The following is a 115,343-nucleotide window of genomic DNA, read 5'->3' as shown; positions in this document are numbered from 1 at the left end:
GCATTAGAACACTTTTGGGGTGGTAAAAAGTTTGTGTTTTTTTATATTTCCTGCGGTTTAGGAGCGGCTTTATTACACACTGCTGTGAATTATTATTTTTTTGAAAATGGGATTAATCTCCTGATAGAGAATGGGTATCAAAAGGTTGAAATATTAAAAATATTAAGCGAGGGAAAATTCGATACTAAATGGCAGGAGTTATTAACTCCTTCCGATTTTCAAGCATTTATGGGAGCTTATTTAGGAAATGTTGTAGGAGCTTCCGGAGCTATTTACGGCTTATTAGTGGCTTTTGCTTTTATGTTTCCTAATGCTGAATTGGCCTTAATGTTTATTCCAATTCCAATCAAAGCAAAGTATTTTGTTCCAGGATTGTTATTAATTGATTTATATTTGGGTGTTTCTGGAGGCTCCTTGTTTGGTGGATCGAGTGGAATTGCCCATTTTGCACACCTTGGAGGTGCATTGGTTGGTTATTTGATGATGTGGTATTGGAAGAAAAATCAGTTCGATAGCCATCGTTGGAATTAATGCCTTAAATTCTTAAAAGACAAATTGATAACCCATAACTGATTCTATCAAATATGAACATCTTAGACGATTTGAAAATGCAATATAAATTAGGTGGTATCGCCTTAAAGATGATCTATTGGAATATAGGTTGCTTTTTGGTATCCCTAGTTTTTTTCTATCAATTTAAGATTGGGGCTTTTGACTTTCCCAATTGGATCGCTTTGTCATCAGAACCTACTGTTTTTGTATTGAAACCATGGACTTTTCTATCGTATGCTTTTTTTCATGATGGATTTTTTCATTTGCTTTTTAATATGATGGTACTGAATTTTGCGAGTTACTTATTTTTGACTTTTTTTTCCTCAAAACAGTATTTGGGACTGTATGTTTTAAGCGCCATTTTTTCTGGATTGATTTTTGTTCTAGGGTTTAATCTATTGCATTACAGTGGATCTATAATTGGTGCATCGGCGGCTATCATGGCTATTTTAGTTGCGGTAACGACTTATAGCCCTTTGATGAATGTAAGATTGTTACTTGTTGGGAATGTGAAATTATGGCATATTACAGCAGTAATTATTATTTTGGATTTAATGCAATTCCGATTGGAGAATTCGGGTGGACATATTTCTCATTTGGCAGGCGCTTTTTTTGGTTTTTCATATATTAAATTGCTTCAAAGCGGAATTGATTTGAGTAAAATAGTTAGTGCCATTTTAGATTTCTTTACTAATTTATTTAAAAAACAGCAGACACCTTTCAAAAAAGTGCATAAAAATTATAGAAAACCAATCGAAAAACCGATTTCAAAAATAGTCGTAAAAGATAAAAAACAACAGCAGATAGACGAGATTTTGGACAAAATTAGTAAGTCTGGTTATGAAAGTTTGAGCCAAGAAGAAAAAGAATTCTTGTTTCAAGCCGGAAAATAGCCTATTTTTATCTAAATATTGAAGTGTAAATCGTGAACTTTTGATCTTAAAGTTTAAAACGCAGTAAAAATGAAGAACCTTTCATGGTTTAATAAAGGAATGTTTTTTTTGAATTTAGTACTTATTGTGCTAACATTCATCGCCTATTTACTACCATTTTTGGCGCCAAAATTTTTTCCTCTTTTATCGGTTTTTACTCTATTCATGCCTTTGTTTTTTTTAGCGAATGGATTGTTCTTCTTGTATTGGGGAATTCAATTTAAAAAACGCATGATTTTATCAGGCCTTGTCCTTTTGGTTGGGATTACTTTTTTTAATAAGTTTTATAAATTTTCTGCCAAAGAATTTGAGGAAAGCGATAAAGATTTTACGGTTATGAGTTATAACGTAAGATTGTTTAATGTTTTTAAATGGTTGGATCGTGACGATATTCCAGATGTGATTTTAGAATTTATCAATAATGAAAATCCAGACATATTATGCATCCAAGAGTTTTCAAATTCTGCGAATATTGATCTAAAAGTATATCCCTATAAATTTGTTTTGATGGAGGGAAAACAAATTAAAACGGGCCAGGCAATATTTTCTAAATTCCCTATCATTGAGCATGGAAATATTGTATTTCCAAAGTCAAATAACAATGTGGTTTATGCAGATATTAAAAAGGGAAAAGACATTATACGAGTTTATAATATGCATTTGCAGTCCATAAAAATTTCGCCGGATGTCAACGAAATTTCCGAAAATATAGATGCAATTGACCAACAAAAATCCAAGTTTCTTTTTATACGAATCAGTAAAGCGTTTACGCAACAACAAGAGCAGGCGGCTATCTTTAAAGAGCACGAAAAGAACTGCAAATACCCAATTATTATCTGTGGCGATATGAATAACAGCGCTTTTTCATACGTGTATAGAAATATAAAAGGAAAATTGAAAGATAGTTTTGAAGAAGCTGGAGTAGGTTTTGGTGCTACTTATAAGTTTAAGTATTATCCAGCCCGAATAGATTATATTTTTGCCGACGAAACTATGGAAGTCAAACAATTTGAAAGCTTTCCCGAATTTCAAAACTCAGATCACTATCCCATTATGGCAAAGTTATCTATGAAATAGTTTTAATTTTCTTTTAGAAAAATTATAAACCCTTCCTAAATATATTTTAATTTAGGAAGGGTTTGTAGTTTTAAACTAATTGTAGAGTATTGAGTTTTATTTGATAAGAACTTGATTTTTTAAATAATCCATGGCAAATTTCCCCTCATTAAATAATAAATCAAGAACGCTTAGATTGTTCAAAAACCCGAATTTGTCATCGAATACTTGAGTGTAGGACTCAAAAACAGAATGATCTTTTTTTCCGTTTACCAAATATCGAAAATCGCTCGTTTGATTGTTGTTTATTTCGTGGAAATATTCAATAGTGGTGTCAAATTCTAATTTCATTCGCAAACACTTGCATGTTATTTCTAATGCTTCAAAATTGAGATCCATCAAAAATGTATACTTCTTTTGAAATATAGGAAGCAAATCATCTTCAAAATACTCAAAAAAAGGAGAACTTCTGTAAGCAGCTTCCAGCGATTTGAAATGCTGTTTTTGCCAATCAAACTCGGGTTCTATTTTAATATCTTTTGTCTTTTGATGTGCTAAATTAGAATGCTTTATTGGGATGTTTAATAACTGAATACCATTTGGACTATAAATGTAAGTTCTGTTGCGATTGGTTTGTTTTTGAAAATTATCCTCCATTTCAAATGTAATACTGTCCGATTGAGCCATAGCAACAAAATGGCTTACCGACGGAAAATAGGAGGGGTGTATTAAAATATTCATTGCTTTTAAGGTTTTGAAATTAGGAGTTTAGAAGGCTTAGTGATGTAATCTAAAGCTCCTAAATAATATATACTTCTAAACTACTTTCTTTTCTTTTCTTTTTTTCCAAAAATACTCACCAACGAAGAAGGCTGCTAGAGCGATTAAGAAGTAAATCAAATAAGATTTGGGTTCCCCATTATTTACAAAAGAGAAAACTCGATTCCATCTTACTTTCTGAATTCCTTTTCCATCTTTATCCCAACTGAACCAAATGAACACTGGTTTGCCAACTACGTGATCAAAAGGAACATATCCCCAAAATCTTGCGTCTAAAGAGTTTTGACGATTATCTCCCATCATCCAATAATAATCTTGTTTAAAAGTATAACTGTTAGCTGATTTTCCGTTTATTATAATTTTATCACCGTCAATCTGCAATGTGTTTTTTTCGTATTCCTGAATGATGCGTTTGTAAAATGGAAGTGTTGTTTTGTCTAATTTAATTATCACTCCTTTTTTAGGAATATAAATAGGTCCAAAATTGTCTATGTTCCATCCTAAAGAATGAATGTGAGGAAATACATCGCCATCTTCTCCTTTTGGGAGTAAATACTTTTTGACACTTTTAACTACCGGATTGTTAGCTATTCTGACTGCTTCGTTATCGGTTAAAGTTAATACATATTCGCCATTATTGGTCAATCCAAAATTTCCATTCGCATCCTTCAAACCATCTCTAGCGCCATACATGTTTACTAGCGAGTTTTGATCCATACTTGTCCCTTGAGTATTTACAAAAAAGTTATATTGGAGTTTTGCACTTTCTGGTAATTTGCTTAGTTTCCCATTGATGTAAACGTCTCCTTCACGAATCTCCAAAGAATCTCCAGGTATAGCAACACAGCGTTTTACTAAATTTGTTTTTTTATCAATCGGTTTGTAATAATTTCTTGCAGGTTTAAAATTATCCATATCCAATAAAGTATCCGCGGGCTGATTAAACACTACAATTTCATTGCGTGCAATCGTTTCAATAGCTGGGAACCTAAAATAGGGTAATTGGAACTTGTTCAAAAGCGAAGTTTCTTTTTTTGTAATATCATCATTGAACAGGTATGATTTAATGCCTAAAAACGGGATTGAATCATGCACCATAGGCAACGCAATTGCCGTCATAGGAGCTCTTGCCCCGAAATTTAATTTACTTACAAATAAAAAATCACCAATGTATAATGTCTTTTCTAATGAAGAAGACGGAATCGTAAATGGCTGTATAATGTAGGTGTGAACCAAAGTAGCAACAATAACAGCAAAAAGTAGAGAACTAACTGTATCGGATGTTTTATTCTCGGGCTTTAATTTTCGCTCTGCTTTGTAATTTAATTTTTGTGTGTAACTCAGGTAATAAATGTAAAAACCTAAAGTGACAATGACCAAAAAGGTATCTAACCTCGAATTCTTTCCGAAGCTTCTTATTGTTTCGACCCAAATTACGGGAAACATGATAAGATTGATGATTGGAATAAATAGTAGAACAGTCCACCAAGTAGGTCTGCCAATGATTTTCATCAAAATGATTGCATTGTAAACTGGAATTAAAGCCTCCCAGCGTTTTCTGCCTGCAATTTCATATAGTTTCCATGTTCCTAAAAAATGGACTATTTGTATGAACAGAAAAAAAAGAAACCATTGGTATATTGACATACTAGCCTTATTTTATAATTCTTTTTTCGCTTTTCTTTTTTTCCAGAAATACTCACCAACAAAAAAAGCAGCTAGGGCAATCAGGAAGTATTTAAAATAAGATTGAGGTTGTCCTTCACCGCTAACAGTTGTGAATACCCTGTCCCAACGAACTTTCCAATTACTTTTAGGGCCATTAATTCCATCGATACTCATCCAGATAAAAATTGGCTTTCCTACTATATGATTTTCGGGAACGTAACCCCAGTAACGACTGTCTTCAGAGTTATGTCGGTTGTCTCCCATCATCCAATAATAATTTTGGTCAAAAGTGTATGTTGTGGCTACTTTACCGTTAATTCTAATCTCATTACCGTTTACTTTCAAATCCTTTTTTTCGTAATCGGTTATGATGGTTTTGTAGAAAGGCAAAGTTTCTAGGTTTAAGGCAATAGTTTTTCCTTTTTGTGGGATATAAATTGGACCAAAATTATCTCGGTTCCATTTGTTGATGTGTGGGAAAATACCATCTTCAACATTTTTGGAAATAATTCGGTTTACAGCAGTGATTCCTGGAACATGCTTTAGTCTTTCGGCTCCAGCAGCAGTCAAGGCGCTGATGAATAAAGTGTCTCTTGTTTGTTGGTTTAAGAAACCGGCTCCATCAGTGATGTCCATGTCTTTGAAAAGATATTCAAAGTCAATAGGTGTTTTACCATCCAAAACTACATTGTAGGAGAACTGTGGTTTAGCTCGTTCCGGTAAAATTAATTCTTTTCCGTTGATGTAAACTAATCCGTCTTTTATGGATAAGCTATCACCAGGGACACCAACACAACGTTTTACATAATTCGATTTTTTGTCAATTGGCTTGTCTACTCTTAATCCAGATCGGTCCCTGAATTTGTATACGGTATCTGCTGGCCAGTTGAAAACAACAATATCGGTACGGTTGATGGTTTGAAAACCTGGAAGCCTAAAATATGGCAATTGAGGCCAAGTCAAATAAGATTTTCTTTTGGTTAATGGAATAGTATCATGTACCATTGGCATGGCTACAGTTGTCATTGGAACTCTCGCTCCATAATTCATTTTACTCACAAACAAAAAGTCACCAACCAACAAGGATTTCTCTAATGAAGAAGTAGGAATAGTATAAGGCTGGATAAAATAGGTGTGAACAATAGTAGCCACAATCACTGCAAAAAGTAATGAGCTAATCGTATCAGCTGCTTTATGGTCAGGGCTTAAATTTCTATCCGCTTCGTAATTTAAAGTTTGGGTATAATTGAGATAATAAATGTAAAATCCTAAGGTTCCAATAACAAGTACTGTATCTAAAAAGGATTTTTTACCAAAACTGCGAATAGTTTCTACCCAAATAACAGGAAACATAATCAGGTTAATGATTGGAATAAAAAGTAAAAGTGTCCACCAAGTTGGTCGACCGATTATTTTCATTAAAACAATTGCATTGTAAACTGGAATTGCTGCTTCCCAACGTTTTCTTCCTGCGCTTTCATATATTTTCCAAGTTCCTAAGAAATGAATAACCTGAACGGCCAAAAAGAATACAAACCAGAGATATAGTGTCATAATTTTAGATTTTAAGCTTTAGATTTTTAGATCAAATTTCTATTAGAAGTTTGGGGTTTTATTATTTGGAACTTGATTCTTTTCTATTTAGTATTTAAATTCAATACATCTTTCATTGTATAAACACCTTGTTTTCCAGCAAGCCATTCGGCAGCTATTACGGCGCCCAATGCAAAACCTTCACGATTGTGTGCTGTGTGTTTTATTTCGATGGAATCCACCTCAGAATTGTAGGTTACAGTATGAGTCCCTGGAACTGTTCCCACTCTTACTGCCTCTATATGAATCTCGTTTTCTTTTGGGGCATCATCTAATGTCCAATTTGTATAATTACTGTTTTCAATAATGCCTTTGGCTAATGAAATAGCAGTTCCGCTTGGTGCATCTAGTTTTTGATCATGATGAATTTCTTCCATTTCTACTTTGTAATGATCAAATTGGGACATGATTTTGGCTAAATATTCATTGAATTCAAAAAATAAATTCACCCCAAGACTAAAGTTGGAGCTAGAGATAAATCCTCCATTTTTTTCTTTGCAAAGAGCAATCATTTCATCATAATGTTCTAACCATCCTGTTGTTCCTGAAACTACTGGGACATTGGCATGAAAGCAACTAGAAATATTGCTTACTGCAGCTGAAGGTACGCTGAAATCGATAGCAACATCTGCAGAGGAAAGCCCCTCATAGGTGTTAAATTCGTCTTTTTTCAAAACAATTTCATGTCCTCTTTCTAAAGCAAATCTTTCAATTACATGACCCATTTTTCCGTATCCTAAAAGCGCAATTTTCATTTGTGTATATTTTTGATTTTTAAAAAGAAACGAAGATTGTTCGAATCTAAAAACGATAATTAAGTGTTAGTCCTAAATTTGATTTTAATGTTACAGGATCTGGAGTTATTTCTGGTTGAAAAGATAAACTCTGATTCACATTAAATTGTATTAAGGCTGCGTCAACGTTGGCATCTATAATGTTTAATACATAAAAGCCAATTACAAAAAGTCCTGATAACGAAGCGTTTCTTTGGTAAAACTCTTGAGCCGATATTAACTGCTTGTCAGAGAGATAGTCGTAATTAGGGTCTGGATTACCTGCTAAACGACTTTTGTAGGCATCTCTATATTCGTTGTATTTTTTTTTATTGTCAACATATAGATACAAACTGGTCCCCATAGCTCCATAAACTAAAGGAATTTTCCAGTATTTTTTATTATATGCTTGGCCTAAACCAGGTAAAATAGCCGAATAGAAAGCGGCTTTTGCAGGTGTCAAAGGGTCTATCTCTATTGATTTTAAAGTGTCTTTTGGCTTTAAAACAGCTTCGGTTTTTGCTTGTGCAAAAACCGAAGCGTTTCCTAAAAGAAAAAGCAATAGCCCTATGGATATGATTTTATTCACTACCCTTCTATTAATTTTATAATTCTGTTGAAGTCTTCTTCAGAATGAAAAGGAATCGTGATTTTTCCTTTTCCATTGCCAGCAACTTTTACATCTATTTTTGTTCCGAAATACTTGTTGAAAGTACTCACATCTTCATCATTAATTTCAAAAGAAGAAGTTTTTGTTGGAATAGCTGGTTTTGGTTTTAAACTTTCGTGATAATTTTTCACCAAAGTTTCGGTCTCCCTTACTGACAGATTTTGACTTACTATTTTTTGATAAATATTGGTCTGAACATCATGATCTTCAATGTTGATGATAGCACGACCGTGACCCATACTTATAAAACCATCACGGATTCCGGTTTGAATAATTGGGTCTAATTTTAAAAGTCTCAAGTAGTTGGCAATAGTAGAACGTTTTTTACCAACCCTTTCACTCATTTGCTCTTGCGTTAATTGGATTTCATCAATCAAACGTTGGTACGAAAGCGCAATCTCTATTGGATCCAAATCATGACGTTGGATGTTCTCAACCAATGCCATTACTAAAGACTCATTGTCATTTGCAATACGGATGTAGGCAGGTATTGTTGTAAGCCCAATTAATGTGGAAGCGCGTAAACGACGTTCCCCAGAAATTAACTGGTATTTATTGAAGTCTAATTTACGGACAGTAATTGGCTGAATAACGCCTAATTCCTTGATGGAAGTGGCTAATTCGCGCAATGATTCCTCATTAAAATTGCTTCGGGGCTGAAAAGGATTTATTTCTATAGCATCAATTTCAAGCTCTATAATATTCCCTACTACTTTATCTGCATTTTTATCTTCTACCGATTGAATATCGTTCTCAGGATCTTTTAATAATGCAGATAAACCTCTACCTAAGGCTTGTTTTTTTATTGCTTTTGACATACAACTATTTACTATTTTTCTTTATAATTTCTTGAGCTAAGTGAATATAATTAACAGCTCCTTTGCTGGTAGCATCATAGTTAATAATGCTTTCTCCAAAACTAGGTGCTTCGCTCAATTTTACATTTCTTTGTATTACAGTTTCAAAGACCATATCGTTAAAATGTTTTTGAACTTCTTCAACTACTTGGTTAGATAAACGCAATCTGGAATCAAACATGGTCAATAATAAACCTTCAATGTCCAAATCTGGATTGTGGATTTTTTGAATGCTTTTTATGGTATTTAATAATTTACCCAAACCTTCTAGTGCAAAATACTCGCACTGAATTGGAATTACCACAGAATCTGCTGCAGTCAAAGCATTCAAGGTCAAAAGTCCAAGAGATGGAGCGCAATCAATTAAGATATAGTCATATTTATCTTTTACGCTTTCCAATGCTTTTTTAAGCATGTATTCTCTATTTTCTTTGTCAACCAGTTCAATTTCAATCGCAACAAGATCTATATGTGCAGGAATTACATCTACATTTGGGGAGGAACATTTTATGATGGCCTCTGAAGGGGTGTGACTATGTTCGAGAATTTGGTAGGTTCCAATTTCAACGGTTTCTACATCAATACCTAAACCTGAAGTAGCATTCGCCTGAGGATCAGCGTCTATTAGTAATACTTTTTTTTCTAAAACACCCAACGAAGCAGCTAGGTTAATAGAAGTAGTTGTCTTTCCAACTCCACCTTTCTGATTCGCAATCGCTATGATTTTGCCCATTTATTTTCTAAATTTTGAACGGTAAAAATACAATTATTTATGGGTTTTGAAAATCTATTTTGTTAACAAAAACAAATAGTTTTCACAGTTCCCAATTTATCTTATCAATACTGTCTATTCTTTGCTTTTTTGGTTACTATTATATCTGAAAAAAGAGAACTGTATAAATAGTTCTCTTTCTTTTGATTTATTATTTAGTTTTTATTCGTAATTATTTTCAAGTGCGATTGATGATAGTCCTTGAATATTGCAAGTTGTTAACTTCTTTTCTTCGCTTTAATCATCATTTCTAATTGATCCCAAAGTTCTTCAGGAATTGCTTCCAATAAATTGAATTGTCCCGCGCCTTTCAGCCATTCACCTCCATCAATGACAACTACTTCGCCATTGACATAGGCAGAAAAGTCAGAAACTAAATAAGCGGCTAAATTGGCCAATTCTTGGTGGTCACCAACCCTTTTTAACGGCACTTTTTTGGCCATATCAAATTTCTCTGCGAGGTCACCAGGCAATAGTCTATCCCAGGCTCCCTTGGTAGGAAACGGTCCGGGAGCAATTGCGTTGGTACGAATACCATATTTTGCCCATTCTACGGCAAGGCTTCTTGTCATAGCCAGAACTCCTGCTTTTGCAGTAGCACTTGGAACTACATAGGCCGAACCAGTCCAAGCATAAGTAGTGACAATGTTCAAGACAGTTGATGAAGTTTGTTTGGTGTCTATCCAATGTTTTCCAAAGGCTAGAGTACAGTTTTTTGTTCCTTTTAAAACAATATCAATAACAGTGTCAAAGGCGTTGGCTGATAAACGTTCAGTTGGTGAAATGAAATTTCCCGCGGCATTATTTAATAGCACATCAACTTTTCCAAAAGCTTTCAATACTGCCTGAAGCATGTTTTCGACTTCTTCATAATGGCGAACGTCGCATTGTAACGGCAAACAAGTGCCTCCTGTTTCGGTTTCCAATTCTTGAGCAGTGCTTTTTAGTTTTTCCAAATCTCTCGAAGTAATGGCTACTTGTGCCCCTAATTCCAAGAAATATTTGGTCATTGCTTTCCCTAAGCCACTTCCGCCTCCTGTAACTACTATTACTTTGCCTTTTAAAGCATCGTCTCTCAACATTTTATCGGTATAACTCATAATTTATTTTTTTTTGTATCGTAAATGTAGTAAAATAAAATAGTATGCATGCATAATTTTTTTTAAGTATTTAAGTTTCTAAGTTCCTAAGAAAAGAAAATATATACGCTAAAAAAAACGTAGACCCTTAGAAACTATATTACTGTCAATCTTCTTGCGGCTTCTTCTAAAGTTTGATTGTCTTTGGCAAAACAAAACCGGATTAATTTTAAATCTTTTCCATTTTCATAAAAAGTAGATATGGGAATTGCTGCGACGCCATATTCAGTAATTAATCGTTTGCAAAAATCGACATCATTTTCTTTTGAAATATTGGCATAAGATGCAACTTGAAAATAGGTTCCTTCACAGGGCATTAATTTAAATCTGCTGTTTTTTAATAAGGTTCTAAAATAATCTCTTTTCTTTTGATAAAGCGAGTTTATTTCGTTTATGTTCACTAAATCCAGATATTCCGAAACGGCTATTTGACAAATACTGTTGACGCTGAAGACCAGAAATTGGTGCACTTTTTTGATTTCTTTAATCAAATAATCGGGTGCTACAAGATAGCCTATTTTCCAGCCTGTTACATGAAAAGATTTGCCAAAAGAGGAAATCGTAATGCAGCGATCAATTAATTTGGGTCGAGTGTGGGTTGAAATGTGTTTTTGTTCAAAAGTAATGTATTCGTAAACTTCATCAGAAAGCAATAATGCATTAGGGTATTTTTCTAAAAGTAATTCTAATTTTTCAAAATCTGATTCATTTAAAATTTTACCTGTAGGGTTGTGGGGATTATTGATGATAATCATTTTGGTTTTCTCTGAAAATGTGCTGGCAATAGCATTCCAGTTGGGAGTATAATCATCATTGAGTGATACCCGCATTGGTTTTGCCTGACTTAACAAAATTGGGGCTTCGTAACAATCGTAACTTGGGTCGAGAATAATTACTTCATCGTTTGGTTTTAGCAAAGCCAATAAAGAGGTGAATATGGCTTGGGTTGCACCAGCTGTAATGAGTATTTGGGTTTCGGGAAGGATGTTGCGATTGTAAGATGATTTTACCAATGTTGCAATTTTTGTCAACAATGGAGGGTAACCAGACATAGGCGTGTATTGGTGAACGTCTTCATGTGCCAATCGAGAAACAATTTCAGTTAATCTTTCGTCAACTGGAAAGTTGGGAAAACCTTGTGAAAGATTGATTGCGTTATGTTCTGCCGCCATTTTGGACATTACCGTAAAAATACTGGTCGTTACATTTGGAAGTTTGCTCATGTAATAAATTAATTTATTTAGGAGTATAAAAGTAGTTTTTTTAAGCTGATTTTTTCTTTTTTGAAGGAATGATGTTCGGAATAAAATCAATGGTTTAATGTGTAACAAATGTTCCTGCGAGCTGCGTGAGGGGTAGGAGCAGTCCGCCGGAGCGGAGCGGATGACCCGACAGCATAAAAAATTGGGACTACTCATCAGTATGATAAGTAGTCCCAATTTTTTTATGGTGGCACGCCCAAAAGAGCTTTGTTAATTACATCTTATGGATGATGAAAATGGTGGGGCGTTTGTGTAAATCGACAGTTTTATTTACCATACTGAAATTTTCTTTGTTTTTAATTATTGAAATTTTGAAAACTAATTTAGCTTTTCCAAATCCTTTTTAAATTTCTCGACGTAAGGGCCAAAGCGATCGTCTTTGTCAATTTGAGTTAGGTTAATCCACTCATTGAATTTTTTTAAGTTATTCTGACTGTAGAATGCACATAAAATATTAAATGCGTTTTCAGATTTATAAGTTTTGTCGGTTATATCCTTTTCTATTTTATAATAGGTTTTTAGTGCATCGGGGAGCTGGTTGTTATGTACTTGTGAATAAAGTAATTCTTTGTAAGCATAAGCATCGTCCGGCGTTTGTTTAATTGCTTCTTTCAGGATATTAATTGCATTTTGAGGTTGTTTTAAACAATTATATGAAAAAGCAATCTCAGTTTTAAGTCCTTTGTAATTTGGGTCGATCTTTTTTACTTTTTCTAAATATGTCAATCCTTTAGCGCATTCGTTCCAGATGTTATAAGTAGAGCCCCATATGAATAACCTATTGGTTGAGTTTTCGTCTTCTTGATATGCTTTGAGCCAATCGGGAGTTTTTGAAATATCGAATTCGGCAAAATAAGATTCAGGAATGATTGCTACTAATGATTTGTTTGGTTGTAATCTGATTTTCATGGAGCGTCCTGCTTCATTTTTACTGATAAGAAATTTTTCATTGCTGTTTATTTTGAGTGAACCAGCAAAATCGAGAGTTAAACCTGCTTGACTGTCCATGTATACAAAACCATAGCTGTAGGAACCGAATGAGTCAGATGAAAAGACAACCCATTTATTTTCGCAATCAATAGGTTTTGAATTGAAATTTAATTTGTCTTGAGCTACACAACAAATGCTTATAAAAAAGCTTATAATTAAAATGAAGGTTTTCATAATTACTGCTGGTCTTAAAAAGAAGGCTTAGTTGTAAATTTATTTTTAAAATTAAGAAAATTGTATCATACCGTTTCCGGTTGACTAATTGTTTTTTCAAAAAAAAATAAACCTATTGCTTTATAAATTTATATGTAGTGGAAAACCCTCCTATTTTAAGTTTGTATAAATAGATGGTGCAATAAATCTAATTGCTTACATTTTATGAATGATGAAAATAGTGGGTCGTTTGTGTAAATCGACAGTTTCTTTTTTCCAAGCAGAAATTTTCTTTGTTTTGATGTATTCTGTTGGTAAAGTAATATCGGCAGCGATACATAAATATGTGTCGGGATGTAATGTCTGGATTAAATCTTCGAGCAGTTTATTGTTGCGATACGGTGTTTCGATGAAAATCTGAGACTGATTTTTTTCAAAAGATATGCGTTCTAAACTCTTGAAACTGGCTCTTTTTTCGTCTTTTTCAATGGGTAGATAACCATGGAAAGTAAAACTTTGACCGTTCATTCCGGATGCCATCATCGCTAATAATATGGAGGATGGGCCAACAAGTGGAACAACCTGAATTCCTTTGTCATGGGCTAGTTTTACAATTACAGCGCCAGGATCGGCTACACCTGGACATCCTGCTTCGCTCATAAGTCCCATGTCTTTACCTTCCAAAAGAGGTTTGATAAACTCTTGGTGGTCTTTGGCTTCGGTGTATTTGTTGAGGACAAAAAGCTTTAGCTCTGATTGCTTTTTGTCAGGATTGGTCAGTTTTATTGATTTTCGAGCTGTTTTGTCGTTCTCAACCACATAGTGATCAATTAAATCAACGCATCTTTTTATGGTTTGTGGTAATACGTCCATCGGGTCGCAATCGCCCATAGTAGTTGGAATTAAGTATAGTTTACCAAAAAGAGGTGCTGATTTCATAGATGTGACTTTCTGTTATTAGAAATACAATTTTGTAGTCTTCTAATAATGGTTTTGGGCTAATGTATTTGCCATTGTGGGCAAAGTTATAAAAACTTATTTAGTTTTTAGGAGTGTTTGGTAATCAGTCTTTGGGCAATTACTTCGCAAGCTTCATCGAGCATTTCATAGACCATGTCAAAACCATTTGCCACACCATAGTATGGATCTGGGACGTCTACATTTTCATTTGGGAAGATAGCGTCTAAAATAAGTTGGACTTTTTGTTTTTGGGTTTCGTTTTGAGCAAGGTGAATCACATCATTGTAATTGTGATTGTCCATTACAAAAATATAGTCAAAAGCATCGAAATCGGATTGTTGAAATTGTCTTCCTTGTTGATTGGCAATGTTTAAACCGTTTTTTTTGGCGGTGGCTATAGAACGATCGTCTGGAGCACGGCCAATATGCCAAGAACCTGTCCCTGCAGAATCTACAAGGAATTTATCACTGGGAAGTTTGGAGGCTAAAATACCTTCTGCCAATGGAGAACGGCAGATATTACCCAAACAAACCATTAAAATCTTGATTGGCATATTGCTTTTTATAGCGTTAATTTTGAATTAATGTCATCGACATACTTCTTGAATTGTTTATCGGTTGCCACTAAATTATCAACTGTTTTACAGGCATGCAATACAGTAGCGTGGTCACGATCACCAATTTGAGAACCAATATTTGCTAAAGAAGCTTTGGTGAATTTTTTGGCAAAAAACATTGCCAGCTGTCTCGCTTGTACAACGTGCCTTTTTCTGGTTTTGGATTGTAGTGTTTCTAAATCCAATTGGAAATAATCGGAAACAATTTTTTGAATGTAATCGATTGAAATTTCTCTCTTTACATTTTTTACAAATTTTTCTACGACACTTTTGGCAAGTTCGATGGTTACTTCTTTTTTGTTGAAAGAAGATTGTGCAATCAATGAAATGATGGCGCCTTCTAGCTCACGAACATTCGATTTGATGTTACGGGCCACATATTCAATAATATCATCTGGCATTTCAACACCGTCACGATATAGGATGTTTTTTAGGATAGAAATTCTCGTTTCGTAATCCGGTTGGTGTAACTCGGCGGATAATCCCCATTTAAAACGGGATAATAAACGTTGCTCAATGTCTTGCATATCAACAGGAGCCTTGTCTGAAGTCAAGATAACCTGTTTTCCGTTTTGGTGTAAGTAATTGAAAATATGGAAAAATACATCTTGTGTTCCTGATTTACCGGAAAGGAATTGAACATCGTCAATGATTAAAACATCGATTAACTGATAGAAATGAATGAAATCGTTTCTGTTGTTTTTCTTTACAGAATCAATATATTGTTGGGTGAAAATTTCAGCAGAAATGTATAAAACTGTTTTTTCTGGATATTTGTCTTTGATTTCAACACCGATAGCGTGGGCTAAGTGTGTTTTTCCCAATCCAACACCACCAAAAATTAATAAAGGGTTGAAAGATGTTCCACCTGGTTTATTGGCAACTGCCATACCTGCAGAACGGGCTAATCTATTAGAATCTCCTTCCAGAAAGTTGTCAAAACTATAATTTGGATTCAGTTGGGACTCGATTTTTAAATTACGAATACCAGGAATAACAAATGGGTTTTTTAATTCTGGATTTAAGTTTTTAAAAGGAGCATCGACTTCTTGGGCTTTCATTGGAGCTCTGTTGGCACTTGGCAACTGTTCCGTAAACGGTTGTTTGTTACCATAAGTGTTTTCCATTTTGATTTTATAGAGTAACTTTGCATTTTTTCCAAGTTCTTTGGTTAGGGCCACCTTTAATAATTTTACATAGTGTTCTTCTAACCATTCGTAGAAAAATTTACTTGGTACTTGAATATATAATGCATTATCGGTAAGTTCAACTGATTTAATTGGTTCGAACCAAGTTTTATAGGCTTGATCTTGAATGTTGTCCTTTATGAAGGACAAACAGTTTTCCCATACTGATTGTGCAGTCTTGTTCATATATCTAGTTAAATTTTTTTATTTGGGTACTTATTATCTTGCAAAAAGAATGTGAAATTGATTCTTTTTTCGGGATAACAAATATGTGAACAATTATCTGTAAAAAAAAATATTTTAGGTTATAATTTTTGAAAATATTGTTGTAAGGAGCTTTTTAAAATTTAAAATTTTAATTCATAATTAATGAAAGATCATCAAATTCAAGTTCGTGTTCGTTATTCAGAAACAGACCAAATGGGGGTTGTTTATCACGGAAATTACATACCCTATTTTGAGATAGGAAGAGTCGAATGGCTTAGAAACAAAGGGATTTCATATAAAAGCATGGAGGAAAGTGGTATTGGGCTTCCTATTGTGAATATGAACATCAATTATAAAAAATCGGCAGTTTATGATGAGTTATTGACTGTGCATACCGTTTTTAAAAGTCAGACGTCCGTGAAGATAGAATTTGATTGTGCAATTTACAACGAAGCCAAAGAGTTATTAACAACAGCCCAATTTATGTTGGTTTTTGTGTCCTTAAAAACGGGTAGACCAACAGCTCCGCCAGATTACATTTTGGAACTACTAAAAACTTTTGAATAATCATCGAAATGAGTTCTTTTAAATGAGAATTTATAGTTTTTTTATGTCAATTTCAAACAAAGAGTTAAAAGTGTCGAATACCATTTCGGCATTTTTTTTTCTGGTTTTTACTACAATCTTTCCAATTGGTAAATTTGTTTCTTCATTTACTTCCATTTCTTGAGAAGCAATATCCAGTTTTTTTTCTTTGATCACTCGCATCACTTTGTTCATGTTTTTATAATCAAATGAAATTTGAAAAGGAATGTCAATCGTTTTTTCGATAATTTCACAGGATTCCAATGTGATTTGTGCCGAAGTTTTATAGGCCGAAATTAATCCGCCCACTCCTAATTTTATTCCGCCATAAATTCGAACTACGACTATAAGTACATTTGTAAGTCCGAAAGATTGTATTTGACCATAAATAGGAGCTCCCGCCGTATTGCTTGGTTCTCCATCATCATTGGCTCTGTATTGAATGGTTTCAGTTCCTATTTGATAAGCGTAGCAGTAATGAACTGCGTGTGGATGTCGCTTTTTTAAGATTTCTATAATGGGTTTTACTTCTTCCTCTGACTCTATCGGAAAAGCATAGCCGAAGAATTTGCTGCTTTTTTCCTTGAACAGGGATTCTTCAGAGGGAAATGCAATAGTATTGTAGGTGTCTTTCATTTTCAATATCAAATATCAATGGCAAAATTCAATTTCAATGTCAATGTCAAAACTCAATATTAATTTCAATTTTAAAATATAAGTATTGGCTTTTTTAATTTTTTTTATTGTTATTGCAATTGCCATTGATTTTTGCCATTATCATTGCTATTGCCATTGTATTATTTTTTTATCAAACAAATCAACTACATCTTCTTCACCTACCTGTAAATTCCAAACAGGAAGCCCAAGTGCTAATGCAGCATCGGTATTTTCTTTTTTGTCATCAATGAATAAAGTATGTTTGGCCTGTAATCCGTTTTGATCAAGTACGAAGTTGTAAACTTCAGGACTGGGTTTTCTCATGCCAATCTCAAACGAAAAATATATTTTTTCAAAACATTGGTAGAAGGAGCTGTAAAATGATGTCCCTGCCTTTTGTTCGAAAGTGTCAATATGAATGGCATCGGTATTGCTCAATAAGAATAATCGGTACTTTTGCGAAAGCATTTGAAGGAATTCCAATCGATACAACGGGAAGTCCAGTAAGATCGCATTCCAAGCTTTTGAAATGTCTTCGATTGAAGAATTGTGTGTGTGTTTTTGAATTCCGTTCAAGAAATCTTCTCCCGAAATAGCGCCTAATTCAAACTGTATGTTCAATTGGTCTAAATCTTCATTCCATTGCGAAATGCCAAGATTTTTTAAACCATCTACAGTGGCTTGTTTATCTAAATTGATAAACACATCTCCAAAATCAAAAATAATAGCATCAATCATGGTTTCTGATTATTAAAAATTCATCGGTGTCAATTGTGTGTTTTTCGGAATTTGTTTTTGGTATAAAAGGCGCTTTGATTCCTTTTTCCAAAAATGTTTTTCCTATAAAAACTCTAGCTTCATCCCAAAGATTCTCATCGATAAAGGTCTGTAAGGTTTGGAGCCCACCTTCAATTATAACCGATTGAATGTTGTGTTTGTAAAGCGAATCAACGATTTGTTGGGCTATATTTTGTTTAAAATCAATTACTTCAAAGGTAGTGTTTTCTTTGGAAATAGTGTTTTTGGAATTGCTAAAGACAATTGTCTTGGTTTGATTGTCAAAAACAGCATTCTCTTCCGGAATACGATTATTTTGGTCCAATATTATTCGGACGGGATTGTTTCCGTACCAATCTCTAGCATTCAGTTTGGGGTTGTCGTCAATAACGGTTTGTGTTCCTACCAAAATGGCCTGTTCCTCGGTTCTCCATTTGTGAACTAATTGTCTGGAATAGGCATTGGTAATCCAAACTGGTTTTTTCTCCAATTTTTCAAGAGGGGCAATAAATCCATCTTGACTTTGGGCCCACTTCAATATAATATAAGGTCTTTTATTTTGATGAAAAGTAAAAAAGCGTTTATTGAGTTCGTTACATTCGTCTTCGAGTATTCCAACGGTGACATGAACACCCGCTTCTATTAGTTTTTTGATGCCATTACCGGCGACTTTGATATTTGGATCTACAGTGCCAATAACGACATTTGGGATTTTATTTTTAATAATCAGGTCACAGCACGGAGGTGTTTTGCCAAAATGACTGCACGGCTCCAAACTCACGTAGATAGTTGCTTTTTTTAGCAACGATTTATCCTGTACCGAATTTACTGCATTGACTTCGGCATGGGGCCCGCCTGCTTTTTTGTGCCAACCTTCGCCTATGATTTTATCTTCATAAACAATGACGCTTCCTACCATAGGATTGGGATAAGTTGTTCCCAGTCCGTTTTTGGCTAGGGCTATGCAACGGCTTATATATTTTTCATGTATTTTCACTTTGCAAAAATACTAATTTTGGAATTAGGATTTAGTTTTGAATCTTAGGATGTTTTCCCATTTACAATCTCTATTTTTGTGTACTGAATTAATAATAGAACATTTTTATGGACAATTGGATTATTAGAAAAATACAAAAAGAAGACAATCAAGCGGTTGCTCAATTGATAAGAGATGTTTTTGACGAATTGAATATCCCGAAAGTAGGAACGGCTTATGAAGATCCATATCTTGATTTGATGTTTGAAGAATACAATAAGCCAAGATCTGTTTATTATGTTGTGGAAACCGAAGGTCGTATCGTTGGCGGAGCAGGAGTGGCACCATTGGCAAATGAAGCAGAGGTTTATTGTGAATTACAAAAAATGTATTTTCTTCCAGAAACCCGCGGAAAAGGAATTGGTAGCCAAATGATGGAAAAATGTTTGCAAAGTGCCCGTGAATTTGGTTTCGAAAAATGTTATTTGGAAACAATGCCTTTTATGCTGGATGCCCAAAAGTTGTATAAAAAAGTAGGTTTCGAAAATATTTGTTCTCCAATGGGAAGTACAGGTCATACAAGCTGTCCGGTTTGGATGCTTAAAGATTTGACAGTCTAATATCGAAAGGGAACTGAAAAAAATAAAGATGAAAATAAAAGAATACAGAAATCAATTTATTCAAGCGCTTACTTCGATGTATGGAGAAGGCGAAGCAGAAAGTTTTTTCTATTTGATATTGGAAGAAAAGCAGCAACTGAAAAGAATTGATTTGGCTTTACATCCCGATTTGGAAATTTCGGAGGAAGAAATTTCAGTTTGGAATTCGATTTTGGAACAATTGAAGTTGGAAATTCCGATTCAGTATTTGTTAGGGAAAACGAGTTTTTATGGATTGGATTTTGAAGTCAATTCAGCTGTTTTGATTCCGAGGCCGGAGACGGAGGAATTGGTGGATTGGATTGTTTCTAATGTTCTAAAAAACGGTCGGTCTAAGAGTATAAAAATTCTCGACATTGGGACGGGGAGTGGATGTATTGCTGTTTCATTGGCAAAGAATCTCCCAAATGCAGAAGTTTTTGCAATTGATGTTTCTGAAAAAGCGTTGGCAACTGCCCAAAAGAATGCCGAGCGTAATGAAGTGGAAGTTACTTTTATATCTCAAAACATTCTTGAAACACTAGATTTAGGCCAAGAGTTTGATATCATCGTTTCGAATCCGCCTTATGTACGAAATCTCGAAAAAGAGGAAATCAAGAAAAATGTTTTGGCCAATGAACCTCATTTGGCTCTTTTTGTGGAAGATAATGATGCCTTAATTTTTTACAGAAAAATAGCCGAATTAGCTCAAAAAAATCTATCTGATTCAGGGCAATTATATTTTGAAATCAATCAATATTTGGGTCAGGAAATGGTTGATTTACTTGAAAAAATGAATTTCAAAAATATAGAACTTCGCAAGGATATTTACGAGAACGACAGGATGACGAGGGCAGAATTCAGGTAGCAGAAGGCAGAAAGCAGAAGGCAGAAAGCAGAATTCAGAAGACAGATTGCAGGTTTCAGATAGCTGAAAAGGTAGATACCAGTTTTTTTTTAATCAATTAAACTTATCAGGATTAGCCATCATATAATTCAATAGTTTTCCAACTTCAAGACTCTTTGAAGTTAAGCCATCAAAAGTTTCTTGATTAATATATTCACAGGCAAGAGAATATTCCAGCCAAGATTGGGTTTCTGAATTTTCGGCATCGCTATCTGTGAGTTTGGATATAAAATGATTCACATATCTTCTTTTTCTAGTGGCTTCAGCAATATTTACCGAAACGCTTCTCGAAGAACGCCTAATTTGATCTGTTAATGAGTATTTCTCTTCGGTTGGAAAACCTTTTGAAATATTGAAAATTGACATTCCTAATTCAAATGATTTTTTATAAGCCAATAAATCTTGAAATCTCATATTGTTATTTGAGGTTAGTTATTTAGCAATTCTGTAATCTCAATTCTGTCTTTTGGAACCTGCTATCTATTTTCTGCGTTCTTTAATCTGCCACCTGCCATCTTAATTCTGCCATCTTAATTCTGCAATCTCAAATCTGCAATCTGCAATCTGAATTCTGCCACCTGCCATCTTAATTCTGCCATCTTAATTCTGCTATCTGCCATCTGCAACCTATTCATAACGTAACGCCTCAATAGGATCCAAATTAGCCGATTTTATGGCAGGATACAAACCAGAAACGAGTGCCACGATAAAGCTTACAACAAATGCCGCCATCATTGCTCCCCACGGAATTACAAAAACAAAGTTCATCGCTGTCGAAAGCCCAAACCCGATTAATATTCCAAAAATAATTCCGACAAAACCTCCTATTTGTCCAATCAGAAGTGTTTCTATAAAAAACTGAAAGGCAATGGTTGTTTTTTTTGCACCCAAAGCTTTTCTAACACCGATTTCACGGGTACGCTCGGTTACCGAAACAATCATAATATTCATCAAGGCAATAGAGGATCCCAGGATGGTGATAATCCCGATGAGCCACGATGCTAGTCCAAGATATTTGGTGATGCTTAGGATTCTGTTAATCAAATCATCGCTTCGAACTATGGCAAAATTATTGTCTTTTATTGGGCTTAGTTTTCGGACTCTGCGCATAGTGCTGTTGGCGTTGTCAATCGCTTGGTCCAATAATTCTTTTTTGCCAACCATAACGCTCAAAGTATAGTTGATATTGGGAGCCGTGAATAAGGAACGAGCGACTTGGATAGGAATCAAAATCCTTAAATCCTGACTATTCCCAAAGGTGGAGCCTTTTTCTTTTAGCATTCCAATCACTTTAAATTTGGCTCCTCTTATCGAAAGTGTTTTACCAATAGGGTTTACGTCTTTCAGAATTCCTTTTTTAAAATCAGAGCCCACCACGCAAGTATAGGTATTGTTGGAAATGTCAAAATTGGTGAAATTTCGTCCAAAATCAGTTTCGAGTCCCGAGTTGGTCAAAAAATGCTCATCAACACCCAAAACATTTATTTCGGGATCCGTTTTCAGGGCTTCGTATCTTACTTCGGCAGTCGATGTCGCGGTAAAAGACAGAGACGTTTCGGTCAATGGGTAATTGTACTTATTCTTGAAAGCAACAGCCTCAGGATACGAAATGATAGGATTTATGATTTCACGTTCCCCGCCACCGCGTCTTCGAGAGGTATTTTCGTATTGATTAATGTTGAAAGTATTGGCTCCCATCGAAGCAAAATCGGAGGATAAAGTATTCTCCAATGCCGCCACAACGGTCAGAATTCCAACTAAGGCAGTTATACCAATGGCAATAATCATTACCGTCAAAATGGTTCGCAACAATTGAGTTCGGATGGAACCAAAAGCGATTCGGATATTTTCTTTGAATAATTTTAGCATCATAGTCGTTTGACACTAAAATACAATTTTTGTTACAAATACAATTTGAGAAATTAGCATAAATAGTTGTAAGGAGCTATTTCCAGCTGTACACTATATCTGTTGTCCCGAAACCCGGGACAACAGGATGCCGTTTCCATCTGGGCTAGGGCATTTCGTTATTGATGAACATTAAGTTAAACCACAAAAGTTCGATAAAATAAAAATCACCATATAAGTAATATAAGAGCATATAAGGTATTGTTTTTTAGATTCTGGTTATATTATATGAACTTATATGTCTTATATGGTTAAAATTGAAGATGGTTCAGTTTAGAGTTCAACCAAATTAAATCACAAATTTTTCAAACGGAATTATTTTAAAAGTAAGATATTTGCAGTGAGAATTAGGAATTTTAAATTACGAATTACGAGTTACGAATTATGGTTTTGAGTAAATCGCTTTTTTTGAAGTTTAAAATCCGTAATTCGTAATTTAAAATTCATAATTGATGAAACCTAGTATTCCAAAAGGAACCAGAGATTTTTCACCTGCTGAGGTGGCAAAAAGACAATACATTATCCAAATCATAAAAAGCAATTTCGAGAAATTTGGATTCCAACCTATAGAAACTCCTTCATTCGAAAACTCCGAAACCTTAATGGGGAAATACGGAGAAGAAGGCGACCGATTAATTTTTAAGATATTAAACTCGGGGGATTTTTTGGCAAAAGCCAATGAAACGCACCTAGAAGCCAAAGACAGTACGAGATTAACATCCAGTATTTCGGAGAAGGCATTGCGTTATGACTTGACTGTTCCATTTGCGCGTTACGTGGTGCAACACCAAAACGAAATTGAATTCCCGTTCAAAAGATACCAAATCCAACCTGTTTGGCGTGCCGACCGTCCTCAAAAAGGGCGTTTCAGAGAATTTTTTCAATGTGATGCCGATGTGGTGGGATCTAAATCTTTATGGCAAGAAGTAGAGTTGGTGCAATTGTACGATTCTGTTTTTACTGCTCTAGGATTGGAAGGCGTTACCATCAAAATCAATAACCGAAAAATACTTTCTGGAATTGCCGAAGTGATTGGTGCATCGGATAAATTGATTGACTTTACAGTAGCCTTAGATAAACTTGATAAAATAGGTGAGGATGGCGTAAAGAAAGAAATGATTGAAAAAGGAATTGCCGAAGAAGCGATTGCCAAAGTACAGCCGTTATTCAATTTCACGGGAAGCATCTCTGAGAAAATAGAGAAACTGTCTGTTTTACTTTCTGCATCAGCCGAAGGAATGAAAGGGGTAGAAGAGTTGCGTTTCATTTGCGATAATGTTATCAATTTAGGATTGTCAACGGCTAGTTTGGATCTTGATGTAACATTGGCAAGAGGATTGAATTATTATACAGGAGCTATTTTTGAAGTGGCTGCTCCAAAAACGGTTGCTATGGGTTCCATCGGTGGTGGTGGTCGTTATGATGATTTGACCGGTATTTTTGGATTGAAAAATATGAGTGGAGTAGGAATCTCTTTTGGCCTTGACCGAATCTATTTGGTGGTCGAAGAGTTAGGATTGTTCCCGGAAGCGGTAACATCTACTTCCAAAGCTTTGTTTATCAACTATGGTGAGAAAGAAGCTTTTTATTCAATGAAAGCCATCAAAGAATTGCGTGCTTCAGGAATCAAAGTAGAATTATATCCTGATAATGCCAAAGTAGCCAAACAATTCCAACACGCCGATAAACGATTTATTCCTTATGCGGTAATCGTGGGCGAAGAAGAAATGAATGATAATCAGTATAGTTTAAAAGACTTGGTTTCTGGAGAACAGAAAAAAGTAAGCTTAGAAGAGCTGAAAGTAATTTTAAAATAAAGAAAATTAAATACTGAAACAAGCGATTGTTGAATAGGTAATGCTATTCGCAATCGCTTTTTTGTTGCTTATGTTTCCAATGCTTAAGAAGGAAACAGTTAAACGTAGAATCTGTATTAAACTTTATTTCACAGAGAAACGCGAAGATTTGCAAAGTTTCACGAAGTTTTTTACTTAATCAGAAGAATCTTATTTCCTCTCTGCCTTCTGTCTTCTGCCTTCTGCTTTCTGCCTTCTGCCTTCTGCCTTCTGCCTTCTGCGAACTTTATTTCAACAGGTCTTTGTATATTTTATTCTCCAGCTTCAATGCATTTAGTTCTTCCTGCACTGCTTTCAATTCTGTTTCCAAAGCAATTTCTCTGGGAGTTGCAAAAGGAATTGGCAATCGCGAAGCCAGATCGGCAAGGAGATTACGGTTTATAGCCACCGATATTTTCCACAGAATACCAAATTGAAGCGACTCCTGCGCCATATATCGAGTAGTTGTACTATCGGCAACATTCAATTCTCGGGCTACTGCAGCTCTGTTCACGCCATATTTAGCAAAATACTGAGTTAAAAACCGACCAATGTGCGGATAAGAAACGGAACCCTGAGTTTTATATTTTTTTGCTATTGTTTTCATAAATATATGTTTGTATTCATTTCAAAAATAGCAATTAAATTATTATTTGTTAGGATTTTCCTTATTTTTTAATTACACAGCCTTTCTAAATCTTTGCTTTTGATGAGCTAAAGGCAGGATAACGTAGCTTAATGCTACGTCAACGTGTCTTTATGCTACGCTAACGTAGCTTTATGCTAAGTAAGCATGTCTTTATGCTACGTTAACGTAGCTTAAAGCTAAGTCAATGTGTCTTTATGCTACGACAACGTAGTTTTATGCTAAGTGAGCGTGTCTTTATGCTACGCTAACGTAGCTTAAGGCTAAGTCAACGTGTCTTTATGCTACGATAAGGTGTCTTTATGACAAGTAAACCTAGCTTTATGACAAGTTATCGTAGTTTAATGCTAAGGCTACCTATCTTTATGACAAGTCAGCGTAGCTTTATGCTAAGGAGGCTTAATAAAAATGAAAGTATAGCTAGTGGATGGAGAGGCATTGATGCCACATTTTTGGCAGCCCATTTTATTTTTTGTGCTAATTACGGGAAACCGTATAGCATAGTAAAAATGGTTTTGTAGGTTTGATACTTACACTAACTGACGAAATGAACTTTGGCCAATCATTTCAAAAAGGGTGTATGTACGAAGGTTTGTTTCGTATTTACACAAGTTAGCAACAATTATCTAAAAAATATGGTAACACAAGAAGAATTATTACAGAACGGAATTAAACCTTGGAATTTAATCCAACCAAGATATAAAAATCCTGATTTGCTATTAGGGAATGGATTTAGCTTACAATTTTCAACAAATTTTTCTTACGGTTCTTTATTTGATATTTTTTTAAATAATTGTGATGAAACTCATAAAACTTTATTTTCTCAATTTGGCACAACAAATTTTGAATTGATACAAAAGTATTTAACTTATGCTAGAATAGTAAACTCTATTTTAGGCTTACCTACACATAGTATAGATTCCGCAATTGATCAATTAAAAAACGGATTAATTCAAACAATAGAATTAGTACATCCAAGAGTTCAGGATATTGATTTTAATCAATTAAATAATATTGCTTTACAATTAGCAGATTTTGGAGATATTTTTACTACGAATTATGATTTGTACCTATATCATATAATTATGAAATCTAAGGACATATCTGTAACAAAAAAAGGGTTTGTTCCATACCAAGATTATTTTTGGGGTACAGAAGCCCCAAAGGGTTTTAAACAATTTATGTCTTATCAAGGTTATAACTATAAAAATATCTATTATTTACATGGTTCGTTATTTATTTTTAGAGAAGCATTAATGGATATTAAATTGCTAAAGGAAAATGAAACAACTGAATTAATCACTAAAATATCTGAACAAATTAGAGAAAATAAATTCCCTACATTTGTTTCAGAAGGTTCAGGAGCCGATAAAATTAATAGCATTAACGAAAGTAATTATTTGTTTTTCTGTTTGAGCAAATTAAAACAATCGAAAAACACAATAATTATTTTTGGCAATATGTTAGGAGATTTTGATAGTCATATTTTAAAATCTTTAAAAATAATCCCGAAAGATATTGTTTATTGCATATATACAGGCCATAGAACTATAGCTGAATTGAATGCGGAAAGATATAATTTTCTTTCAAAATTTAATGATTATCCAAAGCAGATAGAATTTGTAGATTCAAAAACTGTCTTCCAATTATAACTGTTGCTAACAGGTACTACAACGGATTTGGGTAATAAGCTTAATGGAAAGTTGCTTTTGTATTTGGGATGATTTGCTTCGCCTGTTCACTGTCGCTCGAGTGGCAAATCGGAAAATAGGGCTTAATTTAATCCCAAACCCGCTGTCGTACCAGAAGAAGGTTAGTGGCTAGCTCCCCGCAGAATAAAACGACAATATTTTAATATAACTTTTAAAAAATATTTTTATTATGGAAGAAACTTTGCTAGACAGAGAAGGAAATGCAATTGCCTATTTAGATTTCGCAGACGAAAAGACAATTTACTTATGGGACGGAACTCCTGTAGCATATTTAGAAAATGAAAATCGTCTGTACAGTTTTAACGGCAAGCACATTGGATGGTATGAAGATGGTGTAATTTGGGATTTATCCGGAAAAAAAGCAGGATTTAATAAAAAAACAGTTCCCGTATTTGCTAAATTTGAACCTTTTAAATCGTTTAAGAAATTCAAACCTTTTAAATCTTTTACTGAATTTGCAAAAATGAAACCTTTAAAATCTTCTAATTTAAGTAATGAGAACCTAATGGCATATCTAAAAAAAGGGGAGAAATAAAAAGATTTAAAATATAATTATGAATTCATCATATTATCAAAATCAAGTTATTAAAATCGAAAAAGATATTGCTGACTTACAGAAAAAAATTGCTGACGAAAACAAAAAGGAAAATGATCGAGTTAAACAAATTGACACTGTTAACAGATCAATAAATAAAAATACAACTCCTTCAACTTTGCAAAGTAAACAAAGGCAAATTCAAGGTTATCAAAATGATATTTATAACTTTAAAAAGAAAATTGCAGACTACCAAAAGCAAATTGCTAGTAAATCAGTTGAATTAGGCCGAAAAAAACAAGACTTAAGAAAAGCCGAAGAAAACGAGCAAAAAAAAAACCAAAAAGAACAACTAGATTTTCAGAAAAAACTCCAACAGGATATTCAAATTCAAAAAAGACAGTTAGAATTTTTAGTTAACCAAAATTATTCTTCCAAAATTGAGATTACAGAAAGTGTAGATAATAATAAGGAGTTCGACTTTTTTATTTCTCACGCCTCTGAAGATAAGGATGAAATAGTCCGAGATTTAGCTGATGGCTTAAAAGAAAATGGTTTTGAAGTTTGGTATGATGAATTTGAATTGAAAATTGGAGATAGTTTAAGAAAGAAAATTGATAATGGTCTTTCAAAATCTAGATTTGGGATAGTTATAATTTCTCCTTCATTTGTAAAGAAAAATTGGACAGAATACGAATTAAACGGAATGGTTGCAAGAGAAATGAACGGGCATAAAGTTATTCTACCTATTTGGCATAAAATTTCAAAAGACGAGGTTTTGAAATTTAGTCCAACATTAGCGGATAAAATGGCTCTAAATACTTCAATTCATACAATCCAAGATATTATAAACTCATTAAAAGAACTATAAAGTCAGCCACTAACACAAGCTACAAGCAATTTGGGGATTAGGCTTAATTTGAAATTGGTTTTGTATTTGGAAGATTTTGCAAATCCGAATAATGGATTTAATTTAGTCTTAAACCGTTAGCTATTATGCTTAAAAAAATAATAAAGTATTATGAACTTACGCTTATTTTTTCTGTTAATTATTCTTGAATCACTTTTTGTGGTTGTTGGAGGTTTTGGGCTTATTTTATTTTTCTTTCTTTATTTTGGTTCGGGTGCTGGAGCAAGTTCTGATAAAGCTATATTGACTGAGAATGTGGTGTTCATAATTCTACCTTTATTGCCATTGCTTTTTGGAATTTTTAAATACAAAACTTTAACAGAAAAATTAAAAGCCAAAAGTTATTTATACTCTGGTTTGCTAGTGACAATTGTTAGCGGAATATATTTTGGACTGGATATGTAAAAAAAGAAACTTAAATGAAAAACACGCAGCTAAGTAATTTAAAACTTGTATTATCAGGACTTTTGATTGTCAACGTACCTGTGTTAATTGTTATTTTTTCTTCAATTTATTTTCTATCAGAATTTACAAAGTTTAATTTCACAGAACTTGTAATAATTAGTTGCTCTATTGGATGGATTTTTTGGGAGTTTGCTTCTAGATATTGGATAAAATGGTCTCTCTCAAGGGCTGTAGAAAAAGAACGTTTACTAAAGATTGGAATATCTAGTCTTGTTCTTTGGAAAAGTGACATAAAGAAAATTGAAAAAATACATTCAAAACTTAAAGAGGAAACAAAATACGGCAGTTAACAGCTGTTTCGAGTTGTTTATCTTTAAGGTATATTTAATAAGGCAACCAAATACGGTTGCCTTTTTTTATGGAATAAACTTAGCTTGGCTTAACATCCAGTTGTAAATTTGATCTTCTCTGAAATAGCTTTCAACGCTGCCGTGATTTCCTCCTTTAACAACGGTAAAAGTAAGATTAGCATCGGGTTTGCAAGTCTGTATGGCTTTGACCATTTTTCTGGATTCCGATAATGGAACTATATAATCTTTGTTTCCGTGAATAACCCACAAAGGAACTGTTGCCAGGTTGCAGGCATCTTTTGTGTTTCCGCCTCCGCAAATAGCAACTGCTGCGGTGATTTTGTCGGGATATTTGCCCGCAAAATCAAAAGTTCCGTATCCGCCTAAACTCATTCCGCACACATAAACCCTCGATAAATCGGTGTTGTAATTGTTTTGGACATATTCCAAAAGCTTTAAGAGCTTGTCTGGATTCCAAGCACCGTGAGCTACTTGTGGCGCAATAACTATTGCTGGAATTTCTTTTCCTCTTTCGATCGCTCGAATTACGCCGTAACGTTTTACCCGGTCCAAATTGGTCCCGGAGAGGCTTTTTCCATGAAGAAATAAAATGATTGGCGCTTTTTTGTCCAACACTTCCTGACTGGGCAGATTGATCCAGAAAGGGTAGTCGGTTTGGTCTGTGATGGCTTTTAGCTGTGCTTGTGCAGTAGGAATGGCACAAAGCGTAAGTAGGTAAAGTAAAATGTAAAATCGCATGAATTGGGGTAATGTTTTGAAATGGGTCCGCAAAATACCTTTTATAATTAAAGGAGGCAACTTTTTTTAGCCTAATGTCATTAAGTTAAGGATTAAATGATAAAATGATAAAATGATTTCTGATTTTTGATTAACGATTTTTGATTTCAGATGTAACAAAACCTCGTGAAATCTAAAATCTTATTATTTAGTTTCATCAAATCCGGAATCAAAAATCGTTACCCGAGTCTGAAAGCCGAACAGGCGAAGCAAATCTTCCTGCTCCAGCATTTTATAATCGAATGCAGATTGCATGAACGCTAGAAAGTCTCTTGCCTTAAATCATTAATGATAAATCATTTATTTGGTTTTAAAAAGTGAAATAGTGTGAATAATACAAGTCTTAGTGTGAATTGTATAATATTTATGCAGTATTGTAGAACCACCTTTGTTGTATGAAATTATTTAATTCCTAAAACAAAATACAATGAAAGCTAAAATTTTACTATTCACTTTTGCAATACTGTGTGTTGCATTAATTACCGGCTGCGAAAATGATGATTTTAAAGAAGTCGTTGGCGTATGTCCGATAGTGGAATCAACAACCCCCCTGAGTAATGCACTAGATGTTCCATTAGGACAAATCATTACTGCAACATTCAACGAGGAAATGGATCCAAGTTCGATCACTTCAACATCATTTACGGTAGTTGGAGCTGCACCCATAGCGGGAACGGTTACTTATACAGGTAATACTGCCTCATTTACGCCAACACTTCCGCTAGCGGAGAACACCACTTATACAGCAAGGATTGCCACAAAAGCAAAAGACTTAATGGGTAATTTTTTGCAGGTTGAGCATGTATGGGCATTTTCAACAGGGACACTTTTGAGACCTATAGTGATTACAACAGATCCTATTAATAATGCGATTGCTGTGCCATTTAATAAAACAATTTCGGCAACATTCAATATGGCTATGGATCCATCGACATTAAACGCGACAACGTTTAAAGTAAATCAAGGAGTTAACGTTGTGGCGGGAGCAATAACCTATACAGGGACAACAGTATCTTTTGTTCCAACAAATCCTTTATTAGCCAATAAAATCTATACCGTAACGATAACCACTGGTGCTAAAAATTCACTGAATACTGCAATGGTCGCAGATTATGTATGGAATTTTACAACGGATATTATACCAACTGTAACCGCAACGGATCCTATTAATAATGCTATTGATGTTGCCTTGAATCAAACGGTAACCGCTAATTTTAGTACGATAATGGATGCCTCTACAATCAATGGGACGACATTTACTTTGAAACAGGGGACAACAACAATTCCAGGAACGGTTTCTTATTCAGGTACTACAGCTTCTTTTAACCCAACAAATTCTTTGGTAATAGGGAAAGTTTATACAGCAACAATTACGAATGGAGCCAAAAATGTAGTAGGAACTCCACTGGCTAGTGACTATGTTTGGAATTTTACGACTATACTGGCACCTCCTGCGGCAATAGTTGTGGATCTTGGTACTGCTGCTATGTTTGGAGCTTTTGGTGGAAATGCCGGAATGACAAACGAAGGATTAAACACAGTAATTAATAATGGAAGTATAGGGACAACTGCCGCTTCATCAATGGTTACAGGATTTCATGATGGGGTTGCCATTTATACCGAAACGGGTCTCAATGTTGGAAATGTTACAGGTGATATATTTACTGCACCTCCAGCTCCGGGAACAGCCACTTCATTTGCAATTGCACAAAAAGCATTGCTTGATGCAAATGCGGCGTATTTAAGTATTTCCCCAGCTTCAAAACCAGGTGGTTCAGACCCAAATGCGGGTGAGTTAGGTGGATTAACATTAGCTCCTGGTGTTTACAAATCGGCAAGCGGTACTTTTAAAATCAGCAACGGAAATCTGACGCTTGATGCACAAGGTGACCCAAATGCTACTTGGATTTTTCAAACGGCAGCAGGTCTGACAGTTGGAATCGCAGGTCCTACGGGAGCTAAAAGTGTAATAATGAAAAACGGCGGATTAGCTAATAATGTGTTTTGGTATGTAGGTAGTGCTGCAACTATTAACGGTGCAGGTGGCGGAACTATGGTTGGAACTATTATTGCTAACTCGGGTGTTACTTTTTCTACTTCCGGAAATGCAGCCCAAACAGTACTCAACGGAAGAGCAATATCCTTAGTTTCTTCTGTGACCATGGTAAATACAACCATTAATGTCCCATAAATAGCATAGCTAAATAGTGTATCCCGTTTTCGGACGGGATTTTTCTCAATAAAATAATAATATCTAAATAGACAAAAAATGAAAACTAAAATTAGTTTTAAAACGGAATCATATACAACGTGGATTTCAGAGAACTTTCTCTTAAACACCCTTTTCTTATTGACTTTGTTGTGCTTAAGTGCTCAAACAAAGCTACAGGCGCAAGAGGTTAATTACACAAAACCTACTTGGTACTTTGGTGTAGCAGCTGCAACCAATTATAGTTTTTACCGTGGTTCGACACATCAGCTTAATTCGAGTTTGACTCCTCCGGTTACTTTTCATAATGGAGAAGGAGCAGGGCTTTATTTGGCACCAGTTATTGAATATTATAAACCGAATACAATATTGGGATTTATGTTTCAGGCAGGATATGACAGCAGAAAAGGTTCCTTTGATCAGAAAACGACTTCTTGTAATTGCCCCGCAGATTTATCTACGGAATTAAGTTATATTACGGTAGAGCCAAGCATTCGTATTGCGCCTTTTAAATCTAATTTTTATATATATGGAGGTCCACGTTTGGCTTTCAATGTGGATAAATCATTTAAATATCAGTTAGGTATTAATCCGGCATATCCTAATCAAGAAGCATCACCTGAGGTAAGAGGTGATTTTGACAATGTTGACGAAACGCTTATTTCTATGCAAGTTGGAGCGGGGTTTGATATTCCGTTATCTTCACAAAAACATAAAACACAATTTCTTTTGTCTCCTTTTGTGAATTTTCAACCTTATTTTGGACAACATCCCCGCTCAACAGAGACTTGGAGTTTAAGCACACTTAGAGTTGGTATGGCCCTTAAATTTGGACAGGGAAGTAAAGCAGAAACTGCAGAAGTGGAAGCATCTCAAGTTCAGTTTTCGGTATATGCGCCTAAGAATATTCCGGGAGAACGTAACGTAAGAGAGGTATTCCCTTTACGTAACTATGTATTTTATGATCTTGAATCAAATAAAATACCAAGTCGTTACAAGTTATTACAAAAAGAGAATGTAAAAGACTTCAATGAAGATCAGATAGGAGGAGTTACGGCTTCTGTGAATCCATCGGGACGTTCTGTACGACAAATGACGGTTTATTATAATGTAATCAATATTCTTGGGAACCGAATGGTGAAAAATCCATCAACAACTATTACACTTGTTGGTTCTTCAGAAAAAGGATCGGAAGATGGTGTCGTGATGGCTGAATCTATAAAAACATATTTAGTTAATGTATTTGAAATAAAAGGGTCAAGAATAACTACTAGAGGACAGTTAAAACCCAATATTCCATCTGAACAACCTGGAGGAACAAAAGAATTGGAATTACTTCGCGAGGGCGATCGCAGAGTTTCCATCGAAAGTAATTCACCTGAATTATTGATGGAATTTCAAAGCGGTCCAGACGCTCCATTAAAACCATTAGAGTTTGTCACGGTTCAAGAAGCGCCTATAGACAGTTATGTTACCATTGATGCAACTGGCGCAGGACAAGCGTATTCGTCATGGTCTTTGGAAACTATTGATCCAGACGGACAGATGAAAACTTTTGGTCCTTATACTCAAGAAAAAGTAAGTATTCCTGGCAAAAGCATCATGGGAACTCGTGCTGAGGGGGATTATAAAGTAAAAATGATCGGGAAAACCAAAAGTGGCAAAATTGAAGAAAAAGTAACGACTACTCACATGGTGCTTTGGACACCGTCTAAAACAGAAGAAGGTCTTAGATATAGCATAATTTTTGAATTTAATAAATCAAAAGCAATTGCGATGTATGAGAAATATTTGAGAGAGGTTGTTACGCCTAAAATACCTAAAAACGGTGTTGTCATTATTCATGGTCACACGGACATCATTGGTGAAGAGTCTTATAATTTGAATTTATCTTTGGACAGAGCCAATGAAGTAAAAGGTATTATGGAAAACGCATTATCGAATTCAGGTAGAAGAGATGTTAAATTCGAAGTACATGGTTTTGGAGAAGACGAGAGTACGTCTCCTTTTGAAAATAAACTTCCGGAAGAACGTTTTTATAACCGTACGGTGATAATTGATATTATTCCTGCTGCAAAATAAAAAAATAAATTTGGTTGGTGATACTCTTTAAGAGTTTAAAAAGACAGGGATTTAAGTTCCTGTCTTTTTTTGTTTAAAATGCTCGGTTCGGCCCGAAAAACAGCCGTGACAGCAAAATTTTTATTCCTCCTTCTCTAAATTCCCAACTTCATTAATCTGGTCAAGGATATTTGTTTGATTTGGGGAAATGTAATTTTTTACTTCGCCGGCATTTTCTTTCTTGAAAAGAAGGTCCAGCGCATTATACAGTCTTAATAAAACCTCTCGATCGGATGCCTCAATTTCTAAAGCGGTATTAAAATTAAAAACATAATTATTCGAATTGCGAACTTCTACTTTTATCGTTTTTGACGTGATTTTAAATTTGACTATATCCATATTGTTCCATTGCTCTTTTTAGGTATTTGATGTTTTCTTATCAAGTTCCGTTTTCTATTATTTTGTTTGCCGAAAATACTATTTTTGATTTGATGAAAGCACAAATCATCGGAGAATTGTATTAAGGATGTTGAAATTCTTTTCCTGCATTCAATGAATGGTGCCCAAAAAGTAGTATTGTTTAGATCGAAGAGCTCTGCCAGATTAGAAAATTAATGACATTAGTGAAAAACTCGATTTTATTTATATCTTTTTAGTTTAATTTTCACATCTCAATTTATGAAATTCCTCACTCTAGATCCTTCATATGAGCGATTTAGAGTCTATATTTATGAAATACAATTGCAATAAAAAACCCTTAAACAATTGATGTTTAAGGGTTTGTTTTCTGTAGCGAAGACGGGAGTTGAACCCGTGACCTCAGGGTTATGAATCCTGCGCTCTAACCAACTGAGCTACCTCGCCATATTTGGGATATATCCTATCCCTGAATGCGGGTGCAAATATAAAACAATAATTAGAGTTTGCAAGCGAAAAACAACAAAAAAAAATTTTTTTTGAAAACGCTTTTTTTTTGAAGTAATAATCTATATATTTCCAAATTATTAGACAAAACTAGATAAAATTCATGGACTTAAAAGTGCGTTACGAAATCGAATTCCCCATAAATTCTTCTCCTCAATTGTTGTACCAATACATTTCGACCCCTTCGGGCTTGTCCGAATGGTTTGCTGATAATGTAAATTCTCGCGGTGAGTTTTTTACTTTTATCTGGAATGATTCCCAAGAGAAAGCAAGGTTGGCTTCCAAAAAATCAGGAGAGAAAGTGAAATTTAAATGGGTTGACGACAACAATAAGGATACAGAATATTTTTTTGAGTTGAATATCTTGGTTGATGAATTAACTAAAGATGTGTCTTTAATGGTGGTTGACTTTGCTCGAAAAGATGAGATTGAAGAGGCAACTCAGTTGTGGGAAAATCAAATTTCAGACCTAAAACATGTTATAGGTTCAGTGTAGTAGAATTGTATATTATAACTTATATTTGTCACGCTTTATAGCGTGACTTTTTTTTGAAAAATAGTATGATAAATTTTAATGGTGCAATAGTGTCTGAGGATACAAATATATTAGTACAGAATAGAGGGTTTTTATATGGTGATGCAGTTTTTGAGACTGTGAAAATTGTAAATGGAAAAATTCTGTTTTTAGAAGATCATTACTTCAGGTTGATGTCTTCGATGCGTGTGGTCCGAATGGAAATTCCAATGAATTTCACGATGGAATACCTAGAAGAGCAAATCCTTGCTTTGGTTAAAAATAACAATATAGCATCTTCTTCCAGAGCGAGAATTACTGTTTATAGAAATAATGGAGGGTATTATTTACCGCAAAACAATACTGTTTCTTTTTTGATACAAGCTAGTACGCTTGAAAACAAGACATATTTTCTAAGTGAAGGTGAATATGAAGTAGATCTATACAAGGATTTTTACGTCACTAAGCAATTATTATCCTCAATTAAAACGACAAACCGTTTAATAAACGTGACTGGAAGTATTTACGCTAATGAAAATGGGCTGGATAATTGTATTCTATTAAATGACACAAAAAATGTTGTTGAGGTGCTACAGGGCAATATTTTTATGCTAAAAGGGAATAAGTTAATCACTCCCCCAGTTTCCGAAGGTTGTTTGAATGGAGTTATGAGAAAACAAATTTTGGAATTGGCTAAAAAAATAAATGGGATTGAAGTTGTTGAGGAAATTATTTCGCCGTTTGATCTTCAAAAAGCGGATGAGTTGTTTGTGACAAATGTTATTAAAGGTGTGCAGCCAATTACAAAATATAGAAAAAAAGAATTTTCTATCGAAGTTTCTAAAACTTTAGTTGCAAAACTGAATGAATATTTAAGCTTAGTTTAGGTAAGGATTTTCGGGAGCGTTGGACCAAATTAGATATTCACCTCCCAATTCTATGATTTGTTCTTTCCAGAAATGAGCAGTTGATTTTCCGATTATTTTATTCTCGTAATTATTTCTGGTAATAATCCAAGAATTGGCTTCCATTTCTTTTTCAAGTTGGTGTTCTTCCCATCCGGTGTATCCCAAAAAGAAGCGTATGTTTTCTTTTTTTATTTTCCCTTTATTGATGAGGTCTTTAGTCGATTCAAAATCACCACCCCAATAGATTCCACTTGATATCTCTATACTGTTGGGTATTAAGTCAGGGATGTTGTGAATGAAATAAAGATTATCCTGTTCAACTGGTCCACCGTTGTAAATCTTGAAATTGGCATTTATTTCGGGAATCAAATCATTGATGGTATATTTCAAAGGTTTGTTCATAATAAATCCTACTGAGCCATCTTCATTATGATCTGCCAAGAGGATTACTGATCGATTAAATGATAAGTCTCCAATTATTGATGGTTCGGCAATAAGTAAATATCCTTTATTTAATTTTTCTGAAATCATAAGGCTATATTTTTAATTAAATTTAAGAAAAATTAAATTCATTAACCAAATTTTTTCGATTTTAATCGTTTAAAAGCAAAAAAAAACCTTCCAATCGGAAGGTTTAATTATATAAGATAAACTATGATTAGTTTACTGCTCCCTCTAAATCAGCTCCAGCTTTGAATTTCACAACATTTTTTGCTGCGATTTGAATAGTTTTACCAGTTTGAGGATTTCTTCCGTCTCTTGCAGCTCTTGAAGATACTGACCATGATCCGAATCCAACTAAAGATACTTTACCACCTTTTTTCAAAGTTCCGCCCACATTTCCTAAAAATGATTCCAATGCCAATTTTGCAGCTGCTTTTGTAATTCCTGCGTCAGCAGCGATAGCGTCGATTAATTCTGATTTGTTCATAATAATTTGATGTTAATTGTTGGTTAAAATAATTGTTAATTAGAACAAAATTAACAGGAAATACGGTCTTTGCAAGTGTTTTATACATTTTTAGTGTATTTTGTTAATAACTTACAATCTTTGTTCATAAAGTAAGCTAAAATTCTGAAAAAAATAGCACTTAACTCCTGTTTTTATTAGCATTAATAGGCTCTTGCACTTTCTGAAAAAGTGATACCATTTAATAATTCTGTAGCGGTCATTTTCTTTTTTCCCGGAAATTGAAGGGATATTATTTGAATATAGCCTTCTTTTACAGCAACTTTCATCTCTTTTTTGGTGCAAATTAAACTGCCAATAGTATGGTTGTGTTCTTCTATAATGGTTTTGGCTTCATAGATTTTTACATTCCATTCTTCGCCTTTGTCGCCAAAAAAACACCAAGCGGCTGGGTATGGACTTAAGCCTCGAATCAAATTGTAAATTTCTGTAATCGATTTTGACCAATCAATTTTGCAATTTTCTTTATTTAGTTTGTATGCCGTTTTGATATCTGAAGAATCACTCTGAGTTGTAGTTGTTGCATTTCCACTTTCAATTACTTTCAAAGTGTCTATTACAGTATCACATCCTAAATGCATTAACCTATCGTGTAATTGTCCGGCATTTTCGGTGTCGTGGATTGCTGTTTCTGCGCTTAAAATCATCTCTCCGGTGTCGATTTTGTCATCGATGAAAAAAGTAGTAACCCCGGTTTTGGTTTCCCCATTGATAATTGCCCAGTTAATTGGTGCTGCTCCTCTATAATTAGGAAGCAAGGAAGCGTGTAGGTTGAATGTTCCTAGTGATGGCATTTCCCATACTGCTTTTGGCAACATTCTAAAAGCAACTACGATTTGTAGATTAGCGTTTAGCGATCTTAATTCTTCAAGAAAGTTCTCATCTTTTAAGTTTGTAGGCTGCAATAAGTTTAAATTATTTTCCAGTGCATATTCCTTTACCGCCGAGTATTTTAGTTTTTGCCCTCTTCCTGCAGGTTTGTCAGCGGCCGTGATTACACCAACCACTTCATAATTGTTTTTAAGTATGGTATCAAGAATGCCAACGGCAAATTCAGGAGTTCCCATAAATATAATTCTTAATTTTTCCATTAGGCTTTTAAAGTGTATTTATTATTTTTTTGAATTATTAAAAAATCGTCTTCCAGTAATTGTTGTAATACAAAGATAACATCGTCTGAAGTATTTTTTGTCTTCTCTTGAATTTCTCTTGAATTTAAATCTTCACTTTGTAATAAAGTCATAATTTTTTTTGAAAGAGCATTGTAATCTTTTTTAGGTTTGGTCAGTGTTATACAGTAGGAACAAATACCACAATTGGAAGTAGCTTTTTCTCCAAAATAGTCCAAAATCAGTTTGCTCTTGCAAACATTCCTTTTCTTTACATAATTCAGTACCGATTGCAGTTGTTCTTTTTTTAGTTCGTTTTGTCTTGCTAAATATTTAGAAACTTTATTGATTGTTCTTTCGTCTTCCCGAATTTCATTGAAAATTAAAGTTGCATCATTGTTTTTCGAATGATACGCTATAATTTCTTTATCTTTTAGTTTGTGCAATACTGCTAGTACTTCGGCTTCGGAATGATGGGATTTCTTGGCAATCATTGGTAAATTGAAAGAGGTCTGCATTTCATAGACTCCAGGATAAGTTCGTAGAATAGTCAAAATGATTTCTTCGTCATTGGGATTTAAACTGGTATAACGAATGACTTCTTTGGATGGAATTAAAAATTGCAATGTGATTTTTTCCGAAAATTCCTGAGACAAAGTCAGAACGCCCTGTCCGTCCAAAAAGCGCATTGCATTGAATGTTTTTTGTGTTGGGAATCCGTATTTTAAACAAAAATGATGCAAATTAAAAGAGAATTCCTCGTTTATCCCTTCTCCATAGGCTATGCGGAAATAATTGCAGAGTTTCACATACATGGTGTTCAAAAAAGCTTTGTCGGGCAAAACGTTTATGAATTGATTTTCGGTTTGGATAATATCCGTTGGACTGGTCAATAAAACGGCATATGCTTTTTCGCCGTTTCTTCCGGCACGTCCTGCTTCCTGATAGTAATTCTCAATATTTTCCGGTAACTGAATATGAATAACGGTTTTAACGTTAGGCTTATCAATTCCCATTCCAAAAGCATTTGTGGCAACAATAACCTGCGCTTTTTCTTCCATCCAAAGTTGCATGTTTTTGTCTTTTTCTCTAGAGGTAAGGCCTCCATGGTAATAGGTGGCTTTAAATCCTAATGTTTGTAATTGAGCCGAAATGTCCAAACACGCTTTTCGGTTTCGAACATATATTATGGAAGGCTGAGGATTTTTTTTAAGAATTTGTTGTATTCGAAAAAGTTTGTCTTCCACTTCAAAAACCATGTAGGCAATATTCTTTCTGGCAAAAGATTTCTCGAACTGTTGAGGATTGTGCATTCCCAGTTCAGTAATGATATCCTCTTTTACTCTGGGAGTCGCAGTAGCGGTCAAAGCCAAAAATGGAACTTTTGGAAAATAGGTTTTCAATGCCGAAATCTTCAAATAGGCAGGGCGAAAATCGTGTCCCCATTGCGAAACACAATGTGCTTCGTCAATTGTTATCAAGTTTATGGGAAGATTTTTTATACGTTCCAAAATCCAATCCGATTGCAAACGCTCCGGAGATACGTACAGAAATTTATAATTTCCAAACTGGCAATTGTCCAGCAAGTCAATCATTTCTTCAGACCGTATGCCTCCTGTCAAAGCAATGGCCTTTATACCACGGTTTTGTAAATTGGCAACTTGATCTTTCATCAAAGCAACCAGCGGAGAAATAACCAAGCAGATTCCTTCATTCATCATACCTGGTACCTGAAAGCAAATCGATTTTCCGCCACCCGTTGGCATTAAAGCAAAAGTATCTTCACCACTCAAAACAGAATCAATAATTTCTTTTTGTAGCGATCTAAAGGTAGTATGTTGCCAATATTTTTGAAGAATTGCTAATGCTTCTGGCATTATTTTTAGTTTAGATTTTTAATAATTTACAATCTTGATTTTCAATAAATTGCTAAATTTTATCTAATATAAAAAGAATTCTGTTATCTACACTATCTTTTGGCACTTCAATTAGATTATATCCATAATCTGTGTAAGTTTTAGTAAGGTGTTTGTAGATGGTTTTTGCTTGCTCGAAGTTTTCATAGCGCTCACTGTCGCTTTCGTAAATTTCTTCCCAAGGCGGAAGCATGAAAATTTTGGTATACATATTTTCACGGCAAGCATTATCAAAATGCTCAGGATAATCATCACCAATGTAGTCTAGGTAAGCTACAACATCAGGAATTCCACGGTCAATAAATACCCATTTGTGAGGTTCATTTTGAGCATTGTTAAATTGCTTTATTCGGCCATCAAGCAACATTTGGCTAAACAATAAAGGATCCTCAAGAAACAGTTGTTCAATACCTCTTTTTTGGGCTTCAAGTGTAACTTCACGAGAAATTTCAGGATAACAGCAATAACCTTTCGTTTCCAGACTTTTAATAATAGAACTTTTCCCAGTACCAGGACCACCAATGATAACAATAATTTCTTTCTGCACTTTCTGTAATTAAGCGGCAAAAATACTCAAACTTATTGGAAATTAAAAAGTTTATTGATTGCTAATTATAGAAGAAAGTAAAGAAGCGAAAGATGTGGCTTTTTTAGGAAAAATGGTTCCTGCTGTCCGCTATATTTCATCCCCTTGAAAAACCGTGATGAGATGCCGTTTCCATCAGGGCTAAAGGAGCTGCATAGTGTGTTTTTGTAAACATAATTTTGATTGAAATTTATCTCAAAATAAAGGAAAAATATTAGAATGGCACTTCTTATTTTGAAAATCTTAAAACGATACTTATAATTCCTAAATCTAAAATCTAAAATCTAAAATCTAAAACGTATATTTGCCTTTATTTTTAATTTAAGAATGGACAACGATAAAGAAAAAGAGACTGCAGAGTTTTATGAAAGACTGAAGGCTGAGTTAGATCTAAGTAATTCTTGGCCTGCAGAATATTTGTTTAAATTTATAGTTCCCACAACCGAGGAAAATATCCTGAAAGTAGAAGATGCATTCAATTGCATGGGGGCAGTAATCAAAACAACAAAATCCAGAACAGGGAAATTTACCAGTATTTCGGTGGATTTGATGGTTAAGGATTCGCAAGAAATAATTGACAAGTACCAAGAATTATCCACAATAGAAGGTATAGTTTCCTTATAATTATGATCGAAAAATATAAAAAAGAAAACGCGAACGATGTTGTTTTCAATTTGGAATACAATTCCGAAAGAGAGCATTTAATCATTCCGGAATATGGTCGTCATTTGCAAAAATTGATCGAACAGGCTACTATTATTAAAGATGATGCAGAGCGAAACAAAGCAGCAAAATATATCATTCAGGTAATGGGAAGTTTGAATCCTCACTTGAGAGACGTACCCGATTTTCAGCACAAACTTTGGGATCAGCTTTTTATAATGTCTGATTTTAAGTTAGTAGCCGATTCACCTTATCCAATTCCGTCAAGGGAAGTGTTGCAACTCAAACCCGATGTTTTAAAATACCCTCAAAACTACCCAAAATACAGGTATTATGGTAATAACATCAAATACATGATTGATGTTGCCAACAAATGGGAAGAAGGAGAAATGAAAAGCGCATTGGTCAAAGTAATTGCCAATCATATGAAAAAGTCCTATTTAAGTTGGAATAAAGATACCGTAAAAGATGACGTGATTTTTGAGCATCTTTATGAATTATCAGACGGGAAACTTAATTTGCTGCAAAGTTCAGAGGAATTATTAAACACTACCGATTTACTAAGAACCAATAAAAGGGTTTCTAATAAAATTGGTCCAGCTGGACAACCAAAAATTCAAAGCAACAAGAATAATAAAACGGGGAAACCAAAACCGTTTCAGAAAAATAAATAAAAAAAAGTTACTAAGAGACTAAGAAACTAAGCTGAAAAGTTTAAAAGACTTAGAATCTCAGTTTCTCAGAATCTTAGAATCTAAAAATAAATACATGGAAGTTTTCAAAATAGAAGGAGGAGTTCATCTAAAAGGGGAAGTAATACCGCAAGGAGCGAAAAACGAAGCATTGCAAATTTTGTGTGCTGTACTTTTAACGCCGGAAAAAATAACAATCAACAATATTCCAGATATTATCGATATTAACAAATTGATAAAACTTTTAGGGAATTTGGGAGTTAAAGTTGAGAAACTAGGACATGGTTCTTATACTTTTCAATCCGATGAGGTAAATGTTGAATATCTAGAAACTGAGGCTTTCAAGAAAGAAGGAGGATCTCTTCGTGGTTCTATTATGATTGTTGGACCACTTTTGGCACGTTTTGGAAAAGGTTATATCCCGAAACCAGGTGGTGACAAAATTGGACGCCGTAGATTGGATACTCACTTTGAAGGATTCATCAATTTAGGTGCCAAGTTCAGATACAACAGAGAAGATCATTTTTATGGAGTGGAAGCTCCAGACGGACTTGTCGGTGCCGATATGTTATTGGATGAAGCATCTGTAACAGGAACTGCCAATATTGTTATGGCTGCTGTTTTGGCCAAAGGAAAAACAACTGTCTATAATGCTGCCTGTGAGCCTTATTTGCAACAACTTTGCAAAATGTTGAACTCTATGGGAGCTAAGATTACCGGAGTAGGATCGAATTTGTTGACTATCGAAGGAGTTGAAAAACTGGGCGGCTGTACTCACAGAATTTTACCGGATATGATTGAAATAGGTTCTTGGATTGGTCTTGCGGCTATGACAAGAAGCGAAATTACAATCAAAGATGTAAGCTGGGAGAATCTAGGAGTGATTCCAAATGTATTCAGAAAATTAGGAATTACATTGGAAAAACGCGGAGATGATATTTATATCCCGGAACACAAAGATGGTTACGAAGTAAAAACTGATATTGACGGTTCCATCCTTACCATTGCCGATGCACCTTGGCCAGGATTTACACCCGATTTGTTGAGTATTGTATTGGTAGTGGCTACACAAGCCAAAGGTGATGTTTTGATTCACCAAAAAATGTTTGAAAGCCGTTTGTTTTTTGTCGACAAATTGATTGATATGGGAGCCAAAATCATGCTGTGTGACCCACATAGAGCGGTAGTAATAGGTCATGATTTTAAATCTGTTCTAAAAGCAACAACAATGTCCTCTCCTGATATTCGTGCGGGAATCTCATTATTGATTGCGGCATTATCTGCCAAAGGGACCAGCACAATCCAAAATATTGAGCAAATTGATAGAGGATATGAGCGCATAGATGAGCGTTTAAGAGCCATAGGAGCAAAAATAGTCCGAGAAAAACAATAAGAAAATAACAATTTTAAAAACGCTTAAATAAATTTAATTTTCACTCGAAAATAATTTCTTTAAGCGTTTTTTAGCACAAAAAAGTGAAATATGTCTAATGAGGAGAAGGCCATAAAGGCGACCTATTTTAGTATAATCGGGAACACTTCCCTCGCTCTTATAAAAGGGTTGGCTGGCTTTTTCGGGAATTCATATGCCTTAGTTGCTGATGCGATAGAATCTACAACAGATATTTTTGCTTCTCTTTTGGTCTTATTTGGGATAAAATATTCCAATAGACCGGCAGATGACAATCATCCCTATGGGCACGGTAGAGCCGAGCCATTGATTACCTTTTTGGTAGTTGGTTTTTTGATTACATCGGCTACTATTATAGGCTATGAGAGTATTATAAATATTCAAACTCCCCACGAATTGCCAAAATCTTGGACTCTTTATGTACTTGGCGCCATCATTCTTTGGAAAGAGTATTCGTTTCGATTGGTGATGAAAAGAAGTAAAGAAACCAATAGTTCTTCTCTCAAAGCCGATGCTTGGCATCACAGAAGCGATGCTTTAACTTCGGTTGCCGCATTTATTGGAATTTCGATTGCATTGTTTATGGGAAAAGGATATGAAGCAGCCGATGATTGGGCTGCCTTGTTTGCCTCGGTTTTCATTTTGTATAATAGTTACCTGATTTTTAGACCAGCACTTGGTGAAATCATGGATGAACATTTGTATGATGATTTGGTTGAGGAAATCAGAGAAGTTTCTCATCAAGTGGATGGAATTATCGATACCGAAAAGTGTTTTATCAGAAAAGCGGGAATGAAGTATCATGTTGATCTTCATGCTAGAGTAAAAGGTTCAATTACGGTAAAAGAAGGACACGATTTGTCACATTTATTGAAAGACACACTGCGGGAAAAGATACCGGAATTGGGTCATGTCTTGATTCATATTGAGCCAGATTAGAAAATGATTGTAAAAAAGTAAAACCAATACGATTTAAAAAGTATTGGTTTTTTTTATTGCTGTAGTTTGGACTAATTTTATTGGTTTGCATTTTCTCGCGTGAGGGATTAAAGTGGAGCTCTTTTTTTGAATTGCACCGCCTTTAAAGGCGGTGCAATTCAAAAAAAAGCGGGAACGTAAAGCCCGACCCGTAGTTTTACGAAGGGTAACGCCCATATGAACTAAGCGATTTTAATCTAATTCAAAAATTTAATTCCAACAATTACACCGTCTTTTTGAAATCCATTTTGATAGGAACGAACATAATCCAATCTGAACATTTTGAATTTTCCAAAACCGAGGTTGTCCAAACCTACGCTGTATTCGGCATAAGGGTTTCTATTTGGTATCGACAGCAAATGATAGCCTAAAACCAAGTTTGATTTTAGTAGATTCAACAACGGAATTTTATTCATGATATAGCCTTTGTCGTTGTGTTCTGTGTGCAGTTCAAAATAACTATCATTGGTGCTGTTGGTGTAATAAGGCATCAAATTAAATACATTCAAATAACTTTCGGAGAACCCAATATAGGTTTGATTTCCATTGAAATGTTTGTAGTCCACAAATGAAATTTGATCGGCGTTAAAGAATTTGCCTCCTTTGGCATTCAACGATAAAATTCCTTTGTTTCCTAGTTTTGCATCATATTCAATCTTGGCTTTTAGATGGTCAAATTCATAATTTTTTTCGCTCCCGGCGAATCCTTTTTCATAACCTAATGTAAGTATCGGATAATTGCCGTTTGAAAAATTATATTTTCCGTCTGGACGTGTGATGTAATTTTGATCAAAATTAATTCTGGCTTCCAATTTGGCTTTTATCAAATTGTATTTCTCGAATGCAGGAGTTGTATAGTCTTTCGGTGCCCAAGGATTATTGGAAGTGTAATTTTTTTCTTTTGGGAAAAAGGTTTGGTCTGTGGTATTTGATAATGGTTTGTTTTCAAGATAATCGACCTTAGCTTTCATGAAAATCCCATTAGTTACTTCTCGTTGATATAAAAATGAGATAAAATTATTTTCATAAATCTTCATGAAGTTTTCTTCAAAAAACAAAGTAGTAACTGAGTTTAATAGTTCTTTTATAGGCTTTTCTTCATTGAACTGGGCTACACGATTTCCGCCTGAAATTTGAATTTCACTTTTGTTCGTATTATTGAATTTATGGATAAAGTTTCCCGTTGACCTAAATTTGTCTTCGGAGAAACCATAATCAAAATCAGCTCCAAATCGAGTGTATTTCCCGTTTTCACGATCGTTTTTTGTGTAGAACAATCCAGTAGCAATTTTCCATCCTTGAACCGTGTTGAAATTAATACCTGTTAGTATTCCTGCATAGTTTGCAGACCATTTTTGAAAGGAATTTTTATAAGTATAGCCAGTAATTGGATCTAAAAGGTGGAATTTATTATTCTTTTTGTCAATAGAATCGAGGTATACCTGTGATTTCTTTTTGGTCTGCAAAATATCTTTCTTGGTGTAATCGGTACTTTCTTCAATAGTTAAAGGGATTGGACGAATAGTATTCCAATACTCATCTCCTTTCTTGTTTGCATTTTCTTCAAAAGTCAGTACTTCTTTTGTGAAGGTTTTTTTTGTGAATGTTGGATCAAATTCAAAATTAGAAAAGACATAAGTAAATTTTCCCGAAACGTTAATACTTAATATTCCAAAGATGAAATCGATGGTTTGAGTATTTTTTACCCAAATTTTGGATTCTGAATTGTAACTGAAGTTCTGTTTTAAAGTCAATAAGTTCAATGCGGGATTTTGCATTTGTTCACCTTTAATGTTAACATCAACTGCATATATTGCCCAACTGTCATCTACAATATAAATGTAGCCTTCCATGACGGGTTCGGATTCTCTTTTTGGAGTGACTTTTATTTTATTGATTTGTTGGTTGTTTTCGTTGTAAAAAGAACCTTCCAATTTGTATTTATAATAGTTAAAAGCATTGTCTGCAATTGGGGAAACAACATTTACATCAAATGGCAAATAATTATCATAAAAATCAAAATTGGCCGATGCAGCATTGTTAAAACTGAAACCACTATCGTTGCCACTTACTTTGGATGCAATGATGGTCTCTTTCATTTTGTCCGGTTTCTGAAAAGTGATTTTAGAAACGGTTTCCGATAAATAGAGTATACCGCTGCGAGTAGAATCCAGAACTTCATCAAACATGTCTAATTTCTTTCCTAGAATCTTTTTCGGCGCATCTTTAATTCGGAAAATACCTCTAGAATAAAAATCGGCCTTGTATTTAGCTGTTTTTTCAATGTTTACTTTTTTATTGGCAATGGCATTTTTTATTATTTGATTCGCAGGATTGTCTTTAGGATTGATGACAACTTCGTTTAAAGTAAAACTTTCCTCGGTTAATTTTACATCCAAATTATAAGGAAAAGAGGTGATGTCTAAAGCTAGTTTTTGAGTTTTGAATCCTAAAAATTGAAATACAATTGTGTGTTTTCCTGGCTTTTTTGTGCTTAATTCATAAGATCCTTGCTCGTTGGAAGTGGTTCCATTATAGGTGTTGTCTTCATAAATGGTAACTGATGGCAAAGGATTTCCTTTTTCATCGGTTATTTTGCCTTTAATTTGGGCAAAACTAAAAAGGCCATTAACTAAAAAAAAGAACAAAAAAGCATTTTTCATAAATTGTATTTTTAATGTTGGACGCTTTTTTGTAAGATTGTTACATGTAAATAGAGGGGCTTTATTGTAAAGATTTGTTAAAAAAACATTATAAAAATGACTGAATTGCCAAATCATAACTTTTTAAACCAAAACCAAGAATTACACCTTTTGCATTTCCTGAAATATAGGATTGATGTCTGAAACTTTCACGAGAATAAGTATTTGAAATATGGACTTCGATTACTGGAGTTGTTACAGCTTTGATAGCATCACCAATTCCTATGGAAGTATGTGTATAAGCTCCAGCATTAAGTATGATACCATCATAATTAAAGCCTAATTCCTGTATTTTACCAATTAATTCTCCTTCGATATTGCTTTGGTAGTAGATCAATTCTATTTGGGGAAACTTATTTTTTAAAAGTTCGAAATAATCTTCGAAAGTTTGGGTTCCATAAACTTCAGGTTCTCTTTTTCCTAGTAAATTTAAATTTGGACCATTAAGGATGGCTATTTTCATGAATTTTGTTTTTGTAAAAATAAATAATCCCTATAGATTAAAGATGCACTTTTTATCAAAAAAACATTGTTTTTTAAAATTAAACGGATTACAGTATTTTTGTTAAGAAAAAGTCTCTTTTTTAATTATCTTGGGTCATTTGTTCTTTTTGTTTTGCTGTAAAGTGCTCTTGTTTAATTTCTTGTGTTTTTTATGAATTTCAATTAACAAGATTTTTTGATTTTTCCTTAACATTAAATTAGGATTTATTTTATAATTATTGGTTGGTATTTCGTACATTTACTTTCGTATTAACAAACAAAACAAAAAAAATGAAAAAAATTATCTTATTATTAGTGGCAGTTTTTGCTTTTAGTTTTGCAAATGCTCAAGAATCGGGAATGACTAAGGCTACTTTTTCAAAAGGAGATATGTGGCTTGAAGGCGGAATTACTTTGACAACTGGAGACAGTAGTGACGATTATTTTGCGTTAACACCTAAATTTGGTTATTTTTTGGATGAAAAATGGGCTGTAGGTGCTGATTTTAATATCTCATCAGTGTCTTATTTGCCTAACAGTAATAATCTTGACAAATCAAATTCATATGGAATTGGAGTATTTGCAAGATATTATTTCTTGAATCTAGGGAATTTCAAGGCATTTGGAGAAGCCGGATTAGGTTACAACCATACAAAATTAGAGTACATGAATGGTACTACTAATATGAATAATGGGATTAAAGCCAATATTGATTTGGGAATAAATTATTTTTTCACTCCAAAATGGGCTGCAACATTTACATTAGCTGAAATTTTAAGCTATAATAATGCAAACCCTCAAAATGGTTCAAGTACTAGTGACTTAGTGATTAATGTGAATTTATTCAACAATGTCTTTGCTCAGCCCAAATTTGGACTGTTATACAAATGGTAGTTTGAGTATTCCAATTTATCAAAGCCTCTCAGTTCGGGAGGTTTTTTTATATTATTTTTTTTATCTAGTAATTGACTCAATTTTAAAAAGATGAGGTTTTTAAATTATGTAGGCATTAATTAACTTTTATTACTATAATCATTATTAATTTTTTATTTCATTGCAGTAAAATACAATATTGTTGATTGTCAAAAGGTTAGTTTGGTTGTTAAAATAAATATGAAAAATACTGTTATTTTTTTATTAAAGAGAAAATAATAATAATAATATATTTGCCAAAATAACTATCATAATTTAAAAAAAATGAAAAAAATTCTTTTATCAGCAATTGCTGTTTTAGCGTTTGGATTTACAAATGCACAAGGTGTTAAATTTGGAGTAAAAGCTGCATTGAATGTTGCTACTCTTACTGGAGATGTTGAAGATGCATCTTCATTAGTTGGTTTTCAAGTTGGTGGTTTTGCTGAAATTAAAGTTTCTGAAAAATTTGCTGTTCAACCGGAGTTAATGTTTTCTACTCAAGGGGCGTCATTTGATGGATTTGATTCAAAATTGAATTATTTGAACATTCCTGTTATGGCTAAATTTTATGTAGCTAAATCTTTTAGTTTAGAGGCGGGTCCACAAATCGGATTTTTATTGTCAGCAAAAGAGGATGGAGAAGATTTTAAAGATTTTGCGAGTTCAACTGATTTTGGTCTTAATTTAGGAGCAGGATACGATTTTACTGAAAATTTATCTGCTGGATTAAGATACAATATTGGTTTGTCTAATGTGTCTGATTTTCCAGGTGATAGTTCTTCTATTAAAAACGGAGTTTTCTCAGTTTCTTTAGCATATAAATTCTAATATTCTTATTAGGAATTAAAATTAAGCCTCTCAAGTCGGGAGGCTTTTTTATGCGCCAAAAATTCTTTACTTTGTCATCATGAATTGGGAATCGTATCTAAAGAGTTATCAGTCCTATCTTAAGATTGAAAGAGGTTTATCAAAAAATACCATTGATAATTATTCTTTTGATATTGAGCGCTTGTGTTTGTTTTTAAGTCAAAATTCAATTCAGGTTTCTCCAATAGCGATTGATGAGGAAACGGTGCAACAATTTATTTATGCTATTTCCAAAGAAGTAAATCCCAGATCTCAGGCCAGAATAATTTCGGGTCTCAAAAGCTTTTTTTCTTATTTAATTTTTGAAGATTTTAGAAATGACAATCCTTTGGAATTGATTGAATCCCCAAGAACAGGGCGGAAATTGCCCGATACTTTGGCAGTTGAGGAAATTGATGCTATTATCTCGGCAATTGATTTGAGCTCAAATGAAGGGGAACGCAATAGGGCTTTGCTGGAAACTTTATACGGTTGCGGACTTCGGGTTTCCGAATTGGTTGCCTTAAAAATATCCGATTTGTTTTTTGAGGAAGGATTTATCAAAATTACCGGAAAAGGCAATAAACAGCGTTTTGTCCCAGTTGGGGATTTGACCCAAAAATACATTGGAATTTATAGAAATGAAATGCGCGTTCATTTGAATATTCAAAAAGGTTTTGAAGACACTTTATTTTTGAACCGTAGAGGGCGACAATTGACGCGGGCTATGATTTTTACTATTATCAAGGACTTGGCAGTAAAAATAAATCTGAATAAAAAAATAAGTCCGCATACTTTCAGGCATTCTTTTGCCACGCATTTGTTGGAAAATGGTGCCGATTTGCGTTCGATTCAATTGATGCTTGGTCACGAATCCATTACTACTACAGAAATTTATGTTCATTTGGATAGAAAATTTTTAACAGAAGTAATGAACGCTTATCATCCTAGGAAGTAATTTTTATATTAAATATAATATTTATGTTAATATCTGTTTTGGATTCGATATTTTTGTTGGTACATCAATGAAGTATCATAAGTTATGATTTTTACAGCCAATAAAAACCCAGAAGACTTAAATAAATTATACGAAAGTTTAATTAAGCAGCTCCCGAATATTATTTTTCAGATAAGGGTGAATTCGCAAAAACAGATTGCTGTCGATTTTTTGAGTAAACCCATTGAGTTTTTAAACGAATTTTCCATAAATGAATTTCTGGAAGACTCATACAAATTATCGAATTATAAAATTTATGAACCGGATTTAAAGTTTTTTTTGGATTCTTACGAAAAGGCTATTACAAGCAACGAAAAATGGGAAATTGATTTCAGACTGCTAATGCCAGAAAGTGGCTATAAATGGATTCGTATTGATGCCACACCCAAGAAAAATGATAATGATGAGGTGGTTTTTTACGGGTTGATTTCAGACGTAACGGTTGTAAAAGAACAGGAAATCCGATTAAAGGTAGCCGATGAGAGGTATCATTTTGCTGTACAAGCATCGGATAGGGGAGTTTGGGATTGGGATTTGATTACCAATAAAGTCTATTATTCCTCAGAGTCAATGAAAATTTTGGAACTGACAGAATCAGATTTAGTTGCTGCTCCCGAAGAATGGGACGAAAGAGTACATCCAGACGACAGAGAAGAATATTATGGAAACATAGATCTGCATTTTAATAATAAAATCCCATTTTATGAAACCTGTCACCGCGTTCTCTGCAATGGGAAATACAAATGGATTTTGGATAGGGGAAAAGTCATAGAAAGAGATGACGATGACAAGCCATTGCGAATCGTAGGTACACATACCGACATATCTGCGCAAAAAGAAAAAGAAATTGAACTGGCCAAAATGCTCGAAATTGTAAATATGCAAAATAATAAACTGCTAAATTTTGCACATATAGTTTCCCATAATTTACGAACTCATAGCGGGAATATAAAATCATTATTGGATTTGCATCAAGAAGGGCTTCTTTCGAATAAAGATGCATTTAGTAATATTCAGATCGTTTCGGACGAATTGTTTTCCACAATCGAAAATTTAAATGATTTGGTGAGTATTTATACCGAAAAGGAAAGTAATATGCAAACTTTAAAGGTTAGCGGCTTCATTGATAAAGTTTTGGATGTTTTGCAGGAAGCAATCAAGCTTAAAGGTATTCAAGTTTTGAATTATGTCCCCAATACAGTCGATGTTTTTTGTGTACCATCTTACTTGGAAAGTATAATGCTAAACTTGATTACCAATGCCATTAAATATTCGGATCCTACTAAAGATCAGTCAAAAATCATTTTTACAACCGATGTCAATGATGATTTTGTTGTTCTGAATGTAAAAGACAATGGATTGGGGATTGATATCGAAAAGCATAAAGATGCGATTTTTGGATTGTATAAAACATTCCACAGGAACAACGACGCGAGGGGAGTTGGGTTATATCTTACCAAAAATCAAATTGAAAATATGGGAGGTAAAATCGAAGTCGAAAGCACGATAAGTTTTGGAACAACTTTTAAAATTTATTTCAAAAAAGGATAAAAAATAAGTAGCGAAACAATAGGTTTCGGCGACCAACATTGTTAATGCTGTTGGCTATATCTCATCTCGTCTTGTCTAAAAAGGCGAGATGAGATGGGATTCCACTTGCAATAGGGCTAAAGAGCCGACATAGTCTATTTTTGGAAAAACGTTCCAAATATCCAACTGTGAAAAGGTATCTAAAATAAAAAAATCCAAATTCCAATTATTGATAAATTGGGATTTGGATTTTTTGTTATTTAACTCTATTTTGCTTTAAATAGACAGTAGTTTTATTTTGCGATATTTACCGCTCTGGTTTCTCTGATTACAGTAACTTTAACTTGACCAGGATAAGTCATTTCAGTTTGTATTTTTTGGGAAATTTCAAACGATAAATTGGCCGCATTTTCATCAGAAACTTTTTCGCTTTCTACGATTACGCGGAGTTCTCTACCGGCCTGGATTGCATAAGCATTTTTAACTCCATTAAATCCGTAAGCCACTTCTTCAAGATCTTTTAGACGTTGAATATAAGAATCCAAAACTTGTCTTCTTGCGCCCGGTCTTGCACCCGAAATAGCATCACAAACCTGAATAATAGGAGATAGTAATGATTTCATTTCGATCTCGTCGTGGTGAGCTCCAATGGCGTTACAAACTTCTTCTTTTTCACCATATTTTTCAGCCCATTGCATACCTAATAATGCATGTGGTAAATCACTTTCCGCATCTGGTACTTTACCAATATCGTGAAGTAATCCCGCTCTTTTGGCAAGTTTAACATTCAACCCTAATTCGGCTGCCATGATTCCACAAAGTTTGGAAACCTCACGGGAGTGTTGTAATAAGTTTTGTCCGTAAGAAGAACGATATTTCATTCTACCCACTACTTTTATTAACTCTGGATGTAAACCGTGGATTCCTAAATCTATCACGGTACGTTTACCTACTTCGATAATCTCGTCATCGATTTGTTTAGTTGTTTTGGCAACAACTTCTTCAATACGTGCTGGGTGAATACGTCCGTCGGTAACTAATTTGTGTAGTGCCAAACGGGCAATTTCTCTACGCACGGGGTCAAAACAAGAAAGGATAATCGCCTCCGGTGTATCGTCAACGATAATTTCAACTCCGGTTGCTGCTTCAAGCGCCCTGATGTTTCTACCTTCACGTCCAATGATTCTGCCTTTTACATCATCCGATTCGATGTTGAAAACAGATACGCAGTTTTCTACAGCTTCTTCGGTACCAACTCTTTGGATAGTGTTGATGATGATTTTTTTGGCTTCCTGTTGAGCTGTTAATTTAGCCTCTTCGATAGTGTCTTGAATATGAGACATTGCTTTGCTCTTGGCTTCACCTTTAAGGCCTTCGATAAGTTGTTCTTTGGCTTCTTCAGCAGATAGTCCAGAAATAACTTCTAATTGTTGCAATTGACTTTTGTGCAGTCTATCAACTTCTAGTTGTTTTTTCTCTAAGTTTTCAATTTTAGACTCGTATTCTGCAGTTTTCGCTTCAAAATCATCATTTACTTTTTTAGCTTTTGATAATTCATTTGAAATTTGAGATTCTTTGTCACGCACTCTTTTTTCTACTTCAGCAACTTTTTTGTCTCTGGCTAGAATTACTTGTTCATGCTCCGATTTTAATTCAATGAATTTTTCTTTTGCTTGAAGAATTTTATCTTTTTTGATGTTTTCGGCTTCAAGATTAGCGTCTTTTAGTATTGAGGCTGCTTCTTTTTTTGCACTTTTAATCAAATTAGAGATATTGCTTTTTTCGATGATTTTGGCAATGCCAAATCCTAATGCAATACCTGTAATTCCTGAAATAATTATTGTTATGATGTCCATGTTTGTTAAAAATTTATATATAAAAAAAGCCTACATTAGAAGTTGTATAAACTCGAAAAGACAAGTTTTGAGCTAACTCACTGTTCAAGTTTCCTCGCCGAAGCGTGGCATGCTTTAGTAGTGATGATTTGCTCATTCTAAATTGTTAGTGTTGAGTTTACCAATATGAACTAATGTAGGCAGTATCTTAGTCTTTGTAAAGAACGTTTAATTTTCGAGATATTCGTCCAAAAGCAAATTGATTTTGTTTAATCTTTCAATGGTTTCTTCTCCATTTATAGCATTATCAATCTGTTTTTGTTCTGCTTGAGATGCAAATTGTAAGGCACACATCGCCAATACATCTTGTTTGTCCCGTACAGCATAATTTTCTTCAAACTGCTTAATCATTGCATCAATTTTTTTTGAAGCACTTCTAAGTCCTTCTTCCTGAGCGAAATCTACCGTTAAAGGGTAAACTCTGTCAGCAATTGATATTTTAATTTTAAGCTTTTCGTCCATATTTTTTACTAATCTGATAGCTGGGCTATACAGTAATCAATTTCACGAATTATTGAATTTATTTTAAGCTTTGTATCTCTTTTGTTATCGTCACTGCCTAATAATGCATTGGCTATTTTGAGTGTTTCTAATTGTGTTTTTAGGGCTTCAATCTCTTTGGATTGATTTTGTATTAACACTGCAGCGTTTTTTAACTCTAATTGTAATTCTTGATTATTTTTTTCTAAACTTTTTATTTTAAAAAAAAGTTTTCCAATCTTATTTTCAAGAGTATCAATTATTTCTGCAATCACACTCATTATAATTCCTATTCATTACTTAATCTTACAAAGTTAGTATTCCTTTTTATTATTGCAATATTTTATCGATTTTTTTACGTTAAAATAATCAATTATTTAATAATCAGTTTATTGTATTTTGGTTTTGTTTTGTCTTGTGGGTATTAGTTGCTTTTTTTATCTTAGCAAAAATGTATTCCATGAAATTTTCTTTTTTTTTGCTAGTATTCACTACGACACTTTTTGCTCAAGCAGATTATCCTAAAAATTATTTTTGTCCTCCACTTGATATTCCGCTGCAATTATCCGGAAATTTTGGTGAATTGAGACCGAATCACTTTCATGCGGGTTTTGATTTGAAAACGCTTCAAAAAGAAGGCTTAAACGTCTATGCTGTTGCTGATGGATATGTTTCCAGAATCAAGATTTCGACTTTTGGAAACGGAAAGACAATTTATATCGATCATCCCAACGGTTTTACTTCAGTGTATGGACATTTGCAAAAAGCAACTGATTCTATTGAAAGTTTCATAAAGAAAACGCATTATAAAGAAAAGTCTTTTGAAATAGAAATGTATTTTAAACCCAATGAAATGCCTGTCAAAAAAGGGCAGTTAATTGCTGTTTCAGGGAATACTGGTGCTTCCGAGGGACCACATTTGCATTTTGAATTTCGAGACACTAAAACAGAGAAAATCATTAACCCAATGTTTTTTGGCTTTGATGCTTTGATGAAAGACACTAAAAAACCAATAGTCTCCAATTTGTATGCTTATCCATTAGATTCAAAAACAACGGTAAATCATTCACAAAGGCCTATTCCAATTAATTTGTCCCTGCAGAAGGACGGAACTTATCTGGCAGATAGAGTTATTGCCAATGGGAAAATTGGTTTTGGTATTATAGCTTATGATTATGATGATGTGTCTTTCAACAAAAATGGAGTTTTTGATGTGAATTTGTCCTGCAATGGAAAATCTATTTTTGGTTATCAATTTAACACCTATTCTTTTGATGAAATGAGATATGTAAATGCTTTGATTGATTATTCGCTTTATAAAAAATCGAGCCAAAGAATCCAAAAACTGTTTATGAATCCGCCTTATAATTTGAGCATCATAAAAACCGACGAAACAAATGGAATTATTACAGTGCTCCCTAATTTGACTTCTGTCTGTAGTTTGAATGTTTCTGATTATTATGGAAATAAAACCGCAATTTCGATTCCAGTAGAATATGACTTACTTTCAACCATAATCGAAAAAGAAGCTATTGTTGCAAATTATGTTGTAAAAGCATCAAAGGATTGCTTTTTTGAAAAAGATAAATGTTCTGTTTTCTTTCCGGCTGGCACATTTTATAATGACTTTAATTTGAATTTTGATGTAAAAAATAATGTTTTGACGGTACATGATGATACTGTTCCTGCACACACAAATTTTACAATTACTATGGAAAGCGATAGTTATCCAACGGATCTAAAAGATAAGGTATTTATTGGTCGAATAGAAGGAGGAAGGGTAAGTTATAATACGACTCGCGAAAAAAACAATGTTTATGAGACCAGGGTGAAAACTTTAGGACAGTATAAATTGGCTTTAGATACTATTGCGCCCGTAATTAGAATTGCAAAATCTATTGAAGGAAAAAGATTGGACAATCAAAAACGACTTCAGGTGAGTATATCCGATAGTTTATCAGGGATCAAATCCTATAACGGTTACCTAAATGGAAAATGGATTTTGATGGAATATGATAATAAAACAGGACTATTGACTCATGATTTTAGTGATGGAATTGTTGTTGATGGGGACAATGAATTAAAAGTTGTTGTAGTTGATAGTGTAGGGAATTCTTCTATCTTTGAAACTCATTTTCAAAGAAATCAAAAACAGTAAAAACAAAATCTATTGAATATTTTTAAATCCCTTTGTTGTTTTATTCTTTTTTGGATGGGAATGAATTCATTTGCTCAAACGGCTTTTGTAAAAGGTGTCGTTTTGGATGAAAAGAATCTGCCTGTTGAAGGCGTGAATGTATCTTGTCCTAATAATAATACCCAGACAAATGAAAAGGGATTTTATCAAATCGCGATTCCTTCCAATCAAAAAATCACAATAGAATTCACTCATATTTCTTTAAAAAAAGCCAGTTTAAAAGTTTCTTTAAAGCCAAATGAAGTTTATGTGTTTAATATGCATATGAACGATCAACAGGAACAAATGGGTGAGGTCATCATCAACAGCAATAATAAGAAAACAGTTCAAGGGATTGTTACTTTTGAAGCCAAAGACATTCGTTTTATTCCTGGGGCCAATGCAGGTATTGAAAGTGTTTTGAAAACATTACCTGGAGTCAATTCGAATAATGAACTCAGTACCCAATATTCGGTTCGTGGAGGAAATTATGACGAAAATTTGGTTTATGTTAATGAAGTCGAAGTGTATCGTCCCTTTTTGATTCGATCTGGGCAGCAGGAAGGATTGAGTTTTGTTAATACTGATTTAGTTCAAAATATTGAATTTTCGGCAGGAGGTTTTCAGGCAAAGTACGGTGATAAAATGTCTTCCGTTTTGGATATTACCTATAGGAATCCGACGCAATTCGGCGCTATCTTGGAAATGAGTTTTTTAGGAGGAAGTCTTGCTGTTGATGCAGTTTCTAAAGATAAAAAATGGTCAGCAATTACGGGAATAAGATATAGAAATAACAGTCTTCTTGTCAATAGTCAAGAAACTCAAACGAATTATACTCCTACTTTTGCTGATATTCAAACTAATATCAATTATCAGGCTTCTGCTAAATGGCAATGGAGTTTTCTAGGGAATATTTCTCAAAATAAATATTTGTACCAACCCCTAACTCGCCAAACCAATTTTGGTACTGCAGATGCCCCAATGGCTCTGGCCGTTTATTATGAAGGCAAAGAGAAAGATAAATATGATACTTATTTTGGGGCTTTAAAAAGCACTTATCAAGTTAGTGATAGTTTTAGCCTAAAATTTATTGGATCTGTATTTCATACGATAGAGCAAGAATATTTTGATATTTACGCTCAATATCGTCTAGGGGAAGTGGATACTAATATAGGATCCGATACTTATGGTGATATTGCTTTTTCAAGAGGAATTGGTTCCCAACTCAATCACGCCCGAAATGATTTGGATGCTTTAATTGCCAATTTGGAAGTAAAAGGCTTTAAAAACTGGAAACAAAATCAAATCGAATGGGGAGTTAAATATACCCGAGAGTCCATTCGCGACCGCGTTTCAGAATGGGAAGCAATTGATTCTGCAGGGTTTTCGATAAGACCTCCAATTGTTTTGCCAAAAAATGATGAGCCTTATCAGCCTTATTCGGGACTGTTGATTCCGTATCAATATGTATATGCAACTAATTTTACGAATATTGACAGGTTTTCAGTTTATGGACAATGGGGGCGGAAAGATATTTTGGGAACAAACGAGATTTGGTATAATTTGGGTGTGCGAATGCAGAGTTGGGAAGTTTCAGGAGATAATTTAGCAGGAATCCTTCAAACTATTTTTAGTCCAAGAGCACAATTTGCGATAAAACCAGATTGGGAAAAAGATATGCTTTTCAGATTTACAGCAGGTATCTTTAGTCAACCTCCATTTTATCGGGAACTGCGTGATTATGATGGAGTAGTGCAACCCGATACGAAAGCCCAGAAATCCATAAATTTTGTTTTGGGTAATGATTATAGTTTCAAAATGTGGGAGCGTCCATTTAAATTGGTTACCGAAGCCTATTATAAAAAGATGACGGATGTAAATCCTTATACGGTTGATAATGTAAGGATACGCTATGCTGCGGATAATAATGCAGTTGCCTATGCACAAGGACTTGACCTTAGGCTTAACGGAGAATTTGTTCCTGGAACGGATTCTTGGATTAGTTTTGGATATTTAAAAACAGAAGAGAATATTGATAATAAAGGATATATTGCCAGACCAACGGATCAGCGACTTAAATTTGGACTTTTGTTCCAAGATTATATGCCAAAGATTCCAAGTTTAAAATTGTATCTTAATATGGTTTACAATACTGGATTACCTGGTGGTTCGCCTGCTTATGCAGATCCATATTTGTACCAAAACAGATTGAATGATTATCGCCGGGTTGATGTTGGGTTTTCGAAAGTCTTTATTGATCAAAAAGTAGGGATGTCTAGTAAGAAATTTTTCAAGAACTTTAAAGAGTTATCTTTAGGCTTTGAAATTTTCAATCTTTTTGATAATCAAAATGCCATTACCAATACTTGGGTTCGTGATGTATATACCAAAGCAGAATATGCGATTCCAAACTATATGACCACCCGAGTTTTTAATTTGAAGTTAAATATGAGATTGTAGCCTGTTTCTTTGGATTATCAGAATTAATAAATCTGTTGTATATTTCCTTTCCATTTTTAAAAATGATTACATTTGAGTTTATTTTTTAATATTAAAATTATTATGAGAACATCACATTTTGTCTATATTGGGATTTCGCTTTTGCTTTTAGCAAGCTGTAAAGAAGAAATTGAAAAGCCGAAAGTGACTTACGATGCTTCGAAGGTTGGGAGAGAGCTCACTAAAACCGATTCTACCCAAATAAAAATTGCCGATTTACCAATTCAAATGCAAGGAACAGATTATTTAATTCATCCAGTAGGTGACTTGAGTGTTTATGAAAAAGGTACCAAAAACAGATATGGTTCATCGAGTGTAAATGATTTGACTTTTACTATATCAAATGCATCCGAATATGAAATAACGGGATTTTTGCAGAACCTTAAATTTCAAAAAATAGGTTCAGATTCTATAAAAGCATTAACTGATAAACCTGTTTTGATTCAAACTGCAACTTACTTGAAAACAGTTTCTGATAAAATCAACAAGCAAATTATGGTGTATTCTATGATGGATATGGATACCAATAACGACGGAAAACTCGATGTAAGTGATATCACAACATTGTATTTAAGTAAAATTAGCGGGGACAAATTAACCAAAGTTTCTCCTGATTTACAGGAATTGATTGATTGGAATTTAATCGAATCCCAGAACCGCCTGTATTTTAGAACTGTAGAGGATACCAACAAAAATGGAAAATTTGACAGTAAAGATGTCGTGCATTATAATTACATCGATTTGGCGAATAAAGACTGGAAAGTAGAGAGCTATAATCCAATATAAAAACCTAAATCAAAATATCGCTTTCCAAATCAGACTTTTCTATTTCAAAATCAAACCCCAGTTGTTTTACTAATTGAATCACTAGATTTTTATACCAATTCTCGGACTTGGGATGAATGTATATTTTTTCAATCAATTGAGTGATGTCCACATTTATTTTTAGACCATCATTTAGTTTGATCGTATTTTCGGTCACGTCGGTAATGATTCGAACCTCGCGTTCGTATTGAAAACTTTTTCGTTTGAATAAAAAAGGGAAAAATAAATCATCAAACGGAATGTATTCTTTTTTGTAATCTATATAATTGACTTCGCCAATATATTGCTTGTAATTTTTTTCTGGAATCAAGGCGTCCTGAAGCCTTTTTACTGTAGATTGTATTGCTAATCCTTCACTGTTTTGGGTGAAAATTTGCCACATGGCAAACGATTCGTATTCATTGATGTGCCAGCTGCTTATTGCCACTTTTTCCCGATGTGTTTTGTAGTATTTTAAAAAGTCAGGATTGTTTATCGAAAGTTTTTTGATTTCTTCAAACGTAGGTTCGCTAAAAGTACCTTCGTATTGATCTTCAAATTTATCTGAGCGAGACATGAATAATTTATGCGAAAGCAATAAGTCCAAAAACTTCGACAAGTCCAGATACTTCCATACGATGGTATCTGAATCTTGTGGAAGTTTTATGTTGGGATTGTTGAGGTACATAATTTAAGGTTATGTTTTGTTTAGAAGGTTTAGAAAGTTTAGGTTCTATGCTAACCTTTTAAACTTTCTAAACCTTCTAAACTTTTTGAATTATTCAAATGACTGCATCGTTACCAATTTGTTATAAGTACCATCCAAAGCTATAAGTTCTTCATGTTTTCCTTGCTCCACTATTTTTCCTTTTTTCATAACCACAATAACATCTGCCTTTTGTATGGTTGAAAGACGATGTGCAATTACAATAGAAGTTCTGTTTTGCATCATATTTTCTAGAGCCACTTGTACAAATTTTTCACTTTCCGTGTCCAAAGCGGATGTAGCTTCATCCAGAATCATGATTGGAGGGTTTTTCAACACAGCACGGGCAATAGATAAACGTTGTTTTTGACCTCCAGAAAGTTTGTTTCCACTGTCGCCAATATTGGTGTAAATTCCTTTTGGTAGGTCTTTTACAAATTCGTAGGCGTTTGCTATTTTTAGTGCTTCGATGATTTCCTCGTCGGTTGCATCAAGTTTTCCTAAGGATATATTTGCTTTTATGGTGTCATTAAATAGAATGCTGTCTTGTGTCACCAATCCCATTAATCCACGAAGTGATTGTAAATTCAAATCTTTTATCTCAATACCGTCGATAGCTATACGTCCTTCGTTTACATCGTAAAAACGGGTTAGCAAATTGGCAATAGTACTTTTTCCGCTTCCTGATTGCCCAACAAGAGCAACAGTTTGTCCTTTTTTTACGGTAAGTGAAAAATGCTTTAATACATTTTCATCTTCGTATTTAAAGTTGATGTTTTGAATCTCAATTTCAGAATCAAAAGATGTTTTTTCTACAGCGTCAATTTTACTGGTGATTGGATTTTCTTGATCCAAGATTTCCAAAACACGCTCTGCGGCTGCATTCCCTCTTTTGATGGCATAGGATGCTTTCGAAATAGATTTTGCAGGAGTCAGGATGTTGTAAGCCAATCCCATATAAGCGATGAAAGAAGCGCCATTCAATGTTTTGTCAATCAAAACCATATGCCCACCATACCAAAGTAAAATGGCAATAACCATAATTCCCATGAACTCGCTTGCTGGAGAAGCTAGGTTTTGACGATTACCAATACTATTTGATAAAAGAAAAAAACGTTGAGTTGATTCTTGAAAAACACGGTTGAAGTAATTTTCGGAATTATATCCTTTTACGACTTTCAATCCACCCATTGTTTCTTCAATAGTTGATAAAAAGATTCCCTGTTCTTCTTGTGCTCGAGTTGATTTCTTTTTTAATTGTTTTCCAATAAGGGAAATAACATAACCTGAAATTGGAATAAAAATAAATACAAATAGAGTTAATTGGGTACTGATGGTAACCATTGTTATTAATGTAAAAACAATAGTCAGAGGCTCTTTTACTATAAGTTCCAAAATAGACAAGAAGGAAGTTTGAACTTCATTGACATCGCCCGAAATTCTAGAGATGACATCTCCTTTTCTTTTCTCAGAATAGAAAGCCAGAGGTAATTCAATCGTCTTTTTGTACATCGCATTTCGCATGTCTCTCAAAATTCCATTTCGTAAAAAAGTGATAAAAAACATTGCGAGATAATCACACAAATTTTTTAATAAAAAAATTGATATGATTATAGTGACCATTATAGTTAAAGTACGCCCTACGCCAAATGTATCGGTTGTGTGAGTAATGTAATAACTTAAATAATCCTCACCATATTTTTTGAGTTCCCATATTCCTTTATAAACTGGCATTACCGTATTTCTTTTGGTTTGATCGAATAATACTTGCATCATCGGAATCAACGATACAAAAGAAAGGGTGCTAAAAAGGGCGTATAGAACATTAAAAAAAATGTTCATATAAGCATATTTTTTATATGGAATTACAAAAGGGAATATTCTTTTAAAGTTGTTCATTAGCTCAAATGCATTGCAGTAATTATGTTTTTAATCTTTTCGTTCAACACTTCTTCTACTTTAGTAAAATTAGCAACGCTGTCTAGTTCGGTTTTTACGCTGATGTAAAACTTAATTTTAGGCTCAGTTCCACTTGGTCTGGCACAAATTTTAGAACCATCTTCCGTATAATAAATCAATACATCAGATTTGGGCATGTCTATAGTTTCTTCTTCATTAGTGAATAAGTTTTTGGCTATAGACGATTTGTAGTCTTCTACCATTACCACTCTTTGGCCATTGATTTCTTTCAATGGATTTTCACGCAATGAAATCATCATCTGATTAATTTCTGCCAATCCTTCCATCCCTTTTTTGGTAAGTGAAACCAAATGCTCTTTGTAGAAACCAAAATCTACATAATGTTGCAATAAAGTATTATAAACAGAGCTTCCTTTGGCTTTGGCCTGCGCCGCAACTTCGCAAATCAACAAAGTAGCAGCAACAGCATCTTTATCACGAACAGCATCGCCAACCATGTATCCAAAACTTTCTTCTCCACCTCCAATAAATTGCAACTCTGGAAAATCTTTAATCATTTTTGCAATCCATTTGAAGCCTGTCAATCCTACTTTGCATTCTACACCATAAGCAGTTGCCAATTCCATAATCATTGGAGTAGAAACGATGGTAGAACCCACAAATTGCTTTCCGTTTATCTTGCCTGCTTTTTTCCATTGTTCCAATAGGAAAGCGGTCATCAAAATCATAGTTTGGTTTCCGTTCAATAAAATCATTTTGCCTTCATTATTTCGAACGGCAACTCCCAAACGATCACAATCCGGGTCAGTACCCACAACAATATCGGCATTCAATTTATCTGCCAAGGCAAGTGCCATTGTCAATGCTTCCGGCTCTTCTGGATTTGGTGATTTTACAGTTGGGAAATTCCCGTCCGGTTTGGCTTGTTCAGGAACGATGTTCACATTCGTGTAACCCGCTTTTTCCAAAGTAGCAGGAACAGACATAATTGAGGTTCCGTGCAAAGAAGTAAATACAATGTTCAAGTTGTCTTTGGCTTCTTTTGGAGTGTTGAAACTTGCATTTTCAACAGACGATTTCACAAAAGCTTCGTCAATTTCTGTGTCAATATATTTTATCAAACTTTCATCTGCCGAAAATTTGATTTCATTGTAATTTAAATTTTCAATAACATCGATAATGGCTCCATCTTGCGGAGGAACAATTTGTCCACCATCTTCCCAATACACTTTGTAACCATTGTATTCAGGTGGATTATGTGATGCAGTTAGTACAATACCACATTGGCAACCTAAATATTTAAGCGCAAAAGACAATTCCGGCGTAGGTCTCAAGTCCGAAAACAAATAAACCTGAATTCCATTTGCAGAAAAAACATCAGCAACCACTTTGGCCAAAGATTGACTATTATGACGACAATCATAAGCAATTACAACCTTCAAAGCTTGTCCAGGGAAAACAGTATGCAAATAATTAGAAAGTCCCTGAGTGTTTTTTCCAAGCGTATATTTGTTGATACGGTTGTTTCCAACTCCCATTACGCCACGCATACCACCAGTTCCAAATTCCAAATTTTTATAAAAACTCTCCTCCAGTTCTTTTGGTGAGGTAGTCATTAATTCCTTAATGGCCACATGTGTTTCATTGTCGAATGTTGGTGTCAACCATTCGTTTACTGCGTCTAAAATGTTTTGAGGTATATGCATTTTATATTTAGTTTAAGTTGTTAGTCTTTTTTATGAAAGTCTCAATGTTATTTTTATTAGGAGCTATTTACTTCGTCAGTTCGCTTCGCTCGTGTCCTGCTATCCGGTACAAATAAAATTCACTGAACTCCTATGAAAATAAAAGTTAGTGAGGTAATCTTCTTCTCTTAAATCTTTTTTCCTAAGAACTGTCAGAGCTTCCTCCGGTCACTCTGCCTGTTTAGGGGAAAATAGATTTATTCAAAAAAAGGATTTACGCTACTATCAGGGCTAAACCTGCAAAGCGAGAAATTCAGTTCATATAACTTATTTTAATTTTATATTTAGTTCAGCAAATTGCTTTTATAAAAAAAAATTAAAAATTCACTTCAGTCGAGACCTTGTAACGTTCTTCATTGTTTTTTGTTCTCAAAATAATTTCGCCAAGAAATCCTGCCAAAAATAATTGTGTTCCCAAAACCATTGTAGTCAATGCAATGAAAAACCAAGGATTGCTAGTAACTAAGTTATATTTCATTCCCATATACATATGATATAGTTTTGAAACTCCAATATATCCCGCTAATAGAAAACCAAGAATAAACATAAAGGAACCAATTGCTCCAAATAAATGCATCGGTCTTTTTCCAAATCGGGAAAGAAACCAAATCGTTATTAAATCCAAGAAACCATTGATGAAACGTTCCATTCCAAATTTGGTTTCACCATATTTTCTCGCTTGATGCTGTACTATTTTTTCACCAATTTTTCCAAAACCGGCATTTTTTGCCAAAACCGGAATGTATCGGTGCATTTCGCCAGATACCTCAATGTTTTTGACTACTACATTTTTGTAGGCTTTCAGTCCACAGTTAAAATCATTCAACTCAACTCCGGAAGTTTTTCTGGCAGCCCAATTGAATAGTTTTGATGGTAGATTCTTGGCTACAACAGAGTCGTAACGTTTCTTTTTCCATCCCGAAACCAAATCGTATTTTTCTTTAGTAATCATTTCGTATAAACCAGGAATCTCGTCTGGACTGTCTTGCAAATCGGCATCCATCGTGATAATCACATCGCCTTTTGCTTTGGCAAAACCTGCATGCAATGCTTGGGATTTTCCGAAATTTTTCATAAACCGGATCCCTTTTACATTTGGATTCTCAGCGGCGAATCCAGATATAATATTCCAGGATTCATCTGTGCTTCCATCATCCAAGAAAATGATTTCATAACTATAGTTGTTAGATTTCATTATCGAAATGATCCAAGTGTACAATTCTTGTAGGGATTCCTCTTCATTAAGAAGCGGTATGAGTATTGATAAATTCATTAATTAGATGCTTTGGGTTTTTCCGTTTTTTAATACTGCGCCCACAATTAGGGAGTAAATCAATCCAAAGAAAGAATACATGGCTAATGTTACAGGTAAAACAATAAAAGGATTCATGAATTTTTTCACCATTGAAAGTCCCATTTCAATTTGTTCACTTGTCATGTTTGGGTTTTTTGCCAACATGCCTTCTTTGGTAATGGCTATCATTTCATCGATAAATTCAGGGAAAATGAAATTGAAAATAATATTAAAAACAGCATAAATAAGTGCGGCGATAAAAGTTATGGAAATTCCTGTTTTGAGACTTTCACTAAGTGATATAAAGCCGTTGTTGATGTTTTTCTTGTAATTTGTACAACCTATATATATAAATAAAATAGGCAATAACATGTAGTTGGAAATATTTACAATTGTTCCGACACTCGTGTTGATTAATGATTTCATGCCAACTAGGTACATAATTACGAATTCTAAAACCATTATGACACCGAATAAAACACCATACAAAACACCAGATTTTGCTGGTGATACATTATTTTCCATAGATACTGTTTTTATTAATCTACAAATATAGCAATTCCCAATATAATGGCGTGTAAAAAATGATTTTTACGACCATATAAAAAAAGTTACACAAAGGTTTGTATATTGAAAAATAAGTGTAAATTTGCAGACTCAAAATAATATTGTAAAACAAAAAGTTATAGCGAGTTTATACCTTTTCTGTTAGAAGAAAAGCTTCAAGACAAGTTATAATTAACAAATAAAAAAGATTCAAGATGAAAAAAGGTGTACACCCAGAAAATTACAGATTAGTTGCTTTTAAAGACATGTCAAATGAAGATGTTTTTATCACTAAATCTACTGCTGATACTAGAGAAACGATTATTGTTGATGGTGTTGAATATCCAGTTGTAAAAATGGAGATTTCTAGAACTTCTCACCCTTTTTACACAGGTAAATCTAAACTTATCGATACTGCAGGACGTATTGATAAATTCAAAACTAAATACGCTAAACACGTTAAATAATTTTAACTGGTTTTCAAATACATTAAAAGCCTCGCAAATTGCGAGGCTTTTTTTATGACAATTTGTTTCATATTCTTTTCGTATGGGATTCCTTACTTCGGTAAACATTTAAAAATAGTTGTAACTTTGCGGTGATAACCAAATCACATTTTAACAATTTACAATTTAATTTATGAACTACATACTTTTTGACGGTCCGGCTCGAAATGCTTTGTTGCCCTTCACTTTTACCCGTCCTGTTGCCGATATTCTTGTTGGTATTATGACGATTCGTCAAAAATGGGAGGCATATTTGGGATCTACGACTACAACCGTAACTGAGGAATATTTGTCTGAGAAATTTCCTATGGTAGAGTTGGAGGAAAATGTAATGATTAATGCCTCTTTTTTGCCAAATGCCATTTTGGTAGAGATGGTTGGTAATCTTAGACCCAATCAAGCTATTTTCAAAGGGGATGATGTTATAGCTTTTTTTACGAATGATGAACAGGAATCGGTAGATTTTGATACTTATGAGATTCTGGAATATAATGATGATTGCATCACTATCGAAAATACTTGGGATATTTTTTCCAAGAATGATACAGCCATCCGTGAAGATTTTGAGTTTTTGACAGCTGATAGGAAATCAAAGCCAGTACCAAAAAGTGTAAATGTAATTGCACCAGAAAATATTTTTATTGAAGAAGGAGCTAAATTAGAGTTTGTTACCTTGAATGCTTCGACTGGTCCTATATATATAGGTAAAGATTCTGAAATAATGGAAGGGTCTATCATTCGCGGGCCTTTTGCTTTATGTGAAAATGCGCAAGTAAAAATGGGAGCCAAGGTTTATGGCGCAACAACAGTAGGACCATATTCAAGAATTGGTGGTGAGGTTAAAAACTCTGTGCTTTTTGCTTATTCCAATAAGGGGCATGACGGATTTCTTGGAGATTCAGTCTTAGGGGAATGGTGTAATATTGGAGCTGACAGTAATAACTCTAATTTGAAAAATAATTACGAAGAAGTAAAATTATGGAGTTATGAAACCGAAAGTTTTGCTAAAACAGGTCTTCAGTTTTGTGGGTTGATGATGGGGGATCATAGTAAATGTGGTATCAATACCATGTTTAATACAGGGACTGTGGTTGGAGTGAGTGCTAATATTTTTGGAAGTGGTTTTCCACGCAATTTTGTGCCAAGTTTTTCTTGGGGAGGAGCAGCGGGATTTACGACTTATGTGACCAAAAAAGCTTTTGAAACTGCAAGGTTGGTAATGAGTCGCAGAAATGTAGAGTTTGATGAAAAAGAAGCAGCTATCTTGGAACATATTTTTGAGGAATCAAAAAAATGGAGAAAAGATTAAAATAATGAGATAATGAAAATGAATTGCTTCGTAAAGGTTTTTTGCTTTTGCGGAGCTTTTTTGCTTAAAAATGGATTTTTGGATGTAACGAAAATTATCTAATTATCTAATTGGCACATTCTTTAATTAAATCTATCTTTGCACCTTCTAAAAAAGTTGGAAACTAAACACTTCTAAACTTTGATAAACCTTTTAAACTTTATAATGATTACAATTAACGATATTTCGGTTCAATTTGGAGGCACAACTCTTTTTAGTGATGTTTCTTTTGCGATAAATGAAAATGATAAAATTGCCCTTATGGGTAAAAATGGTGCTGGTAAATCAACACTTTTAAAGATTATTGCTGGGCAAGGCAAACCATCCACTGGAAATGTTTCTGTGCCAAAAGAAGCTGTTGTTGCTTATTTGCCACAGCATTTGTTAACTACAGATGGTGCTACGGTGATGGAAGAGGCTTCAAAAGCTTTTGGTGAAATCTTTAATATGAAATCCGAAATAGATGAAATTAATGAGCAATTAACTATCCGTACCGATTATGAAAGTGATGGGTACATGAAATTAATCGAAAGAGTTTCTGATTTAAGCGAAAAATATTATGCCATTGAAGAGGTGAATTATGAAGCTGAAGTCGAGAAAATTCTAATTGGTCTTGGTTTTGTTCGTGAAGATTTTACCCGTCAAACTTCCGAGTTTTCAGGAGGTTGGAGAATGCGAATTGAATTGGCTAAAATACTTTTGCAAAAACCCGATTTAATATTATTGGATGAGCCTACCAATCACATGGATATTGAAAGTATTCAATGGTTGGAAGATTTCTTGATTAATTCAGCTAAAGCGGTTGTGGTTATTTCGCACGATAGAGCTTTTGTAGATAACATTACAAATCGTACTATTGAGGTTACAATGGGGCGTATTTATGATTATAAAGCCAAGTATACCCATTATTTGGAGTTGAGAAAAGATCGCCGTATACATCAGCAAAAAGCATATGATGAGCAACAAAAAATGATTGCTGATAACAGAGCTTTTATCGATCGTTTCAAAGGGACATTTTCTAAAACTGATGCAGTTCAGTCTAGAGTAAAAATGTTGGAAAAGTTAGTTATTGTACAGGTTGACGAAGTTGACACCTCTGCATTGCGATTGAAATTTCCTCCAGCTGCCCGTTCAGGACAATATCCAGTGATTGTAAAAGATATGTCTAAATCCTATGGAGATCATGTGGTTTTCAAAGATGCAAATGTTGTAATTGAGAGAGGTCAGAAGGTTGCTTTTGTAGGGAAAAATGGAGAAGGAAAATCAACAATGATCAAAGCTATAATGAAGGAGTTTGCACCAGACAGCGGTTCTGTAGAAATTGGACATAATTCTCAGATAGGCTATTTTGCTCAAAATCAAGCGGCCTTATTGGATGAAAATGCAACTATTTTTGAAACTATAGATGATATTGCTGTTGGTGATGTAAGAACACAAATAAAGAATATTCTTGGAGCTTTTATGTTTCATGGTGATGATATTACCAAAAAAGTTAAGGTTCTTTCTGGAGGGGAAAAAACACGTTTGGCAATGATTAAATTATTGCTTGAGCCAGTTAATTTATTGATTCTGGATGAGCCTTCGAATCACTTGGATATGAAAACCAAAGATATTATCAAAGATGCTTTGCGCGATTTTGACGGAACTTTAATTTTGGTTTCTCACGATCGTGATTTTCTTGATGGATTGGCAACAAAAGTTTTTGAATTTGGTAATAAGCGTGTTGTAGAACATTTTGAAGATATTACCGGTTTCTTGGCTCACAAGAAAATGGACAGCATGAAAGAAATTGAAAAATAGATTTTGAATTTCTTTTGAGAACAAAAAGCAGGAGTTTAGTTTCTCTTGCTTTTTTTAATGAATAATCTAAAAACGAACGCTTTTTATATGCGTATTCCAGGTGGAAGCAATTCTTTGTATATTGGATTCTTTTTAAAGAAAGTAACAATTTTGGGAAGAATGGGTACTACTTTTAATTTTTTTTCAACAGCAGTTTCCATGATGTTCTTTAGGAAATTCGAAATGAGCTCTTCGTCACTGTAATTTTCAGGAACATTAATCTTGGTTAAGAATATTTTTTTCTCCTGAAAGGAATATTCAACAGAAACCATTCCGGTTTCTACTTTTGTTTCAAATTGTCGGGCAAAAGCATTGTCTTTAATCTCTAATTTTATTATAGTTTCCATTTCTCGGTTTTAGTGATGCAAAATGATGAGTTATTGTTTGTTTAAGTAGTATATAAAGCGTTATAATTATATTTTATATAAATTTTATCTTTCAAATTACGATCATTAAATTAGTGTCGAAGTAACTTTTGGATACCGAATTTACTATATAAAGCACAAAGGTAATGATTTGATAATCAGCTACAAATGTTTTTGTGATTAACTTGTAAAACTGAATTTTTAAAAAACAGGTATTGGTTTGTGTAAATAGTTTTTTTGATTTAGTTTTAAATTTGAAAAATATGTTCAAGTGGTCTGTAAATGGGAATAAAATATTTAATTTTAAAAAGTGATATGATAAATAATTGTATCTATTAATGCTAAAATAGTTATGAATAAAATTTCAGTTTATTTTATGCCAGGTTTGGCAGCTAGTGTTGCTATTTTTGAAAGAATTAAACTCCCTGAGTCAGAATTTGAAATGTTTTTTTTGGAATGGGAAATGCCATTAGAAAAGGAATCTTTGCAAGATTATGCAAAACGGATGACAGAAAAGATTAAACATGAAAACCCAGTTTTGATAGGTGTTTCTTTCGGCGGTATTTTGGTTCAGGAAATGTCTCGTTTTATTTCAGTGCGCAAAGTTATAATTATTTCCAGTGTAAAGAGTAATTTAGAATTTCCTAAAAGGATGCTTATTGCAAAAAGCACAAAAGCCTATAAATTAATTCCAATAAGTTTAGTTCAAAATATTGAAAGTTTGGCTAAGTTTTCTTTTGGCAAAAAAGTAAATGAAAGGCTTAAATTATATGAAAAATTCCTTTCGGTACGAGATAAGCGGTATCTAGATTGGGCTATTGAGAAAGTTATTACGTGGGACAGGTCTGTTGCTGATCAAAATGTAATACATATCCATGGTGATGCTGATGATGTTTTTCCAATTAAAAATATTACTAATTGTATAGTTGTTAAAGGAGGAACTCACATCATGATTTTAATGAAGTGCAAATGGTTAAATACGAATTTGCCTAAAATTATTCTGGATCAATACAATGACGTTGAAGAATTATAGTAAAGCGATATTAAATGAAGTGGAAAAAGATGATTAATTAGTGGTGAAGCTTTTTTTACTGGTTAAGGCTTTCATGAGATTTTCATTAATGTCTTTACTGAAGTAATTGTAACTGGTAATGATAGCTTCTTTGATTGGAGTTTTTATTTTTGTTTTGTTTTCAAAGTGCTTAATGTTAACTACATATTTGTTTTCGTCAACAAAAATTGAAGTTGGAAAGCCTAAAGTATGCTTAATGGTTGCAACAATATGGGTATCTTTTGAATAATATTCATTGGCGTAGCATACTTTAATATTGTCGCTAAATTTATAAGCGATATTTTTTAAATCATTTTTTTTGTCCCAAAACACTACGATAAATTGCATGTCATTACGATGTTCTTTGGCTAATATGTTTAAAGCGGGAATTTCTCCTTTCGGGATTACGCACCAAGAAGCGTAAGTGATGATGAAAATAGGTTTGGAGATTCTGTTTATTTTTACGTTTTTTTCTTTGTAAACTTTCAAACTGAAATCATCAAATTTTGTTCCGATGAGTTTGGTTTTTACTAAGGTGTCAAAAAGATTTTTACCTTCCTCAATGTTTCTTTTTTCGTAAGCACTATTGCTTGCTCTTTTATAAGGATTTAGGTTTTCTTTTATAGCGTCAGTTAGGTATGTAATTGTGTCTTGGCTATAGGAAGCCGTAAAGAATAAAGACACAATTAGTGTAAGTAAAAATCTGCGCATAAATCAGTAGGTATTAAACGGTTGACTAAAATATCTTCTTTGTATTTAATAACACAAAAATAACGTTGAACAGCATATTAATCCGATGTAATACTTACGATGTAAAAAAAGTCATCCTAAAACATGGATGACTTTTATAATGTAATGAGAATAAGTGTTTTAAACTTGATGTTTATATTTTTTTCATCTGCTCTTTCATCATTGTAATCTGATCTTTAAGCATGTTTTGCTTGTCCAATTTTTTTGCTTCGTTCAATAAAGAAGTAGCTTCCAATTTTCTTCTGCGGGTCATTGCAACACCGGCTAAGTTTAATTTGGCAACTGCCAAATCCATGTCCATTGATAATCCTAGTTCGATTGCTTTTTTAAAATATTTTTCAGCTTGGTTGATATTCGTTTGGGAAAGCATGATTCCGTGTAGGTAATTGAAATATCCTTGTTGCTTTCTAACCAAAGCTGTTTCGGGATTTTTGATGTAAGCTAACCATTTTTTGGCTCCTTCAAAGTCTTGTTTTCTTAGTTTTAAGAAAGCAAGTAGAATAAGTTCGTTTTTGAAATATAAAAAAACCGGAATTCCAGACAATATAATAAGGAAAATTCCGTTTCCAATATTGCTTTCTGTAAATTGCCAAATGCTAGTGATTATAATAAGTCCAGCGAGAATAAGTTTGATATTTTTATGAAACATAATATGTAAAGATTTGTGGTTACAAAGATAGTAAAAGGATTTAAAAATATTTTTTAAAAACTACTTGCCAGAAAAAAAAGTCTTTGTATATTTGCACTCGGTTTTAGAATAATGGTTATTCAAAAATAAATAGATACTTAATTAAGATTTTTAAACATACAAAGCAATGAGCAAAAGAACGTTTCAACCATCGAAAAGAAAAAGAAGAAATAAACACGGATTTATGGATAGAATGGCTTCTGCTAATGGAAGAAAAGTTCTAGCGCGTAGAAGAGCTAAAGGAAGACATAAGTTGACTGTTTCTAGCGAACCAAGACACAAAAAATAATGTTTGTATAAACATCTATAAGGCGTTACTTTTTTTAGTATCGCCTTTTTTTATACCCAAGCGGTACTGCTGTATTAAGTTTGAAATTTGAGTTTTTCTAACAAATTTTAAATTTTAAGTGATAAAAAAAACAACTACAACACATAATAAAATGCCAAAAGATACATCTATAAAATCAGTTTTAATAATAGGTTCAGGTCCGATAGTTATTGGTCAAGCATGTGAATTTGATTATGCAGGTTCACAGTCAGCCCGTTCCATTCGTGAAGAAGGAATTGAAGTAATCTTAATCAATTCCAATCCTGCCACAATTATGACCGACCCATCTATGGCGGATCATGTTTATTTGAAGCCATTAACGACGAAGTCTATTATTGAGATCCTTAAAGCACACCCTCAGATTGATGCGGTACTTCCAACAATGGGAGGGCAGACTGCTTTGAATTTATGTTTGGAAGCTGACGAGAAAGGGATTTGGCAAGATTTTGGAGTTCGAATGATTGGTGTAGATGTAAATGCCATCAATATTACTGAAGACAGAGAGCAATTCAAACAATTGCTTCAAAAAATAAATGTTCCTACTGCACCGGCAAAAACAGCTACTTCTTTTCTGGAAGGAAAAGAAATTGCACAGGAATTTGGTTTTCCATTAGTAATACGTCCTTCTTTCACTCTTGGAGGAACTGGAGCAGCATTTGTGCATACTAAAGAAGAATTTGACGAAAAGCTAACTTACGGATTAGAAATGTCACCAATTCATGAAGTTTTGATTGATAAAGCTCTGATAGGATGGAAAGAATACGAATTGGAGTTATTGAGAGATAAAAACGATAATGTTGTAATTATCTGTTCTATCGAAAATATGGATCCAATGGGAATTCATACTGGAGATTCAATTACGGTAGCTCCAGCGATGACTTTGTCCGATACAACATTCCAAAAATTACGTGATTATGCAATCTTGATGATGCGCAGCATCGGAAATTTTGCGGGAGGATGTAATGTACAGTTCGCAGTTTCGCCAGATGAAAAAGAAGATATCGTTGCGATTGAGATCAATCCTCGTGTGTCTCGTTCATCTGCTTTGGCTTCAAAAGCAACAGGTTACCCAATTGCAAAAATTGCTTCTAAACTGGCTTTAGGATACAACCTTGACGAATTACAAAATCAAATTACAAAATCTACTTCAGCTTTATTTGAACCAACATTGGATTATGTGATTGTGAAAATACCACGTTGGAACTTTGATAAATTTGAAGGAGCTGACAGAACTTTAGGGCTTCAAATGAAATCAGTAGGTGAGGTAATGGGAATTGGACGTTCGTTCCAAGAAGCGTTACATAAAGCTACCCAATCATTGGAAATCAAAAGAAATGGTTTGGGAGCTGACGGAAAAGGTTATACAAACTACGAGCAGATTATCGAGAAACTGACTTTTGCAAGCTGGGATCGTGTTTTCGTGATTTATGATGCTATTGCAATGGGAATTCCATTGAGCCGTATTCATGAAATCACTAAAATTGATATGTGGTTCTTGAAACAATATGAAGAACTTTATGTTTTAGAAAAAGAAATTTCTAACTATACGGTTCAATCTTTACCCAAAGAATTATTGCTTGAAGCGAAACAAAAAGGGTTTGCAGACAGACAGATTGCGCACATGATGGGAGCTAAGGAGAGTGAAGTGCATTCTTTGCGTATGACAATGAATATTAACCGTGTATTTAAACTGGTTGATACTTGTGCAGCAGAGTTTCAGGCAAAAACGCCTTATTATTACTCTACTTTTGAGGCTGAAATTGAAAAAGCTAGCGGAGAACGTTATGTGGACAATGAAAGCATTGTTACCGATAAAAAGAAAATAGTTGTTTTAGGTTCGGGACCAAACCGAATTGGACAGGGAATCGAGTTTGATTACTCTTGTGTGCACGGGGTTCTTGCCGCTAAAGAATGCGGTTATGAGACCATCATGATCAACTGTAATCCAGAAACTGTTTCAACTGATTTTGACACAGCCGATAAATTGTATTTCGAACCTGTATTCTGGGAGCATATTTACGATATTATCCAACACGAAAAACCAGAAGGTGTTATCGTGCAGTTAGGTGGGCAAACTGCCTTGAAATTGGCTGAAAAATTATCTAAATACGGCGTAAAAATTATAGGAACAAGTTTCGATGCTTTGGATTTAGCCGAAGACAGGGGGCGTTTCTCTGACTTGCTTAGAGAATTAAAAATTCCTTTCCCGCAATTTGGAATTGCAGAAACTGCTGATGAAGCTTCTGCTTTGGCAGATACTTTGGACTTCCCGTTATTGATCCGTCCTTCTTATGTATTAGGTGGTCAGGGAATGAAAATCGTGATCAACAAAAAAGAATTGGAAGAGCACGTTATCAACTTACTAAAACAGATTCCAGGTAATAAATTGCTTTTAGATCATTATTTGGCAGGAGCAATCGAAGCTGAAGCGGATGCGATTTGTGATGCTGACGGAAATGTGTATATCATAGGAATTATGGAGCATATCGAACCTTGTGGTGTTCACTCGGGAGATAGTAATGCTACTTTGCCACCGTTTAACTTGGGTGAATTTGTGATGCAGCAAATCAAAGATCATACTTTTAAAATTGCTAAAGCTTTAAAAACTGTTGGTTTGATTAACATTCAGTTTGCGATAAAAGACGATACTGTTTATATTATTGAAGCAAACCCTAGAGCTTCTCGTACGGTTCCGTTTATTGCAAAAGCTTACGGAGAGCCTTATGTAAACTACGCTACCAAAGTAATGTTGGGACATAATAAAGTAACTGACTTTACTTTTAATCCACAATTGAAAGGATACGCTATTAAACAGCCGGTTTTCTCTTTCAGCAAATTCCAAAATGTGAACAAAGCATTAGGACCAGAAATGAAATCAACAGGAGAAAGTATCTTGTTTATTGACGACTTGAAAGACGATCAATTCTACGAATTATACTCGAGAAGAAAAATGTATTTGAGTAAATAAAATCTCAAATCCTGATAATAAAAAAAGCTCCAATTATGGAGCTTTTTTTATGTTTTAGTGACGATATGTTATTTATATTTTGAAAAAATATCAGAATCTAAAGCTGTCCAAAAACAGCATTTTTGGCCACTTGCTTTTAGAGCGCTGTTTGCCCACGTATTGCAAGTATGAAATAAACTATAGCTTCCATTTGCTTCATAGAATGCATCTGTTTTTCCGTAATTTGCATCAGTTTTTATGTTTAAGAAATTACCAGAGGCGTCCTTCTGAAAACTTTCGTCAATATATTTTATTAAGCGGTCGTATTGTTCTTTGCTGATCATCATTTTTTTGCAATCATCACCTTCAGTTATTTTTTTGTAATAGGTGGCATGAATTGCAGTTGTACTCAAACCGGTCGCAGCTTTAAATGCAACCGAAGCTTTTAAGTCTGACCATTCGGGAGTTTCCAGATAAAAACCTTTGTCACCCCAGCCCATAGCCAAATATTTATAAGTTGAATCTGCATCTTTTGTGTTTTGGAATTGAACTTGTTTGCTCCAATCAATCTGATCATTTTTTGTAGGCATTACAATATCAGTATGTACGCCATTGGTCAAAATGTAAACTTCAACTTCTGGTTTTGTGTCTAGTTCGTGATTTACTGTAATTTTAGAAAGGGAAAATACAGCTATTATGTATAGAAATATAAATCCAAAGAACGCTAAAAATATTTTGAGAGTAATTTTTAATGCTTTTTTCAATGATGTCGTTTTTTTTTTTAAATCTGATCTTATTGTCAAAACACAAAAATAAATAAATTAACATCTTATCAAAATAAAATGTGATAAATTATTAAGTATAATCTTTCGTGCAGTGTTGTGAAAAAACTTAAAATAGGATTTAGCTTTTTGGAACCATTCAAATAGAATTTTTTAGTGGAATCAGTATTTAAAATCAATTGTTGTCTTTAACTTTCACGCATAAAATCAAATGCTCCCTTGCGAAGTTGTATTCCGTATTCGAGATACGCTTTCATACAGGCAAGGAAATTTGCCCAGCCTTCTGTGTTTCCTAGAACCCATCTCAGGTTGGCTTCATTGTATGGTTTTCCGTCTTCGGTCACTTTTACTACCGTGCTTTTGTCGGGTTGTTCTTCTAATATAATTTTCACTACGATTTCTTTGTCCCAAACATATGAAATAGAACGATTGATTTCAATCTGAATGTCTTTTACAGGAACTTCAATCGGGAATTCGGGAAATTTCCAAACCAATTCTTTTCCAGTTTCCATTCGTCCGTTGCTTTCCGAAATGAAATAGTTTGTCATTTTTTCTGGATTTACAATTCCTTCAAAAACTTCTTCAATCGGTTTTTGTATTTGTATCGTTGCTTTGGCTATCAGTTTCATAATTTGAATTTGAATAGTACTAAATTAGAAAAAAAAGCGATTGTTTTTGCATTATTGATTATTGCGCAGAAGTGAAATTTTTAATTCTAGGCAATATTTTCAAGTCCGCCTGGAAAAGGTCTATAGGCGTAGTTATGTAAGACTTCTTCAATAGCCATTTTTAAGGCTTCATTGATGGGAAGTAAAGTAATTCCAAGTCTCTGATCAATTTGTGTTAAGCGCATATAATAGTCTGAAAAAATAGGAACATACAATCCTTTGCTAATAGCTTCTTCGGTATTGTTGTAGTTTTCCGGTTGATTCTCTTTTATGATTTTACAGGTATTTAATCGTAGCTCACCATATTTATCTCTACTGGCGGCATAGCCAAAAAGTCTGCAAATTAATCCACGGTATTTATAGTCTGTGCATCTGCCATTTTTGTTGTTTGTAGTTGAAAGCGATTGGTATAAATGACAAAAAGTGCTGGTTTTGGTATTGAGTTCTTCTAAAATAGACTCGGCTTTTCCATTTAAAAATAAGTAAAAGGCCCATGGTAAAAATTCTAAAGGCGAAGCATCTATATTTGGTTTTGAACAGCACTGACCACAACCTGTAAGACAATGTAAATTTGTTTGGGATTTGAAATTAGTTATTTCATTCTCTAGGCGGTCAAATAATTCTTCAACCAATTGAACTTTATGTTCTATAGACATTGTTTTTTGGCTAATGTACGCTATTAAATACCGTTACGAGGGTAATCTGGTTTTACTTACTATTTTGTTGGATTATTTTGTTTCTGAAAAAAAATACTGTTTTGAAAACGGGTTCGTATGAAGTATGGAAATGGCATCCCACGCTTTTGGGCGTGGATATATTGGACAGCCTTCCCGATAGCTATCGGGATTGTGGTCATGCACAAAGTCTGATGAATTCTTTTTAATTTTTAATCACTTTGAATGTTTTCTGTGTGTTTTCATAAACGGCAACTACAGTATAAATTCCACTGGCTAAATGGTGGCCAATATTTATTTTTTGATTGGTATAAAAATCATTGCTGGAAAAACAAACCATACCTTTCATGTCAATTATTTTGAGAAAAAGTGGTTCGGTAGTTTTGTTTTTAATTTGGAATGTGGCTTCGTTTGTGAAAGGATTTGGATAAAAAACATCCGAGCTGTTTTCTAAGATTTCATCATTTATTCCAAGATTACTTTCGTCCACTACATCAATATAATTAAAATTAAATTTCGATTTATAGAAAATCTTGATGTAATTTTCTCCTTGTGGCAAGTTGATTCCAGAAACTATTTTATCGGTGTAGGTTTGCAGTCCGCCGGTGGCTTCAAAAGTTTCATCAGTTTTTGCAATGACGCCATTCACGCTGATGTCAAATTTACCCTGAATTAAGGATGCTACTCGAAAAGTCATTTTATAAGAACTGCTTTTAGCTACATTTATCATATATTCTCCCCAATCTCCCTCATCTGTAAAACAAACATTTTGGCTTGTACCTCCATCGGTGGTGTTTTGCAAACCAGTTCCTCTACGGCGGTAATGCTTGTTGGCTGTAATTCTGCCTGGCACATTCATTTTTTTGGAAGTATACGGGACATTTAGATAAGCTGTTCCTATCGGTCGAATTTCGCCACTATTGGCAGCAAGCAATTGCCCTTCGAGCATATCCGTCCAATCCGAAGGAACTCTACAGGTAAACCAAGAATAGCGATAAATGTCAGGGTCATTTTCAAAAGAGGTCACAATCTCTTTCATGAAATTGGTTTTCTCTGTTGCCGATTGTATAACTCTATTGGCAAATTCGGTTACCCAAATCGGGATGTTGTATTTCTTTAGTCCATCACTAACTCCAATTACCGAATTAGATGTAGCATCATAAGTATGAAAAGCGATATAGTCTACTTTGCAATTTGGACAAAGACGAAAGAATTCATCGTGCCAAGCAATGGGACTTTGGTAACCTCCATAGTTAGAAGGACCATTGTAGGCTGGGGAGGCACTTACTATTTCCAAGCCTTTTGCTGCGGCAATTTTTTCAATATTTGGCCAGGCATCAACTGCTTCTTGAGGTGTTAATCGTGAGCCGTCATTAAAGTTAGGTTCATTAAAAGCCAATAAATATTTGGCTCCGGGTTTTATGGTTGCAATAAAAGCATCGGGATTGTTGACTTTTCCCCAAGCCATCGGTACAAATTCTACTCCCAAACTCTCATAGCTGGCATTTACAGCAGATTCGGGTTCGGCGGACCAATTATACCACCAAGAAATTCCTGATTTTAAGGTATTCAAATCTGAAATGGAATGATTTCCATATGCAACTCCTCTTTTGGGACTAACTTGTGCAAAAATGCAGCTGTAAAACAAGGAGCTAATCCATATAATGATAAAGGTTATTATTTTAAACATAAAAGGGTTTTTTATTTGATTCAAATAATGAATTTCAAATATAGTATAACACTGCATCAATTCACATTTGAAAAATCCCATCAAAAACCCATCAAAATCATTCTTGTTTAAAATGTGGGGTTAAAAAAAATAGATTTTTTGTCTTAAAATAAGAATAATGATAGTTTCTGTTAGTGTTAATGTTTTTAATGTAAAAAACTGAAAATCAGATGATTTATTTTTAAATTTTAAATAAACCTATTAGTTTTTTAATTAAATTTACGTACCCTTTCTTGAGATAGCTTAATCTAAATATTTTGATACTTTAAATATTTAAGCTATGAAAAAAAACCTATTGATTGTTTGTTGTTTTTTCCTAATGGTGAGTTGTAAAAAAGAAGAATCCAAAGAAATGGATAAGGCTGTTGCGGCTGATGATACAGTTGTCAAACCTACTGAATTTGCCGATTCTAAATATGCTGAAATGGGAAAGAAAACACTAGCTGCCATGGAAAAAGGCGATATGGACAGCTGGATGGAAATGTATGCAGATAGTGCAGTTTACGTATGGAATAGCGGGGACAGTTTGGTAGGGAAATCAGCAATAGCATCTTATTGGAAGCAAAGAAGAGCCAATGTAATTGAAACCATTAAATTCAGTGATGCCATATTTTTACCTATTATGGTAAATAAACCGCAAAGTGTGGAGGCCAAAGGGGTTTGGTTACTTGCTTGGTACAAAACAACTGCTAAGTATAGAAAAGGAAAAGAAATGACTCAGTGGATACATACAGATTATCATTTTGATTCACATGATAAAGTGGATCGAGTTATTCAATATATAGATAAAGCTGCTGTAAATGCGGCTCTTCCAAAGTAAAATTTAATTGTTAATTGGTTGATGAAAATAAAAAACGATACTTACCTGTCGTTTTTTATTTTTTTTTGCCTATAAATAAGTTTTGTTTGATATGAATTTTGTTCGGTAATTTAACAAATGGGTGGCTTTAAACGCATTTCTATGCCTTAAAACTAAAAACATTTCTTTACTTTTGTGGCAACCAATATTTGACCTATGTACAAGACTTTTATACGTCCTATTCTTTTCTGTTTTGATCCTGAAAAAGTCCATCACTTTACTTTTTCATTAATTAGAATAGTCTCAAAAATTCCAGGAGTCCCATCGCTTTTCAGATTTTTATACCAAGTAAATGACAAAAGATTAGAAACGGAAGTTTTTGGTTTAAAGTTTAAAAACCCTGTAGGTCTAGCAGCTGGTTTTGACAAAAATGCTGTTTTGTATAAGGAACTGTCTAATTTTGGCTTTGGTTTTATAGAAATTGGAACTCTTACACCAAAAGGTCAGCCAGGAAATGATAAAAAAAGAATATTTCGTTTAGTGGAAGATTCGGCAATAATCAACAGAATGGGCTTTAATAATGAAGGGGTTCTAGAAGCAGTGGAACGTTTAAAGAAAAACAATGGTGTTCTTATTGGTGGAAATATCGGGAAAAATAAAGTGACCCTAAACGAAGATGCTACCTCGGATTATGAGATTTGTTTTGACGCTTTATACGATTATGTGGATTATTTTGTAGTCAATGTGAGCTCTCCAAACACGCCAAATCTTAGGGCATTGCAAGAAAAAGAGCCACTTACTCAATTACTTCAGACTTTACAGAATAAGAACTTGGCCAAGCCAAAGCAAACCCGAGGCGGAGCCGAATCGAGCGGAGCTAAACCGATACTACTAAAGATAGCTCCGGATCTTACCGACGAGCAATTACTCGATATTATTGATATTGTAAAAGAAACTAAGATTGCAGGGGTGATTGCAACCAATACTACGATTTCCCGAAGTGGATTGCGTTCTTGCAATCAAACGGAAACTGGAGGATTGTCCGGAAAACCATTGACCTCACGATCTACTGAAGTGATTCGTTTTCTGTCTCAGAAAAGCAATAAGGCATTTCCAATTATTGGAGTTGGAGGAATACACTCTGCAGAGGATGCCTTAGAGAAATTAGAAGCAGGTGCCAGTCTAATTCAATTATATACCGGCTTTATCTATGAAGGGCCTGCCTTGGTAAAGAAAATAAATAAAGCAATTTTGTCAAAAAAATAGTAGGATAGCAGTTTTTCTTTCTTTGTAACTCAAAACCTTTTTATATATTTGAAGGTTATGAAGCCAATAAAAATTATCGAGTGTCCACGAGATGCTATGCAAGGCATAAAAGCTTTTATTCCTACCGAAAGAAAGGTGGCTTATATACAGTCTTTATTGCGTGTAGGTTTTGATACCATTGATTTTGGAAGTTTTGTTTCGGCGAAAGCCATACCTCAAATGCAAGATACTGCTGAAGTTTTAGCACAACTTGATTTATCCAAAACAACAAGTAAATTATTGGCAATTATTGCCAATGTTCAAGGAGCAACTCTGGCATCCCAACATGATGCCATCCAGTATTTAGGATTTCCCTTTTCGATTTCCGAGAATTTTCAAATGCGAAATACGCATAAAACGATAGCAGAATCCTTGGTGACATTAGATGAGATTTTAAACCTTGCTGATAAGACTAATAAAGAAACTGTAGCTTATCTTTCGATGGGTTTTGGAAATCCATACGGAGATCCTTGGAGTGTCGAAATTGTAGCACAATGGACCGAGAAATTAGCTGCAATGGGAGTGAAAATTTTATCCCTTTCTGATACTGTTGGGAGTTCTACACCCGAAGTAATTGATTACTTGTTTTCTAATTTGATTCCTCAATATCCTCAAATTGAATTTGGCGCCCATCTTCATACAACACCAGATAAATGGCTTGAGAAAATTGATGCTGCCTATAAGGGAGGCTGTCGCCGTTTTGATGGTGCAATTCAAGGTTTTGGAGGATGTCCAATGGCTACAGATAAATTGACAGGAAATATGCCTACTGAGAAATTACTCTCTTATTTTACGGTTCAAAAAGAAAACACCAATTGCAGTCCGATGAGTTTTGAAAGTGCTTATAATGAGGCTTCTAAATTATTTGGTGAATTTCATTGAAAATAGTCCTGCAATAAAAAGAGGTAAATTTAAATAAATTCAAATTTTTGTCGTTATTTTAATTTTGTTTAGTTAACCATTAAAAGTTAGGCTATATTTAAATTGGTAATGATATGAGAAACGGGTTTTGCAATAGAGTTATTTTAGTAATTGTATTAGTATTATGTACTTTTTCATGTAGTAGTGATCTTGATTTTAATCAAGCCGAAGATTTTACTGCACAGCCAGTGTTCACTACTAATCTTTCCTATTTCGAAGTGAAAGCTCCAGATTTTATTATAGATGGTACAGAGCAACCTTTTTTTTCTTATGTAGCTAATGTTGATTTTTTGAATACTTCTTTTGTGGAGGAGGACTTGGTAAGAACCGAGTTGTATTTCAGAATTAAAAATACAATAGCGAGAGCTTATGATTATAATGTCAATTTTTTGGATGACAACAATACACCTATTTATACTATAACAATGAATGTACCTGCCTACGGCGGTAAAGAAGTGTTAGTGGAAAAAACTGAAACTTTTACCGCTGCAAATGTGGATATTTTAAAGAGAACAACCAAAATGGTTTTTTCAATTGCAATGTTTCCAGGGCCGCCATTAACAGCTAACAGTCCAGGCAGAGTAGAGTTGAGTTCAAGTATAACTGCTTATTTTGATGTAAAATGAGAAAAATCACAATCCTTTTATGTCTGACAGTTTCTTTTTATTGCTTTTCCCAAAATAAAGAAGTTCTATATAATTTCACTCCTCAACCCCAAAGTTTATTGATTAATCCCGGAGCGGATGTAAAATATAAATGGTTTGTGGGAGTCCCATTATTATCTGGAATATCGGCAAATATGGGTTCAACAGGATTTGATGCCTATAGTTTATTCGCCAATGATGGGGTTGATTTTTCAGACAAAGTGAGAAGTGTGATAGCCTCAACCAGTAGAAACGATTATGTTACCGCCAATCAGCAATTGGAAATATTTACTGCCGGTTTCAGGGTAGGGGCAGAAGAAAGCAAGTCGTATGTTTCTTTTGGAATGTATCAAGAATTTGATTCATTTATATACATCCCAAAAGATTTAGCCATTTTGTCTTTGTATGGTAATAAAGATTATATAGGTAAGTCTTTTGATTTGGGAGATTTGAGTGCAAAAGCGGAAGTGCTCTCTGTCTTTCATGTGGGGTTTAATAAACAGCTTAATGAGAAACTCATACTTGGAATTCGAGGAAAAATTTATTCGAGTATTTTTAATGCGACTTCAACCCATAATTCAGGATATTTTTATACAGCACAAGGTTCCAATTTAATTTATAATCAAGTCATTAAATCCAATTTACAGCTTAATACTTCAGGCGCAGCCAAGTATTTGGATGAAAATTATGAAGGTGATTTAGCAACTGATTTAAAGGAAGATATTCCTAAAAAAGCTTTTATGGGTGGAAATCTTGGTTTAGGAGTAGATCTAGGGCTTACTTATTATCCTGAAAAAAACATCCAGATAACTGCAAGTTTAGTCGATATTGGGTTTGTAAATCACACGAAAGACGTTGTCGATTATACATTTAAAGGTGATTATGCTTTTAAGGGAGTTCTTACCAATTTTAATCAAGATGGAACAGTTGATAATGCCTATCAGGATTTCAAAGATGCCATTCCTTTTGATACGATCTATAGTAAGTTCAAGACTCAACGGCCTTTAAAATTTTATTCTTCATTCCAATATTCATTTGAAGAAGAAAGACAAACAGAATGCAATTGTGAAACTGATGAAGATTCTTGGTATCGAAGTGCGGTTGGAGCACAGTTTTTTGCAATGTCAACACCAAGGACTCCGATGCTTGCCTTAACCGCATATTACAGAAGAAGGCTGCTTCAAGGATTGCAAATGAAAGCGACATACACTATCGATTCATATTCCTATACAAATATTGGCTTGGGATTGACAACCAAGATTGGGGTAGTTAATTTTTATGCAATGGCTGATAATCTTCTCGCTTACAGGGATGTTTCGAAGGCAAATGCACTCACATTTCAAATAGGGTTTAACATAATCTCTGGGGGAAGCAGCAAATAAAATATTTTAATTTCATGAAATTGATTTATCTTTTCTTCTTCTGAAAAACTTATAAATTTCTATCCAAAGTACAGAAACGAACCCAATTACAACACTAAATCCGATTTGTAAAAGCGTAATACTTTCAAACTGGAAAAATGTTCTGAAAGCGGGTGTGATTAATAGTGAACCAGTTATCAACAGCGTTATTCCAATAATAAGTATAACCAAATTATTTTTGTATTTTAATGTGGTCAAGACCGAATAATAAAAAGACCGATTGGCAAGTGTTAAAAAGATATTAGCTGATATCAATGTTAAGAAAACCATAGTTCGAGTGAGATCTTCTGAGAACTCATTTTTTGTGCTGTATTGGTAAATAAACAAAAGACCAAGTGTGATGACAAGTCCTTGTATAATACTAATTGTAATTTCTTTTAGATTGAAAAATGTATTGGTAAAAGGGCGCGGATTTTGTTTCATCAGGTTGGGCTCCATAGGTTCATTTTCGTAAATTATGGAGCAGGTGGGTCCCATAATTATTTCTAAGAAAATAATATGAACGGGTGAAAAAATATTGGGGTATATCCATCCTAAAACCAGTGGAATAAACACAATCATAATAATAGGAATGTGAATGGATATAATGTATTGAATGGCTTTTTTTAGATTGATGTATATTTTTCGACCCATCGCTATAGCCTCTGTCATTTTGGAGAAATCGTCATCGATCAAAATTAAATTCGCTGCTTGTTTGGCAATCTCGGTTCCTTTTTTTCCCATGGCAATACCAATATGAGCCGATTTTAATGCCGGACCGTCATTTACGCCATCGCCTGTCATGGCTACAATTTGGTTGTTGTCTTTTAAAGCTTTTATGATTTTTAATTTAGCTTCGGGAAACATTCTTGTAAAAATAGTAGTTTCCATGACCTTCTCTTTCAAAGTAGCGTCATCCATCATCATAAGTTCGTCCCCGTTTAAGATTTTTCCAGAGTTTTTAAAACCAATTTGATTAGCAATGGTTGCCGTTGTCAAGGCATTGTCTCCTGTGACTATTTTTACTTGAATTCCTGCTTTGTAAAAAGTTCCAAAGACTTCTTTTATATTGGCTTTCGGAGGGTCATAAAAAGCAATAAGTCCTTTGAAATCAAATAAAAATTCTTGTTGTGTTTTTGGATAGTCAGTTCCAGAAAAATGAGTTACGCCAACTCCTAAAACTCGATACCCTTTTTCAGACATAGATTGGACTGCATTTAGAATTTGATTGGTTTGTTTTTCGGATAATTTTGAACAGGCGATTAGGGCTTCGGGAGCACCTTTGGCTGCTATGATTCGGTCTCCGTTTGTGTTTTCAAAAAGATGGGTCATCATTGGCGGTTTTCCGCTTAAAGGATATTCGTGAACCATTTTGTAATGAGGACGTTCATCTTCGATTCCCATTTTTGCGTAAGCATCGTGCAAAGCAATTTCCATTGCATCAAAAGGAATCGGTTCACTGGCCCACATGGAAAGACTTAGCAATTCCTGCTCCTCTGTATTTAATTGGGTTTTATTTTTCTCATTGCCATTGTTATTGTAATTGTCATTGCCATTGAAAGAATCTGTTTCCAATAAATACCATTGCGCCAGACTCATTCTGTTTTCGGTTATAGTTCCTGTTTTGTCTGTGCATATCACGGTTGCGCTGCCAAGCGTTTCCACGGTTTTGGTTTGTTTGACAATGATTCCTCTTTTCATTAATCGCCAAGCGCCCAAAGCCATGAATGTGGCAAATGCTACTGGAATTTCTTCGGGTATGATGCTCATTGCCAGGGTTAATGCTTTTAGTAAACTGTCTAAAATAATTTTTGAATTGTAGTAATTGATTCCCCAAACCAGAAGGAATGCCCCTAGGCCGATAAGAGACATTTTGGTAACAAAATTTCCAATTTGAATTTGCAAAGGTGTTTTCTCTTCTGCAATGTCATCCAAACTTTTTCCTATTTTTCCTAATTCTGTTTGGATTCCTATTGCGATTACTTTGCAGATCGCCAATCCGGAAGCGACAATCGTTCCCTGGAATACTTGATTATTTTCACTTTTTTCGCTTTTAAAAACCGCTAATGATTCTCCCGTAATTATAGATTCGTTTGCCGAAAAATCGTTCGATTGAATGATAACTCCATCTGCAGGAATAAAGGTGCCTTCTTCGCACTGGATGCAATCCCCTAAAACAATTTCTTCGGAAGGTATTTCTATAAGCTCACCATCTCGGATGACTTTGCTTTTGGGTTGCGTTAATTTATGCAGGGCTTCTATGGCATTCCGACTCTTGGATTCTTGGTAAAGTGAAATGGTGGAAACCAATAAAATTGCTACGGTCATAAAAATTCCATTACCAAAATCAGCAGTTATAAAATAAATACTGGTAGCAGTTAATAATAATAAAAACATGGGTTCTTTAACCATTTCTATTATGGAAGAAAGTAAGTTGTTTTTCTTTTGGTGTTCTATAGAATTTAAGCCATTTTTGATTCTGGATTGTTCAACTTCAGTTTTGTTTAATCCTGAAATAGAGCCGTTTGTTGCTGACATAATTGAAAGGTATGGTTATAAATAAAATAAGACGTTAACTTAATTTTACCATGCAATTTAAAAATAAAACGGAGGACTTAAGTGTTTTTTAGCTTAAGATTGTCTATATTTGCACGCAATTCAACTACAAATTGCAACATGAAAGCACATATCTCTAAGATTGTCGGTGAGGGTTTAACCTACGATGACGTATTATTAGTTCCCAATTACTCAAATGTTCTTCCACGCGAAGTGAGTATCAAATCCAAATTTTCAAGAAATATTACACTTAATGTTCCTATTGTATCAGCTGCTATGGATACAGTTACCGAAAGTGCTATGGCAATCGCTATGGCTCAAGAGGGAGGAATAGGTGTTTTGCATAAAAACATGACGATCGAACAACAAGCAGCCAAAGTACGTAAAGTAAAACGTGCAGAGTCTGGAATGATTATCGATCCTGTTACTTTATTAATGTCTTCTACAGTTGCGGATGCCAAAAGCGCCATGAGAGAATATGGTATTGGTGGTATTCCAATCGTTGATGAAAACAAAATCCTAAAAGGAATTGTTACCAATAGAGATTTACGTTTTGAAAAAAACGGTTCAAGACCTATTGTTGAGGTTATGACAAGTCAAAATTTGGTAACCGTTGCCGAAGGAACTTCACTAGAACAAGCTGAGGTAGTATTACAAGGTCACAAAATTGAAAAATTACCTGTAGTAAATGGTAAAAATGAGTTAGTTGGTTTAATCACATTTAGAGATATCACTAAATTAACCCAAAAACCAAACGCCAATAAAGATAAATTTGGACGTTTGAGAGTAGCAGCCGCTTTGGGTGTTACTGCCGATGCGGTTGAAAGAGCAACTGCTTTGGTAAATGCAGGAGTAGATGCCGTAATTATCGATACAGCTCACGGACATACAAAAGGTGTGGTTGATGTATTGAAAGCCGTGAAAGCTAAATTCCCAGAACTTGATGTAATCGTTGGTAATATTGCTACTCCGGAAGCTGCCCTATATTTAGTTGAAAATGGTGCCGATGGTGTGAAAGTTGGAATAGGACCTGGTTCTATTTGTACAACCAGAATCGTTGCAGGTGTTGGTTTTCCTCAATTTTCTGCTGTGCTTGAAGTAGCCGCTGCTATAAAAGGAACAGGAGTTCCTGTAATTGCAGATGGTGGAATTCGTTACACAGGAGATATTCCTAAAGCGATTGCTGCAGGTGCAGATTGTGTAATGCTAGGTTCATTATTGGCCGGTACAATGGAATCTCCAGGTGAGACCATTATTTTTGAAGGAAGAAAATTCAAATCATACAGAGGAATGGGTTCTGTTGAGGCTATGCAAGAAGGTTCAAAAGACCGTTATTTCCAAGACGTGGAAGACGATGTTAAGAAACTTGTTCCAGAAGGAATCGTTGGACGTGTACCTTACAAAGGGGAGTTGAACGAAAGTATGCAACAATTCATTGGTGGTCTTCGTGCCGGTATGGGATATTGTGGTTCAAAAGACATTGCTACTTTACAGGAAACTGGTCGTTTTGTTCGTATTACTGCCAGCGGTATCAACGAAAGTCACCCACACAATGTAACTATTACAAAAGAAGCTCCGAATTATTCGAGATAATATAGTCCAAAGGCGAAAGTCTAAAAGACAAAAGGTGCAGGATTCAGTTCTTGCACCTTTTTTGTTTGGGCGTGACCCTCCGTAAAAACTTCGGGTCGGGCTTTCCGTTCCCGCTTTTTTTTATCCCTTAAAAAAAGGGATAAAAAAAGAGCTCCACTACAATCCCTCACGCGGTAGAACGTTGAACCTATAAATCAATTATTTTTTTAAGATTCCTTTGTCTACACTTTCGTTGATCAAATTTTCTGCATAGTTCCAAATGGTTGTCGAACCTTCTTTAATTACCTTTTTCTTATCGTAAACTGTTTGATGCGGTACATTATATTCTGCCCACGTTCCTCCATTGTTGGATGTGTTTTGCAACAATGGCTCAAACCGGTCCATCGATTTTGCAAATTTTGCTTCATCAGTTATGCCATCCTCAAATTCTGTCCAAATTGCAATAAATTCTTCAGCTTGTTCTATTGGTAAAAGTCCAAAAATTCGTTTTGCGGCAATAAGCTCTTCGTCAGTATTTATGTGGCTTTTTGTAGTGTCGTAAAGAAAAACATCACCAGCATCGATTTCTACGATGTCGTGGATCAAAACCATTTTCAAAACTTTAAGAACGTCAATAGGCTTATCCGAATGTTCTGCCAATACAATTGTCATCATTGCTAAATGCCAACTATGTTCTGCGTCATTTTCACATCTGTCGCTGTTGAATAATTTAGTTTTGCGTTGAATGTATTTCAACTTGTCAATCTCTTTTATGAAACTTACTTGTTTTAATAAATTGTCGGTTTGCATTGCTTTATAAATTTTAAAAGATTTTTATTGTTACTGAGATGTTCGTAATAATTAATGCCAACGACTGTCTGTGAAAAAAAACTCCGTTTCGTCTCGCTCGTGTCTATTGCAAATTTATGATTATTTACCCATAGTAATCGAGGGTAAATAAAGTAGATTGTTTAATGATCCTGTAAGTTTTTTTAAATTTTGCATACATAAAATAGTATTAATGGATGAGGCCTCAGATTGTCATAATGAATATTAGTGCTCTAATACTGACTTCAATATTTATGTTTATAAGAAAAATTATACGTTAAATTGTTGTTAATTATTTTAATGTAAGAATAGTTCTAATAATAATTTATCTAAATTCAATTATTATTAACCAATAACTATAAATTTTATGTCAAAATTGATTACGTCCATCGCGCCAGCCACAGTGCTGACTGCTTTCACAACAGCCGTTAATTCGGCATTAACTCCGTTGAATCCTTTTAAAATTAATCTGACCGATGAGCAAAAGAAAGGCACGCGTTCTATGGCGGAAGGTAGAGAAGGTTATGCTCGTTTGATTTCCAGAATTGCCAACCAATTCCCGAATTCATTGAGCCGTGCCGATGTTCCCTCAGAGCTTTCGAATGTATTGGACTATTACAATAATCTGGAGGCCAGTAGAATGGCTTTGTTGCAAGCTATGGAAACTATTGAAGAAGTTCAGTTAGCTGCCGCTACCGATGTGATGACTTTGGTAGACCGTTATGCTGTAAACCTGCAAGTATCCAGAGGTAACGAGGGTAACCTTGACCTTGCCATGGGCGAAGTTGACCAATGGAACAAGCGTTATGCCAATAAAAAGGAAGAAACTGTAAAACCTCCAACAGAGGAACAGTTGAACTAATTGTTAAATCACAATTTACATTTCCAAAGCCGGGCTGCCTAAAAAGCAGCCTGGCTTTTTTTATCGAGAGGTGCGCCATACTATTATTATGGCGCGCCTCTGGATTTGGTAGGCGGTACCTTCATTTTGCATAGGCGTGCCTACAAAATTGATAGGCTCGCCTATGGTTTTGGTAGGTGTCGCCTTCGATTTTTATAGGCGCGCCTATCTATTTTAAAGGTGTCGCCTTTGTTTTTTATAGGCGCGCGTCTGGATTGTTTAGGCGCGCCATAGTTTTAGTATGGCGTGCCTATGGTTTTGATAGGCGCGCCTTTGATTTTGGTAGGCTTGCCTATAGTTTTAGTATGAGCGCCTATGATTTAGGTAGGCTTGCCTATAGTTTTGATAGGCTCGCCTATGTTTTAGGTAGGCGTGCCTATAGTTTTGATAGGCGTTGTGATGTTTGTAAGTGACTGGTTATTATATAAATAGATGTGCTTTTGTAAAAAAGTAGGACTACCAATGAAATTTTTTAACATCCCAACAATCCACAAACTTGTCATTTCGACGGAGGAGAAATCTCAGCAATACTATTCGACAAACTAATTCATTTTTTTACTTGAATTGCGGAGCCACTTGTGGAGATTTCTCCTCCGTCGAAATGACAATATTGGGTGTAAATGTTGCGTGATATCTAGCCATCAGCTGACTACTTTAATGTCATTTATATTGCTTAAAAAAAAATAGCCCCGCTAGCACGAGCGGGACGCTCGTGCTAGCAGGGGGGTATCTTTACGTCATATTGCCTAAATCTGTTGTAGTAGCTCAGCCGTAGTTACCATGTTTCAGCACATGGACATTCTTCTATAAAATCCTTTTTGTAAAAATTAAAAAGTTTAAAAGTAGAAATTAGAGTTTCATCATAATTGAAATTTAGTAGACTCTTTAAAATACTTACGTTATTTTCTCCTGTTTTATCAGATTTTGTATGAACGATATCATTTCGCAAGTTTCTAAGATTGTAAATATGCGCATTTGTTGGAGTTTGATGTGCAAAAAAATTCTTATTGAGCGCGATTGGTAAAACTTTGGTTAATTTATCCATGAAGGAAATTGAGACTTGAATTTGTTTTTTATCGTAAATCTCAGTTTTTCTATCATTGACAATTTTATATTCAAAATCTTCAGGAATAATATCATTTACAAAACATTCGATTGCCGTGAACAAGCAAATGATGCACGAGCTAGCGGTTCCTTGATAATCGTAGGCGTAAGAATTGCTCACTTCATTTGGTGTACTTAATTCAGATAGGTTTTCAACAAGTTTTTTACGATAATCTTTTCGATGAATATTTAATGTGTAAGCAAAATTAAAATTTACAAGTGAAAAGTCTGGAACAGGAATCATACAGTGTTTACCATTGTCATTGTATATAAAACTAAAAAGCTTATCTCCTGTTTCTGTAGTTAAAACTGCAAAATTATTTTTTGAATTTTTCTTTAAGAAAGATTGGTCGACTTTGTCTAAATCAATGTCTGTAAAATTTGAACTTGGTAATTCAGTATTTTGAAGAAAATCATGGAAAAGAAATTTACGCTTAATATGTTTCATAATGATTACTTATTATTTCTGGTGAAGATCAATCGTGATTTGTAATTACGACTAACATTTTGCGGCTTTATGAAGTTAGGGATTTGTAAGCCCGAAACTTTCGATTAAACACTGAAAATTAAAAGTACAAAACAAACTTTAAATTAAGTCCTAAAACCCCAATTTCTTAAAACCGTTGTTAGTTGGTGGAATTATGATAATGATTCACAATATTCTTTATTAACAACTTTATCTCTCATATTTATTTTACTATTGAAGTTTCGAGAAATATTTTTAACAATGTCAATATAATTATCTGTTTCCGAATCTTTTTTGTGATAGAAAGGCTTTATTGATGAACAATTTTTATGTTCGAAAAGAGTATTTAATAAAGTTCTATCTGAAATGCCACACGAATGTCCGAAGATAAAAATTTGATAGTCTCCACTATTTACAAATTCCAACAATCGTTTGTAATTGTCAGTTTCTAAATACTTGATTGATTTAATATTTTCAAGATAAGTGTTGTTGTTTAAATTTTCAATTGATTTGTAGTCTTCATCAATTTCATCTCCAAAGCCAAATATGACATTATTCCGATCGTATTTGTCAGTTGTTCCGTGTATATGAATAAAATGTTTTTTCAAATTCTTATTTGAATCGAATGATTCAAATTCTGTGTGGTTTACATAAATTTTTTCACTAAAAGTGTAATTGAAATTTAGAAATAATATTTCTTCAGGCATTAATTCAAAATAGTTTATAGCGCTATCGGAAATAAGTAATTCCCTGGTTTCTTTTATTGTTGCATTAGTACCAATTCTTGAAATTATTTTTTGATTGTAGTCGCTCAGTTCAGGCATTGTAATTAAATCTTCTTTTAAGGCTTTTAAGTCTTTTTGTATTTTTTGAAATTCAATTTCTGCTTTTTTGTTGATTGAAGTTTCTGTAAAATCCTTTAGTTTAAACTGAGAATAGATTTTGTATCCTATGTTAGCTTTCAGTCTAACATCATCTATATTGTTGCCAAAATCTGTAAGGAATTTTTCTTCAACTTCGTTTAAATATATTTCAAGTAATTTTTGTATTTGATTAAAATCCTTATTTAATTCAGTTATTTTGTATGTAGAGTTTTCTTTTTTGAAGGATTCTTTTAATAAGTTATAATATTCATTCTCAATATCAACCCAATTTTGTTCCGTATGTTTTTTTGTAAGAATTTCTAAAAATTTATTCTTAAATATGAGGTTAATATTTTGAGATTTTAAATTAGTTAATAAAGCTTCAAAATTTGTTGCATCAATCCGAGTTTCTTTACCCCAAGGGCCATGAATTTCATCTACTCTAATTTCTTCAGTTTCAAATTTAATTCCTTTGCTTGTAATATTATGAGACGCCGCATTTTGCAATTGTGTAACTATATTTACCCAATAATGATTTATGAAATCATTATAGCTGGTTTTCATTTTGTGAGCTAAATCAAATCCATTGCCTATTAGTATAATTCTATTCATCCTTTTTCTTCTATGATTCGTGAAATGCTTGCAGATAAATCGTTTATAGGTCTGACGATGTCCGATTTATCACTCCTAAATTGGGTTGCTATGTCTGGCAAACATCAGAGTTTATTTATTTTCAAATGTATAAAAAATGAATTATAAATTTTTAATAGTTTTTACTTTGCAATAAAACAAAAGCATTGAAAATAAGTTTTTTTAAATATTTCTTAAGAATAATAAACGTGTTCTCTAGCCCCGATTGCAGTGGAAATCCCATCTCGTTTTTTAACGAGATGGATTGAAACGGAAAGCGGGAGTGAAGCTGTTATGAAAAACTATCGTTCTGCTCCTAAAAGCGAAACACCAGTCTTTCGACCAGTGTTTTTATGAGATAAGGGAAAGTCTAATCGTGGGCCAAATCTGCCAATAGTTTTTTGTTGCCAACAATCCACAAAATATCATCTTTTTCCAGAATGACATTAGACTCTGGATTTAGCGCTCGGTTTCCTCTTTTTTCGATACCTACAATCAGTCCTTGTGTTTTTTCACGCAGTTTGGATTCTTTGATGCTTTTTCCAATAAAGGTGTGGTTTTTCAATTCGATTTGGCGCAAAACAATATCGGGTTCTACGGTTTCCGGAGAAACGTCCATTTCATGCTGGTCCAGGTATTTTTTAAATTGCTGTACTTGTGCGTCGGTTCCAATAACACAAATTTCATCACCTGGAAAAATACGTTCGTTTCTACTTGGGATGTGTATGGTTATGTCACCCCGTTTTATCGAAACAATATTAATTCCTAAATTTTCCCTCATTTGAAGGTTTTTCAAAGATTTTCCAGCTATATTGGATTCTGCCGCAATGTCAAATATTGCCATGTGGCCGTCCCAGGGAGTTAAATCACTGCGGCTTCTTTTGGCTCTGTCTATTTCCCGATCGTTCAAATTGGCAAGAAAATGATTTTCAATTTTATGATATTGAATGTGGAGTTTTCTTTGAAAAATTAAATAAATTACCACTGCAATTATAAATGCAATCAAGGCAGTTTTTGGGGAGAAGAAAATATTCAGCAATAAACCAATGAAGAAAATGGACAGCACAATGCGTATAAAAAACAACATCGTCAACGGTCCGCGGGATTTTCGGTCCAGCATCAATTGTTCAACTTCATTGGTGGCAACTCTTCGAAAAGCGAGCGCCCACAAAAATGGAGCGACTATACCCAATGTGATTAATGCTCCCATTGTATTTCCCAAATGATAATCTTCAACTAGAGGCAATATAAAACGGGATGAAAGCAAAATGACAGCAAGGATGATTACGACAAGCACAATCACCTGAATTAAAAAAGCGTTTATAACCGTTTGCCATAAACTAACCGTTTTTATAGCTTGCGTACTGGCCGAATAGCGTTCGATTCTTTTGGTCCATTTTCGGGGTAAGTTATGCGCCAAATATTCTGAAAAAGGAAGCGAATATTTAATCATAAACGGAGTCGTAAATACCGTTACGGCTGAAACTGCGACAACTATTGGATACAAAAAAGCATTGGTTGCTTTCAAGGTTACTCCCAAAGTCGCAATGATGAATGAGAATTCCCCAATTTGGGATAAACTCATTCCGGTTCGTATTGAATCTTTAAGTGGCTGTCCTGATAATATGGCACCAACTGTAGAGCTGATGGATTGACCAAAAATAACGACTAAAGAAAGAATAAGTACAGGAATGGCATGTTGGTACAAAGCATCGGGATTGATTAACATACCCACAGACACAAAGAATACGGCTCCAAACAAGTCTTTTACAGGTTTTACCAAATGTTCAATATGCTCAGCTTGTGTGGTTTCGGCAATTATGGATCCCATTATAAAAGCGCCAAGTGCTGGTGAAAATCCTGCATTTGCGGCAAGGACAACCATCATCAGACACAGTGCAAGCGAGATGATGAGTAGCATTTCGTCGGTGAGTAAATGTTTGGTTTTTTTGAGTACTGTTGGAATGATAAAAATTCCTCCCAGAAACCAAAGCACCAGAAAGAAAAGCAGTTTTAATACCGACATTAAAAGATCTCCTCCAGAAAACTGATTGCTGACGGCAATCGTGGACAATAAAACCATCATTAATATGGCAAGTATGTCCTGAACGATTAAAGAGCCAATGACAATTCCTGCAAACTTCTGCGTTTTAACGCCCAATTCATCAAATGATTTTAAAATAATTGTGGTCGAAGATATGGAGAGAATTACGCCCAAAAAGATGCTGTCCATTTTGGGCCATGCCAACCATTGGCCCACGGCATACCCTAAAATACACATACTCACAATTTGTATTCCTGCAGTGATAGAAGCAGTTCCACCAACTTTCATTAATTTCTTGAAGCTAAATTCCAGTCCCAGACTAAACAATAAAAAGATAACTCCAATTTCGGCCCAAACTTCTACACTTTTCATTTCTTTGACAGAAGGAAAAAAATCAAAATGGTTACCCGCCAAAAAACCGGCAATCAAATAGCCCAATACTAAAGGTTGCTTGAGTTTTCTAAATATTAGAACAGCAACAGTGGCAGTTATTAAGATAAGTCCTAAATCACTGATCAAAGGGTTTAAATGGCTTGTGGTTTCTGATACTTCTGAAAATTGATCCATAAATTGGTATTGCGGTTTATTATTGAAATAGTTTTTAGGTAAAAACCATTTATGGCTAATTTACAAAAAAAGAAAATTCTTTATGCTTTGGTTTTTTCGTTATTTAATTTTAATCATAAAAAAAGCTACCTTAAAAAAGATAGCTTTTGATTAATATAGTTTGGTATTTGTTAAATCCCCAAGAAATTGCTTGGTGTGATTTGCATTAATTCGGCCTTAATAGCTTCCGAAACATCAAGCGTTGCAATAAAACCGTGAATGGCTTTTTTGTCGATAGCTTCGTTAGTTCTGGTCAATCCTTTCAAAGCTTCGTATGGATTTGGATAAGCTTCACGTCTTAAAATAGTTTGAATTGCTTCGGCTACAACGGCCCAGTTTTTCTCTAAATCTTCGTGAAACTTTGATTCGTTCAACAATAATTTGTTCAAACCTTTCAAGGTAGCTTCAAAAGCGATTAAAGTATGACCTACAGGAACGCCAATATTTCTCAAAACGGTGCTGTCTGTTAAATCACGTTGCAATCTTGAAACCGGTAATTTAGCTGATAGATGTTCGAAAATAGCATTGGCAATTCCTAAGTTTCCTTCAGAATTTTCAAAATCAATCGGGTTTACTTTGTGTGGCATTGCCGATGATCCAATCTCTCCCGCTTTAATTTTTTGTTTGAAATATTCCATTGAAACATACGTCCAAATGTCTCGATCCAAATCAATAATAATGGTGTTGATTCTTTTTAAAGCATCAAAAAAGGCTGCAAAATGGTCGTAATGCTCAATTTGTGTTGTTGGGAACGAATGGTGTAATCCCAAGTTTTCTTGAACAAATTTGGTTCCGAACTGTTTCCAGTCAATTTGCGGATAAGCCACATGATGTGCATTATAATTTCCAGTAGCTCCGCCAAATTTGGCTGCAAACGGTATGTTGAACAACAAACGCATTTGCTCTTCCAGACGCTCCACAAAAACAGCTATTTCTTTGCCCAAACGAGTAGGTGAAGCCGGCTGTCCATGTGTACGTGCAAGCATTGGAATGTCCTTCCACTCTTGGCTTAATTCTTTTAATTTGGATGTCAACGTAATTAACGATGGCATATAAACTTTTTCAAAAGCATCTTTTGTAGAAAGCGGAATTGCCGTGTTATTGATGTCTTGAGAAGTTAATCCAAAGTGGATGAATTCTTTGTATTCTGATAAACCCAGTTTTTCAAAAGCGTCTTTGATAAAGTACTCAACAGCTTTTACGTCGTGGTTGGTTACTTTTTCAGTTTCTTTTATCCAAAGTGCATCTTCAGTAGAGAAATTTTTATAAATATCACGTAAACTATCGAAAAGATTAGGGTTTACGTTTTTTAGTTGTGGTAAAGGGACTTCGCATAAAGCAATGAAATATTCGATTTCAATTAATACGCGGTATTTGATTAAAGCTTCCTCTGAAAAAAAAGGAGCTAGTGATAATGTCTTATTTCTATAACGACCGTCGATTGGTGATATAGCATTCAATTCGTTTAGAGTAGTCATTTTTTGTTGTTTTTTCGAAAGGCACAAATATAAAGAGAATTTGGGGATTAGGGAGTACGAAATTTAAGGTTTGGCAAAGAATTTAGTTATAAAAAACATAACCTTTCAATGAAATTAAAAGATTCCAAAATTAAGTCGTCGTTTTATTTCAAATTTAATCTAAAATAAAGTTATATTTGTTTAATAAATATGTAATATATATGAACAATATAAAAAATACTTTCAGTATTAAGGATCTTGAAAATCTTTCAGGTATAAAAGCGCATACAATCCGAATTTGGGAAAAACGATATAATGTTTTACAGCCTATGCGAACGGATACTAATATACGATTGTATTCATTGTCAAGTCTCCAAAAATTATTGAATATCACTTTGTTGCATGATTATGGATATAAAATTTCTAAAATTTCAACCTTTACCGATGAAAAAATAAGCGAAATGATTCGTGATGTTATTTCGAATAAAAATGTTAAAAATCATGCTGTTAACGCTTTTAAGATGGCTATGATGAATTTTGACCAAGAACTTTTTTCTAATACTTATAATTGGTTGCAAGAAGAAAAATCTTTTAAGGAAATCTTTCATCAAGTTTTTATTCCATTGATGGAGGAGATTGGTCTGTTATGGCAAAGTGATACGATTACTCCGGCGCACGAGCATTTTATCAGTTGTTTGATATTGAAGAAAATATTGGTGAATATTGAAAAAGTGGAAGCCACTATGTCAATAAGCAGTAACAAAGTTTATGTATTGTCACTTCCTCTCAATGAAATCCATGAATTAGGATTGATGTATTTGCATTATGAAATTGTTTCTAAGGGATATAAAGTTGTTTATTTGGGTGAGAGTATGCCAATAGCTAATTTGAAAGATTTGAAGAAACATTACAATTTAATTGTTTTTCTATCTTATTTTACGATACAGCCCGATCGTGATTCTGTCAATGATTATGTGAATTCTATGGGTAAAGAACTCTTGGGTGATGGTTCTCAAATTTGGTTGATTGGTAAAATGACTCAGTACATCGACCAGGCTTTAATTCCTGTCGATGTAAAAGTTTTTAATTCTATTTCAGATTTAGTAGAAAAGATTTGATTTTTTGTTTAATGTTTTTGTATATTTGCTAAACAAATGAAAAAATCAATCTCAATAATAGGTTCTGGATTTTCGGCAATGGCTGCAGCATGCTATTTGGCAAAAAGTGGTCATAAAGTGTCGGTTTATGAAAAAAATGCTTCAATAGGAGGGAGGGCTCGCCAATTGAAAGCTGAAGGTTTTACTTTTGATATGGGGCCCAGTTGGTATTGGATGCCCGATGTTTTTGAACGGTTTTTTGCTGATTTTGGCAAAAAAACAACTGATTATTATGAGCTGATAAAACTCTCCCCAGCATACCGAGTTTATTACGACATTGATGATTTTATTGCAATTGCAGATAATTTACCTCAGATAATAGCTGATTTTGAAGCTATCGAAAAAGGAAGTGGTCAAGTTCTAAAAGAATTTATGCGCGAAGCTAAAGCCAATTATGATATTGCCATAAAAGAATTAGTGTATCGTCCGGGTGTTTCTCCTTTGGAATTGGTAACGGTTGAAACCGCTAAGAAAATTGGTCAGTTTTTTAGTAACATAAGTAAAGATATTAGAAAGAAATTCAAAAATGAGCGACTCATTCATATCTTGGAATTTCCCGTTTTGTTTCTTGGCGCAAAACCATCCGATACGCCTTCGTTTTATAGTTTTATGAATTACGCTGACTTTGGATTAGGAACTTGGCACCCGAAAACAGGCATGTTTGATGTAGTTCGGGCTATGGAAAGCTTAGCCAGAGAACTTGGTGTAACTTTTGTAACCAATGCCAATATTGAAAAAATAAATGTTGAAAGTAAAGTTGCCCGTTCGATTACAGTCAATGGAAAAACGATTCCATCCAATATTATTTTAAGCGGTGCCGATTACCATCATACCGAAACTTTGTTGGACAAAGAACACAGGGCTTATTCTGAAAAGTATTGGGACAGCCGGATTTTTGCTCCATCATCATTGTTGTTTTATGTGGGATTCAATAAAAAAATAAAAAATATTTCGCATCATGCTTTGTTTTTTGATGTTGATTTTGAGCAGCATGCCGCAGCTATTTATGACGACCCAAAATGGCCAAAAGAACCATTGTTTTATGCCAATTTCCCGTCATTAACGGATAAGACGGCGGCTCCCGAAGGAATGGAATCCGCTTTTTTCCTGGTCCCATTAGCTCCCGGAATTGAAGATACCGAAGCCTTGCGGAATGAATATTTCGATAAAATAATAGAGCGTTTTGAAATTTTAACTCAACAAACGGTAAAAAAGAATATTATATTCAAACAATCTTTTTGCAAAAACGATTTTGTTTCGGATTACAATTCGTACAAAGGGAATGCTTACGGAATGGCAAATACGCTTTTGCAAACCGCTTTTTTGAGACCAAAACTCAAAAGCCCCAAAGTGAAAAACTTGTATTTTACGGGGCAATTAACCGTTCCAGGGCCTGGAGTTCCTCCCGCATTAATTTCTGGGAAATTAGTATCGGAGTTAATAGATAAACAACTTTTAAATCAATAGATATGAAGAAATTATTTGATGATGTATCCTTCAAGTGCAGTAAATTAGTCACCAAAAATTACAGTACTTCGTTTTCTATGGCGGTTTATATGTTGGCACCCAGCATTCGAGATGCCATATACAGTGTCTACGGATTTGTGCGTTTTGCCGATGAAATTGTGGATTCTTTTCACGGTTATGACAAAGAGAATCTAATCAATGATTTTGAAGCCGAGTATTACAAAGCCATGAGAGCCGGCATCAGTTTGAATCCGATTTTAAATTCATTTCAGCACACGGTTAAGGAGTATAACATATCAGATGATATGATACAATCCTTTCTTAAAAGCATGAAACTCGATTTAATCAAATCCGATTATCACAGCAAAGAGGAATACAACGAATACATTTATGGCTCTGCCGATGTAGTGGGATTGATGTGTCTCAAAGTTTTCGTCAAAGGCGATGATGCAAAATACAATCAGCTGAAAGACCAAGCCATGAGATTGGGCTCTGCTTTCCAAAAAGTAAATTTCCTTCGTGATTTAAAAGATGATAATTTGCTATTGAATCGTAATTATTTTCCGGGAGTCGATTTAAAATCTTTCGATGAAAATTCAAAAAAAGCAATCATAGCAGAAATTGAAGAAGATTTTAGAGTCGCTTATCAAGGAATCATAAAATTGCCTTTGGAAGCCAAATTTGGTGTTTACACAGCTTATGTTTATTACAAAAAACTGCTCAAAAAACTAGAGCACACCCCTTGTAATGAAATTGGAAATACAAGAATCAGGGTTTCCAATTATTCCAAAGCAGGATTGTTAGCGCAATCGTTCGTATCTTACAAGCTGAAATTGGTGTAAAATTAGTGATTAGTGAAAAGTTGTTAGTGAATAGGCTTATAAGGATTTTTACTGCAATCGGGACTAGCAGCTAGTATTTAATTTTTTTGCTTTTATTGAATCCAAAAAGATTTAACAGTAATTACTAAAAGCTATTCACTAGTCACTCAAATAATTTAATTTAATAAAGAGAATATGATTTCCTTTTTGATTTTTTTAGGTGTTTTTTTATTCATGGAATGTGTTACATGGCTGACTCATAAGTATATTATGCACGGGCTCATGTGGTATTTTCATGCCGATCATCATCAGCCAAAATACGAGCATACTTTTGAACGAAATGATATATTCTTTCTGATTTTTGCAACACCCAGTATTGTGCTTTTTTATTTTGGAGTGCAGGGCGGAATGAATTATTTATTTTTTATCGCTCTAGGCATAACCGCTTATGGTTTTTGCTATTTTATGATTCATGACGTATTGATTCACCAACGTTTTAAGTGGTTCAAAAACACTAAAAACAAATATTTAGTTGGTTTGCGTAAGGCCCACAAAGTACATCATAAGCATCTAGGGAAACAGGATGGTGAATGTTTTGGAATGTTGTTTGTGCCTTTTAAATATTATAAAATCTAATATGTCATTATATCTTTTTTTGAATATTGCTTCGTTCTTAATTCCGTTTCTGTATAGTTTCGAAAAGAGAATGAGATATTGTAAACGTTGGAAAGTCATTTTCCCTTCGTTGATTATAACGGCATTATTTTTTATTATTTGGGATATTATTTTTACCCAAATGGGAGTTTGGAGCTTTAATCCAAGATACCATTCCGGAATAGAATTTTTTGGTTTGCCGATAGAAGAATGGCTTTTTTTTATTTGTATCCCTTACGCCAGTATATTTATTCATTTCTCTTTTCAGTATTTCTTGCCCAATCTGGCTTTGAGCGATACTGTCGTAAAAAAGATTTATTGGTTTTTGATGATTCTTATTGTTCCAGTTGCAGTGTTTAATTATGATAGATGGTACACTTTTGTAAATCTTAGTTTGTTTGTAATTGTTTTAACAATAGCTGTTTTTAAGTTTTCTACAATTTTAAAAACTTATTTCATTACTTTTTTAATCATTTTGATTCCGTTTTTACTAGTAAATGGAATTCTTACGGGTAGTTTTATAGAAGAACCGGTTGTTTTTTATAATGATAACGAGAATTTGGGAATTCGATTGGGAACAATTCCTGTTGAAGATGTTGGTTATGCTTTTACAATGTTGTTGATGAGTTTAGTTTTGATGAAAATAATTGATAGAAAAAATGAAAGTATATAAAAAAGAAAGTGTCCAACATATTAATGCAACTTTGGATGAATGCTGGGCTTTTTTCTCGAGTCCAGAAAATTTGCAAAAAATAACTCCAATGTCTATGGGATTTCAAATCACCGATTTTGATAACCAATCGATGTATGCTGGGCAAATTATTCAATACAAAATTTCGCCCCTTTTGGGACTAAAATTAAATTGGGTAACAGAAATTACCAAAGTAAAAGACAAAGCTTATTTTATAGACGAACAACGTTTTGGACCCTATAGTTTTTGGCACCACAAGCATTTTTTTGAGGCAACTTCTAATGGAACCAAAATGACCGATGTTGTACATTATGCATTGCCTTTGGGTTTTTTGGGGCGAATCATGAATGCTCTAATCGTCAAAAACAAACTGAAAGAGATCTTTGATTACCGTTTTGTAAAAGTTGATCAACTTTTTAATAATGAAGCTTCTAAGTTACCAAGATTTTGAGCTACTAAGACTGTAGAAAAGGAAAACAATATTTTTGAAACAAGGATTAATTACAAGGTTACAGAATCTTAGCATCTCGTTACTTAGATTCTTAGAAACTTAAAAAAAAATGACAAAACAAGAAGTATCTATTTTTTGGTTCCGACGCGATTTACGTCTTGAAGATAATGTGGCGTTGTATAATGCTTTGCAATCCGACCAGCCTGTCATTCCTTTGTTTATTTTCGATACTGATATTTTGAATAGTTTGCCAAAAAACGATGCCCGTGTTGGTTTTATACACGAATCACTCAGTAAAATAAATATAAAATTGAATGCGATAGGTAGTTCGATTTTAATAAAAAAAGGAGCAACAACTGAAGTATGGGGATCTCTTTTTCAAGAGTTTACTATTTCGAAAGTTTTCTTCAATAAAGATTATGAACCCTATGCTATTAATAGAGATTTAGCCATTTCAGCATTGGCAAAAGCGAATAATACGCTTTGTTTTTCTTTCAAAGATCAGGTCATTTTTGAAGAAAAAGAAATCACCAAGTCCGATGGATTACCCTATACTATTTATACACCATACAAAAATAAATGGTTGGAAAAATACAAATCCATCGCGCCGCTCGTAGAATACGATACCGAAAGTTATTTCTCTAATTTCCAGAAAAATAATTTTGATTTTCCCACTTTGCAACAAATAGGTTTCGAGGAAAGTAACATAAAAGTACAGCCACATAATCTCACACAAATAAGCAATTACCATGAAACCAGAGATTTCCCTGCTATAGACAGTACTTCGTATTTGTCACCTCATTTGCGTTTTGGAACAGTTAGTATCCGTAAATTAGTCAATTGGGCAGTTCGCAAAAATGATGTTTTTTTGAGTGAATTGATATGGAGAGAATTTTTTATGCAAATTCTGTTTAGCTTCCCGAAAGTAGTCACTCACAATTTCAAATCGGCTTATGATGGAATTCAGTGGCGCAACAATGAAGAAGATTTCAAGCGTTGGTGTACTGGAACTACAGGTTACCCTATGGTAGATGCCGGAATGCGTCAGCTCAATGCAACAGGCTATATGCACAATAGGGTACGCATGGTTGTGGCTAGTTTTTTATGCAAACATTTACTGATCAATTGGCAATGGGGTGAAGCTTATTTTGCCGAAAAACTATTGGATTATGATTTGTCGGCCAATGTTGGAAACTGGCAATGGGCGGCAGGAACGGGATGTGATGCGGCGCCTTATTTCAGGGTTTTTAATCCGGATATTCAACTCAAAAAATTTGATGAAAAAGCAATTTATATTCGCAAATGGATTCCCGAATTTGATTTTGGTTATGGTCAGCCAATGATTGAACATGCTTTTGCCAGAGACCGCGCCGTTGCTACTTATAAAGCAGGGATTTTGAAGTGATTACCTAATCAACCTATGAAGCATTCCATTAAAAATAAACCCGTGAAAAGGCAAAACAGAATACCAATATAATTTGCCCCAAATACCTTCGGGTTTAAAAGTAGCTGATTGGTACAAAGTGTTGTTGATGATTTTGAATTCGAGCCAGGCTTCGCCAGGTAGTTTCATTTCGGCATAGAGAATGAGTTTGCCTTCGTCTTTGTTGGCATATAAAACCCGCCAAAAGTCTAACGCATCACCGGCGTGGATGTCGTGTTTGTTGGTGCGGCCTCTTCGTGAGCCTACACCTCCAAAAAGTTTATCAATAAATCCGCGTAAATTCCATAACCAGTCACCGTAATACCAGCCGGTTTCACCACCAATGGACCAAATTTGGTTAACGGTAAATTCACGGTTTTGGATTTCCATTTTTCTTCGGTCGATAAAGCAGTCTTTCTTGGGGACTTTGAGATAATCACTTACGTTACCCACAAATTGCCCACTAATCATGGCGTCTTTCCAACTCGAAGCAATAGCATCATTGTCAATTTTGACTAAGGCTTTAGATAATGCCAGATCATAAGGCATAGGCGTAATATTCAGAATTGAATTGATGCTGTTGTCCCGGCAAATGACTTCGACTTTCATACTGCTCACCAATGCCGATGCTAATTTATAAGAGGTCGAGGTTACAAAGTACAGCCAGTATGACGATAATTTGGGTGTCATTACCGGCACGGTGTAAATGTATCTTTTGAGGTGAATTGCTTTCGCAAATCCCAAAAGCATTTCTTTGTAAGTAAGAATGTCCGGGCCACCAATGTCGAAACTTTGGTTGTATGTTGATGGATTTAAAAGTGATTTTGTCAAAAATTCCAAAACATCACCAATAGCGATGGGCTGGCATTTGGTATTTAGCCATTTTGGAGTAACCATTATAGGTAACTTTTGAACTAAATCCCGAATGATTTCAAAGGATGCACTACCGGAACCCACTATAATTCCAGCTCTCAATGTGGTCGTAGCAAAGTTTCCTGTATTCAAAACTTCTTCAACCGCTTTTCGTGATGAAAGATGCTTGGAAAGTGATTGGTCATTGACAATTCCACTTAAATAAATGACTTGTTTGACATTCGTCAGATTGATTCGCTCAACAAAATTTAAAGCCGAAATTCGCTCCAATTCATCATAATTACTAGCCGAACCCGACATGGAATGGATTAAATAATAAGCGGCATCTATGTTTTTGGGGATATTTTCTAAAGTTTCTTTTTTTAAGAAATCAACTTCGATGATTTTTACCTTTTTTTCAAATTCAATTGGACAAAAAAAACGCTGTTTGTCCCGGACACAACAAATAACGTCATGGCCTTGTTCGATCAAAATCGGTAAAAGCCTCTTGCCTACATATCCTGTTGCGCCTGTTAAAAGAATTTTCATGGTTTATCGATTTTAATTTATTTGGAACTTAGCGTTTAATAATATCTTATAAAAAATGAGCCACGAATTTTACGAATTAGGAGCAAAACTCGTGGCGGATATTCTTCTTCTTGCTGATTCCGTTTATATGACTGTCAGAAATTGGTCTACGAGCGGATTATCAGAAAATAAATTTGGTATGTAGTATAGAAGGTTATGTTGTTTTTGTTCTATAATTTAGCTCAATTTGTTCGAAACGAGACTTATAAATTCTTTTCTGGTTTTGTCTTTTTCGAATGCGCCTGTAAAAGAAGAAGTTGTTGTTACCGAATTTTGTTTTTGAATTCCACGCATTTGCATGCACATGTGTTGTGCTTCGATAACAACGGCTACACCTAGCGGATTCAATGCTTCTTGTATGCAATTTTTGATTTGGTCGGTCAATCGCTCTTGCACTTGCATTCTTCTGGCAAAAGCATCGACAATTCTGGGGATTTTACTTAATCCAACAATCTTTCCGTTGGGGATGTAAGCAACATGTGCTTTGCCAAAAAAGGGTAGCATGTGGTGTTCGCACATTGAATATACTTCTATATCTTTGACTACAATCATTTGCTTGTGGTCTTCAGAAAACAATGCCGATTTTAATATTTTTAACGGATCTAATTCATAGCCGTGTGTTAAATATTGCATCGCTTTTGCTACTCTTTCGGGTGTTTTTTCGAGTCCTTCTCTTGTTACATCCTCGCCTAAATCACCAATAATTTTTTTGTAGTTTTGGGCTAGTAGTTCTGTTGTTTCGGTGTCGTATTGTTCGATTTTCTCGTAACTTCTCATTTCTTTTATCATTTTTTTTGCTTTTTTATTAAATTTTAAAACTTACGATTCCATAATCCATTTCAAAAACTTGTCCCGAAATGGATTTGGCATTTTCTGAGATTAGGTAATTCGCCATTTCGGCCACTTCATTGGGTTTTAAATAACTTTTCATTGGGTGGCGCTCCATCATGTTTTCTTTCATGCGATCGTTTCTAAGGATATTTGCCGAAAGCGAAGTTTCGGTAATGGTTGGAGCGATGGCATTTACACGAACCACCGAAGCCAATTCGGCACCAAGGGATTTTACCAATCCTTCGATTCCTGCTTTTGCGGTAGCGATACTGGCGTGAAAAGGCATTCCCAATTTAGCTGCAACAGTGCTGAATAATACAATCGAAGGATTGTTCCCTTTTTTAAGGGCAGGCAAATATTTTTGAATCGCTTTTACAGCACCAATTACATTGATTTCAAAATCATTTCTAAAATCGTCTAGATTCAAACTCAAAATGGGTTTTAGGGTAATTGAACCTGGACAATAAATGAGAACATCTACGGCTTCAATTTCGGGTAGATCATCTTCAATAATAGAAAGGGGATAATGTATTAAGTTGGGATGCGTTATGTCAGGAGCGGTCCGACTGATGTTGTACACTTTGTTATTTTCCAATTGCTGCAATAGGATCGCGCTTCCAATTCCTTTGCTTCCACCTATGATTACTATGTTTCGCATATTTTTTTTAAAATTATCTTTTTGATATTTTATTACCATTAATTTGCCTTTGTCTTGAACATTTGAAGCGGCCTTCAAGGAAGTTTCTTAATTTCTCGTGTTTTGTTTTTCGGCCTTGCACGCGTTCGCGCCACATTTTGAAACTGGAAGGCTTCATTTCGGTACGCATGAGGTTGATTACTTCTTGTTCTTTTAATCCAAATTGTATATGAATTGCATCAAAAGTGGTTCGGTCTTCCCAGGCCATTTCTATAATCCGGTCGATTTCTACTGGAGTTAAATTAGTTTTAGAGTTCATATAAATCGATATTATTGATGTTGTGAATTTTTAGTCACTATCTCCAACATCAGCCATAGTGTGTAGTTTTAAAATTCTATTGTTTTCTTCTTTTACAAGAGGATTTTTTTTCATGTTCCACAAAAAATCGCTCGCGTGTTTTCTAGTTCTTTCTATATTAATTATTGGTTTTGGATAATCAACTCCTAAATCAAAATTGCTAAATTTTTGGTCCAAAAAAGTCATTTTAGAAGGATTGTGAATAAATGGGATAGGCAGATTTTGTAGCTCAGGAACCCATTTTTTTATAAACTCTCCATTAGGATCGTGTTCTAAACTATTTTTTAAGGGATTGTAAATGCGTAGCATATTGATTCCGGTTTCTCCGGCTTGCATTTGCAATTGTGGAAAATGAATGCCAGGTTCAAAATCCAGAAACATTCGGGATAAATGTTGGGTTGCTTCCTGCCATGGTTGCCAAAGATTATGGGTAAAAAAAGAAACTACCATAGCTCGCATCCTAAAATTCAAATAGCCTGTTTCGTTCAGGCAACGCATACAAGCGTCTATTATTGGGAATCCTGTTTGTCCCGCTTGCCAAGCTTGTATATAAGAATCGTTTATTTTCTTTTTTAAAGTATGATATCCTTTGTTGACACTTTCAAATTCCATGATTTCTTCCATTTCAAATTTTTGTATGAAATGGGCCTGCCATGTTAATCTGGAGACAAAAGAGTCAATTTGTTTTTTGTCAGTACTGATGAATCGAAAATTGGCAGCTTTTTGTAAAACCTGTCTTGAGGATAAATTTCCCCAAGCAATATAAGGCGATAAACGGCTGCAGCTTTTTCTGGCTAATAAAGGTTTTGAAATATTGCGGTTGTAGTCCAAATACCGATTTGCAAAAAAGCTTTCTAAATATTTATTGGCCATAGTACTTCCTCCTTTTTGGAAATTATCATTTGGGATGGTTTCCAATGGAACAGTTTCGAAACTGTTTTCTAAAAATTGAATGTTGTCAAGGTCTAAGAAATTTTTCGGTGTCGCTTCGAAGGAAAATTGTTTGGAATTCATGTAATCTTCCCAAAGACTTATCCAATTTTTTCTGTTTTCTAATCCTCTAAAAATGCCATTATTGATATTTTCTTTCCATTGGATGACATTGTTTTTGCAAAAGCGTTTAAAGGACTTGTCTCTTTCGTAAGTGATTTTGATGCCGGTCTCCTGATGAGAAAATACAGTGTCTATTTTGTAAATTTCTTGTATCGAATTAATAACTGAAATCACTTCGCCAGAAACGCTTAGGATTTTTGTATTGAAAGGGACAAGTTGTTGGTTGATGTCCTGAATAGATTGCTTGATAAAGTTCCAATGTCTCTCGCTATAATGGCCATCATTTTGTAATGAATTTTCAAAAACATATAACAACAAAGTTGGTTTATTAGTCTGAATGGCATTGAAAAGAGCTTCGTTGTCTTGCAAACGAAGATCTCTTTTGAACCAGACGATATTGATATGATTTTTATTAGTATTCATTTTTCCTAATGGCTTTTATTTCTTCTGCATTTTTCACTGCAATATTTTACGTCATTCCAAACAGCTGCCCATTTTTTTCGCCAATTAAAGGGACGTTTGCACAACAAACATATTTTTGATGGCAACTGTGATTTTTTCAAATTGCTATTCGTATTTTTTATATTGATTCACCATAATATTGGCTTTCAAATCAAATAACAAATTGTAGAGTCCAAAAAAGGTCCGGTTCATATAGATAAAATGTTTGGATCCTCGATTACCATTCATTTTTTTTAAGTTGGTGTCTTTCGAAAATCGTTCTCCCAGTTGTGCAATATTTCCAAAGAATTCAGCATCCGAAAAATCAAATGTTTCTCCTTGAAACGGCTGAGTAAAAAGGGATAATAAATCATAAAACATTTGGGTGAAATAGACAATTTCTTCTGTAGAATCATCAGTTCTTAGAATTTCCAATTCAAAAAGTTTGGCATTGAATAATTTTGGATTGTCGAGTATTTTTGGATTAACCAATTCAAAATACGGAATGTAAAAAGCGTTCGGAATTTTTTTCATACAGCCAAAATCCAAAGCTACCAATTGATTGTCATCGTTAACCAAAAAATTACCGGGATGCGGGTCGGCATGTACTTTTCTCAAAATATGAATTTGATACATATAAAAATCCCATAATGCTTGTCCCAGTTGGTTGCCCAATGCTTGATTTTCGTTTTTGGCAGTAAATTCAGAAAGATGAATTCCTGTCATCCAATCCATAGTAATGATTTTCTCAGAAGAGAACTCGGGATAATATTCGGGGAAAACTAAATGCTCAATTTTTTTGCAAGCGGCAACCACTTCTTGACTTTGTTCAAGTTCCAATAGATAATTGGTTTCTTCAATCAATTTATCTTCGACTTCCTTGAAATATTTATCGGAGTCTTTTCCTTGCAGATTAAACATTCGGATCGCAATGGGTTTTACCAAGGCCAAATCCGAAGAAATACTGTTGGCAACGCCTGGGTATTGAATTTTTACTGCCAGTTTTTTACCGTTTTTCATGGCAATATGTACTTGACCAATACTAGCAGCATTAACCGAATTAGCATTGAATTCGTCAAAAATTTCATAGGGCGTTTTTCCTAAGTTGCTCTTAAAGGTTTTTAAAACCAATGGAGCCGAAAGTGGCGGCACCGAAAACTGCGACAACGAAAATTTCTCCACGTACGCTTGTGGTAAGAAACTTTTATCCATGCTCAGCATTTGAGCCACTTTGAGCGCGCTCCCTTTTAAACTTTTCAGGCCATCATAAATATCTTCGGCATTATTTTCGTTGAGTTTGTCACGAGTCAAATCAGAATTGACCATTTTTTCTCCATAATACTTCAAATAGTTCACACCTACTTTGGCGCCGGTTTGTACAAGTTTTGAAGCTCTTTCGATTTTGGAAGTTGGTATGTAGTCTATCGTTTTCATTATTTGTTGTTTATTTTTTCTTTGAAAATGAATTTTCCAAAATCAATCAAGCTCTCTATTGGTGTAACGTCTATTAATTCGAAGGAAACTTTTACGGATTTTTCGATGTAGATATCCGTTTTCTCAAACGAAGGTGATGCATCTTCCATCCAAAATTTCAAGGTTAACAGAAATTGAATCCAAAATGATTCGGCTAATACTTTTTCTTGATATTGCTGTAACTTTTCAATTTTAATTCTAAAATCATCAGTAATTATTTCGGAGATATAATCTTTGAATTTATTTCTAAACTCGGATAAGATCATTAGGTTTTTCAATTGATTTTGATGCTGCTTCAAAGTCATCACTACGTAACTTCTATTGGCGGTAATTAATTCGAAGAAAGTAAAGTAAAAACTTAAGAGTTTAGTTTTCATATCGTAACTTTCGTAATTATCATCTTTCTGTAATAGTTCGATTGTTTTGTCAAAAAAGATGTTGAATATTTCTTTTTCGATACTTTCCAGCGTACCGAAAAAAGTATAAAATTCGGATTCTGTGAAACCATTCACTTTGGAAAAATGAAATACGGACTTCGGTTTTTCATTATGTTCCAAAGTATAGTTCATATACATTGACACAATAAGGTCTTTGGATAATGTTATTTTTTTAGTTGCCATGTTTTTAAGTTTTATTTGTGTATAAAGGTAATAATGTTTAACTTATTATTAATAATGCTAAACAAAACATTAACTTATATTTGTATAGTTTTAATTGATTGCCCCTAAATTATAAAGTAATGAAGCAAAATGTTTTAATAACGGGAGGTACCGGATTTATTGGTAAGAAATTAACCAAAATATTGTTGGAAAGAGGCTATTCTGTTTCAATACTTACCCGAAATAGTAAACCAAATACAGAGGGAGTAACTTATTATATTTGGGATGTATCTAGTCAGAATATTGAGGAGGCTGCAGTACTCAAGGCAGATTATATCATTCATTTGGCAGGAGAGAATATCGCCGAGCAAAAATGGACTGCCAAGAGAAAAGCTGAAATCAGAGAGAGTAGAACACAATCGGCCCAATTGATTTATAACGTTTTGAAAAAGCACAATAAAAGGATTGAAGCCTTTGTTTCGGCTTCAGGAATAGGTTTTTATGGCGCGATTAATGGAGAAGGCATATGTACCGAAAACACTTTGCCTGCCAATGACTTTATTGGAACGACTTGTCAAGAATGGGAAAAATCAGCTGATTTGATGGCAGGTTTAGGTATTCGAACCGTAAAAATTCGAACCGGCTTAGTTTTGGGTAAAGATGAAGGCATATTAAAAAAACTTACTCCAATTTTTAAACGGGGCTTGGGTAGTGCTTTGGGATCCGGGAAACAATATATGCCCTGGATTCATATACAGGATTTATGCATGATGTATATTGAAGCTATTGAAAACGAAAAAATGACAGGGGCTTACAACGCTACTATCAATGACAGCACTACCAACTTAACTTTTTCTAAAGAATTGGCAAATTCTTTTGGCTATTCGATTTGGTTACCAAATGTTCCGGCCTTTTTAATTCGATTGGCAATGGGGGAAATGGCTTCAATTGTTTTGTCAGGAAGAAGAGTATCTTCGGATAAAGTAAAAAGTTTAGGGTTTCGATTTCAATTTAAAAATCTTACAAAGGCATTGAAAGACTGTTTGAAATAGATTTTTAGGAATGTATCTTTTTGAAAGCCAATCACTAAATAACTGCTCACTTAGTTTAGAACACAATCGATTTGAGTATTCACATTTTTGGAAATTTTAGCAATGACCATGCTCGGAATTTGGATGTTAAAGTCGTCTGTGTTTAATGTGAAATAAGAGGTTATATGAATGCCATTAACCACTTTTTTTATCTTGGCATTTACAGAAATCATTCTGGATTGTCCGTGGATTGTTAATTTTCCTTTTATTATAAAATCTTTCTCTACATCAGTTACAATTTTTAAGTCAAATTTTTCGATAAGTCCTTTAAAAGTTGCTTTGGGATAACGATCACTTTCCATGTAATTACTATTAAAATGCTCTCTCATTAAATCTCTTTTGAATTGGAAATTTTTTATGACAGCAGTAAAGCTTATTTGACTTTTCTCAGGAATTAAAATACAATTCACTATATCGTTTTTGGCCTCAACTGCTTCAAATAAAGGCACAGATGCTTCAAAATAAATGCTGCATTTTGAAGTGCTTAATTTTTTTTGGGCAAATATGGGATGTAAGACAAAAAACAAAGCTAATAGAGTAATTTTTTTCATAATTCTTTCTATTAAAGGTGTATTTTAAAGTTACGCTTTTTTTTGTGACAATACTCTTAAAATTACGCCAAAAAAGGAGCCAATATCAAAAGAATCGATTTTTTGATATTGGCTCCTTTAAGTAGTTTTTCAGTAGGTATTAGGATCTTTGAGAAGAAAATTAATCCAAATTGATTTGAATATTGTATTTTTTTAGTCCCTCTAATGTTTCTTTTGAGGTATAATTGAATACTTCTTCGTGTAAGTCACGTTCTTTTTTTAGTGCGATTTGTTTCAATGAGTTGCAAAAACGTTTTACATCTTCAAAATTCGACAGTATTAAACCTGGAACTGCCACACTATTGCCTTCATTATCTTTGGCAACCATAGTGAAATAGGAAGAATTGCAATGTTTTTTATAACCAGTCTGAATATTCTCGGCTTCTACCCGAATTCCCACAATCATTGAACTTTTTCCCACATAATTAACAGAGGCTTTCATCGTTACGAGTTCTCCCACTTCGATAGGTTTCAAGAAATTGACAGTATCTACCGAGGCTGTAACACAATAATTTCCGGAAAATTTTGATCCACAGGCAAAGGCTATTTGATCCAGAAGGGATAATATATAACCACCGTGAATTTTTCCGCTAAAATTGGTATGTGAGGGCAACATTAATACCGAAATGCTGACATGGGATGAAGCAACTGTTTTGTATATTTTCTCCATAGGTTTAGTTTTGGTTAAAAGGGGATTTTTCTTTTTGTATTGTTTTTATAAAATATCTGGTTTCTCCCCACCAGAAAAAGGTTCTGTATTTTTCTATATAAGTAAGTTTGACATATTGCCCCTGTAAAGTCTTCATTTGTTCAATCACTTCTTTGTCACTATCCAAAACTGAAAACTTGAAAATTTGGGCTCCAGAAATTCCCTGGCTCAATTCGCCTTCCCATGTTTTTATGACAATGCCTTTATGGCTCAATCGAATTAATTCACCAGATCGAATTCCTTCGCTAACAGGAACGTAATAGATGAACGCAAAATAGCTTAGAAAACCAACCGTAATTACGATTGTAATAAAGGCAAGGACTTTTTTCATTTTGTCTTAATTTAAAAGTGAATTTTCATCGGCTTCAGCTCTTTTCAAAATATTGTCCGGAAGAGCTTTTTTAGCTTTAGCTCCCATTTTTTTTAGCTTTTCAACGCTGGTGATGAGGTTTCCTTTTCCATCCACCAATTTGTTCATGGCACCTTGGTATTCTACTTTGCTTTCGTCTATTTTTTTTCCAATTTTTATTAAATCGGCAACAAAACCTTCAAATTTATCATACAATGCACCAGCTTGTCTCGCAATTTCAAAAGCATTTTCTTGCTGTTTTTGGTTGGCCCACATACTGTCAATGGTGCGTAAAGTAGCCAACAAAGTAGATGGTGTAACAATTACGATGTTTTTTTCGAATGCTTTGTTGTATAAGGTTGTGTCTTCGTTAAGGGCTATAGCAAATGCAGGTTCCATAGGAATAAATAACAAAACAAAATCTGGGCTTTCTATTTGATACAGATCCTGATAATTTTTATTTCCTAATTGTTCTACGTGAAGTTTTATCGAATTGACATGTTCTTTTAAATAACGGGTTTTTGTTGCTTCGTCATCATCTTCGTTGATATATTTTTCATAGGCAGTCAACGAAACTTTAGAATCGACAACCATCTTTTTTCCGTCGGGCAAATTGATGACAACGTCTGGAAATACACGATTTCCATCTTCGGTGATATGGCTTTGTTGTACTTCGTATTCGCGTCCTTTTTCCAATCCCGATTTTTCAAGTACACGTTCCAGTACTAGTTCGCCCCAGTTTCCTTGCATTTTGCTGTCACCTTTCAAGGCTTTGGTCAAGTTGATGGTTTCCTTGCTCATTTGAATATTCATTTCACGTAAACCCAATATTTGTTGGCGTAAAGCGGCATGATAATCAATGCTTTCTTTATGCGTGTCTTCGACTTTCTTTTCGAAAAGCTGAATTTTATCTTGCAGCGGAGACAAGATATTTTTCATATTTTCCTTGTTTTGCTCGGTAAACTTATTTGATTTTTCTTCCAATATTTTATTGGCAAGATTCTCAAATTCTTTAGTGAATTTTTCCTGAAGTTTCTCGACTTCCTCTTTT

The 115,343-nt window shown here is 34.3% G+C and carries 109 protein-coding genes and 1 tRNA gene (2 of these 110 cut by a window edge); 48 read left to right on the top strand and 62 right to left on the bottom strand.

The window, feature by feature from the left end:
• The 3 genes from DOS84_RS13880 to DOS84_RS13870 all read left to right on the top strand — a co-directional run.
• Positions 1-531: the 3' portion of a rhomboid family intramembrane serine protease gene (locus tag DOS84_RS13880; RefSeq protein ID WP_111410718.1), read on the top strand. 228 nt of this gene lie to the left of the window's left edge; the window shows 531 of its 759 coding nt (coding positions 229-759); its start codon lies off the left edge, out of view; it ends in the stop codon at positions 529-531.
• Positions 532-584: 53 nt separating this feature from the next.
• Positions 585-1,445, top strand: a complete 861-nt coding sequence (locus DOS84_RS13875) for a rhomboid family intramembrane serine protease (RefSeq protein ID WP_111410717.1) — start codon at positions 585-587, stop codon at positions 1,443-1,445.
• Between the two features lie 69 nt (positions 1,446-1,514).
• On the top strand, positions 1,515-2,561 hold the full coding sequence (locus tag DOS84_RS13870; protein ID WP_111410716.1) for an endonuclease/exonuclease/phosphatase family protein: 1,047 nt from the start codon (positions 1,515-1,517) through the stop codon (positions 2,559-2,561).
• Positions 2,562-2,657: 96 nt separating this feature from the next.
• On the opposite strand, the gene DOS84_RS13865 is transcribed toward DOS84_RS13870, so the two are convergent.
• The 13 genes from DOS84_RS13865 to dnaA all read right to left on the bottom strand — a co-directional run bounded on the left by DOS84_RS13865 (position 2,658) and on the right by dnaA (position 16,147).
• Entirely contained in the window at positions 2,658-3,281 is a 624-nt protein-coding gene (locus DOS84_RS13865) for a WbqC family protein (protein WP_111410715.1), read from the bottom strand.
• A 75-nt stretch (positions 3,282-3,356) separates the two neighbouring features.
• Positions 3,357-4,967 carry a signal peptidase I gene (gene lepB, locus DOS84_RS13860; RefSeq protein WP_111410714.1) on the bottom strand — a complete coding sequence of 537 codons (1,611 nt, stop codon included), beginning with the start codon at positions 4,965-4,967 and terminating at the stop codon, positions 3,357-3,359.
• Positions 4,968-4,979: 12 nt separating this feature from the next.
• A complete protein-coding gene (gene lepB, locus DOS84_RS13855) occupies positions 4,980-6,542 on the bottom strand; it encodes a signal peptidase I (protein ID WP_111410713.1) in 1,563 nt (520 codons plus the stop codon).
• 83 nt (positions 6,543-6,625) lie between these two features.
• Entirely contained in the window at positions 6,626-7,336 is a 711-nt protein-coding gene (gene dapB, locus DOS84_RS13850) for a 4-hydroxy-tetrahydrodipicolinate reductase (RefSeq protein ID WP_111410712.1), read from the bottom strand.
• Between the two features lie 46 nt (positions 7,337-7,382).
• Positions 7,383-7,943 carry a DUF5683 domain-containing protein gene (locus DOS84_RS13845; protein ID WP_111410711.1) on the bottom strand — a complete coding sequence of 187 codons (561 nt, stop codon included), beginning with the start codon at positions 7,941-7,943 and terminating at the stop codon, positions 7,383-7,385.
• Entirely contained in the window at positions 7,943-8,842 is a 900-nt protein-coding gene (locus DOS84_RS13840) for a ParB/RepB/Spo0J family partition protein (RefSeq protein ID WP_111410710.1), read from the bottom strand. Before DOS84_RS13840 ends, DOS84_RS13845 begins: the two co-directional genes overlap by 1 nt.
• A 4-nt stretch (positions 8,843-8,846) precedes the next feature.
• Positions 8,847-9,614 (bottom strand): ParA family protein, encoded by a 768-nt coding sequence (locus tag DOS84_RS13835; protein WP_111410709.1) that lies wholly within the window; start codon positions 9,612-9,614, stop codon positions 8,847-8,849.
• 257 nt (positions 9,615-9,871) lie between these two features.
• A complete protein-coding gene (locus DOS84_RS13830; RefSeq protein WP_165830441.1) occupies positions 9,872-10,753 on the bottom strand; it encodes an SDR family oxidoreductase in 882 nt (293 codons plus the stop codon).
• A 134-nt stretch (positions 10,754-10,887) separates the two neighbouring features.
• Entirely contained in the window at positions 10,888-12,015 is a 1,128-nt protein-coding gene (locus tag DOS84_RS13825) for a methionine aminotransferase (RefSeq protein WP_111410708.1), read from the bottom strand.
• A gap of 357 nt (positions 12,016-12,372) precedes the next feature.
• Positions 12,373-13,218, bottom strand: coding sequence for a tetratricopeptide repeat protein (locus tag DOS84_RS13815; protein WP_111410707.1), 846 nt, complete (start codon positions 13,216-13,218; stop codon positions 12,373-12,375).
• 195 nt (positions 13,219-13,413) lie between these two features.
• Complete coding sequence (locus DOS84_RS13810) at positions 13,414-14,136, bottom strand: SAM-dependent methyltransferase (RefSeq protein WP_111410706.1); 723 nt, start codon at positions 14,134-14,136, stop codon at positions 13,414-13,416.
• 107 nt (positions 14,137-14,243) lie between these two features.
• Positions 14,244-14,711, bottom strand: a complete 468-nt coding sequence (locus DOS84_RS13805; RefSeq protein WP_111410705.1) for a low molecular weight protein-tyrosine-phosphatase — start codon at positions 14,709-14,711, stop codon at positions 14,244-14,246.
• Positions 14,712-14,719: 8 nt separating this feature from the next.
• Positions 14,720-16,147 carry a chromosomal replication initiator protein DnaA gene (gene dnaA / locus DOS84_RS13800; protein WP_111410704.1) on the bottom strand — a complete coding sequence of 476 codons (1,428 nt, stop codon included), beginning with the start codon at positions 16,145-16,147 and terminating at the stop codon, positions 14,720-14,722.
• Positions 16,148-16,330: 183 nt separating this feature from the next.
• Here dnaA and DOS84_RS13795 point away from each other — a divergent pair, with 183 nt between their 5' ends.
• Positions 16,331-16,735 (top strand): acyl-CoA thioesterase, encoded by a 405-nt coding sequence (locus tag DOS84_RS13795; RefSeq protein WP_111410703.1) that lies wholly within the window; start codon positions 16,331-16,333, stop codon positions 16,733-16,735.
• 30 nt (positions 16,736-16,765) lie between these two features.
• Here DOS84_RS13795 and DOS84_RS13790 read toward each other — a convergent pair whose 3' ends face one another.
• From DOS84_RS13790 to ribD, 3 genes are all read right to left on the bottom strand, one after another.
• Entirely contained in the window at positions 16,766-17,395 is a 630-nt protein-coding gene (locus DOS84_RS13790; protein WP_111410702.1) for an IMPACT family protein, read from the bottom strand.
• 141 nt (positions 17,396-17,536) lie between these two features.
• Positions 17,537-18,148 (bottom strand): HAD family hydrolase, encoded by a 612-nt coding sequence (locus tag DOS84_RS13785; protein ID WP_111410701.1) that lies wholly within the window; start codon positions 18,146-18,148, stop codon positions 17,537-17,539.
• The gene (ribD, locus tag DOS84_RS13780) at positions 18,141-19,184 is read right to left on the bottom strand and encodes a bifunctional diaminohydroxyphosphoribosylaminopyrimidine deaminase/5-amino-6-(5-phosphoribosylamino)uracil reductase RibD (protein WP_111410700.1); all 1,044 of its coding nucleotides are present in this window, start codon (positions 19,182-19,184) and stop codon (positions 18,141-18,143) included. The genes DOS84_RS13785 and ribD overlap by 8 nt, the downstream gene beginning before the upstream one ends.
• Before the next feature lie 107 nt (positions 19,185-19,291).
• Here ribD and DOS84_RS13775 point away from each other — a divergent pair, with 107 nt between their 5' ends.
• Together DOS84_RS13775 and prmC are read left to right on the top strand one after the other, a co-directional pair.
• Positions 19,292-19,783, top strand: a complete 492-nt coding sequence (locus DOS84_RS13775) for a GNAT family N-acetyltransferase (protein ID WP_111410699.1) — start codon at positions 19,292-19,294, stop codon at positions 19,781-19,783.
• A gap of 28 nt (positions 19,784-19,811) precedes the next feature.
• Complete coding sequence (gene prmC, locus DOS84_RS13770; RefSeq protein ID WP_111410698.1) at positions 19,812-20,669, top strand: peptide chain release factor N(5)-glutamine methyltransferase; 858 nt, start codon at positions 19,812-19,814, stop codon at positions 20,667-20,669.
• Between the two features lie 93 nt (positions 20,670-20,762).
• Here prmC and DOS84_RS13765 read toward each other — a convergent pair whose 3' ends face one another.
• Positions 20,763-21,122, bottom strand: coding sequence for a four helix bundle protein (locus DOS84_RS13765; RefSeq protein WP_111410697.1), 360 nt, complete (start codon positions 21,120-21,122; stop codon positions 20,763-20,765).
• Between the two features lie 213 nt (positions 21,123-21,335).
• Positions 21,336-22,580: an ABC transporter permease gene (locus tag DOS84_RS13760; RefSeq protein ID WP_111410696.1), complete on the bottom strand. Its 1,245-nt coding sequence runs from the start codon at positions 22,578-22,580 to the stop codon at positions 21,336-21,338.
• 488 nt (positions 22,581-23,068) lie between these two features.
• Here DOS84_RS13760 and hisS point away from each other — a divergent pair, with 488 nt between their 5' ends.
• Positions 23,069-24,433 (top strand): histidine--tRNA ligase, encoded by a 1,365-nt coding sequence (gene hisS / locus DOS84_RS13755; RefSeq protein ID WP_111410695.1) that lies wholly within the window; start codon positions 23,069-23,071, stop codon positions 24,431-24,433.
• A gap of 265 nt (positions 24,434-24,698) precedes the next feature.
• Here the strand turns inward: hisS and DOS84_RS13750 are convergent, their stop codons facing one another.
• Positions 24,699-25,058 carry a hypothetical protein gene (locus DOS84_RS13750; protein WP_111410694.1) on the bottom strand — a complete coding sequence of 120 codons (360 nt, stop codon included), beginning with the start codon at positions 25,056-25,058 and terminating at the stop codon, positions 24,699-24,701.
• 674 nt (positions 25,059-25,732) lie between these two features.
• Here DOS84_RS13750 and DOS84_RS13740 point away from each other — a divergent pair.
• From DOS84_RS13740 to DOS84_RS13720, 5 genes are all read left to right on the top strand, one after another.
• Entirely contained in the window at positions 25,733-26,749 is a 1,017-nt protein-coding gene (locus tag DOS84_RS13740; protein ID WP_111410692.1) for a DUF4917 family protein, read from the top strand.
• A gap of 229 nt (positions 26,750-26,978) precedes the next feature.
• On the top strand, positions 26,979-27,344 hold the full coding sequence (locus tag DOS84_RS13735) for a 4-fold beta flower protein (protein WP_111410691.1): 366 nt from the start codon (positions 26,979-26,981) through the stop codon (positions 27,342-27,344).
• Between the two features lie 19 nt (positions 27,345-27,363).
• Positions 27,364-28,215: a TIR domain-containing protein gene (locus DOS84_RS13730; protein ID WP_111410690.1), complete on the top strand. Its 852-nt coding sequence runs from the start codon at positions 27,364-27,366 to the stop codon at positions 28,213-28,215.
• 150 nt (positions 28,216-28,365) lie between these two features.
• On the top strand, positions 28,366-28,659 hold the full coding sequence (locus tag DOS84_RS13725; protein ID WP_111410689.1) for a hypothetical protein: 294 nt from the start codon (positions 28,366-28,368) through the stop codon (positions 28,657-28,659).
• 14 nt (positions 28,660-28,673) lie between these two features.
• The gene (locus tag DOS84_RS13720; RefSeq protein WP_111410688.1) at positions 28,674-29,009 is read left to right on the top strand and encodes a hypothetical protein; all 336 of its coding nucleotides are present in this window, start codon (positions 28,674-28,676) and stop codon (positions 29,007-29,009) included.
• Between the two features lie 66 nt (positions 29,010-29,075).
• On the opposite strand, the gene DOS84_RS13715 is transcribed toward DOS84_RS13720, so the two are convergent.
• The gene (locus DOS84_RS13715; protein ID WP_111410687.1) at positions 29,076-29,768 is read right to left on the bottom strand and encodes a carboxylesterase family protein; all 693 of its coding nucleotides are present in this window, start codon (positions 29,766-29,768) and stop codon (positions 29,076-29,078) included.
• 466 nt (positions 29,769-30,234) lie between these two features.
• On the opposite strand from DOS84_RS13715, the gene DOS84_RS13710 reads away from it, so the two are divergent.
• Complete coding sequence (locus tag DOS84_RS13710) at positions 30,235-31,998, top strand: Ig-like domain-containing protein (protein WP_111410686.1); 1,764 nt, start codon at positions 30,235-30,237, stop codon at positions 31,996-31,998.
• A 78-nt stretch (positions 31,999-32,076) separates the two neighbouring features.
• Positions 32,077-34,098: an OmpA family protein gene (locus DOS84_RS13705; RefSeq protein ID WP_111410685.1), complete on the top strand. Its 2,022-nt coding sequence runs from the start codon at positions 32,077-32,079 to the stop codon at positions 34,096-34,098.
• A gap of 120 nt (positions 34,099-34,218) precedes the next feature.
• On the opposite strand, the gene DOS84_RS13700 is transcribed toward DOS84_RS13705, so the two are convergent.
• Both DOS84_RS13700 and DOS84_RS13695 read right to left on the bottom strand, forming a co-directional pair.
• Complete coding sequence (locus DOS84_RS13700; RefSeq protein WP_111410684.1) at positions 34,219-34,476, bottom strand: hypothetical protein; 258 nt, start codon at positions 34,474-34,476, stop codon at positions 34,219-34,221.
• 391 nt (positions 34,477-34,867) lie between these two features.
• Positions 34,868-34,941: transfer RNA gene (locus DOS84_RS13695), tRNA-Met, on the bottom strand.
• A gap of 163 nt (positions 34,942-35,104) precedes the next feature.
• Between DOS84_RS13695 and DOS84_RS13690 the strand changes: the two genes are divergently transcribed.
• Both DOS84_RS13690 and DOS84_RS13685 read left to right on the top strand, forming a co-directional pair.
• A complete protein-coding gene (locus tag DOS84_RS13690; protein ID WP_111410683.1) occupies positions 35,105-35,497 on the top strand; it encodes an START-like domain-containing protein in 393 nt (130 codons plus the stop codon).
• A 65-nt stretch (positions 35,498-35,562) separates the two neighbouring features.
• Positions 35,563-36,402 carry an aminotransferase class IV gene (locus DOS84_RS13685; RefSeq protein ID WP_111410682.1) on the top strand — a complete coding sequence of 280 codons (840 nt, stop codon included), beginning with the start codon at positions 35,563-35,565 and terminating at the stop codon, positions 36,400-36,402.
• Here DOS84_RS13685 and DOS84_RS13680 read toward each other — a convergent pair.
• From DOS84_RS13680 to DOS84_RS13660, 5 genes are all read right to left on the bottom strand, one after another.
• Positions 36,394-36,954: a YqgE/AlgH family protein gene (locus DOS84_RS13680; RefSeq protein WP_111410681.1), complete on the bottom strand. Its 561-nt coding sequence runs from the start codon at positions 36,952-36,954 to the stop codon at positions 36,394-36,396. The genes DOS84_RS13685 and DOS84_RS13680 overlap by 9 nt on opposite strands.
• 127 nt (positions 36,955-37,081) lie before the next feature.
• A complete protein-coding gene (locus DOS84_RS13675) occupies positions 37,082-37,354 on the bottom strand; it encodes an HU family DNA-binding protein (protein WP_077375548.1) in 273 nt (90 codons plus the stop codon).
• A gap of 182 nt (positions 37,355-37,536) precedes the next feature.
• Positions 37,537-38,484, bottom strand: a complete 948-nt coding sequence (gene fmt, locus DOS84_RS13670) for a methionyl-tRNA formyltransferase (RefSeq protein WP_111410680.1) — start codon at positions 38,482-38,484, stop codon at positions 37,537-37,539.
• The gene (locus DOS84_RS13665) at positions 38,484-40,379 is read right to left on the bottom strand and encodes a RecQ family ATP-dependent DNA helicase (protein ID WP_111410679.1); all 1,896 of its coding nucleotides are present in this window, start codon (positions 40,377-40,379) and stop codon (positions 38,484-38,486) included. The genes fmt and DOS84_RS13665 overlap by 1 nt, the downstream gene beginning before the upstream one ends.
• 52 nt (positions 40,380-40,431) lie before the next feature.
• Positions 40,432-40,965 carry an AAA family ATPase gene (locus tag DOS84_RS13660; RefSeq protein WP_077375556.1) on the bottom strand — a complete coding sequence of 178 codons (534 nt, stop codon included), beginning with the start codon at positions 40,963-40,965 and terminating at the stop codon, positions 40,432-40,434.
• Positions 40,966-41,331: 366 nt separating this feature from the next.
• Between DOS84_RS13660 and DOS84_RS13655 the strand changes: the two genes are divergently transcribed.
• The 4 genes from DOS84_RS13655 to DOS84_RS13640 all read left to right on the top strand — a co-directional run bounded on the left by DOS84_RS13655 (position 41,332) and on the right by DOS84_RS13640 (position 44,709).
• Positions 41,332-41,628: a DUF493 family protein gene (locus DOS84_RS13655; protein ID WP_111410678.1), complete on the top strand. Its 297-nt coding sequence runs from the start codon at positions 41,332-41,334 to the stop codon at positions 41,626-41,628.
• Between the two features lie 2 nt (positions 41,629-41,630).
• Complete coding sequence (locus DOS84_RS13650; protein ID WP_111410677.1) at positions 41,631-42,341, top strand: DUF4290 domain-containing protein; 711 nt, start codon at positions 41,631-41,633, stop codon at positions 42,339-42,341.
• 94 nt (positions 42,342-42,435) lie between these two features.
• The gene (murA, locus tag DOS84_RS13645) at positions 42,436-43,752 is read left to right on the top strand and encodes a UDP-N-acetylglucosamine 1-carboxyvinyltransferase (protein WP_111410676.1); all 1,317 of its coding nucleotides are present in this window, start codon (positions 42,436-42,438) and stop codon (positions 43,750-43,752) included.
• Positions 43,753-43,842: 90 nt separating this feature from the next.
• Positions 43,843-44,709, top strand: coding sequence for a cation diffusion facilitator family transporter (locus tag DOS84_RS13640; protein WP_111410675.1), 867 nt, complete (start codon positions 43,843-43,845; stop codon positions 44,707-44,709).
• Between the two features lie 236 nt (positions 44,710-44,945).
• On the opposite strand, the gene DOS84_RS13630 is transcribed toward DOS84_RS13640, so the two are convergent.
• Together DOS84_RS13630 and aroQ are read right to left on the bottom strand one after the other, a co-directional pair.
• On the bottom strand, positions 44,946-47,411 hold the full coding sequence (locus DOS84_RS13630; protein WP_111410764.1) for a DUF5686 and carboxypeptidase regulatory-like domain-containing protein: 2,466 nt from the start codon (positions 47,409-47,411) through the stop codon (positions 44,946-44,948).
• A gap of 88 nt (positions 47,412-47,499) precedes the next feature.
• A complete protein-coding gene (gene aroQ, locus DOS84_RS13625; RefSeq protein ID WP_111410673.1) occupies positions 47,500-47,913 on the bottom strand; it encodes a type II 3-dehydroquinate dehydratase in 414 nt (137 codons plus the stop codon).
• A gap of 311 nt (positions 47,914-48,224) precedes the next feature.
• Between aroQ and DOS84_RS13620 the strand changes: the two genes are divergently transcribed.
• From DOS84_RS13620 to DOS84_RS13605, 4 genes are all read left to right on the top strand, one after another.
• On the top strand, positions 48,225-48,827 hold the full coding sequence (locus DOS84_RS13620) for an outer membrane beta-barrel protein (RefSeq protein ID WP_111410672.1): 603 nt from the start codon (positions 48,225-48,227) through the stop codon (positions 48,825-48,827).
• Between the two features lie 303 nt (positions 48,828-49,130).
• Positions 49,131-49,676 (top strand): porin family protein, encoded by a 546-nt coding sequence (locus DOS84_RS13615; protein ID WP_111410671.1) that lies wholly within the window; start codon positions 49,131-49,133, stop codon positions 49,674-49,676.
• A gap of 79 nt (positions 49,677-49,755) precedes the next feature.
• The gene (locus DOS84_RS13610) at positions 49,756-50,652 is read left to right on the top strand and encodes a site-specific tyrosine recombinase (RefSeq protein WP_111410670.1); all 897 of its coding nucleotides are present in this window, start codon (positions 49,756-49,758) and stop codon (positions 50,650-50,652) included.
• Positions 50,653-50,736: 84 nt separating this feature from the next.
• Positions 50,737-52,242, top strand: a complete 1,506-nt coding sequence (locus DOS84_RS13605; protein ID WP_111410669.1) for a PAS domain-containing sensor histidine kinase — start codon at positions 50,737-50,739, stop codon at positions 52,240-52,242.
• Between the two features lie 272 nt (positions 52,243-52,514).
• Here the strand turns inward: DOS84_RS13605 and rny are convergent, their stop codons facing one another.
• From rny to DOS84_RS13590, 3 genes are all read right to left on the bottom strand, one after another.
• Positions 52,515-54,077 carry a ribonuclease Y gene (gene rny / locus DOS84_RS13600; protein ID WP_111410668.1) on the bottom strand — a complete coding sequence of 521 codons (1,563 nt, stop codon included), beginning with the start codon at positions 54,075-54,077 and terminating at the stop codon, positions 52,515-52,517.
• A gap of 207 nt (positions 54,078-54,284) precedes the next feature.
• The gene (locus DOS84_RS13595; RefSeq protein WP_111410667.1) at positions 54,285-54,578 is read right to left on the bottom strand and encodes a cell division protein ZapA; all 294 of its coding nucleotides are present in this window, start codon (positions 54,576-54,578) and stop codon (positions 54,285-54,287) included.
• 8 nt (positions 54,579-54,586) lie between these two features.
• Complete coding sequence (locus DOS84_RS13590) at positions 54,587-54,877, bottom strand: hypothetical protein (protein ID WP_111410666.1); 291 nt, start codon at positions 54,875-54,877, stop codon at positions 54,587-54,589.
• 179 nt (positions 54,878-55,056) lie between these two features.
• On the opposite strand from DOS84_RS13590, the gene DOS84_RS13585 reads away from it, so the two are divergent.
• From DOS84_RS13585 to DOS84_RS13575, 3 genes are all read left to right on the top strand, one after another.
• Positions 55,057-56,754 (top strand): M23 family metallopeptidase, encoded by a 1,698-nt coding sequence (locus DOS84_RS13585; protein WP_111410665.1) that lies wholly within the window; start codon positions 55,057-55,059, stop codon positions 56,752-56,754.
• Between the two features lie 54 nt (positions 56,755-56,808).
• On the top strand, positions 56,809-59,232 hold the full coding sequence (locus tag DOS84_RS13580; protein ID WP_111410664.1) for a TonB-dependent receptor: 2,424 nt from the start codon (positions 56,809-56,811) through the stop codon (positions 59,230-59,232).
• Between the two features lie 102 nt (positions 59,233-59,334).
• Complete coding sequence (locus tag DOS84_RS13575) at positions 59,335-60,057, top strand: hypothetical protein (protein ID WP_111410663.1); 723 nt, start codon at positions 59,335-59,337, stop codon at positions 60,055-60,057.
• Between the two features lie 4 nt (positions 60,058-60,061).
• Here DOS84_RS13575 and DOS84_RS13570 read toward each other — a convergent pair whose 3' ends face one another.
• The 5 genes from DOS84_RS13570 to DOS84_RS13550 form a co-directional block, all read right to left on the bottom strand.
• Positions 60,062-60,763 carry a DUF2971 domain-containing protein gene (locus DOS84_RS13570; RefSeq protein WP_111410662.1) on the bottom strand — a complete coding sequence of 234 codons (702 nt, stop codon included), beginning with the start codon at positions 60,761-60,763 and terminating at the stop codon, positions 60,062-60,064.
• Positions 60,764-60,853: 90 nt separating this feature from the next.
• A complete protein-coding gene (locus tag DOS84_RS13565) occupies positions 60,854-62,680 on the bottom strand; it encodes an ABC transporter ATP-binding protein (RefSeq protein ID WP_111410661.1) in 1,827 nt (608 codons plus the stop codon).
• Positions 62,680-64,407, bottom strand: coding sequence for a phospho-sugar mutase (locus DOS84_RS13560; protein WP_111410660.1), 1,728 nt, complete (start codon positions 64,405-64,407; stop codon positions 62,680-62,682). Before DOS84_RS13560 ends, DOS84_RS13565 begins: the two co-directional genes overlap by 1 nt.
• Positions 64,408-64,762: 355 nt before the next feature.
• Positions 64,763-65,719: a glycosyltransferase family 2 protein gene (locus tag DOS84_RS13555; protein ID WP_111410659.1), complete on the bottom strand. Its 957-nt coding sequence runs from the start codon at positions 65,717-65,719 to the stop codon at positions 64,763-64,765.
• A gap of 3 nt (positions 65,720-65,722) precedes the next feature.
• Positions 65,723-66,265, bottom strand: coding sequence for a DUF4199 domain-containing protein (locus tag DOS84_RS13550; RefSeq protein ID WP_111410658.1), 543 nt, complete (start codon positions 66,263-66,265; stop codon positions 65,723-65,725).
• Between the two features lie 236 nt (positions 66,266-66,501).
• Here DOS84_RS13550 and DOS84_RS13545 point away from each other — a divergent pair, with 236 nt between their 5' ends.
• The 3 genes from DOS84_RS13545 to DOS84_RS13535 all read left to right on the top strand — a co-directional run bounded on the left by DOS84_RS13545 (position 66,502) and on the right by DOS84_RS13535 (position 69,940).
• Positions 66,502-66,753 (top strand): type B 50S ribosomal protein L31, encoded by a 252-nt coding sequence (locus tag DOS84_RS13545; RefSeq protein WP_111410657.1) that lies wholly within the window; start codon positions 66,502-66,504, stop codon positions 66,751-66,753.
• Between the two features lie 172 nt (positions 66,754-66,925).
• Positions 66,926-68,101, top strand: coding sequence for a GlmU family protein (locus DOS84_RS13540; RefSeq protein WP_111410656.1), 1,176 nt, complete (start codon positions 66,926-66,928; stop codon positions 68,099-68,101).
• 204 nt (positions 68,102-68,305) lie between these two features.
• Positions 68,306-69,940: an ABC-F family ATP-binding cassette domain-containing protein gene (locus DOS84_RS13535; protein WP_111410655.1), complete on the top strand. Its 1,635-nt coding sequence runs from the start codon at positions 68,306-68,308 to the stop codon at positions 69,938-69,940.
• Between the two features lie 83 nt (positions 69,941-70,023).
• On the opposite strand, the gene DOS84_RS13530 is transcribed toward DOS84_RS13535, so the two are convergent.
• Positions 70,024-70,326: a GNAT family N-acetyltransferase gene (locus DOS84_RS13530; RefSeq protein WP_111410654.1), complete on the bottom strand. Its 303-nt coding sequence runs from the start codon at positions 70,324-70,326 to the stop codon at positions 70,024-70,026.
• Between the two features lie 370 nt (positions 70,327-70,696).
• On the opposite strand from DOS84_RS13530, the gene DOS84_RS13525 reads away from it, so the two are divergent.
• Positions 70,697-71,377 carry an alpha/beta hydrolase gene (locus tag DOS84_RS13525; protein ID WP_111410653.1) on the top strand — a complete coding sequence of 227 codons (681 nt, stop codon included), beginning with the start codon at positions 70,697-70,699 and terminating at the stop codon, positions 71,375-71,377.
• A gap of 33 nt (positions 71,378-71,410) precedes the next feature.
• On the opposite strand, the gene DOS84_RS13520 is transcribed toward DOS84_RS13525, so the two are convergent.
• Positions 71,411-72,106, bottom strand: coding sequence for a TlpA family protein disulfide reductase (locus DOS84_RS13520; RefSeq protein ID WP_111410652.1), 696 nt, complete (start codon positions 72,104-72,106; stop codon positions 71,411-71,413).
• Between the two features lie 172 nt (positions 72,107-72,278).
• A complete protein-coding gene (locus tag DOS84_RS13515; RefSeq protein ID WP_111410651.1) occupies positions 72,279-72,794 on the bottom strand; it encodes a DUF2892 domain-containing protein in 516 nt (171 codons plus the stop codon).
• A gap of 166 nt (positions 72,795-72,960) precedes the next feature.
• On the opposite strand from DOS84_RS13515, the gene rpmH reads away from it, so the two are divergent.
• Together rpmH and carB are read left to right on the top strand one after the other, a co-directional pair.
• Positions 72,961-73,122 carry a 50S ribosomal protein L34 gene (rpmH, locus tag DOS84_RS13510; RefSeq protein ID WP_008464848.1) on the top strand — a complete coding sequence of 54 codons (162 nt, stop codon included), beginning with the start codon at positions 72,961-72,963 and terminating at the stop codon, positions 73,120-73,122.
• Between the two features lie 151 nt (positions 73,123-73,273).
• Positions 73,274-76,129 (top strand): carbamoyl-phosphate synthase large subunit, encoded by a 2,856-nt coding sequence (carB, locus tag DOS84_RS13505; protein ID WP_111410650.1) that lies wholly within the window; start codon positions 73,274-73,276, stop codon positions 76,127-76,129.
• Between the two features lie 68 nt (positions 76,130-76,197).
• On the opposite strand, the gene DOS84_RS13500 is transcribed toward carB, so the two are convergent.
• The 4 genes from DOS84_RS13500 to DOS84_RS13485 form a co-directional block, all read right to left on the bottom strand.
• A complete protein-coding gene (locus DOS84_RS13500) occupies positions 76,198-76,872 on the bottom strand; it encodes a TIGR02117 family protein (RefSeq protein ID WP_165830440.1) in 675 nt (224 codons plus the stop codon).
• 206 nt (positions 76,873-77,078) lie between these two features.
• Positions 77,079-77,519: an SRPBCC domain-containing protein gene (locus DOS84_RS13495; protein ID WP_111410649.1), complete on the bottom strand. Its 441-nt coding sequence runs from the start codon at positions 77,517-77,519 to the stop codon at positions 77,079-77,081.
• Between the two features lie 86 nt (positions 77,520-77,605).
• Positions 77,606-78,214, bottom strand: a complete 609-nt coding sequence (locus tag DOS84_RS13490; protein ID WP_111410648.1) for a YkgJ family cysteine cluster protein — start codon at positions 78,212-78,214, stop codon at positions 77,606-77,608.
• A 223-nt stretch (positions 78,215-78,437) separates the two neighbouring features.
• Positions 78,438-79,922, bottom strand: a complete 1,485-nt coding sequence (locus DOS84_RS13485; RefSeq protein ID WP_165830439.1) for a glycosyl hydrolase — start codon at positions 79,920-79,922, stop codon at positions 78,438-78,440.
• 319 nt (positions 79,923-80,241) lie between these two features.
• On the opposite strand from DOS84_RS13485, the gene DOS84_RS13480 reads away from it, so the two are divergent.
• The 5 genes from DOS84_RS13480 (at position 80,242) to DOS84_RS13460 (ending at position 85,012) form a co-directional block, all read left to right on the top strand.
• A complete protein-coding gene (locus DOS84_RS13480; protein ID WP_111410646.1) occupies positions 80,242-80,781 on the top strand; it encodes a nuclear transport factor 2 family protein in 540 nt (179 codons plus the stop codon).
• Positions 80,782-80,976: 195 nt separating this feature from the next.
• Positions 80,977-82,026: a quinone-dependent dihydroorotate dehydrogenase gene (locus tag DOS84_RS13475; protein WP_111410645.1), complete on the top strand. Its 1,050-nt coding sequence runs from the start codon at positions 80,977-80,979 to the stop codon at positions 82,024-82,026.
• Positions 82,027-82,083: 57 nt separating this feature from the next.
• Positions 82,084-82,947, top strand: coding sequence for a hydroxymethylglutaryl-CoA lyase (locus tag DOS84_RS13470; RefSeq protein ID WP_111410644.1), 864 nt, complete (start codon positions 82,084-82,086; stop codon positions 82,945-82,947).
• 113 nt (positions 82,948-83,060) lie between these two features.
• Complete coding sequence (locus DOS84_RS13465) at positions 83,061-83,612, top strand: hypothetical protein (RefSeq protein WP_111410643.1); 552 nt, start codon at positions 83,061-83,063, stop codon at positions 83,610-83,612.
• Positions 83,609-85,012 (top strand): DUF5723 family protein, encoded by a 1,404-nt coding sequence (locus DOS84_RS13460; RefSeq protein ID WP_111410642.1) that lies wholly within the window; start codon positions 83,609-83,611, stop codon positions 85,010-85,012. The genes DOS84_RS13465 and DOS84_RS13460 overlap by 4 nt, the downstream gene beginning before the upstream one ends.
• 12 nt (positions 85,013-85,024) lie before the next feature.
• Here the strand turns inward: DOS84_RS13460 and DOS84_RS13455 are convergent, their stop codons facing one another.
• Positions 85,025-87,568 carry a cation-translocating P-type ATPase gene (locus DOS84_RS13455; RefSeq protein WP_111410641.1) on the bottom strand — a complete coding sequence of 848 codons (2,544 nt, stop codon included), beginning with the start codon at positions 87,566-87,568 and terminating at the stop codon, positions 85,025-85,027.
• Between the two features lie 138 nt (positions 87,569-87,706).
• Between DOS84_RS13455 and guaB the strand changes: the two genes are divergently transcribed.
• On the top strand, positions 87,707-89,179 hold the full coding sequence (gene guaB / locus DOS84_RS13450; protein ID WP_111410640.1) for an IMP dehydrogenase: 1,473 nt from the start codon (positions 87,707-87,709) through the stop codon (positions 89,177-89,179).
• 198 nt (positions 89,180-89,377) lie between these two features.
• Here the strand turns inward: guaB and DOS84_RS13445 are convergent, their stop codons facing one another.
• A complete protein-coding gene (locus DOS84_RS13445) occupies positions 89,378-89,968 on the bottom strand; it encodes an HD domain-containing protein (protein ID WP_111410639.1) in 591 nt (196 codons plus the stop codon).
• A gap of 385 nt (positions 89,969-90,353) precedes the next feature.
• Here DOS84_RS13445 and DOS84_RS13440 point away from each other — a divergent pair, with 385 nt between their 5' ends.
• Entirely contained in the window at positions 90,354-90,848 is a 495-nt protein-coding gene (locus tag DOS84_RS13440) for a hypothetical protein (protein WP_111410638.1), read from the top strand.
• Positions 90,849-91,662: 814 nt separating this feature from the next.
• Here the strand turns inward: DOS84_RS13440 and DOS84_RS13435 are convergent.
• The 4 genes from DOS84_RS13435 to purB form a co-directional block, all read right to left on the bottom strand.
• Entirely contained in the window at positions 91,663-92,439 is a 777-nt protein-coding gene (locus DOS84_RS13435) for a hypothetical protein (protein ID WP_111410637.1), read from the bottom strand.
• A gap of 191 nt (positions 92,440-92,630) precedes the next feature.
• Positions 92,631-93,932, bottom strand: a complete 1,302-nt coding sequence (locus tag DOS84_RS13430) for an AbiH family protein (protein WP_111410636.1) — start codon at positions 93,930-93,932, stop codon at positions 92,631-92,633.
• A 388-nt stretch (positions 93,933-94,320) separates the two neighbouring features.
• Entirely contained in the window at positions 94,321-96,561 is a 2,241-nt protein-coding gene (locus tag DOS84_RS13425) for a cation:proton antiporter domain-containing protein (RefSeq protein WP_111410635.1), read from the bottom strand.
• Positions 96,562-96,731: 170 nt separating this feature from the next.
• Positions 96,732-98,078: an adenylosuccinate lyase gene (gene purB / locus DOS84_RS13420; protein WP_111410634.1), complete on the bottom strand. Its 1,347-nt coding sequence runs from the start codon at positions 98,076-98,078 to the stop codon at positions 96,732-96,734.
• A 200-nt stretch (positions 98,079-98,278) separates the two neighbouring features.
• Between purB and DOS84_RS13415 the strand changes: the two genes are divergently transcribed.
• From DOS84_RS13415 to DOS84_RS13385, 7 genes are all read left to right on the top strand, one after another.
• Positions 98,279-99,175: a MerR family transcriptional regulator gene (locus DOS84_RS13415; RefSeq protein ID WP_111410633.1), complete on the top strand. Its 897-nt coding sequence runs from the start codon at positions 98,279-98,281 to the stop codon at positions 99,173-99,175.
• A 36-nt stretch (positions 99,176-99,211) separates the two neighbouring features.
• Complete coding sequence (locus DOS84_RS13410) at positions 99,212-100,681, top strand: phytoene desaturase family protein (protein ID WP_111410632.1); 1,470 nt, start codon at positions 99,212-99,214, stop codon at positions 100,679-100,681.
• 2 nt (positions 100,682-100,683) lie between these two features.
• Positions 100,684-101,523 (top strand): phytoene/squalene synthase family protein, encoded by an 840-nt coding sequence (locus DOS84_RS13405; RefSeq protein WP_111410631.1) that lies wholly within the window; start codon positions 100,684-100,686, stop codon positions 101,521-101,523.
• A gap of 174 nt (positions 101,524-101,697) precedes the next feature.
• Positions 101,698-102,138, top strand: coding sequence for a sterol desaturase family protein (locus DOS84_RS13400; protein WP_111410630.1), 441 nt, complete (start codon positions 101,698-101,700; stop codon positions 102,136-102,138).
• A gap of 1 nt (position 102,139) precedes the next feature.
• On the top strand, positions 102,140-102,829 hold the full coding sequence (locus tag DOS84_RS13395; RefSeq protein ID WP_111410629.1) for a lycopene cyclase domain-containing protein: 690 nt from the start codon (positions 102,140-102,142) through the stop codon (positions 102,827-102,829).
• On the top strand, positions 102,816-103,298 hold the full coding sequence (locus DOS84_RS13390) for an SRPBCC family protein (RefSeq protein WP_111410628.1): 483 nt from the start codon (positions 102,816-102,818) through the stop codon (positions 103,296-103,298). Before DOS84_RS13395 ends, DOS84_RS13390 begins: the two co-directional genes overlap by 14 nt.
• A 109-nt stretch (positions 103,299-103,407) precedes the next feature.
• The gene (locus DOS84_RS13385; RefSeq protein WP_111410627.1) at positions 103,408-104,703 is read left to right on the top strand and encodes a cryptochrome/photolyase family protein; all 1,296 of its coding nucleotides are present in this window, start codon (positions 103,408-103,410) and stop codon (positions 104,701-104,703) included.
• Here DOS84_RS13385 and DOS84_RS13380 read toward each other — a convergent pair whose 3' ends face one another.
• The 8 genes from DOS84_RS13380 to DOS84_RS13345 form a co-directional block, all read right to left on the bottom strand.
• The gene (locus DOS84_RS13380) at positions 104,704-106,122 is read right to left on the bottom strand and encodes an SDR family oxidoreductase (RefSeq protein WP_111410626.1); all 1,419 of its coding nucleotides are present in this window, start codon (positions 106,120-106,122) and stop codon (positions 104,704-104,706) included.
• A 216-nt stretch (positions 106,123-106,338) separates the two neighbouring features.
• Positions 106,339-106,950 carry a GTP cyclohydrolase I FolE gene (gene folE / locus DOS84_RS13375; protein ID WP_243636376.1) on the bottom strand — a complete coding sequence of 204 codons (612 nt, stop codon included), beginning with the start codon at positions 106,948-106,950 and terminating at the stop codon, positions 106,339-106,341.
• A gap of 16 nt (positions 106,951-106,966) precedes the next feature.
• Positions 106,967-107,650 (bottom strand): SDR family NAD(P)-dependent oxidoreductase, encoded by a 684-nt coding sequence (locus DOS84_RS13370; protein ID WP_111410762.1) that lies wholly within the window; start codon positions 107,648-107,650, stop codon positions 106,967-106,969.
• Positions 107,651-107,663: 13 nt separating this feature from the next.
• Positions 107,664-107,948, bottom strand: coding sequence for a TIGR03643 family protein (locus DOS84_RS13365; protein ID WP_111410625.1), 285 nt, complete (start codon positions 107,946-107,948; stop codon positions 107,664-107,666).
• A 30-nt stretch (positions 107,949-107,978) separates the two neighbouring features.
• The gene (locus tag DOS84_RS13360) at positions 107,979-109,463 is read right to left on the bottom strand and encodes a cryptochrome/deoxyribodipyrimidine photo-lyase family protein (protein WP_111410624.1); all 1,485 of its coding nucleotides are present in this window, start codon (positions 109,461-109,463) and stop codon (positions 107,979-107,981) included.
• A 5-nt stretch (positions 109,464-109,468) separates the two neighbouring features.
• Positions 109,469-109,603, bottom strand: a complete 135-nt coding sequence (locus DOS84_RS13355) for a DUF2256 domain-containing protein (protein WP_111410623.1) — start codon at positions 109,601-109,603, stop codon at positions 109,469-109,471.
• A 4-nt stretch (positions 109,604-109,607) separates the two neighbouring features.
• Positions 109,608-110,915 (bottom strand): ABC1 kinase family protein, encoded by a 1,308-nt coding sequence (locus DOS84_RS13350; RefSeq protein WP_111410622.1) that lies wholly within the window; start codon positions 110,913-110,915, stop codon positions 109,608-109,610.
• Entirely contained in the window at positions 110,915-111,574 is a 660-nt protein-coding gene (locus tag DOS84_RS13345) for a TetR family transcriptional regulator C-terminal domain-containing protein (protein ID WP_111410621.1), read from the bottom strand. The genes DOS84_RS13350 and DOS84_RS13345 overlap by 1 nt, the downstream gene beginning before the upstream one ends.
• 119 nt (positions 111,575-111,693) lie before the next feature.
• On the opposite strand from DOS84_RS13345, the gene DOS84_RS13340 reads away from it, so the two are divergent.
• Complete coding sequence (locus DOS84_RS13340; RefSeq protein ID WP_111410620.1) at positions 111,694-112,605, top strand: TIGR01777 family oxidoreductase; 912 nt, start codon at positions 111,694-111,696, stop codon at positions 112,603-112,605.
• A gap of 50 nt (positions 112,606-112,655) precedes the next feature.
• On the opposite strand, the gene DOS84_RS13335 is transcribed toward DOS84_RS13340, so the two are convergent.
• The 4 genes from DOS84_RS13335 to DOS84_RS13320 form a co-directional block, all read right to left on the bottom strand.
• Positions 112,656-113,195, bottom strand: a complete 540-nt coding sequence (locus DOS84_RS13335) for a YceI family protein (RefSeq protein WP_111410619.1) — start codon at positions 113,193-113,195, stop codon at positions 112,656-112,658.
• A 160-nt stretch (positions 113,196-113,355) separates the two neighbouring features.
• Entirely contained in the window at positions 113,356-113,904 is a 549-nt protein-coding gene (locus DOS84_RS13330) for an acyl-CoA thioesterase (protein ID WP_111410618.1), read from the bottom strand.
• A 4-nt stretch (positions 113,905-113,908) separates the two neighbouring features.
• Complete coding sequence (locus tag DOS84_RS13325; protein ID WP_111410617.1) at positions 113,909-114,274, bottom strand: 6-phosphogluconate dehydrogenase; 366 nt, start codon at positions 114,272-114,274, stop codon at positions 113,909-113,911.
• Positions 114,275-114,280: 6 nt separating this feature from the next.
• Positions 114,281-115,343, bottom strand: partial view of a DNA recombination protein RmuC gene (locus DOS84_RS13320; protein ID WP_111410616.1) — the 3' portion only. Its footprint extends 311 nt past the window's final position; only the last 1,063 of its 1,374 coding nucleotides appear in the window; its start codon lies off the right edge, out of view; its stop codon occupies positions 114,281-114,283.

The sequence above is a fragment of the Flavobacterium aquariorum genome (genome assembly GCF_003254745.1).
Taxonomy (GTDB): Bacteria; Bacteroidota; Bacteroidia; order Flavobacteriales; family Flavobacteriaceae; genus Flavobacterium; species Flavobacterium aquariorum.
The sequence above is the reverse complement of the archived record's forward strand: the minus strand, read 5'-3'. Positions and strand labels throughout refer to the sequence as shown.

Excerpts from the sequence above, each read along its gene's own strand:
- DOS84_RS13875 (WP_111410717.1), top strand. The coding sequence starts at position 585 with ATGAACATCTTAGACGATTTGAAAATGCAATATAAATTAGGTGGTATC.
- DOS84_RS13870 (WP_111410716.1), top strand. The coding sequence starts at position 1,515 with ATGAAGAACCTTTCATGGTTTAATAAAGGAATGTTTTTTTTGAATTTA.
- DOS84_RS13865 (WP_111410715.1), bottom strand. The coding sequence starts at position 3,281 with ATGAATATTTTAATACACCCCTCCTATTTTCCGTCGGTAAGCCATTTT.
- lepB (WP_111410714.1), bottom strand. The coding sequence starts at position 4,967 with ATGTCAATATACCAATGGTTTCTTTTTTTTCTGTTCATACAAATAGTC.
- lepB (WP_111410713.1), bottom strand. The coding sequence starts at position 6,542 with ATGACACTATATCTCTGGTTTGTATTCTTTTTGGCCGTTCAGGTTATT.
- dapB (WP_111410712.1), bottom strand. The coding sequence starts at position 7,336 with ATGAAAATTGCGCTTTTAGGATACGGAAAAATGGGTCATGTAATTGAA.
- DOS84_RS13840 (WP_111410710.1), bottom strand. The coding sequence starts at position 8,842 with ATGTCAAAAGCAATAAAAAAACAAGCCTTAGGTAGAGGTTTATCTGCA.
- DOS84_RS13835 (WP_111410709.1), bottom strand. The coding sequence starts at position 9,614 with ATGGGCAAAATCATAGCGATTGCGAATCAGAAAGGTGGAGTTGGAAAG.
- DOS84_RS13830 (WP_165830441.1), bottom strand. The coding sequence starts at position 10,753 with ATGAGTTATACCGATAAAATGTTGAGAGACGATGCTTTAAAAGGCAAA.
- DOS84_RS13825 (WP_111410708.1), bottom strand. The coding sequence starts at position 12,015 with ATGAGCAAACTTCCAAATGTAACGACCAGTATTTTTACGGTAATGTCC.
- DOS84_RS13815 (WP_111410707.1), bottom strand. The coding sequence starts at position 13,218 with ATGAAAACCTTCATTTTAATTATAAGCTTTTTTATAAGCATTTGTTGT.
- DOS84_RS13810 (WP_111410706.1), bottom strand. The coding sequence starts at position 14,136 with ATGAAATCAGCACCTCTTTTTGGTAAACTATACTTAATTCCAACTACT.
- DOS84_RS13805 (WP_111410705.1), bottom strand. The coding sequence starts at position 14,711 with ATGCCAATCAAGATTTTAATGGTTTGTTTGGGTAATATCTGCCGTTCT.
- dnaA (WP_111410704.1), bottom strand. The coding sequence starts at position 16,147 with ATGAACAAGACTGCACAATCAGTATGGGAAAACTGTTTGTCCTTCATA.
- DOS84_RS13795 (WP_111410703.1), top strand. The coding sequence starts at position 16,331 with ATGAAAGATCATCAAATTCAAGTTCGTGTTCGTTATTCAGAAACAGAC.
- DOS84_RS13785 (WP_111410701.1), bottom strand. The coding sequence starts at position 18,148 with ATGATTGATGCTATTATTTTTGATTTTGGAGATGTGTTTATCAATTTA.
- DOS84_RS13775 (WP_111410699.1), top strand. The coding sequence starts at position 19,292 with ATGGACAATTGGATTATTAGAAAAATACAAAAAGAAGACAATCAAGCG.
- prmC (WP_111410698.1), top strand. The coding sequence starts at position 19,812 with ATGAAAATAAAAGAATACAGAAATCAATTTATTCAAGCGCTTACTTCG.
- DOS84_RS13765 (WP_111410697.1), bottom strand. The coding sequence starts at position 21,122 with ATGAGATTTCAAGATTTATTGGCTTATAAAAAATCATTTGAATTAGGA.
- DOS84_RS13760 (WP_111410696.1), bottom strand. The coding sequence starts at position 22,580 with ATGATGCTAAAATTATTCAAAGAAAATATCCGAATCGCTTTTGGTTCC.
- hisS (WP_111410695.1), top strand. The coding sequence starts at position 23,069 with ATGAAACCTAGTATTCCAAAAGGAACCAGAGATTTTTCACCTGCTGAG.
- DOS84_RS13750 (WP_111410694.1), bottom strand. The coding sequence starts at position 25,058 with ATGAAAACAATAGCAAAAAAATATAAAACTCAGGGTTCCGTTTCTTAT.
- DOS84_RS13740 (WP_111410692.1), top strand. The coding sequence starts at position 25,733 with ATGGTAACACAAGAAGAATTATTACAGAACGGAATTAAACCTTGGAAT.
- DOS84_RS13735 (WP_111410691.1), top strand. The coding sequence starts at position 26,979 with ATGGAAGAAACTTTGCTAGACAGAGAAGGAAATGCAATTGCCTATTTA.
- DOS84_RS13730 (WP_111410690.1), top strand. The coding sequence starts at position 27,364 with ATGAATTCATCATATTATCAAAATCAAGTTATTAAAATCGAAAAAGAT.
- DOS84_RS13725 (WP_111410689.1), top strand. The coding sequence starts at position 28,366 with ATGAACTTACGCTTATTTTTTCTGTTAATTATTCTTGAATCACTTTTT.
- DOS84_RS13720 (WP_111410688.1), top strand. The coding sequence starts at position 28,674 with ATGAAAAACACGCAGCTAAGTAATTTAAAACTTGTATTATCAGGACTT.
- DOS84_RS13715 (WP_111410687.1), bottom strand. The coding sequence starts at position 29,768 with ATGCGATTTTACATTTTACTTTACCTACTTACGCTTTGTGCCATTCCT.
- DOS84_RS13710 (WP_111410686.1), top strand. The coding sequence starts at position 30,235 with ATGAAAGCTAAAATTTTACTATTCACTTTTGCAATACTGTGTGTTGCA.
- DOS84_RS13705 (WP_111410685.1), top strand. The coding sequence starts at position 32,077 with ATGAAAACTAAAATTAGTTTTAAAACGGAATCATATACAACGTGGATT.
- DOS84_RS13700 (WP_111410684.1), bottom strand. The coding sequence starts at position 34,476 with ATGGATATAGTCAAATTTAAAATCACGTCAAAAACGATAAAAGTAGAA.
- DOS84_RS13690 (WP_111410683.1), top strand. The coding sequence starts at position 35,105 with ATGGACTTAAAAGTGCGTTACGAAATCGAATTCCCCATAAATTCTTCT.
- DOS84_RS13685 (WP_111410682.1), top strand. The coding sequence starts at position 35,563 with ATGATAAATTTTAATGGTGCAATAGTGTCTGAGGATACAAATATATTA.
- DOS84_RS13680 (WP_111410681.1), bottom strand. The coding sequence starts at position 36,954 with ATGATTTCAGAAAAATTAAATAAAGGATATTTACTTATTGCCGAACCA.
- DOS84_RS13675 (WP_077375548.1), bottom strand. The coding sequence starts at position 37,354 with ATGAACAAATCAGAATTAATCGACGCTATCGCTGCTGACGCAGGAATT.
- fmt (WP_111410680.1), bottom strand. The coding sequence starts at position 38,484 with ATGGAAAAATTAAGAATTATATTTATGGGAACTCCTGAATTTGCCGTT.
- DOS84_RS13665 (WP_111410679.1), bottom strand. The coding sequence starts at position 40,379 with ATGCCAGAAGCATTAGCAATTCTTCAAAAATATTGGCAACATACTACC.
- DOS84_RS13655 (WP_111410678.1), top strand. The coding sequence starts at position 41,332 with ATGGACAACGATAAAGAAAAAGAGACTGCAGAGTTTTATGAAAGACTG.
- DOS84_RS13650 (WP_111410677.1), top strand. The coding sequence starts at position 41,631 with ATGATCGAAAAATATAAAAAAGAAAACGCGAACGATGTTGTTTTCAAT.
- murA (WP_111410676.1), top strand. The coding sequence starts at position 42,436 with ATGGAAGTTTTCAAAATAGAAGGAGGAGTTCATCTAAAAGGGGAAGTA.
- DOS84_RS13640 (WP_111410675.1), top strand. The coding sequence starts at position 43,843 with ATGTCTAATGAGGAGAAGGCCATAAAGGCGACCTATTTTAGTATAATC.
- DOS84_RS13630 (WP_111410764.1), bottom strand. The coding sequence starts at position 47,411 with ATGAAAAATGCTTTTTTGTTCTTTTTTTTAGTTAATGGCCTTTTTAGT.
- aroQ (WP_111410673.1), bottom strand. The coding sequence starts at position 47,913 with ATGAAAATAGCCATCCTTAATGGTCCAAATTTAAATTTACTAGGAAAA.
- DOS84_RS13620 (WP_111410672.1), top strand. The coding sequence starts at position 48,225 with ATGAAAAAAATTATCTTATTATTAGTGGCAGTTTTTGCTTTTAGTTTT.
- DOS84_RS13615 (WP_111410671.1), top strand. The coding sequence starts at position 49,131 with ATGAAAAAAATTCTTTTATCAGCAATTGCTGTTTTAGCGTTTGGATTT.
- DOS84_RS13610 (WP_111410670.1), top strand. The coding sequence starts at position 49,756 with ATGAATTGGGAATCGTATCTAAAGAGTTATCAGTCCTATCTTAAGATT.
- DOS84_RS13605 (WP_111410669.1), top strand. The coding sequence starts at position 50,737 with ATGATTTTTACAGCCAATAAAAACCCAGAAGACTTAAATAAATTATAC.
- rny (WP_111410668.1), bottom strand. The coding sequence starts at position 54,077 with ATGGACATCATAACAATAATTATTTCAGGAATTACAGGTATTGCATTA.
- DOS84_RS13595 (WP_111410667.1), bottom strand. The coding sequence starts at position 54,578 with ATGGACGAAAAGCTTAAAATTAAAATATCAATTGCTGACAGAGTTTAC.
- DOS84_RS13590 (WP_111410666.1), bottom strand. The coding sequence starts at position 54,877 with ATGAGTGTGATTGCAGAAATAATTGATACTCTTGAAAATAAGATTGGA.
- DOS84_RS13585 (WP_111410665.1), top strand. The coding sequence starts at position 55,057 with ATGAAATTTTCTTTTTTTTTGCTAGTATTCACTACGACACTTTTTGCT.
- DOS84_RS13580 (WP_111410664.1), top strand. The coding sequence starts at position 56,809 with ATGGGAATGAATTCATTTGCTCAAACGGCTTTTGTAAAAGGTGTCGTT.
- DOS84_RS13575 (WP_111410663.1), top strand. The coding sequence starts at position 59,335 with ATGAGAACATCACATTTTGTCTATATTGGGATTTCGCTTTTGCTTTTA.
- DOS84_RS13570 (WP_111410662.1), bottom strand. The coding sequence starts at position 60,763 with ATGTACCTCAACAATCCCAACATAAAACTTCCACAAGATTCAGATACC.
- DOS84_RS13565 (WP_111410661.1), bottom strand. The coding sequence starts at position 62,680 with ATGAACAACTTTAAAAGAATATTCCCTTTTGTAATTCCATATAAAAAA.
- DOS84_RS13560 (WP_111410660.1), bottom strand. The coding sequence starts at position 64,407 with ATGCATATACCTCAAAACATTTTAGACGCAGTAAACGAATGGTTGACA.
- DOS84_RS13555 (WP_111410659.1), bottom strand. The coding sequence starts at position 65,719 with ATGAATTTATCAATACTCATACCGCTTCTTAATGAAGAGGAATCCCTA.
- DOS84_RS13550 (WP_111410658.1), bottom strand. The coding sequence starts at position 66,265 with ATGGAAAATAATGTATCACCAGCAAAATCTGGTGTTTTGTATGGTGTT.
- DOS84_RS13545 (WP_111410657.1), top strand. The coding sequence starts at position 66,502 with ATGAAAAAAGGTGTACACCCAGAAAATTACAGATTAGTTGCTTTTAAA.
- DOS84_RS13540 (WP_111410656.1), top strand. The coding sequence starts at position 66,926 with ATGAACTACATACTTTTTGACGGTCCGGCTCGAAATGCTTTGTTGCCC.
- DOS84_RS13535 (WP_111410655.1), top strand. The coding sequence starts at position 68,306 with ATGATTACAATTAACGATATTTCGGTTCAATTTGGAGGCACAACTCTT.
- DOS84_RS13530 (WP_111410654.1), bottom strand. The coding sequence starts at position 70,326 with ATGGAAACTATAATAAAATTAGAGATTAAAGACAATGCTTTTGCCCGA.
- DOS84_RS13525 (WP_111410653.1), top strand. The coding sequence starts at position 70,697 with ATGAATAAAATTTCAGTTTATTTTATGCCAGGTTTGGCAGCTAGTGTT.
- DOS84_RS13520 (WP_111410652.1), bottom strand. The coding sequence starts at position 72,106 with ATGCGCAGATTTTTACTTACACTAATTGTGTCTTTATTCTTTACGGCT.
- DOS84_RS13515 (WP_111410651.1), bottom strand. The coding sequence starts at position 72,794 with ATGTTTCATAAAAATATCAAACTTATTCTCGCTGGACTTATTATAATC.
- rpmH (WP_008464848.1), top strand. The coding sequence starts at position 72,961 with ATGAGCAAAAGAACGTTTCAACCATCGAAAAGAAAAAGAAGAAATAAA.
- carB (WP_111410650.1), top strand. The coding sequence starts at position 73,274 with ATGCCAAAAGATACATCTATAAAATCAGTTTTAATAATAGGTTCAGGT.
- DOS84_RS13495 (WP_111410649.1), bottom strand. The coding sequence starts at position 77,519 with ATGAAACTGATAGCCAAAGCAACGATACAAATACAAAAACCGATTGAA.
- DOS84_RS13490 (WP_111410648.1), bottom strand. The coding sequence starts at position 78,214 with ATGTCTATAGAACATAAAGTTCAATTGGTTGAAGAATTATTTGACCGC.
- DOS84_RS13485 (WP_165830439.1), bottom strand. The coding sequence starts at position 79,922 with ATGTTTAAAATAATAACCTTTATCATTATATGGATTAGCTCCTTGTTT.
- DOS84_RS13480 (WP_111410646.1), top strand. The coding sequence starts at position 80,242 with ATGAAAAAAAACCTATTGATTGTTTGTTGTTTTTTCCTAATGGTGAGT.
- DOS84_RS13475 (WP_111410645.1), top strand. The coding sequence starts at position 80,977 with ATGTACAAGACTTTTATACGTCCTATTCTTTTCTGTTTTGATCCTGAA.
- DOS84_RS13470 (WP_111410644.1), top strand. The coding sequence starts at position 82,084 with ATGAAGCCAATAAAAATTATCGAGTGTCCACGAGATGCTATGCAAGGC.
- DOS84_RS13465 (WP_111410643.1), top strand. The coding sequence starts at position 83,061 with ATGAGAAACGGGTTTTGCAATAGAGTTATTTTAGTAATTGTATTAGTA.
- DOS84_RS13460 (WP_111410642.1), top strand. The coding sequence starts at position 83,609 with ATGAGAAAAATCACAATCCTTTTATGTCTGACAGTTTCTTTTTATTGC.
- DOS84_RS13455 (WP_111410641.1), bottom strand. The coding sequence starts at position 87,568 with ATGTCAGCAACAAACGGCTCTATTTCAGGATTAAACAAAACTGAAGTT.
- guaB (WP_111410640.1), top strand. The coding sequence starts at position 87,707 with ATGAAAGCACATATCTCTAAGATTGTCGGTGAGGGTTTAACCTACGAT.
- DOS84_RS13445 (WP_111410639.1), bottom strand. The coding sequence starts at position 89,968 with ATGCAAACCGACAATTTATTAAAACAAGTAAGTTTCATAAAAGAGATT.
- DOS84_RS13440 (WP_111410638.1), top strand. The coding sequence starts at position 90,354 with ATGTCAAAATTGATTACGTCCATCGCGCCAGCCACAGTGCTGACTGCT.
- DOS84_RS13435 (WP_111410637.1), bottom strand. The coding sequence starts at position 92,439 with ATGAAACATATTAAGCGTAAATTTCTTTTCCATGATTTTCTTCAAAAT.
- DOS84_RS13430 (WP_111410636.1), bottom strand. The coding sequence starts at position 93,932 with ATGAATAGAATTATACTAATAGGCAATGGATTTGATTTAGCTCACAAA.
- DOS84_RS13425 (WP_111410635.1), bottom strand. The coding sequence starts at position 96,561 with ATGGATCAATTTTCAGAAGTATCAGAAACCACAAGCCATTTAAACCCT.
- purB (WP_111410634.1), bottom strand. The coding sequence starts at position 98,078 with ATGACTACTCTAAACGAATTGAATGCTATATCACCAATCGACGGTCGT.
- DOS84_RS13415 (WP_111410633.1), top strand. The coding sequence starts at position 98,279 with ATGAACAATATAAAAAATACTTTCAGTATTAAGGATCTTGAAAATCTT.
- DOS84_RS13410 (WP_111410632.1), top strand. The coding sequence starts at position 99,212 with ATGAAAAAATCAATCTCAATAATAGGTTCTGGATTTTCGGCAATGGCT.
- DOS84_RS13405 (WP_111410631.1), top strand. The coding sequence starts at position 100,684 with ATGAAGAAATTATTTGATGATGTATCCTTCAAGTGCAGTAAATTAGTC.
- DOS84_RS13400 (WP_111410630.1), top strand. The coding sequence starts at position 101,698 with ATGATTTCCTTTTTGATTTTTTTAGGTGTTTTTTTATTCATGGAATGT.
- DOS84_RS13395 (WP_111410629.1), top strand. The coding sequence starts at position 102,140 with ATGTCATTATATCTTTTTTTGAATATTGCTTCGTTCTTAATTCCGTTT.
- DOS84_RS13390 (WP_111410628.1), top strand. The coding sequence starts at position 102,816 with ATGAAAGTATATAAAAAAGAAAGTGTCCAACATATTAATGCAACTTTG.
- DOS84_RS13385 (WP_111410627.1), top strand. The coding sequence starts at position 103,408 with ATGACAAAACAAGAAGTATCTATTTTTTGGTTCCGACGCGATTTACGT.
- DOS84_RS13380 (WP_111410626.1), bottom strand. The coding sequence starts at position 106,122 with ATGAAAATTCTTTTAACAGGCGCAACAGGATATGTAGGCAAGAGGCTT.
- folE (WP_243636376.1), bottom strand. The coding sequence starts at position 106,950 with ATGATAAAAGAAATGAGAAGTTACGAGAAAATCGAACAATACGACACC.
- DOS84_RS13370 (WP_111410762.1), bottom strand. The coding sequence starts at position 107,650 with ATGCGAAACATAGTAATCATAGGTGGAAGCAAAGGAATTGGAAGCGCG.
- DOS84_RS13365 (WP_111410625.1), bottom strand. The coding sequence starts at position 107,948 with ATGAACTCTAAAACTAATTTAACTCCAGTAGAAATCGACCGGATTATA.
- DOS84_RS13360 (WP_111410624.1), bottom strand. The coding sequence starts at position 109,463 with ATGAATACTAATAAAAATCATATCAATATCGTCTGGTTCAAAAGAGAT.
- DOS84_RS13350 (WP_111410622.1), bottom strand. The coding sequence starts at position 110,915 with ATGAAAACGATAGACTACATACCAACTTCCAAAATCGAAAGAGCTTCA.
- DOS84_RS13345 (WP_111410621.1), bottom strand. The coding sequence starts at position 111,574 with ATGGCAACTAAAAAAATAACATTATCCAAAGACCTTATTGTGTCAATG.
- DOS84_RS13340 (WP_111410620.1), top strand. The coding sequence starts at position 111,694 with ATGAAGCAAAATGTTTTAATAACGGGAGGTACCGGATTTATTGGTAAG.
- DOS84_RS13335 (WP_111410619.1), bottom strand. The coding sequence starts at position 113,195 with ATGAAAAAAATTACTCTATTAGCTTTGTTTTTTGTCTTACATCCCATA.
- DOS84_RS13330 (WP_111410618.1), bottom strand. The coding sequence starts at position 113,904 with ATGGAGAAAATATACAAAACAGTTGCTTCATCCCATGTCAGCATTTCG.
- DOS84_RS13325 (WP_111410617.1), bottom strand. The coding sequence starts at position 114,274 with ATGAAAAAAGTCCTTGCCTTTATTACAATCGTAATTACGGTTGGTTTT.